Source organism: Paenibacillus sp. Marseille-Q9583 (assembly GCF_976954365.1).
The window spans coordinates 1-113,368 of the sequence record NZ_CDRJTB010000012.1; the positions used below are offsets into that span (position 1 = coordinate 1).

85 protein-coding genes and 2 tRNA genes are annotated in these 113,368 nt (G+C 44.4%); 66 read left to right on the forward strand and 21 right to left on the reverse strand.

All coding sequences use genetic code 11. The annotated features are described in order from the left end of the window. The 4 genes from ACWNM1_RS08135 to ACWNM1_RS08150 form a co-directional block, all read left to right on the forward strand. On the forward strand, nucleotides 1-220 hold a 220-nt coding region (locus tag ACWNM1_RS08135; RefSeq protein WP_449600602.1), incomplete at its 5' end, for a hypothetical protein. Continuing rightward, nucleotides 213-488 carry a helix-turn-helix domain-containing protein gene (locus ACWNM1_RS08140; protein WP_449600603.1) on the forward strand — a complete coding sequence of 92 codons (276 nt, stop codon included), beginning with the start codon at nucleotides 213-215 and terminating at the stop codon, nucleotides 486-488. The genes ACWNM1_RS08135 and ACWNM1_RS08140, both read left to right, overlap by 8 nt. Nucleotides 489-639: 151 nt before the next feature. Further along, nucleotides 640-710: transfer RNA gene (locus ACWNM1_RS08145), tRNA-Ser, on the forward strand. Between the two features lie 338 nt (nucleotides 711-1,048). Beyond that, on the forward strand, nucleotides 1,049-1,552 hold the full coding sequence (locus tag ACWNM1_RS08150; RefSeq protein WP_449600604.1) for a hypothetical protein: 504 nt from the start codon (nucleotides 1,049-1,051) through the stop codon (nucleotides 1,550-1,552). 253 nt (nucleotides 1,553-1,805) lie between these two features. Here ACWNM1_RS08150 and ACWNM1_RS08155 read toward each other — a convergent pair whose 3' ends face one another. The 3 genes from ACWNM1_RS08155 to ACWNM1_RS08165 all read right to left on the reverse strand — a co-directional run bounded on the left by ACWNM1_RS08155 (nucleotide 1,806) and on the right by ACWNM1_RS08165 (nucleotide 3,798). Then, on the reverse strand, nucleotides 1,806-2,795 hold the full coding sequence (locus ACWNM1_RS08155) for a hypothetical protein (RefSeq protein ID WP_449600605.1): 990 nt from the start codon (nucleotides 2,793-2,795) through the stop codon (nucleotides 1,806-1,808). After that, the gene (locus ACWNM1_RS08160) at nucleotides 2,792-3,286 is read right to left on the reverse strand and encodes an RNA polymerase sigma factor (RefSeq protein WP_449600606.1); all 495 of its coding nucleotides are present in this window, start codon (nucleotides 3,284-3,286) and stop codon (nucleotides 2,792-2,794) included. The genes ACWNM1_RS08155 and ACWNM1_RS08160 overlap by 4 nt, the downstream gene beginning before the upstream one ends. Before the next feature lie 179 nt (nucleotides 3,287-3,465). Continuing rightward, nucleotides 3,466-3,798 (reverse strand): DUF3139 domain-containing protein, encoded by a 333-nt coding sequence (locus ACWNM1_RS08165; protein WP_449600607.1) that lies wholly within the window; start codon nucleotides 3,796-3,798, stop codon nucleotides 3,466-3,468. Between the two features lie 108 nt (nucleotides 3,799-3,906). Here ACWNM1_RS08165 and ACWNM1_RS08170 point away from each other — a divergent pair, with 108 nt between their 5' ends. Continuing rightward, entirely contained in the window at nucleotides 3,907-4,080 is a 174-nt protein-coding gene (locus tag ACWNM1_RS08170; RefSeq protein WP_188114643.1) for a hypothetical protein, read from the forward strand. A 117-nt stretch (nucleotides 4,081-4,197) separates the two neighbouring features. Here the strand turns inward: ACWNM1_RS08170 and ACWNM1_RS08175 are convergent, their stop codons facing one another. The 3 genes from ACWNM1_RS08175 to ACWNM1_RS08185 form a co-directional block, all read right to left on the reverse strand. Beyond that, a complete protein-coding gene (locus ACWNM1_RS08175) occupies nucleotides 4,198-4,359 on the reverse strand; it encodes a hypothetical protein (protein WP_170880221.1) in 162 nt (53 codons plus the stop codon). A 76-nt stretch (nucleotides 4,360-4,435) separates the two neighbouring features. Then, complete coding sequence (locus ACWNM1_RS08180; RefSeq protein WP_449600659.1) at nucleotides 4,436-4,969, reverse strand: ImmA/IrrE family metallo-endopeptidase; 534 nt, start codon at nucleotides 4,967-4,969, stop codon at nucleotides 4,436-4,438. A gap of 150 nt (nucleotides 4,970-5,119) precedes the next feature. Next, nucleotides 5,120-5,296: a YjfB family protein gene (locus ACWNM1_RS08185; protein ID WP_283908573.1), complete on the reverse strand. Its 177-nt coding sequence runs from the start codon at nucleotides 5,294-5,296 to the stop codon at nucleotides 5,120-5,122. Between the two features lie 149 nt (nucleotides 5,297-5,445). Between ACWNM1_RS08185 and ACWNM1_RS08190 the strand changes: the two genes are divergently transcribed. Beyond that, the gene (locus tag ACWNM1_RS08190) at nucleotides 5,446-5,592 is read left to right on the forward strand and encodes a hypothetical protein (protein ID WP_156114850.1); all 147 of its coding nucleotides are present in this window, start codon (nucleotides 5,446-5,448) and stop codon (nucleotides 5,590-5,592) included. Between the two features lie 88 nt (nucleotides 5,593-5,680). Here ACWNM1_RS08190 and ACWNM1_RS08195 read toward each other — a convergent pair whose 3' ends face one another. Beyond that, complete coding sequence (locus ACWNM1_RS08195; RefSeq protein WP_042194351.1) at nucleotides 5,681-6,112, reverse strand: NucA/NucB deoxyribonuclease domain-containing protein; 432 nt, start codon at nucleotides 6,110-6,112, stop codon at nucleotides 5,681-5,683. A gap of 107 nt (nucleotides 6,113-6,219) precedes the next feature. Between ACWNM1_RS08195 and ACWNM1_RS08200 the strand changes: the two genes are divergently transcribed. Together ACWNM1_RS08200 and ACWNM1_RS08205 are read left to right on the forward strand one after the other, a co-directional pair. Next, on the forward strand, nucleotides 6,220-6,636 hold the full coding sequence (locus ACWNM1_RS08200) for a cytidine deaminase (protein ID WP_042194350.1): 417 nt from the start codon (nucleotides 6,220-6,222) through the stop codon (nucleotides 6,634-6,636). Between the two features lie 173 nt (nucleotides 6,637-6,809). Beyond that, the gene (locus ACWNM1_RS08205; RefSeq protein ID WP_449600608.1) at nucleotides 6,810-8,285 is read left to right on the forward strand and encodes a glycosyl hydrolase; all 1,476 of its coding nucleotides are present in this window, start codon (nucleotides 6,810-6,812) and stop codon (nucleotides 8,283-8,285) included. Nucleotides 8,286-8,365: 80 nt separating this feature from the next. On the opposite strand, the gene ACWNM1_RS08210 is transcribed toward ACWNM1_RS08205, so the two are convergent. Then, nucleotides 8,366-8,854 carry a PH domain-containing protein gene (locus tag ACWNM1_RS08210; protein ID WP_149646644.1) on the reverse strand — a complete coding sequence of 163 codons (489 nt, stop codon included), beginning with the start codon at nucleotides 8,852-8,854 and terminating at the stop codon, nucleotides 8,366-8,368. A gap of 117 nt (nucleotides 8,855-8,971) precedes the next feature. On the opposite strand from ACWNM1_RS08210, the gene ACWNM1_RS08215 reads away from it, so the two are divergent. Next, nucleotides 8,972-9,532: a hypothetical protein gene (locus tag ACWNM1_RS08215; RefSeq protein WP_449600609.1), complete on the forward strand. Its 561-nt coding sequence runs from the start codon at nucleotides 8,972-8,974 to the stop codon at nucleotides 9,530-9,532. 382 nt (nucleotides 9,533-9,914) lie between these two features. Then, a complete protein-coding gene (locus ACWNM1_RS08220) occupies nucleotides 9,915-10,250 on the forward strand; it encodes a YolD-like family protein (protein WP_449600610.1) in 336 nt (111 codons plus the stop codon). Here ACWNM1_RS08220 and ACWNM1_RS08225 read toward each other — a convergent pair. Further along, on the reverse strand, nucleotides 10,247-10,411 hold the full coding sequence (locus ACWNM1_RS08225) for a hypothetical protein (RefSeq protein WP_179283823.1): 165 nt from the start codon (nucleotides 10,409-10,411) through the stop codon (nucleotides 10,247-10,249). The genes ACWNM1_RS08220 and ACWNM1_RS08225 overlap by 4 nt on opposite strands. Nucleotides 10,412-10,601: 190 nt before the next feature. Here ACWNM1_RS08225 and ACWNM1_RS08230 point away from each other — a divergent pair, with 190 nt between their 5' ends. The 5 genes from ACWNM1_RS08230 to ACWNM1_RS08250 all read left to right on the forward strand — a co-directional run bounded on the left by ACWNM1_RS08230 (nucleotide 10,602) and on the right by ACWNM1_RS08250 (nucleotide 14,271). Next, on the forward strand, nucleotides 10,602-11,288 hold the full coding sequence (locus ACWNM1_RS08230) for a M15 family metallopeptidase (protein ID WP_449600611.1): 687 nt from the start codon (nucleotides 10,602-10,604) through the stop codon (nucleotides 11,286-11,288). 76 nt (nucleotides 11,289-11,364) lie between these two features. Further along, nucleotides 11,365-11,835, forward strand: a complete 471-nt coding sequence (locus tag ACWNM1_RS08235) for a hypothetical protein (RefSeq protein WP_449600612.1) — start codon at nucleotides 11,365-11,367, stop codon at nucleotides 11,833-11,835. Nucleotides 11,836-11,996: 161 nt separating this feature from the next. Further along, nucleotides 11,997-12,082 (forward strand) — tRNA-Leu (locus tag ACWNM1_RS08240). Nucleotides 12,083-12,401: 319 nt separating this feature from the next. Beyond that, nucleotides 12,402-13,994 (forward strand): sensor domain-containing diguanylate cyclase, encoded by a 1,593-nt coding sequence (locus ACWNM1_RS08245; RefSeq protein WP_449600613.1) that lies wholly within the window; start codon nucleotides 12,402-12,404, stop codon nucleotides 13,992-13,994. A 106-nt stretch (nucleotides 13,995-14,100) separates the two neighbouring features. Then, a complete protein-coding gene (locus ACWNM1_RS08250; RefSeq protein WP_449600614.1) occupies nucleotides 14,101-14,271 on the forward strand; it encodes a hypothetical protein in 171 nt (56 codons plus the stop codon). A gap of 159 nt (nucleotides 14,272-14,430) precedes the next feature. Here ACWNM1_RS08250 and ACWNM1_RS08255 read toward each other — a convergent pair whose 3' ends face one another. From ACWNM1_RS08255 to ACWNM1_RS08265, 3 genes are all read right to left on the reverse strand, one after another. Then, entirely contained in the window at nucleotides 14,431-15,504 is a 1,074-nt protein-coding gene (locus tag ACWNM1_RS08255; protein WP_449600615.1) for a Gfo/Idh/MocA family oxidoreductase, read from the reverse strand. 236 nt (nucleotides 15,505-15,740) lie between these two features. Further along, the gene (locus ACWNM1_RS08260) at nucleotides 15,741-15,875 is read right to left on the reverse strand and encodes a hypothetical protein (RefSeq protein WP_449600616.1); all 135 of its coding nucleotides are present in this window, start codon (nucleotides 15,873-15,875) and stop codon (nucleotides 15,741-15,743) included. Continuing rightward, nucleotides 15,832-16,674: a DNA-binding protein gene (locus ACWNM1_RS08265; RefSeq protein WP_449600617.1), complete on the reverse strand. Its 843-nt coding sequence runs from the start codon at nucleotides 16,672-16,674 to the stop codon at nucleotides 15,832-15,834. The genes ACWNM1_RS08260 and ACWNM1_RS08265 overlap by 44 nt, the downstream gene beginning before the upstream one ends. Before the next feature lie 363 nt (nucleotides 16,675-17,037). Here ACWNM1_RS08265 and ACWNM1_RS08270 point away from each other — a divergent pair, with 363 nt between their 5' ends. The 3 genes from ACWNM1_RS08270 (at nucleotide 17,038) to ACWNM1_RS08280 (ending at nucleotide 23,850) form a co-directional block, all read left to right on the forward strand. Next, a complete protein-coding gene (locus ACWNM1_RS08270; RefSeq protein ID WP_449600660.1) occupies nucleotides 17,038-20,937 on the forward strand; it encodes a X2-like carbohydrate binding domain-containing protein in 3,900 nt (1,299 codons plus the stop codon). 78 nt (nucleotides 20,938-21,015) lie between these two features. Then, a complete protein-coding gene (locus tag ACWNM1_RS08275) occupies nucleotides 21,016-21,357 on the forward strand; it encodes an NAD-dependent epimerase/dehydratase family protein (RefSeq protein ID WP_449600618.1) in 342 nt (113 codons plus the stop codon). A 282-nt stretch (nucleotides 21,358-21,639) separates the two neighbouring features. Next, nucleotides 21,640-23,850, forward strand: coding sequence for a helix-turn-helix domain-containing protein (locus ACWNM1_RS08280; RefSeq protein ID WP_449600619.1), 2,211 nt, complete (start codon nucleotides 21,640-21,642; stop codon nucleotides 23,848-23,850). Nucleotides 23,851-24,031: 181 nt separating this feature from the next. Here ACWNM1_RS08280 and ACWNM1_RS08285 read toward each other — a convergent pair whose 3' ends face one another. After that, nucleotides 24,032-24,955, reverse strand: coding sequence for a helix-turn-helix transcriptional regulator (locus tag ACWNM1_RS08285; RefSeq protein ID WP_449600620.1), 924 nt, complete (start codon nucleotides 24,953-24,955; stop codon nucleotides 24,032-24,034). A gap of 407 nt (nucleotides 24,956-25,362) precedes the next feature. On the opposite strand from ACWNM1_RS08285, the gene ACWNM1_RS08290 reads away from it, so the two are divergent. The 7 genes from ACWNM1_RS08290 to ACWNM1_RS08320 all read left to right on the forward strand — a co-directional run bounded on the left by ACWNM1_RS08290 (nucleotide 25,363) and on the right by ACWNM1_RS08320 (nucleotide 36,960). Beyond that, nucleotides 25,363-26,247: an ABC transporter permease gene (locus ACWNM1_RS08290; RefSeq protein WP_143759569.1), complete on the forward strand. Its 885-nt coding sequence runs from the start codon at nucleotides 25,363-25,365 to the stop codon at nucleotides 26,245-26,247. A gap of 15 nt (nucleotides 26,248-26,262) precedes the next feature. Next, nucleotides 26,263-27,159, forward strand: coding sequence for a carbohydrate ABC transporter permease (locus tag ACWNM1_RS08295; RefSeq protein WP_449600621.1), 897 nt, complete (start codon nucleotides 26,263-26,265; stop codon nucleotides 27,157-27,159). A gap of 108 nt (nucleotides 27,160-27,267) precedes the next feature. Continuing rightward, entirely contained in the window at nucleotides 27,268-28,923 is a 1,656-nt protein-coding gene (locus ACWNM1_RS08300; RefSeq protein WP_449600661.1) for an extracellular solute-binding protein, read from the forward strand. A 98-nt stretch (nucleotides 28,924-29,021) separates the two neighbouring features. Next, nucleotides 29,022-30,155: an SGNH/GDSL hydrolase family protein gene (locus ACWNM1_RS08305; protein ID WP_449600622.1), complete on the forward strand. Its 1,134-nt coding sequence runs from the start codon at nucleotides 29,022-29,024 to the stop codon at nucleotides 30,153-30,155. A 64-nt stretch (nucleotides 30,156-30,219) separates the two neighbouring features. Then, a complete protein-coding gene (locus ACWNM1_RS08310; protein ID WP_449600623.1) occupies nucleotides 30,220-31,923 on the forward strand; it encodes an alpha-1,3-galactosidase-related protein in 1,704 nt (567 codons plus the stop codon). Nucleotides 31,924-32,069: 146 nt separating this feature from the next. Beyond that, nucleotides 32,070-34,451: a glycoside hydrolase family 95 protein gene (locus ACWNM1_RS08315; RefSeq protein ID WP_449600624.1), complete on the forward strand. Its 2,382-nt coding sequence runs from the start codon at nucleotides 32,070-32,072 to the stop codon at nucleotides 34,449-34,451. A gap of 448 nt (nucleotides 34,452-34,899) precedes the next feature. After that, complete coding sequence (locus ACWNM1_RS08320; protein ID WP_449600625.1) at nucleotides 34,900-36,960, forward strand: alpha-galactosidase; 2,061 nt, start codon at nucleotides 34,900-34,902, stop codon at nucleotides 36,958-36,960. A 71-nt stretch (nucleotides 36,961-37,031) separates the two neighbouring features. Here ACWNM1_RS08320 and ACWNM1_RS08325 read toward each other — a convergent pair whose 3' ends face one another. Continuing rightward, on the reverse strand, nucleotides 37,032-37,901 hold the full coding sequence (locus ACWNM1_RS08325) for a helix-turn-helix domain-containing protein (RefSeq protein ID WP_449600626.1): 870 nt from the start codon (nucleotides 37,899-37,901) through the stop codon (nucleotides 37,032-37,034). Nucleotides 37,902-38,153: 252 nt separating this feature from the next. Here ACWNM1_RS08325 and ACWNM1_RS08330 point away from each other — a divergent pair, with 252 nt between their 5' ends. The 3 genes from ACWNM1_RS08330 (at nucleotide 38,154) to ACWNM1_RS08340 (ending at nucleotide 47,336) form a co-directional block, all read left to right on the forward strand. Continuing rightward, nucleotides 38,154-40,478: a glycoside hydrolase family 95 protein gene (locus ACWNM1_RS08330; RefSeq protein ID WP_449600627.1), complete on the forward strand. Its 2,325-nt coding sequence runs from the start codon at nucleotides 38,154-38,156 to the stop codon at nucleotides 40,476-40,478. A gap of 221 nt (nucleotides 40,479-40,699) precedes the next feature. After that, the gene (locus ACWNM1_RS08335) at nucleotides 40,700-42,241 is read left to right on the forward strand and encodes a response regulator (protein WP_449600628.1); all 1,542 of its coding nucleotides are present in this window, start codon (nucleotides 40,700-40,702) and stop codon (nucleotides 42,239-42,241) included. Nucleotides 42,242-42,527: 286 nt separating this feature from the next. Beyond that, a complete protein-coding gene (locus ACWNM1_RS08340; RefSeq protein WP_449600629.1) occupies nucleotides 42,528-47,336 on the forward strand; it encodes an S-layer homology domain-containing protein in 4,809 nt (1,602 codons plus the stop codon). 61 nt (nucleotides 47,337-47,397) lie between these two features. Here the strand turns inward: ACWNM1_RS08340 and ACWNM1_RS08345 are convergent, their stop codons facing one another. Further along, on the reverse strand, nucleotides 47,398-49,152 hold the full coding sequence (locus tag ACWNM1_RS08345) for a cache domain-containing sensor histidine kinase (RefSeq protein WP_076300759.1): 1,755 nt from the start codon (nucleotides 49,150-49,152) through the stop codon (nucleotides 47,398-47,400). Nucleotides 49,153-49,379: 227 nt separating this feature from the next. On the opposite strand from ACWNM1_RS08345, the gene ACWNM1_RS08350 reads away from it, so the two are divergent. From ACWNM1_RS08350 to ACWNM1_RS08360, 3 genes are all read left to right on the forward strand, one after another. Continuing rightward, nucleotides 49,380-50,336: an ABC transporter permease gene (locus ACWNM1_RS08350; RefSeq protein ID WP_094876932.1), complete on the forward strand. Its 957-nt coding sequence runs from the start codon at nucleotides 49,380-49,382 to the stop codon at nucleotides 50,334-50,336. 27 nt (nucleotides 50,337-50,363) lie between these two features. Continuing rightward, on the forward strand, nucleotides 50,364-51,254 hold the full coding sequence (locus tag ACWNM1_RS08355; protein ID WP_042190738.1) for a carbohydrate ABC transporter permease: 891 nt from the start codon (nucleotides 50,364-50,366) through the stop codon (nucleotides 51,252-51,254). Between the two features lie 141 nt (nucleotides 51,255-51,395). Beyond that, nucleotides 51,396-53,009 carry an extracellular solute-binding protein gene (locus tag ACWNM1_RS08360; RefSeq protein WP_449600662.1) on the forward strand — a complete coding sequence of 538 codons (1,614 nt, stop codon included), beginning with the start codon at nucleotides 51,396-51,398 and terminating at the stop codon, nucleotides 53,007-53,009. A 68-nt stretch (nucleotides 53,010-53,077) separates the two neighbouring features. On the opposite strand, the gene ACWNM1_RS08365 is transcribed toward ACWNM1_RS08360, so the two are convergent. Next, nucleotides 53,078-53,929, reverse strand: a complete 852-nt coding sequence (locus ACWNM1_RS08365; RefSeq protein ID WP_449600630.1) for a helix-turn-helix domain-containing protein — start codon at nucleotides 53,927-53,929, stop codon at nucleotides 53,078-53,080. Between the two features lie 131 nt (nucleotides 53,930-54,060). On the opposite strand from ACWNM1_RS08365, the gene ACWNM1_RS08370 reads away from it, so the two are divergent. Together ACWNM1_RS08370 and ACWNM1_RS08375 are read left to right on the forward strand one after the other, a co-directional pair. Beyond that, a complete protein-coding gene (locus tag ACWNM1_RS08370; protein ID WP_449600631.1) occupies nucleotides 54,061-56,526 on the forward strand; it encodes a beta-mannosidase in 2,466 nt (821 codons plus the stop codon). A 267-nt stretch (nucleotides 56,527-56,793) separates the two neighbouring features. Further along, on the forward strand, nucleotides 56,794-58,977 hold the full coding sequence (locus ACWNM1_RS08375) for an alpha-galactosidase (RefSeq protein WP_449600632.1): 2,184 nt from the start codon (nucleotides 56,794-56,796) through the stop codon (nucleotides 58,975-58,977). A 44-nt stretch (nucleotides 58,978-59,021) separates the two neighbouring features. Here ACWNM1_RS08375 and ACWNM1_RS08380 read toward each other — a convergent pair whose 3' ends face one another. Further along, nucleotides 59,022-59,900: a helix-turn-helix transcriptional regulator gene (locus tag ACWNM1_RS08380; RefSeq protein WP_042190729.1), complete on the reverse strand. Its 879-nt coding sequence runs from the start codon at nucleotides 59,898-59,900 to the stop codon at nucleotides 59,022-59,024. A gap of 320 nt (nucleotides 59,901-60,220) precedes the next feature. Here ACWNM1_RS08380 and ACWNM1_RS08385 point away from each other — a divergent pair, with 320 nt between their 5' ends. From ACWNM1_RS08385 to ACWNM1_RS08400, 4 genes are all read left to right on the forward strand, one after another. Beyond that, nucleotides 60,221-60,418: a hypothetical protein gene (locus ACWNM1_RS08385; RefSeq protein WP_042190727.1), complete on the forward strand. Its 198-nt coding sequence runs from the start codon at nucleotides 60,221-60,223 to the stop codon at nucleotides 60,416-60,418. Next, entirely contained in the window at nucleotides 60,411-61,673 is a 1,263-nt protein-coding gene (locus ACWNM1_RS08390; protein WP_449600633.1) for a DNA polymerase IV, read from the forward strand. Before ACWNM1_RS08385 ends, ACWNM1_RS08390 begins: the two co-directional genes overlap by 8 nt. Then, complete coding sequence (locus ACWNM1_RS08395; protein WP_042190722.1) at nucleotides 61,670-62,143, forward strand: hypothetical protein; 474 nt, start codon at nucleotides 61,670-61,672, stop codon at nucleotides 62,141-62,143. Before ACWNM1_RS08390 ends, ACWNM1_RS08395 begins: the two co-directional genes overlap by 4 nt. Before the next feature lie 151 nt (nucleotides 62,144-62,294). After that, a complete protein-coding gene (locus ACWNM1_RS08400) occupies nucleotides 62,295-65,225 on the forward strand; it encodes an insulinase family protein (RefSeq protein ID WP_449600634.1) in 2,931 nt (976 codons plus the stop codon). A gap of 155 nt (nucleotides 65,226-65,380) precedes the next feature. Here the strand turns inward: ACWNM1_RS08400 and ACWNM1_RS08405 are convergent, their stop codons facing one another. Continuing rightward, complete coding sequence (locus ACWNM1_RS08405) at nucleotides 65,381-66,391, reverse strand: LacI family DNA-binding transcriptional regulator (protein WP_449600635.1); 1,011 nt, start codon at nucleotides 66,389-66,391, stop codon at nucleotides 65,381-65,383. Between the two features lie 413 nt (nucleotides 66,392-66,804). On the opposite strand from ACWNM1_RS08405, the gene ACWNM1_RS08410 reads away from it, so the two are divergent. The 17 genes from ACWNM1_RS08410 (at nucleotide 66,805) to ACWNM1_RS08490 (ending at nucleotide 94,089) form a co-directional block, all read left to right on the forward strand. Continuing rightward, on the forward strand, nucleotides 66,805-73,062 hold the full coding sequence (locus ACWNM1_RS08410) for an S-layer homology domain-containing protein (protein WP_449600636.1): 6,258 nt from the start codon (nucleotides 66,805-66,807) through the stop codon (nucleotides 73,060-73,062). A gap of 163 nt (nucleotides 73,063-73,225) precedes the next feature. Further along, nucleotides 73,226-73,657 (forward strand): MarR family winged helix-turn-helix transcriptional regulator, encoded by a 432-nt coding sequence (locus tag ACWNM1_RS08415; protein WP_449600637.1) that lies wholly within the window; start codon nucleotides 73,226-73,228, stop codon nucleotides 73,655-73,657. An 18-nt stretch (nucleotides 73,658-73,675) separates the two neighbouring features. Next, nucleotides 73,676-75,058, forward strand: a complete 1,383-nt coding sequence (locus ACWNM1_RS08420) for an MATE family efflux transporter (protein ID WP_449600638.1) — start codon at nucleotides 73,676-73,678, stop codon at nucleotides 75,056-75,058. A 189-nt stretch (nucleotides 75,059-75,247) separates the two neighbouring features. Continuing rightward, the gene (locus tag ACWNM1_RS08425) at nucleotides 75,248-76,147 is read left to right on the forward strand and encodes a carbohydrate ABC transporter permease (RefSeq protein ID WP_094869471.1); all 900 of its coding nucleotides are present in this window, start codon (nucleotides 75,248-75,250) and stop codon (nucleotides 76,145-76,147) included. Between the two features lie 63 nt (nucleotides 76,148-76,210). Continuing rightward, the gene (locus tag ACWNM1_RS08430; protein ID WP_094869525.1) at nucleotides 76,211-76,993 is read left to right on the forward strand and encodes a carbohydrate ABC transporter permease; all 783 of its coding nucleotides are present in this window, start codon (nucleotides 76,211-76,213) and stop codon (nucleotides 76,991-76,993) included. A 139-nt stretch (nucleotides 76,994-77,132) separates the two neighbouring features. Next, on the forward strand, nucleotides 77,133-78,497 hold the full coding sequence (locus ACWNM1_RS08435) for an ABC transporter substrate-binding protein (RefSeq protein ID WP_094869470.1): 1,365 nt from the start codon (nucleotides 77,133-77,135) through the stop codon (nucleotides 78,495-78,497). Between the two features lie 105 nt (nucleotides 78,498-78,602). Further along, complete coding sequence (locus ACWNM1_RS08440; protein ID WP_449600639.1) at nucleotides 78,603-80,402, forward strand: cache domain-containing sensor histidine kinase; 1,800 nt, start codon at nucleotides 78,603-78,605, stop codon at nucleotides 80,400-80,402. Then, complete coding sequence (locus tag ACWNM1_RS08445; protein ID WP_449600640.1) at nucleotides 80,377-81,975, forward strand: response regulator transcription factor; 1,599 nt, start codon at nucleotides 80,377-80,379, stop codon at nucleotides 81,973-81,975. Before ACWNM1_RS08440 ends, ACWNM1_RS08445 begins: the two co-directional genes overlap by 26 nt. A 24-nt stretch (nucleotides 81,976-81,999) precedes the next feature. Further along, the gene (locus ACWNM1_RS08450) at nucleotides 82,000-83,865 is read left to right on the forward strand and encodes a DUF2264 domain-containing protein (RefSeq protein WP_449600641.1); all 1,866 of its coding nucleotides are present in this window, start codon (nucleotides 82,000-82,002) and stop codon (nucleotides 83,863-83,865) included. Then, complete coding sequence (locus ACWNM1_RS08455) at nucleotides 83,855-84,970, forward strand: glycoside hydrolase family 88 protein (protein ID WP_449600642.1); 1,116 nt, start codon at nucleotides 83,855-83,857, stop codon at nucleotides 84,968-84,970. Before ACWNM1_RS08450 ends, ACWNM1_RS08455 begins: the two co-directional genes overlap by 11 nt. Nucleotides 84,971-85,178: 208 nt before the next feature. Further along, entirely contained in the window at nucleotides 85,179-87,020 is a 1,842-nt protein-coding gene (locus ACWNM1_RS08460; protein ID WP_449600643.1) for a sensor histidine kinase, read from the forward strand. A gap of 7 nt (nucleotides 87,021-87,027) precedes the next feature. Then, entirely contained in the window at nucleotides 87,028-88,608 is a 1,581-nt protein-coding gene (locus tag ACWNM1_RS08465; RefSeq protein WP_449600644.1) for a response regulator, read from the forward strand. Between the two features lie 116 nt (nucleotides 88,609-88,724). Continuing rightward, nucleotides 88,725-90,035 (forward strand): extracellular solute-binding protein, encoded by a 1,311-nt coding sequence (locus ACWNM1_RS08470; RefSeq protein ID WP_449600645.1) that lies wholly within the window; start codon nucleotides 88,725-88,727, stop codon nucleotides 90,033-90,035. Between the two features lie 67 nt (nucleotides 90,036-90,102). After that, on the forward strand, nucleotides 90,103-90,975 hold the full coding sequence (locus ACWNM1_RS08475) for a carbohydrate ABC transporter permease (RefSeq protein WP_449600646.1): 873 nt from the start codon (nucleotides 90,103-90,105) through the stop codon (nucleotides 90,973-90,975). An 11-nt stretch (nucleotides 90,976-90,986) separates the two neighbouring features. Beyond that, complete coding sequence (locus tag ACWNM1_RS08480) at nucleotides 90,987-91,844, forward strand: carbohydrate ABC transporter permease (protein WP_341114379.1); 858 nt, start codon at nucleotides 90,987-90,989, stop codon at nucleotides 91,842-91,844. A 30-nt stretch (nucleotides 91,845-91,874) separates the two neighbouring features. Then, entirely contained in the window at nucleotides 91,875-93,359 is a 1,485-nt protein-coding gene (locus ACWNM1_RS08485; RefSeq protein WP_449600647.1) for an alpha-N-arabinofuranosidase, read from the forward strand. Nucleotides 93,360-93,459: 100 nt separating this feature from the next. Beyond that, nucleotides 93,460-94,089 carry a polysaccharide deacetylase family protein gene (locus tag ACWNM1_RS08490; protein ID WP_449600648.1) on the forward strand — a complete coding sequence of 210 codons (630 nt, stop codon included), beginning with the start codon at nucleotides 93,460-93,462 and terminating at the stop codon, nucleotides 94,087-94,089. 481 nt (nucleotides 94,090-94,570) lie between these two features. Here ACWNM1_RS08490 and ACWNM1_RS08495 read toward each other — a convergent pair whose 3' ends face one another. After that, nucleotides 94,571-95,587 (reverse strand): LacI family DNA-binding transcriptional regulator, encoded by a 1,017-nt coding sequence (locus ACWNM1_RS08495; protein WP_449600649.1) that lies wholly within the window; start codon nucleotides 95,585-95,587, stop codon nucleotides 94,571-94,573. 344 nt (nucleotides 95,588-95,931) lie between these two features. Between ACWNM1_RS08495 and ACWNM1_RS08500 the strand changes: the two genes are divergently transcribed. From ACWNM1_RS08500 to ACWNM1_RS08545, 10 genes are all read left to right on the forward strand, one after another. Next, nucleotides 95,932-97,245 carry an ABC transporter substrate-binding protein gene (locus ACWNM1_RS08500; RefSeq protein WP_149646680.1) on the forward strand — a complete coding sequence of 438 codons (1,314 nt, stop codon included), beginning with the start codon at nucleotides 95,932-95,934 and terminating at the stop codon, nucleotides 97,243-97,245. A 2-nt stretch (nucleotides 97,246-97,247) separates the two neighbouring features. Next, complete coding sequence (locus tag ACWNM1_RS08505) at nucleotides 97,248-98,126, forward strand: carbohydrate ABC transporter permease (protein WP_188114673.1); 879 nt, start codon at nucleotides 97,248-97,250, stop codon at nucleotides 98,124-98,126. Beyond that, nucleotides 98,113-98,952, forward strand: a complete 840-nt coding sequence (locus tag ACWNM1_RS08510; RefSeq protein WP_076117117.1) for a carbohydrate ABC transporter permease — start codon at nucleotides 98,113-98,115, stop codon at nucleotides 98,950-98,952. The genes ACWNM1_RS08505 and ACWNM1_RS08510 overlap by 14 nt, the downstream gene beginning before the upstream one ends. 23 nt (nucleotides 98,953-98,975) lie before the next feature. Beyond that, nucleotides 98,976-100,631: an alpha-glucosidase gene (locus ACWNM1_RS08515; RefSeq protein WP_449600650.1), complete on the forward strand. Its 1,656-nt coding sequence runs from the start codon at nucleotides 98,976-98,978 to the stop codon at nucleotides 100,629-100,631. A 17-nt stretch (nucleotides 100,632-100,648) separates the two neighbouring features. Beyond that, a complete protein-coding gene (locus ACWNM1_RS08520; RefSeq protein WP_449600651.1) occupies nucleotides 100,649-101,593 on the forward strand; it encodes an MTP-1 family protein in 945 nt (314 codons plus the stop codon). Between the two features lie 36 nt (nucleotides 101,594-101,629). After that, nucleotides 101,630-102,691: a BtaManbiosPhlase gene (locus ACWNM1_RS08525; RefSeq protein WP_042190695.1), complete on the forward strand. Its 1,062-nt coding sequence runs from the start codon at nucleotides 101,630-101,632 to the stop codon at nucleotides 102,689-102,691. A gap of 67 nt (nucleotides 102,692-102,758) precedes the next feature. Then, nucleotides 102,759-105,308 carry a beta-mannosidase gene (locus ACWNM1_RS08530; RefSeq protein ID WP_449600663.1) on the forward strand — a complete coding sequence of 850 codons (2,550 nt, stop codon included), beginning with the start codon at nucleotides 102,759-102,761 and terminating at the stop codon, nucleotides 105,306-105,308. Between the two features lie 31 nt (nucleotides 105,309-105,339). After that, a complete protein-coding gene (locus tag ACWNM1_RS08535; RefSeq protein WP_449600652.1) occupies nucleotides 105,340-106,353 on the forward strand; it encodes a zinc-dependent alcohol dehydrogenase family protein in 1,014 nt (337 codons plus the stop codon). Between the two features lie 204 nt (nucleotides 106,354-106,557). Then, a complete protein-coding gene (locus tag ACWNM1_RS08540; protein ID WP_449600653.1) occupies nucleotides 106,558-107,742 on the forward strand; it encodes an MGDG synthase family glycosyltransferase in 1,185 nt (394 codons plus the stop codon). Beyond that, on the forward strand, nucleotides 107,729-108,940 hold the full coding sequence (locus tag ACWNM1_RS08545; RefSeq protein ID WP_449600654.1) for an MFS transporter: 1,212 nt from the start codon (nucleotides 107,729-107,731) through the stop codon (nucleotides 108,938-108,940). Before ACWNM1_RS08540 ends, ACWNM1_RS08545 begins: the two co-directional genes overlap by 14 nt. 23 nt (nucleotides 108,941-108,963) lie before the next feature. Here ACWNM1_RS08545 and ACWNM1_RS08550 read toward each other — a convergent pair whose 3' ends face one another. Further along, nucleotides 108,964-110,349 (reverse strand): MFS transporter, encoded by a 1,386-nt coding sequence (locus ACWNM1_RS08550; protein WP_449600655.1) that lies wholly within the window; start codon nucleotides 110,347-110,349, stop codon nucleotides 108,964-108,966. 110 nt (nucleotides 110,350-110,459) lie between these two features. Between ACWNM1_RS08550 and ACWNM1_RS08555 the strand changes: the two genes are divergently transcribed. Continuing rightward, a complete protein-coding gene (locus ACWNM1_RS08555) occupies nucleotides 110,460-111,344 on the forward strand; it encodes a LysR family transcriptional regulator (protein WP_449600656.1) in 885 nt (294 codons plus the stop codon). 421 nt (nucleotides 111,345-111,765) lie between these two features. Beyond that, nucleotides 111,766-112,389, forward strand: a complete 624-nt coding sequence (locus ACWNM1_RS08560; protein WP_449600657.1) for a hypothetical protein — start codon at nucleotides 111,766-111,768, stop codon at nucleotides 112,387-112,389. 319 nt (nucleotides 112,390-112,708) lie between these two features. Here the strand turns inward: ACWNM1_RS08560 and ACWNM1_RS08565 are convergent. Continuing rightward, nucleotides 112,709-113,368: SDR family NAD(P)-dependent oxidoreductase (locus ACWNM1_RS08565; protein WP_449600658.1), on the reverse strand; the 660-nt coding region annotated here is incomplete at its 5' end.

A 113,368-nucleotide genomic window follows, 5' to 3' on the forward strand; every position in this document is an offset into this window, starting at 1 on the left:
GATTGAAAGTGATTTTATTTTTAAAAAAAGATGTATAAAGTGGAACGTTGAAATAGTGTATCAAGATAAATCAGGGAGGATATCTCAACGTAAAATTGAAGTGATGGGGATTCGAGGAGATCAAATCCGAGCAACATGCTTATCCACTGGAGTACCGCGCGTGTTCTTAGCGGCCAGTTTTTGTCTTGGCAACCTGTCGAAGGAACAGCGTTATGCTTAGCGACATGGCCCGCAAGCTGCTGATGATCATGCGGCATTGCTCGGTGCATCACGGGTACATGCCTACTCTTGAGGTATTGGAGAGAAAGAGTGGGCGGACATCAGAAAAGATTCGTGCTGGGCTGCAGGAATTGACAGAGAATAACTACATTCTGTGGGAGTTCGGGAAATCGCCAGAGAGTGCGGTTGTCGTTGAGGGATGGGAGCAAACTGAGGATCGACCAACATCAGTTTCATGGGGCTTAGACGGTGGTCATATAGATTACTAGACAGATTACTAGGAGGGCAGACATCATGGCGAAGAAATTGGAAAGTATTTGGGATTGCAGTTGAACGATGCTACCGGAGCATAATATTCGATCATTAGTGATGAGCGGGAGCGGGGATTAAGATGAAAGCCGGTGCTTGACGCGCAGGAATGGGAATTGATTGATCAAGTGCTAGGTCGGCTCATAACCGATTGGTCGGGGGTTCGAGTCCCTCAGGGCCCACTTATCAAAAACCCTTACTTTGTAAGGTTTTTTTGCTGTCTATAGGCACATAGATTCAAAGGGAAGAGAATTAGGAAGGTCCGAATTTCGAGTTTGCTAACGGATTTACTGATGCAAGATTTATCGCCATGCGCTTACCGCAGGGATAGTTTAAATCTTTTGAATGCACTAAAGAGCAGAGGAATTTAATAAATTTTAAATAGAGGTCTGACATTCATTTGAAAAAATGCTATAATTATTAAATCAGTGTGTAGAGATATTGGTCTTTTTATTGGGCCAAAAATATATGTCTCATGATACGTCTGCCATCTGAAATATGATTCACGGAGATGACAAACATGCATGGAGACACAAGACTGCCCAGAAACGGAAAAGAAGGTATATTATTTTTACTCATTATTTCAATCATTTCAGTAAACACTATTGCCCCTATTATTGTGGGGTTGGAACGTGGCTTCAGTAAGGAAGTGTATATAGATACACTAAAGGTTATTCCGTTTATGTGGATGATCGTAGTTTTATCCGTAAGATTAGTTGCTGGGCCGATTGTTGGGAAAGTGATGCCAAAATTCATGGGACAAACCGATGGATTTAATGCTAGGATGCTGTTGAATACTTTATTGAATGTTACGGTGTTATCTATTTTACTATCGATTATCGGCACATGGGTTGGGACGAAGCAAATAAGTTTAGAGCCACTTAAAAACTTCCTTCATATCTGGCCAAGAAACTTTGGTATAGCATTTTGGATTGAACTGTTGGTTGCTCAGCCGATAGCAAGATTTGCGATGAAAACATTACACACAAGACAGGATCGTAAAAGAGAAAGTGTAAATGCGTAACTAGCTGAAACGTTGTATACGAATAAGAATCTCAGGAACGTCCATGGTGGGCGTTCTTTTTTTGAGTCCCGTTATCATAGCGGTATTGAACATGTAAAAAAGTCAGTAAAAGGGCGCTGTCGCAAAGCCATGAAATGGTTTTGCGACAGCGCCTTTTTTGTATTCAGCTAGACTTTTCTAATGGGTATGGTGCCCGAAAAGTTGTCCCAATCGTTGTTCTAGTCGCTGTACTCTCGGTTTCCGAGCATCATTCTTATGGTTTCATGCTATCCCATAGCTGCTGGAATGCCCCGGACTCGACCTTGAAGAATACAGGTGCCTGACCGTAACGTACTAGCCCTTGACCAAACAGCGTCAGCTCTACCCTGGCATTGTCTTCCAGCTGGAGATAGAGAACCTTGCGGTCTTCGCTGTCGTAGATGCCTTGCGCGGTAAGAGGCTCTGCTGCCAGCGGTTCGGCTGCTTGGAGTGCCTTCAAGAAGCCATTAAGCGCCTCGTCGTCAGCAAGCGGTGTGTACTGCTGCTGTCCGTTGTTCCAACTGTCGAAGCTTTCCCATTGTGTGGAAGTAATTCGACCTTCCAGATTTAACTTGCCAAATAGATCTGCGCCGCTGTTTACGGTGATCCCGTTTGTATGCTCATACAGTTCGGCGAATACCTCGCCGTTGATTTCCGAATAGGACATAATCAGGAAATCGGAATCATATCCCTTCACGGAATAGATATCCGTTTCGCCGATGTTAGAAGCTAACTCTATATATTTGTCTTTACCGCTCCATTCATCGATGCCACCTGTAGTACGTCCCAGCTTGTCACCGCGCAGAGCGGCAGCATCGGCTGCGCTGATTCGAGTCGCAGACTGTGTATAAATGTTATCTTTATATACGACTAGAGCGATCATATCTGCCATAACGCCAGATTTGGTATCCGGCAGTTCCAGCTTGGGGATAACAATGCTTTCGGATGCATTTGTTCCAGAATTGTCTGGTTGGCTTGGACCTGGAGTTACCTGAGCGATTTGCCCTTGAGTACTCTGGCCATTTAACTGCTGCCATATATTAGGTGAAGCTAAGCCGATCCCGGCGGCGAGGACGATACTTGCCGCGATATAAACCGTCTTGCGTGGACGTTTCCGCTCCTGCTGTTGCTCCAGTTTGTCGATTAATTCTTTTTTCATCTCTTCACCTGGTTTCATAGATTCCACCGCTTTCTTGTATAATGTTCGAAACTGATCTTCTTTCATTGTGATTCCACTCCTTCCAGCTCCAGTTTTAACAGTTGCCGTCCCCGCTGAAGTCTCATTTTCACGGCAGACTGGCTAATCTGCAGAATCTTGCTGATTTCCTGGATGGGATAGTCCTCGTAATAATAAAGATGGATTACGGTTTTATACTTCATAGGCATCGCCATAACTAACTGCAATAGAGCCAAATCCTCGGGGGTATCTACCGCAATCGGCTCAGCAGTTTCCAGCTTAACCTCACGCTTGCGCCAGCCTCTGCCCAGTAATGTTTTACAATGATTGGTGATTACCCGGATCAGCCATGCTTTTTGATGTTCAGCGTCTTTGAACTTTGGTGCTTTTTCTATCAGTTTGATGAAGGTATCCTGAGTGGCTTCTTCGGCATCTTGGCGGCTGCCTAAATGGACCAAAGCAATCCGGAACAGCATATCTGCGTAGATTTCGTAACTCTTTATCACATGATTTCCCGGCCGGGTCATGGATCGTTGCATGATTCTATGCCCCCTTTACCTATAACACCATTTAGGACGGCATTTGGTCACTTTATGTTCCTGAGAAAATTTGTTAGCGTCTAGATCAAGGGTTAGGATCTAAAAAAAAGGCGCGATTGTCACAGTAGCCATAATCATGACTGCTGAGACAATCGCACCTTTATAATAGAAGTTTCCCTTTACGGGAGGGTCTCCTCAATGTGTTTATATGTATAGTTTGGATCAGTACCTTTTACAGGGGCCATGCTATATTGATAAATCCGATCCTTCTCTTTTCGATAAAAGTATCTTGCGTTAGGTTCATCAGCAAAAATCACCGTTGTACTTACGACGGGGGCCTTACCAATCTGGGTATAGATTTTATAAAGATCTTCATTCTTATAATCTCTCGTAGCTACCAAATAATGAATCACTTCATTGTCCATATGATTTCGGAAGGCCTGAAGCGCTAAAGAAGTGACTCCATATACAATAACGAAGGTAATAAGGATTATTTTTGTTCTTTTCTTCATTCATTCCCTCCATTTAGCTAAAATGTATATATTATAAGATAATATATTGTGACTGGTATGTCATATCTATTGTATCTTGTAATTTACACATTAGAAGGGAGGAAGGAAATGATGCAGCAAGAAGAAAAAATACAGGAGCTGGAGCGGCGAATTAAGGTATTAGAGAATCATACTAATCCGAAGCTACCAGGTCTGAGAATCTTATGGTTTATTATTTGGGGGTTCGTGGGCATATTCCTCATTCTAACTCTTATTGGTGTGATTCAGTTTGTATCCGCATAATAGAGAGCTTACTATAGGCAGCAATTTAACTACCGATAGGTTAACCCGCGTAGGTAAAGAATTGCCTGGGTATACTATACTGGCTGCCTTTTTATTATGAACTTACACAAATCATCTTCAGTCGTCTTTGGGTTCTTGCAATAAAATGGAGAAGGTCCCCGTTTCATGATCCACTTCAATCGACTCGATCCCAACAAAATCCGGAATTTCGGGGTGTACTGCATCTACGTTATAATCTGGATGAGTCATCAATAATTCAATTACTTTAATGGCTTCCATATCGATCCCCCTTGCGAGAAATTCCACCATAATTAATGGTCCTTCATTGCGACTACCCTTATTATCTCCGCAGTCATTATTGAATATGTGTTAATCGTTCTTCGTTTCTTCCCATCACGGCCAATAATTGCCCCTGAAAAACACGTCTTTGAATTTGATCAATCCGCTGTAAAGCCAGCTCGCTTGGCACTTGAAATTCTGCTGCAAGATGGCTGATAGCATCTTCCCGTTGCTCAGGCAATGTCATGCGGGAGATCATGGAGTAGGGCATAGCTGCATAAAGAATAAATCGCTCAGATTCATCCTCCTGTGCCCGCGTAAAATGTTCTGGCATCAATATTTGATCGGTACCATGGCGGAGCAGATGACAGAGCTCATGGAGAAACTCTAGCCGCTGCAGACTGGCTGGAAGCCGGTTGTCAATAAACATGGTGTACATCCCCGCTGATGCTTCGATGCTCTTGCTTCTTACATCCAAATAATGAACCCAAATATTAAGCCGTTCTGCAATATAAGCAATCGAAATTTGCGAAGGCTGAGTAAGGTTCAGACGCTTGTATAAATCTTCTGTCCACTTCTCCAGCGCAGTCATTTGATAATAGGATTTCATGTTATTCACATCATTCACCTCATTCAGAATCAAATATAAGATCGTATGTTCGTATAATAAGACAAAAGAAAAGCCCGAGGGGCTATGTAGGGTAAAAAATATAAGGACACATAAGAACGAGTGTTCTTGTGTGTCCTTAGCATAAAGCAATTAAACACTAATATCAAGTGTTTTTCCTAAATTGGGAGCAACGCTTTTGCCCAGCATTTCGACCATCGTTTGACTCTGGGTTTCAGCCTGATTTTTGGCAATATTCATGACTTGTATTCCTACATTTTGAGCTAAGGATGCTTGGCTCATTGCTATTGATAACGCGGCTATATCCATATCGCACCTCCTTTGTGTATATCCTGTTTATCGACTGTGCCTACCTAATTCATTAGGTGAATAGCATTTGTTTGCCAGTTCGCCCAAACGGCTTATCTCCTTTTTACATATCTTGTGCTGTAGTCATTAATCATTAGGAGGAATTAATTATGGGAATGGAACATTGTGGTTGTAACGTAGGTCCTGTAGTAAGCCCAGCAAATGTAGGTCCGGTGTGTAGTCCTTTTACTTCAACAGGAGCTATTCTGGTACTCTTCATCTTGCTGGTTATCATCACTAAAGCTTGCTTATTCTAAGCTAGCTGATGCACATTGTAGCCCCATCCGGCGTATGCCGGATGGGGCTATTCTTTTGAAGCATAGTCCTCATTTATCAGCCGAGTTATTATTTGAACATAAATTCTACGCGGGTTCCATCCGCATAATCTTCTAACTGATTGCCAACCCAGCTTCCTGCCCCGCGGTTATCTTTTGGGGTTATGTATTCAATGTCGGCCCCTTTGCCGCCTTCATTACACATGGCCATGGGCCATTCATCGCGGTCGTAGCCTTTTTTGGTGGGGATCCCTTTTAAGGATTCTTTGCGGTTGTCTTCAGCCTGCTCACGGTTAATCGTGCACGTCGCGGACTCCCCTTTAGCAATCGCGTCCTGAATGTGCTTAGCGGTCTCAGGATAACGATCTGATGGGAAGATCAGCTGAACAACTTCCGAATCAGATGTGGATGAGGGGGCTGCCGGATCTCCGTTCTGTTCATACCAGTAACCGCCCAAAGCAAGTAACACAACAATGATGAGACTGGTGAGTAATTTCTGTATTTTCAAATCTGCTCCTCCTTTTTTGGAACTTAAAATAGTATATCTTATATCATAATGCAGTGCGATTTAATATACTTAGGGAAAATAAGAGGAGGACGGAATTGGATATGGAGTATTTGATTACGATTGAAGATCAGACGCTTATTGCCTCTGCTGAAGATATTATTACTAGACGCTATGAATGGGGAAGACACCATGTAGGGGCGGCGCTCCGTACTAAGACGGGGGAAATCTTTACAGCGGTACATGTAGAAGCTAGCATGGGACGAATTACAGTCTGTGCAGAAGCGATGGTGATTGGAAAAGCGATATCCGAAGGCTACAAGGAATTTGATACGATTGTTGCGGTAAGGCATTCTGATCCGGACAGCGAGGAAAGAGAAATTAAAGTAGTTTCTCCCTGTGGGATGTGCCGTGAGTTAATTGCTGATTACGGGAAGGATTGCAAAGTTATTGTATCCGAGGACGGCCGGTTAGCTAAATATGATATTTCTGAATTACTACCGCTGAGATATACGAGGTAAATTGGAGATATAGTCAGGAGCCGCCGGGCTCCTTTTTTTATTGAGCCGTGAATTTATTCAGCAGTTCCTTACACTGTCCTAAATTAATTTACAACTTCATGTCCATTCGCTGAGTTCATGTCACTATTGTCCCCATACTATAACTTAAAAAAGTTAAAAGGATGTGAGAGTGGATGGAACAGCGCAATCTTCGAAATATGGTTGATTCGGCATCGAGGTTTGTGAGTGATGTTCAGTGGCAAATCGCGTATCGTAAATTGCAAATGGCTCCGGCGGATTCGGAAACGGTACCTTCTGCTCAGAAATTGTTGAATACCCTTTATTTTCTGCAAGGAAAAGGATGGATTAGTGGACAACATGATTATTTGGAGAGCGCGGATGAGTTCAATGGGAAGCTGAAAAATACTAGTGGGCAATTCGCCGCCCTTCACGGCTATGAGCTGGGGGCAATCAATAATCAGACGGCGGCACTAATAGACAATCAGCGGGATTGGGTCGTTAGCAGCGCTATTCGCTGGTATAAAGCCGGTGGAATCGTAACGATTAGCTATCACGCTCAGTTACCAGGGACTGCGCCAGCTTGGGATAACGTATCTACGAGCATAAGCAACGCTGATTTTGACAAATATATAACCCCGGGTACCTCTCAGTACAACGCACTGATCGCTGATCTGGATAAGATAGCCCTTTCTTTAAAAAAACTAAATGATGCAGGTGTTCCTGTGCTCTGGCGGCCGTATCATGAAATGAATGGTGGATGGTTCTGGTGGGGGAAGAAGATCAATTACGTGGGACTGTGGAACCTTATGTTTGACCGTTTCACCAGCTATCATAAGCTGCATAATTTATTGTGGGTCTGGAGCCCAAACGCCAAAAATCAGTGGAGTGATGACCCTGCCGAATACTACCCAAGCGGTGACAAAGTAGATGTGCTGGCACTAGATATCTATGATGGGGATTTTAAGGGGAGTCACTATGATAGTCTATGGGATCTGGGTCGTGGAAAAGTGATCGCGATTGGAGAAAATGGAGAACTACCGTCCCCTGCACTACTATTTAAAGCACAGCCTAAATGGTCTTATCAGATGACCTGGGGCAAGCTTCTTTATGAGAAGAATACCGATGCGGTAATTAAAGCCTTTATGAATGACAGCTTTGTATTCACGCGGGAAGAGTATGCTGCTGAGGCGGCAATTGTAGCCGCTAAGGGAGACAGTGTGCTGCAGAGTGGACTATGGGGGCAATATTACAATAACATGACTCTTAGCGGCGCACCTGCGCTGACGCGAACCGATGCTAACATCCAATTTTCGTGGAAACAGGGTTCGCCTGATCCAGCCATTCGTGTCGACGCTTTCTCTGTGCGGTGGAGTGGAAAACTGACTGCAGCCTATAGTGAAACCTATACCATTTACTGCTCCTCTGATGACGGGGTACGGGTGTGGATTGATGGAGGGCTGATCATTGACAGCTGGGTGAATCAGAGTGGACAGGAGCGAAAAGGCAGTGTGAATCTGATAGCTGGCAAGCTACATGAAATAAAAGTGGAGTACTATGAGAATGAGGGGGACGCGCGAATTGTATTGCAGTGGGAAAGTCCTAGCCAACCCAAAGGGATTATTCCAGCAGGAGCGTTTTATCTTCCATAAGACGATATCGAACTGATTCGAGCATCGGAATATTAGCGAAAAAGCCCCGGATTTCGGGGCTTTTTTAATGTGAAAGGTTCTTAGATTTGTTCACGGTAGCTAATGTTGTTGGCGATCTTCTCGTCACGAACAGCTTTGCGCAGAACATCTTTGACGGTTTGGGCATCATGGATTTTTCGGAAAAGAAGCTGAGGCGCTGAGGCATCATCAGAAAATACAGTTAATGTACCGATGCCGAGCATCCGGTCCATGATAGATTGTGCTACGGATAAATCGCGTACACGCAGTAATTCGATTTCTTCGACATTTTTACCGATAAGTCCGGTCTTTACCATAATGCGCTGGCTTGTAATGGTGTACGTAGTCGTGTTTAGGCGTACGATTCCTTTGAGGCGATCAGAGATACTGGCTGGTTTGCCTTTCCAGAGCACGACTTCTTGAGTAGCGTTTGGATTTGCTGATGGACGGCGGGCGGTCACTGGAGCAGTGCCGTCAATGCTAGATCCGCATTCTCCACAAAATTTAGCGCCCTGCTTATATTCTGATCCGCAGGTTGTGCAATAAGGCATAAATACTCTCCTTCCCTGATTACAATTGAAATAATTATAACATAATAGTCATTTTACATAAATTTCATTTGCGCTTTACACAAACCGACATTATTCTGTTAAGTGGAGGGATAAATAATGAAAAAAGTGTTACTAATAGGAACGCTAATGCTGACTGTCATCCTTAGCGCCTGCAGCAATAATAATTCAACTTCATCGGCACCTGCCTCGGAAGAAGAAGTGCAGGAAACCGTGCAAAACTTCTACAATGAAATGTCTAAGCTTGATGAATTAGGAAAATCATCTTTAGTGGAGTTCAACGAAGCTATTGCTGCTTATTCAGCAGGAGAACTTTCGGACAGGCAGTTGGAGAAGAAGATTAACGAATTCCAAAAGACCGCAACAGACCTATCCAATCAGGCTGAGAAAGTGAAAATTTCCTCTAGCTTGCCCGAAGACATTCGTAAACTGCTTGATGAGTCCAAAATTGCTTTTCAAAGTGCTTATTCTCTAAAAGAACAGGCCTCTCAAGGTGCTGATTCCGCAGAGGTCACTGCTGAGAAGTTCGAGGAATTGAATCAGAACGCTGACGTCGCGATGCTATACGGCATTTCCAAGCTTAATGAAGCAAGAGAAGCAACAGGACTCATCGATGCTGATGGTCAGTCCACCGCTGAATCAGAGAAAGTTCAAGAATAGATCGAAATTTAGACGCTGAACAGTTCAACTGTCAGCGTCTTTTTGATGCGATTTTGAGCTTGAGTAGAGGTAACACTGCCATTCCTATAAATAAGCCAGCTACGATTCCTTTTGTGAGGTCTGAGAGGGTACTGCTTCGATATACGAGGGGGTATAGACACAGGAATAATACGGGAATTAGGATGAGCAGGGCATTGTTTTTTTTCAAGTAGAAAGCTCCTCTCAATTAGATATTCATTATTATACAACTTTTAGATAAAAGAGGAGGATTTGAAAATGGTATCTTTTTCCTGATTATTGATTATTCAGCGAAGGTGTGGATATAATACAAACATACGTTCGTGTGTTGCGGAATAAGTATAGAAATTAGGGAGGGGTTACTATGGGCAAAAAGCTGGAGAAAAACGGACTGTGGGAAAGCAGTCGCATGATGCTGCCGGAGCATAAGGTAAGAATTATTAGGGATGAACGGGAGACCCTGCGCCGGATTAAGCCTATTCTGGATGAGCAGAAGCTGGAGGAGATCGAATGTACACTGGCCTTATCGTTACGGAGTCATGTGCGCGTCACTGTTGTGCTGTTTGATCCTTTTGAGAATACGACACTAAGTGGTTTTGTGACTTCCATTCACACCCACTCGCGTGAGTTTAAGCTGCAGTGGGCGGAGGAATGGAAGTGGATCAATGTAGATGATCTAGTGGAGGTTTACATCGTCTAATGCTGAGAACCGCTGACTTCACTTTTTTCATAAGCAATTAGGGTCACCGTTGGGTTGCCGGTCAGATTTGCAATGGAAGCTTCGGCATTTCGAATAATTTCGAGTGCTTCTTCCTGCTCACTCAGGGCAGCAACTTTATAGCTATCGCTATGAATGTCCATATGTGTTCCCACCTTTCGCTAATATTTTGCCCTTTTTTGTAGAAATGATCCAAGGTGAAGAAGCTATGAATAGGTGCTTTTCAGGGAAGATCTCGGGGATACCGGGGTCTTTTTTTTGCAGATGCAAGCAGGGGTATTAGTACAAGCGAATGGGGAAGCGGGATCATTGATTATACCAAGGGGTGATTCTATGCTGACTTTAGATCAAGTGAGGGACAAATCGGCGGCGAGGCTTGTTGGGCTTCATCCTGTTTTGGCAGCAGGGGCGAAGGCTTTGATTCAGCAAAGCTATGCCAGAGGAGTGCCCATCGTTATTACTCAGGGGTTACGGTCGATTGCTGAACAAAATGCTTTGTATGCGCAGGGGAGAAGTAAGCCTGGACCTATAGTTACCAACGCCAAGGGTGGAACCAGCTATCACAATTATGGCCTTGCGTTTGATTTTGCGCTTTTGCTGCCGGATGGAAATAGTATTTCCTGGGATATGAATCGTGATGGTGATAAAGATAAAATAGCGGACTGGCAAGAGGTTGTACAGGTGGGGAAACAGCTAGGGCTTGAGTGGGGAGGAGACTGGACGTCTTTTAAAGATTATTCACATCTGCAAATGGCCTTCGGCTTAACTACGACTCAACTTCGGGCAGGTAAACGTCCTACGACGGATCAGGTCAATGAAGCTTTAAAAAGAATTACTGGGGAGGATGGTCAGGTGAACAAAGACGTTAAAGTAACGATAACCTTAAACGGCACTAAACTTACGGATGGTGTTCTTGATACCGGCGTAACGTATGTACCCGTGCGTGCTCTGGCTGAGGCGCTTGGGGCAAAGGTTACGTATGACGCAGCAAGCAAGACAGTGAATGTAGTAAAAGAGTAAAGCTATTCATGTATAGACAGTGCCACACAAGGGGAAATTATCAGTGATAACTAACCATAAAGGGAGGCATAACACTGTGAACAAGCTGATAACAAGCCTTGCATGCGGTACTGTACTGTCAATGAGTATAATGGGAGCTAGCTACGCTAATCCAATCGGGTCAGCCGCTTTAGGCGGTATCCCCAACGCTAATACTGGTATGGATGGTACTGTGAATAACACTCGGATGATGAATACGGAAGGCAATCTAATGAACGGCACCACGGGAACGATGAATCAGCATGAGAGCATTATGAAAGATAAGATTCGCACAGGGGAAAATTATAGACCTAGCACCAATAACTACAATGAGAACTACACCCGGGATAATTACAACAGAAATACGGTAACTCCACTATCCAACACTACAACGGATGGTAGATATCGGGCAACCAGTACTACTACGAATACTGGGACTACCAAAAGAGGCTCTAATTGGGGCTGGCTCGGATTGTTTGGACTCTTGGGCCTTGTCGGAATGAGAAGCAGAAGTGACGAACGCAGATAATTGACATGCCAAATAACCCGTGTCGGCATATGCTGGAGCGGGTTATTTTTAATGTGATAAAACTTTTTTTGAAAAAGGGATTGCGCGTTATCGATATTCATGATATTATATTTCTTGTCGCGTTATACGTAAACATCGTATGAAGCTTCAACACATAATATGCCGGGGTGGCGGAACAGGCAGACGCACAGGACTTAAAATCCTGCGGTACGTGAGTACCGTACGGGTTCGACCCCCGTCCTCGGCATCACAGTGAAAACCTTGAGAAATCAAGGTTTTTTTGTTTTTCTTGAAGGAAAGTTTTTATTAAAAGCTAAAGGTCCTTTGTACTTAGGGATCACATCATAGCACACAGAAATCAGGTTGGAAATACTCTTTTTCAGTGCTTGTCAATTCACAAGCTCTGGAGAGGAGTTTTTAATATGTAATATTTCATGAAGTACCGTATATCGAACTGAACGTACAGTGGTGTGAGAGATTGGAGTTCTTTCATTATTGTCGAATAACATCTTAATTTGTTGTATCATTGTTTAAGCTAGTTTTCAAGATTCAAGGAGGGTTATAGTTTGCTTACACTGAGAAGGGCCGAGCCGCGTCAAAGTAAAAAGCTCAGTCTCACATCGCTGCTTACGGGCTTGGTTACGCTGGTGGTTCTACTAACCTCAAGCATTCTTCTGATTGGTTCTTACGAGTCCAAAAAACAATCATTGATGGAGACTACGCTCCATTTGAATTACTACAACGCTGACCGAATGACCAAGACAATGGACTCCTTATTTCAGTCCATGCGTAGCAGTTTGGAATACAGCGCTGCCACACTCTCCAATGACGATGGCTCAACGCCGAAGCAAGTAGATGATTATTTGGAGCTGATGCGCAATAGTAGCAATTACTTCAATTCTATCACCGTGGTCGATGCCGATGGGCTGGTCCGCAACGTAGCACCGGCTAGGGTGGGGACAGTAGGCGACCGTATCACTTCTAAGGCTAGTTTGGAAGCTCTGGCGTTCAAAAAACCTTACATATCCTCCCCCTACATGACCCCAACCACCAAGAGACTAATTGTGTTTATGAGTCAGCCGATTTTCAGCAACAATGGCATATATCGCGGTATTTTGAGCGGCACGTTTTATCTGCAAGAGAACAATATTTTGTCTATGATTTTTGGCGACAACAACGTGGACAATTCTGGCTCTTATTATTATATTGTGGATTCAAGCGGGCATCTGTTGTACCACCCGGATAAGCAGCTCATTGGGGTGGATGTCAGCAGTAACAAGGTTGTACAGAAACTTATGAAAGGGGAAAGCGGGGAACAGCAAGTGCGCAACACCCGTAGCGTTGAAATGCTTGCCGGATACTCCAGCGTTCCGGCCAACGGATGGGGAATTGTAGTCGTTTCTCCGCTTAGTGTCATCCATTATCAACTGATGGGTCACCTTCGGACAATTCTCGGGTATTCGTTGTTTCCGTTCATTATACTCCTGATGGGCGTCATTCTCGTAGCGTGCAAGTTGGCCCGGCCTTTTGTCTCCCTGGCGAATCTGGTGAGCAGGATGGGCAAGGAGAAGATTGTATTGCCGGAAGCGAAGCCACAATGGAGCCGAGAGGCAGATCTGCTGACCAAGGCTGTGTTGCTTGCCGCGACGGATATTCAGAAGCAGACGGATCAACTGACCCAAGAGGCTACGACGGATGCACTGACCGGTTTAATGAACCGGAGATCGTTAGAGTATACGATGGGCCAGTGGATTGCCTCAGGGCAACCGTTTTCGCTCATTGTGCTGGATGTAGACAAATTTAAACTCGTGAACGATACCTACGGCCATATCATCGGCGACGAAGTGCTGAAACATGTAGCCAAGGTTATAGTTAACTCGTTTCGCCCAGACGATGTTTGCCACCGCTACGGCGGCGAAGAGTTCGTCATCTTACTGGCCCACACTAGACCCGAGGAAGCTTTCACCGTAGCTGAAAGAGTCCGGCGGGCACTGGAACAAAGCAGGGGTCCAATCCCGACACAGATTACGATCTCCCAGGGAATCGCCCATTATCCTGTTCATGCATTGGAGCGGGAGGGGCTTCTGGAGAAGGCGGATCAGGCGTTATACCTGGCCAAGAGCAGGGGAAGAAACCAGACGATGGTCGCCGATGGTTGAAACCATTGCTCGGCATCACAGTGAAAACCTTGAGAGATCAAGGTTTTTTTGTTTTAAGTTTCCAATTAAAGAGTGGGGCACACTGTACACATGCCGGTCTCTAAGGATGGAGACTACGGTCATTTATCAGGGGATGCACGATATTCCACTAACGGACTCCGGAAGTGATTCTCGCCAAACAACTGATTCAGATGAAATCTACGATGATTGTAGTGCAAAACTGAACGAAGTCGGCGCAGAGAAAATAGATTGGGAATCTATTGACTGGTTAAAGTGAGAACATCGCTATTCACTGGCAAGGATTATTAAATAGGAAAACCCCGATTCTTCCATTACTGGATAATCGAGGTTTTCGATCATGGCTGCTTCAGCGCTCAAGTCCCTCTGTTCAGCTTATTTTGTATATCAGCAAGGGGATTTCTCATGTACCCTGTTTTTATTTTGCAGGCCAAATTTCATCTTGCAAAGTTATAGTACTTCCAAGGGCGATGGCTTCATCGACCGCGAATGACAGTCTGATGTCTGTTAAGGCATCCGCTAATGAGTATGCTGATATTCCCGTGTGCAGGAAGCTGGACATATTCAATAAGGCTTGTCCTATCCCAATCTCTTCATCAGAAAGGGGAGAGGGGTGAAACGGGTTCTGAAATAGACTAAGCTGTCCTGCACGCAATTCATGCAAGGAGAGACTTTCCAGACTGCCTTCCTGTCCGCCTTGAATCCGACTAATGTTCATATACTCGGTCTCTTCGGTTCCCAAGCGACGGATAATCTCATTATCGCGAATTTCCCCATGTGATCCGCGGATGAGGACCCGGTTGGTACGGAGGGGCGAGAAATATTGGGAGCGAGTGAAGTCAAGCACAGCGCTTTTGCCGGAGGGAAACACCATAATTGCGATATCCTGCTGCTCTGTCTTCAGGTCATCTTCGACCTCCCTCCCCCTATAAGAGAAGTCCATGATTGGAACCTCTAGCCGGCGAGCTGTGATTTCACATGCTGTGCCAGTGATCGAGAGCCATTTACGGATTAGGCTGATTCCATGATAACCATGCGCAACAGAGACTTGAACATGACCTACCTCGCCCAAATGTCCGGTTTGAATATAGGCGGTTCTTGCCTGATGGTGAGGCAACAGCGGATATTGCTCGGCTATTTGAATCAGAGGGAAATCCATGGCGCTTGATCGAAGCAGTTCATATTCAGCCGGCGTAGAGGCGGTGGGTGTTTCGGCCAACACAGGTACTTGCAGCGCTGCAAGCTCCAACAGCAGTGAGGCGGCAGCGGTCTTGGACACCGCCAGGACCACAAAATCGCTCTCGGCCGCAAGGTGTTCTATCGAGCTGTATACGGTCAGTTTCCATTTGTCGATCAGTTGCTGGTATTTGGCAGGGTTGCGGATCAATACACCTGTTACCTGAAATTGCTGCGGAAGCAGGTGAGCCAACTTAAGATACATTTCCGCCCGCCAGCCGCTTCCGATTATTCCAAAACGAATAGGTCTGTTCATCTTTAAAATACACCTCTAATGGTTGATTAGTATGTAAATACCTTCGTAGCACAGGCATCAGTTGTCTCTTATTATTGTATATAAATAAATGATAGAGTACATAGGATTATGTATAATGTGAAACTATTACTTTTTATTGTCTTTAGCTAAGCTATCTTATGTATTTACATACAAAGGAGCGATTATCCAATAGCCGGATGATCGCTCCTTTGTATAATCCACTTATAAAATTTCAATCAATGACCCATTCCGTGATTGTTAACGGTGTAAATTGTAGAACCGGAATCGACAGCGGAAGCACCAGCAGAGGCGATCATCAAGCTTGAACTAATTAAGACTACGACTGTAAGTAAGAACATTTTCTTTTTCATTAGTTAACTCCCTCTCTATTATAGTTTTCATTATGTTGTGATGCACTTGGAGCTGTGATTGATTAGCATAGACTCTAAGGATCTCAAATAATGCCGCTGCTTTCTTAAAGCCTGTATCATCTTTCAGCGTAATACTTAATAGTAAGGTTTCCAGAATTGTGTTTATCGCATCGCACATATTCTCCTGTTTGTAGTGGTACATCGCCAGCAAGAATTTGTAATCCACAAAATATCTTATACTCTCTTGAGTTCCTTGTGCTCTTATATCGTTAGCGTTTATTTCGAATTCACTCAGAATCCAATCTACGGAATAGTTATATTTTATCGAGGATTCCAAGATGGTAATTAGTCCTGGCAGTAACTCTTCCTCAGCACTGTTTCTAATAAATTCAACATACTCCTTTAGGACTCCTGTCTTGCCTTCCAAAAGGTCGAGCACGTAGGTATTGGCTTTTGCAATATTACAGTAGTATTTGACTTCATTAATTCCTTCATCATCTAGTCCTTTGATCCAGCCCAATTCAGCATATTTTTGAATACACATTCTAGCCTCAGGATACTTACCGAGCTTTTGAAGTGCGATTCCTTTTGAACATAAGCTAAATCCAAAATAATAGGGAATACTCCGCTTCAGGTTTTGTTCTTTCATTGTGTCACTGCTTGTCTCATATATGAGTGTAATCTGGGTGATCAACCTGTCTGCAACTTCAATCATAGCATCCCAATTTTCCAATGAAAAAGATGCCTTAAGCATACTAGTTAAGGAATCAGCATTTAATCCATCCAAATCCAACTTCAATGCGATCTTCCTTTCTTCAGCATATCACCATCGGTTATTGCTATGTCGTTTGTATCTCTAGATTATTCTTTATTTTACCAATATAGTAAGTGATTTTCATCACTGGAACAAGGAAACAAGAGTTTGTTTTGTGATTGTCCAAATATAACTAAGGTACAGTGTTTTCACTAAGTTCCATAGAATCGAGGGATTTATGTTTGTTATGCTGTTTATTTGCCCCTCTGTTTTGGGGTTATTTGTACGTAAAATACCGAAATGTACCTATCTTGGAAATCCATATTCAATTATGATCTTTCCAAAAGAAAGCGCTATCAAAGTAATTTTGACCACATTTCATGAGGGGGGAAGGATGATTTGAAGCGAATGGGAAAAAGATTGGGTATGAGTCTGCTAGTATTCATTATTGCAGCTGCACAGTTCGGTTTTACAGGAATGAAAGGCAATGTTGCGCAAGCGGCGGAAAAGAGTATGGCTCAAAAGCCGTATATGGGCTGGAGCAGTTACAGTATGCAAGTGTATGATGGGGCAGGAAACTGGACATCGGCGGAGAGCGTTAAGAAGCAATCGGATGCGATGCATGAGAAGCTGCAAGCCCATGGATATGAATACATTAATATTGATGCGGGCTGGAATGGCGATATGGATGAATACGGGAGACCTATTCCTAGTGAAGTCCTTTATCCAAACGGATTTCAGGAGGTCATTGACTATGTTCATAATAATGGACAAAAGATTGGGGTCTATCTGATCCCGGGGGTATCTATCGATGCATATAACCGAAATCTTGAGGTGCATGGGACAGGCGGCGAATGTCGTATTCAGGATATTACGGCCAAGCCGCTTACCATTATGGATTATTGGAATTCCTACACCTATAAAATTGATTTCACGAATCCCTGTGCCCAGAAGTATGTGGATTCCATTGCAGATATGCTTGGTGAGTGGGGGATCGATTTCGTCAAATTCGACAGCGTAACCCCTGGGTCGGGGATTGACAACTTGAGCCGGGATGCACGCGGCGATGTAGAAGCATGGTCCAAGGCTTTGGATAGAAATAACATCTGGTTTGAGCTATCCTGGGCGCTCGACCACAATTACGTAGAATTCTGGAAAAAATATGCTAACGGTTGGCGAATTGATTGGGACGTTGAATCTTATGACGGCAGTGGGTTGACAGCATGGCCGAGTATTTCCCGATTATTCCCCAAAGCGGCACTTTGGTGGCGGGACGCAGGTCCTGGCGGCTGGAATGACTTCGATTCCCTGAATGTTGGTAACGGCTCCATGGATGGTCTGACCAAGGATGAGCGGAAGACTGCGATGACGTTTTGGTCCATTTCTTCCGTACCGCTCTATACAGGGAATGACATGACACGGCTGGATAGTTATGGACTAGAACTGCTTACCAATGATGAGGTAATTGCCGTAAATCAGGCCGGACGTCCTGGCCATCCGGTATCGATGGATACCCAGCAGCAGGTCTGGTACGCCAATAATGGAGATGGGACTTACAGCGTTGCTTTGTTTAATCTGGGTACTCGGGGTGCGGAGGTTAAAGTCAAATGGAGTGATCTTGGCCTTGATGGTCCGGCTTCAGTGCGCGACCTATGGAGCCATTCTGAGCTGGGAACCTTTGAGAAGGAATTCAGCGGTGGCATCCTTGAACCCCATGCCTCTCGCATGCTTAAAGTAACCGCGCTAAGCGGTGCATCAGCTGTCAATAACGATGATACAGGGATGCGCTACCGAGGAGATTGGAAGCGAAATGGAGGCAAGGAGCTGTTAGAGGGGAAGCAGGATCTGAGCATTACAATCAAGGATTCCAGTGCTGCTGCTACGAACACTCCTCAAGAGGATGCTCTTAACTCTGGGGCTGACCCTGCTGCGGATTCAGCTTCGGCAAGCAATACCACCGTTACGGATGTGGTTTACATTAATGATAATGACAGCGGCATTAAATACAACGGCACATGGCAGGTAAGCTCAGCCCGAGAACATGGAGATTATAATGGCGATGTGCACTATACCGAGAAGGACGGTGATTCTTTTGAGTACACCTTTACGGGAACGGGCATTGAGCTGCTGACGGAAAAGCATGAATCGCAAGGAGAAATGATTGTTACATTAGACGATGGGGTTGCACAGACTGTAAATGCGTATACAAGTGGAGCGAGAGAGGTACAACAATCTCTTTATAGTGTATCAGGACTTTCTAACGGCCCTCACACGCTTAAGGTGAGCAAGGGATCGGGAAATTATATGCTGCTCGACGTGCTGAGAGTGACAACAGAAAGTCCGGCTGGGGGTCAGAACAGTTCTATCACTCCAACTTCCGCTGGTTTTGATAAAGCAACGGAACAACAGAAGGATGTCACAGTCACGCTTAATCTGCATGGTAATACGGTGAGTGGTATTGAGAATAATGGAGTGGCACTCCGCGAAGAAGATTATACGGTGACTGATGACCAATTGACCATTAAGAAGGAATATCTTGCACAGCAATCTGCTGGCATAACAAGTCTTAACATCATCTTTAACGCCGGTGATTCACAGACACTAGCGGTACACATTAGCGATTCTACAGGCATCCGTTATGTGATGGTTAATAATGACGATCCGGGAATCAAATATAACGGTACTTGGTCCCGCAGTAGTGGAAGAGGAATGGGCGACTACAATGACGATGTGCAGTATGCGGAGCAGAATGGTGATTCTTTTGAATATACCTTCAGAGGAACAGGAATTCAACTGTTCACTGAGGTAGACGAATCACAAGGGGATATGGATATCTATGTAGACGATCAATTCAAGGGCACGGTAAGCGCTTATCGAAACGGGCGATTGTCACAGCAGATTCTCTACAGTATCTCTGGGCTTACAGATGGACAGCACACACTCAAGGCTGTGAAAAAATCAGGCAGATTCATGCTGCTTGACATGCTCAAGGTAGAGATTCCGAATATGATTAATCCGATCGCAGCGAGCTTTGATAAATCGCCTTCTGCTCAGCAGGACATTGAGATTACACTTCTACAACAGCCGGAAAGCTTTATAGGCATTACGAATGGATCATATCATCTGGTTCCTGGGACCGATTATACGGTAGCTGGTGACCGTGTTACACTGAACAAATCTTATCTCGCAGCACAACCACTGGGAAAGCTGAACCTCAGCTTTACTATTGGTGGCGATTATCTTAATGATGTGCATTCAACGACAGTGGACGGCGATTCCTTTGAATATACCTTCAAGGGCACTGGAATCCGCTTGATTACACCTACGGGTCCAGATCAAGGTGAAGTAGATATTTATGTGGACGGACAATGGATTCAGACCGTGAATGCTTATAGTCAGAGTCGACTGACACAACAGGAGATTTATAGTATTTCTGGATTGGCAAGCGGCTTACACACACTTAAAGCTGTGAAGAAATCAGGTAATCTCATGCTGACAGATCAATTGAAATTCACAGTCCCAACCAGTGATGGCGGAACAACGAACCCTACAGAATCTCCAACACCAACGCCGACAGCAACACCTACACCAACTGATGCAGGGGGGCCTTCTATACCAGCTCTGCCTTCATCCACACCTACCCTGATTCCGACGCCAACGCCAACTCCGGCATCTGGAACTGATGGGAAGGATGATGCCGAGACGATGCGACATTCGGCGTATATCAACGGATATCCGGGAGGCTTCTTTAAACCCGATGCTCCCATTACCCGTGCTGAGATGGCAACCATCCTAGCGAAGGTTGCTGAGAAAGAGGCCACTGGATCAGGCGTAACATTCAGTGATGTTCCCTCCAGCTATTGGGGGGCAGATGCTATTGCCAAAGTAGCTAAGATGGGACTAATGAACGGTTATATTGATGGTACTTTTAAGCCTAATCAACCATTGACGCGTGCAGAAATGGCTAGTTTAACAGCCATGCTGAGCCCGAATTCTTCTACAACATCGGGCCGTGGCTTCTCTGACATCACCGGTCACTGGGCACAGGCGGCGATAAAGAAAGCCCAAGATATAGGCATAATGAATGGCTACAGTGACGGAACTTTCCGCCCGAATTCCAAGCTTACTCGTGCGGAAGCCGTTACAGCTATCAACAGAGTTTTGGGCAGGGGCCCGCTTATGGGTGTCACACAGCCAGGGTGGAACGATGTTCCAGTCTCCCACTGGGCATTCGGTGATATTGAGGAGGCTTCGACCGACCATATCTCGAAGCCTAGTACACAAGGCGGAGAACAGTGGACAGAATAAGTTGAGCGATGAATGAACGGAGGGGCCTTCTTTGGCCCCTTTTTTCTGAATGATATGAGATGAGAAAAAGAAGGGGAGATGAGCAGGCTGGACTCGTATGATATTCAGGCGGTGATTCATCTTGCCGCGGTTACTGGCGGCTCAACTGAGGAGGAAAGCCTTGCTGTTAATGTGCTGGGAACAAGAAGATTGTACCGATATCTGCTTGACCACGGTTGCCAAAAGTTCATCACAGCGAGCTCCATTGCCGTGGTGGGTGGACTCACTGAGGATTTTATTCCGCTTGAGCTGCCTATCCCAGATGATCATCCCTGTTTGGCAGCGGATGCCTATGGGCTAAGCAAGGCTATGGATCGGTTCAAGGAGGAATTCGGTTTTGTGCCTTCACGTTCTACCCGCCATACGATGGGAACAACTTAGAAGGGTTAACACACTGGAAAGATAAAAAAATTTCGGATGGTGAATAAAAAGCAGTGATAACGGCGTATATCGCTGCTTTTTATCCAGTTCTGAAAGTTTTAACACCTGTAAAATTGGGTTTGCACACTTGACTATCAAGTAAAATGTTTTAATCTATGGTAATGATAGCGCTATCGAAATGATATTAGGGGAGGGGTTACTACGCTTAAATATTCCAATATCTTTCGTAAATTCTTAATCTCCTATGTAGTCATTTTGGTCATTCCCAGCATTGGCGGATATATGTCCTATCTGACTTCGATTTCTGTGACAGAGTCTATCTCTATTGAGAACGGAGTCACCCAGCTCCAGAAAAGTCAGGAAATATTGGAGCGCCGCATGGCGGAAGTAGAAGGGTTTACCAGGCAATTAGCAGTCAACCAGGAGCTAAACGTTCTGATGAATGAAAGAGACAATGAGACGAACGTGTATGGCATTTGGAGAACGATGCGGAATGTCCTGACTTTCGGTCAGACGAATGATTTTTTGCAAAACTATTATATTTACCTCGCCAATTATAATCTTATTCTAACCCCAGGTTCTTCTTACCGTCCGGAACATTACTACTCTAATTTCAACTATAAGGATCTTTCGCTACAGGATTGGACCAAAGAAGTGCTTGAGAAAACACACCGCAGTGAAATCAAGCCACTCAGTGACTATGTTAGCAGGGGCATGCAAACTTCCGTTATTACCTATATGCAGTCACTCCCTCTGGATAGTTTCAACGATTCCTCACCAGCTGTCGCGGTAGTGATCATAGACGAGAAAATCATTTCAAGTCTGTTATCTGGTCTAACTGAGCGATACGGAGGCTGGGTTCATATCAGCGATGCTGAAGGAAATACGATTGTCCTGCAGGGAAGTGATGAGCAGAAAATGGCCCATATGACCGCTGATTCGGATTTTGATAAAAACAAGGTTAGTCAGTTCTATGAAGACGATCTAGTGATCACGACTCGTTCTGATTCGAACGGCTGGGTATACCAGACAGGGATTCCCCGGCATATTTTGATGGAGAATGCTAACAAGATCAAGCAAATGTCCATACAAATTACGGGAGGAACATTACTCATCGGCTTGGTAGTTGGACTAATTTTAGCTTACCGTAACAGCGCTCCAATCAACCATATGCTTAGCGTCATGAAGGAGCAATTTGGTAAGGAAGAGGCCTCCGCCAAGAATGAATTTGACTTTTTAAGCGGAAATATTGCCAATATGATCACCAAGAACAAGTTGCTGGAAACCGAACTTAATCGTCAGCTTCCGTTGGTCAGGGATGCATTTCTGAAGCGGTTATTAGCAGGTGAATTCAAAACGTATGATGAGATTCTCACTGCCGCTGAGCAGGTGGGGATTAACTTGAAACAGAACACTGGGTATGTAGGAATTGTTCAGATTAACGGCTATGCCGGCATGGACAGCGTTGAAATTCTCAATGAGCTGAATGCTTCCCGTTTGCTGCTGAAGCAGTCCCTATCGGATCTCGGAGTGGATGTACTAATGACGGATATGGGCTCCGACAAAGTGGTAACTCTGTTTTTCTCCAAGGAAGAAGAGACCGACAAAGCGTATGAGGCAGAAAATATCACTAACATTCTGGAGAATTTGGCGCAGTACGTTTTTAATGAGTACCGTATTACTACTCAGGCGGGCTTCGGTGATCTTTTCACGGAAATAACGGAGGTTAGCCTTTCCTTCGATCAAGCCAAGCAAGCTCTGGAATATGCCGTCTACATGAATAAAAAAGGAATTGTATGGAGTAGCGAAGCCCAAAATGAGAATACGACCTACTATTATCCACTGGATACAGAGCAACGTCTGATCAGTACCATTCGGGCTGGAGAGCTAGAAGAGGCTAAACGGATTGTCCGTGCGATTGTTGCCCAGAACATGGAACAGCGTGAATTATCCATGGAAATGAAGCAACAGCTTGTTGGTGAAATAAAAGGGACGTTTCTTAAGCTTCTGGATCAAAAGGCTTTTACAGAATACCCGGACATCGAGAGTGTGAAGCGGAGGGTCATAGACATTGGTTCATCGGAACGACTCGAAATGATTCAGACCGAATTTTTTGTCATTATGGAAGAACTGTGCGGACTTATTGCAAATAAAAAGAAGGATGTTCATATTCAGATTATTAAGCAGATCAAGGAATATACCGTAGAGAATTATTCGGATACAGAGCTGAGTCTGTACCGGGTAGCTGAACAGGTGGAACGGCCTGAAAAATACATTTCTCAATTGTTTAAAGAGGTTACCGGGGTCAATTTCTCCGATCATCTGATAAAAGTGAGAATGGATCAGGCTGTGATTTTGCTCAAAGATAGTCGGTATACGGTTGATGAGATTGCCATGCGGGTGGGCTATAACAGTTCACATTCTTTCAGACGGGCCTTCAAGCGGTTAATCGGCGTTTCACCGAGCGCTTATAGACAGTCAATTGATGAATAAACAGTTGTTTGGTGAAAATTAACTATTAGACTGATCCATTAAAAGAAGCAGCGGCGGACCAAGACTTGATAAATAAAGTCTTAGACTGCCGCTGTTGTCGTTCAACTAACGTTTCCCGGTAGCTTTGAGGATCGCCGACGGTCTATGCATCACCAATCTCTGAACTCCGATATACACGTGTCTACTTTACTTTATTTAATAAGTTTGTCACCATTCTGCTCAATGTCCCTTGATCGACGAAAGGAGCAAGACTTGCCAGCAGATCTGGGCTAAGATGTTTAGCATCGACTCCACCAATCAACTTCTCGAGATTTTCCTTGTCCAGAAAAGGTGCGAGGCTTATGATCTGGTCCGCATCGATAGTACCGTCTGCAACCCGGTCTACCAATCGGCTTAATGTTTCTCTGCTAATAAAGGGTGCCAGCCCTTGAACGGAATGCCAGCTCAAGCTGCCCTCTTCTGCTTGTTGTACCAACCGATCTACATGTTCTCTTTCAAGAAATGGGGCAATCCCAACAAGATTGTGCACTTCTAAGGAACCGTCAATCGATTTATCTACCAGTCGACTTAATGTGTCGCTGCTGACGAACGGAGCGAGTCCAGTAATAGTATTCCACACAATTTCGCCCTCTTCTGCCTGACGAACCAGTTCATCCAATGTACCTGTTCCAAGGAACGGAGCCAGCTTCATGATCACGTCTAACTTAAGGACGCTGCTGTCTAATCGTTCTGTAACCTTATGCAGAGCGCTTGCTTTTACAAACGGCGCTACTTCTACAAGCTCCTCCAGCTCAGCCTCTCCGGTATTGACCATCTCTGCAACCTGTTCCGGCCTGTTCTCTGCGATCTCCTCAACGATCGTTCCTAGGTGCGGGTGCTCCCGAATTTCTGTATTGTCTCCTGCATTTAAAATGTCGTCTACCGTTTTGCCGAATAATCTCGCAAACTTCGGAAGCGTTCCGATATCCGGTAGCGAGTCGCCCCGTTCCCATTTCGATACCGCTTGATGACTTACATTCAGTTGATCGGCAAGTTCCAATTGGGTCAAATCCTGGTCTTTGCGAAGCTTCGAAATATAAGCTCCAATTTTACGCAAGTCGAGCATTGTATACCTCCAATAAAACAAAATGTACAGTGCGCACTGTCAAAAACAGCATAGCATTTCTGCAAACGCAATCCTATCAAGCGTTGGTTGAATTGTCTCATGCGCTTTATTCAACTGCCGGTAGAATTGTCCAGATTGAAAATCTCCAGAGAGGGTCCTGATTCCGGAAAAATGGCCGTTCTACAGCTATTTTGTTCTCCCTGAATAGGGTTATTTGTACGCTGAAATGCCCAAGTGTACCTTTTCTTTGGGGATAAAAGTCAATTATGATCAACTCGTAGAAAGCGCTATCATAAACTACTGGCGGTTGCTTAGGGGGGATTGTTCTGGAGAAAGAAATAGTATTACACCACAAGTCATTACCGAAGCGTAAGGGCTCTGTATTTTTACAAAATGCTCGTAGAAGTATGAAAAAGCACTGGCAGCTACATTTGCTCGTGATTCCACCTCTGTTATTTTTCCTCATTTTTAAGTATTATCCAATGCTGAACGCGGTTCTAGCCTTCAAGGACTACAACGTGATTAAAGGAATATGGGGAAGTCCATGGGTTGGATTTCATAATTTTCGATTATTTTTTGATAATCCACAGTTTTGGACGCTGCTCAAGAACACCATCATGCTTAGTGGTTACCTGCTGCTGGCGGGATTTCCAATTCCGATTATCCTTGCGCTCATGATTAATGAATTGCGCGGGGGAAGGTTCAAAAAGTTCGTCCAGCTGGTCTCATTTGCGCCTTATTTCATCTCGACGGTTGTCATGGTGTCCATTATTATGCTATTTATGGCGCCTCGTCTTGGATTTGCGAACATCGCTCTCAACTTCTTCGGTTTGGAGTCGATCAATTTCCTTGGAGAACCGGGAATGTTTCGTTCGATTTATGTCTGGTCTGATATTTGGCAGACTGCGGGCTACAGTGCCGTTATCTATTTAGCAGCGCTTGCCGGTATAGATCCTACGCTTTATGAGGCAGCCAAAGTCGATGGCGCTTCACGCTTTCAAAAAATTCGTTATATTGATCTGCCAGGTATTGTGCCTACCATCGTCATCATCCTGATTTTGAATGTTGGGAATGTCATGGCTATTGGCTTTGAGAAGGTCTATCTTCTGCAGAACCCGCTCAATCTGGCGAATTCCGAGATCATTGCCACTTATGTCTACCGGGTCGGTTTGCTGAACGCCAATTATAGCTTTGCAACTGCGGTTGGTCTATTCAACTCGGTAATCAACCTTATTTTGTTGCTTACGGTGAATGGCTTGGCTAAACGCATTACAAACAACAGCATCTGGTAGGAAAGGAGCAACCACATGGCAGCAGTTCAACAAAAAATTAAAGAATCAACTGGCGATAAGTTATTTCTGACCACTATTTATATCCTACTCAGCCTCGTGGTCATCGCGGTGATTTATCCGCTAATTTTTATCATCAGCAGCTCGATTAGCAGTCCAGCAGCCGTTACCTCCGGTCGAGTCTGGTTATGGCCTGTAGATATTTCCTTCAAAGGTTTCGAGGTTCTGTTAAATACACCCGAGATCATTACAGGCTACGGCAACTCCATTTTTTATACAGCCGCAGGGACGTTCATTAGTGTTGTGCTTACGATCATGATCGCGTACCCTTTATCACGCAGAGGTTTCTTCGGACGCAACACTTTGATGATGATCATCACCTTTACGATGATTTTCAGCGGCGGGCTGATTCCGACCTATATGGTCGTGAAGGAACTCCATTTGATTGATACCCGCTGGGCACTGCTGATACCAAACGCGATTTGGGTATGGCAGGTCATTATTGCCCGGTCATTCTTTCAATCCTCCATTCCGGAGGAGCTGCTGGAAGCCAGCGAAATCGATGGTTGCAGTGATATGCGGTTTGTCTGGAGCGTTGTCATTCCATTATCGAAGCCCATTATCGCGGTGTTAGTCCTTATGTATGCGGTAGGACAGTGGAATGCATACTTTGACGCTTTGATTTATTTGAAATCCGCGAATTTGTTTCCGCTTCAGCTGGTCTTACGAAGCATCATCATCCAGAACAACAGTGCAGGTACAATGGATGCGATGAAAATGGTGGAGCGGCAGCAGCTTGCTGAGCTACTCAAATATGCACTTATAGTTATCGCTACTCTGCCTGTACTTGTTATCTATCCGTTTGTTCAGCGTTATTTTGTCCAAGGAATGCTGGTCGGTTCAGTTAAAGGTTAATTCACAGCTTTCAGAATCTGGAGAGGGGGAGAGGCACGCAGTAAAATGACAGAAAGATATCGTACCTGCCTAAATTATAAAAGGGAGTGATCGGATTTGAAGAAAAGTATGATGACCTTGTCATTGGTGCTGGTATTCATTCTTACGGTGGTGTTAAGCGGATGTGCTAATAAAAATACAGATAACACATCCTCCGCACCTGCTGAGTCAGGTAACTCGGAATCAGCAAGCAAACCGGTGGAAATCAGTGTGTTCTCGGTTCAGGAATCCGGGATCGATGTTCCTACCAATAAATTTTCGAAATTTGTGGAAGACAAATTTAATATTAAATTCAAATGGGAAATCAACCCTTCAGACGGAGCCAAGGAAAAGCGCCAAATCTCACTTGCTAGTGGTGATTACCCAGATGCTTACCTGCTCACTCACTATATCGATCAGTTCTCACAGGCAGATCTTCTGAAGTATGGCAAACAGGGCGTACTGATTCCTCTGAACGATCTAATTGATAAATATGCTCCGAATATTAAAGCGGCTATGGAAAAGAACGATAATTTGAGAACGCTTAACACAGCGCCTGATGGTAATATCTACGGGCTTGTCGCTTACACAGAATGCTTTCACTGCTCCTATCCGAGCAAAATGTGGCTCAATACCGAGTGGCTGAAGAAGCTGAATCTGGAAATGCCGAAGACAACCGAAGAATTCAAAAAAGTGCTGGAAGCTTTCAAAACACAAGATCCGAACGGGAATGGAAAAGCAGATGAAGTGCCGTTGAGTGGCTCCATTGAGGAGTTTGGTGTACGTATTGTACCCTTCCTCATGAATGCATTTGTATACGATGATGATCGCAATTATCTGAACATGATGGATGGAAAAGTTCAATCGGCGGCTGTCACACCGGAGTGGAAGGAAGGCCTGACTTATATCAAATCTCTGTTTGACGCAGGTTTGATTGATCCAGGGGCATTCACACAGAATGCGGAAGCCTTTAAGAAAATCGGTGAAAATGCCGATGCGGAAATTCTGGGCGCTGGTGCGGGCATGCACCCTGCGATTTTCGTCAATATTGATCCGGGCAATAGAAGCTCGGCACACTACAATCCTGTACCCCCGATTAGCGGACCGGAAGGTATCTCCTATGCGACTCATGATGCAGGTGGTGTATCCCCGGGAGCGAAATTTGTCATCACCAACAAAGCTAGCGAGGAAGTACAGATCGCTTTAATTAAAATGGTAGACTACATGTTTACTTCCGAAGGACAGACCAATAGTGGTAGTGGTATGAAGGGCATTGATTGGACTGATCCAGAAGAAGGCGATGTAGCACTGGACAAAGATGTTAAACCAGTGATCAAGACCATTCCTATGGCGGAGGGCGAAGCGCCGCGCAATGCGGGCTGGAGCGGCATGGGTCACTTCTATATGCCAAAAGAGTACCGTGATACCTTCGTTCAAGCTACTGACATCTACGCTTCCAGCGGTTATGAACGCAGATTGTATGATGCGACTCTGTTGTATGAAGGACATGAGCCTAAAGAATTATTCCCGATCTGGTCGATTTGGATTGATCCAAGCGAAATCGATGAAGCGAGTTTACTGCAAACCAACATTAAGAATTACATTGAGCAAAATCAGCTTCAATTCATCACGGGCAACAAGGATCTTAATAAAGATTGGGATGCATATATAAAAGGTCTGAAAGACCTGAAGCTAGATCGTTATCTCGAAATCTTGCAAAAGGCTTACGAAACTTCTAAAAAATAAAATATTGAAATCAGAATCAGGTGCTGTAAGATATACCGCAGCACCTGATTTCTTGATTTCAAGGAAAAATATACATTTTTATTTACGGAGGATCAGTCATGACAGAAGAGAAACATTGCAATCATCAATTTGTGGTTCCAAGACGGGGACTACCGAATACAAGCGTAAGACTTGCGGGAAAGGAGCCGGTGACTGTCGCCTTTTTGGGTGGTTCCATTACAGAGGGGGCAGGTGCTTCCGACGCGGACACATTTAGCTGGAGAGCGCTGACTGGTAAGTATCTGCAGGAGCGATTTGTGAATCATGAATTCCGCTCCATCAACGCGGGAGTGGGTGGAACGAATTCCACGCTGGGCGCTCACCGATTACAGTCGCATGTCCTTGAATACGGCAAGATTGATCTTCTATTCGTTGAATTTAGCGTCAATGACGGCAACGACCGGGAAGAATCCATTAGAGGTCTGGAAGGAATTGTGCGCCAGTGCAGACGGTTGTCGCCCGGCACTGACATTTGCTTCTTGTATACGGCAGCAGAGAAGAATCTGTCAGGGAGCAATCCCTTTAACATTGCCGTCCACGAAGAAGTAGCTGAGCATTACGATCTTCCATCTGTTAATTTCGCAGCAAGAGTTTATGCGAAGACTCAGGCGGGACAAATGGAGTGGACCAAGCTGGCTCCGGATGGATATCATCCCAATGATGACGGACATGCGCTGTATGCTTCTTTTTTACAGGAATATTTGGATGCAGCTCTTGTTCCTGACAACACACATTCAAATATCGGAAACGCGTTAAGTATTCCTCCTCTGGAGGAGCGGAATTATGAATACGGCAACTTACTGGATTTCAGAGGCGCTGATCATGCAGATGGATTTGAGCTATGTGAGCTTACCCCTGAAGATCCGCTGATGAACTGGCGATTTGGAACGGAGCATTTATACACGAACAGCAAAGAGGCAGCTTTTTCTTACACAGTAACCGGACAGAGCGTCGGTCTGCTGCTGCTCTACGGTCCGGATAGTGGGATATTCGAATATTCGGTGAATGGCGGTCCTTTTCATACGGTTAACTTATTCGACGAATGGTGTCCGCTCGCGTATCGGCCTATTACTGCTATGTTCGGAATCCAGGAACAACGTCAGGAGTTGCAAGTTACTGTGCGAATTACAGGGGAAAAGGATGAACAGAGTAAAGGCACTAGTCTACGCATTTTGCAGCTAATGTACAATTGATTATTCTAACCTAGAGGATTATACTGCCTCTTATTAAGCGTTTACAATGCTGAGGAAGTTGGTGTTGATCATTTCTTTTACAGAACACAGCGTCGATTCTTCTCCTATCGTAATCCGCCTGACTGATTATGGTGTTCTGCCGGATTCCGGCTTGGATGCTCAGCCAGCCATGACAAGAGCTATTGAGGCAGCCGCCGAAATAACTGGGCCAGTCCTGCTGGATTGTCCAAAAGGCTGCTATCATTTCTATCCGGAAGCGGCGATCCGGAAACCCTACTACATCTCCAACACTACCAGTGAAGAAGAGAATCCTGATGTCACCAAGACTATAGGAATTCTCTTAAAGGGGCTGCACAATTTAACATTTGAGGGCAATGGCTCTCAATTTATCTTCCATGGCAAGCAGACTATGTTCTTGCTGGATGGATGCAAAAATGTAGAGATTCGTAATTTACATACCGACTATGCTCGGCCGACTGTGACAGAGATGGAGATTACTGAAAGTGGTACTCATTATTTCGATGTCCAGGTTCACCCCGATTCGCGTTATGAGATCAGGGATGGCACGCTGGTCTGGATCGGTGAGGGCTGGAGCTTCTCGGAAGGACCAATGCAGACCTACGATCCATTGCGCAATACGACTTGGCGGGTGGACAACTGGTCGGAGCTTGCTGATTCGGTTGAAGAGCTGGAGCCGATGAAGCTCCGCTTGCATTTTGATCATCAGCCTGAGGTTGTCCCCCGGCAAGTCCTGCAAAGCCGTGATGGTATTCGCGATCAGGTAGGTGTCTTCATTGTGGAAAGCTCTAACATCACCTTCAGCGATGTGGGGCTGCATTTTTTACACGGACTTGGTGTTGTAGGGCAGTTCAGCGACAATCTCACCTTTCAACGCATGGATATTTCGCCGCGCCTGGAGACAGGCCGAACGGTTACTGGCTTTGCGGATTTCATCCACATGTCCAGCTGCCGAGGTAAAATAACTGTTGCAGACAGCCGTTTTGCCGGTTCTCATGATGACGTCGTCAATATCCATGGTACCTATCTACGGATCGTGGAGCAGCTGTCTGCGAATAAGGTGAAGGTTCGGTTCATGCATCCGCAAACTTACGGTTTTACGGCCTTCCATCCGGGAGACGAAATTGAATTTGTTCGTTCTGGCTCTCTGACTACCTATGCTGCTAATGAAGTGATAGAGGTTACGCGTCTCAACCCACGCGAGCTAATACTGACTTTAGCACAGCCTATTTCTAAGGGGATTGGCAGCCATGATGTGATCGAGAATGTAACCTGGACACCGGAGGTTGAAGTCGTAAATAATCACCTCGCTCGGGTACCGACCCGCGGGATCCTTGTGACAACCCGGCGTAAAGTAAAGATTAAGGGAAATGTTTTTGATCGGATGCAAATGAGTGCGATTCTGGTTGCCCTGGATGCGGAGTCTTGGTATGAGTCTGGCAAAGTAGAGGATGTAACCATCGCTGAGAATTATTTTATTGAATGCGGGGGCATCGAGCATCCGGTTATTTTCATTTCGCCAGAGAACACAGAGGTTGATGACAACACTCCTGTTCATCAGGGTATAGTTATTAAGAACAACAGGTTCGAGACTGGTGAAACGTTAGTCCTTAGTGCCAAGAGCACCCGCGGACTGGTCTTCAGTGCTAACGAAATTGTCATGGGTGGGGAAAGTACGAACTGTCTTTCCAGTGTTGCGGATGCGATACGTTTAACCGCCTGTAGCGAGGTCGATATTCAGGATAATTAATTCAATGAGTTAGGGTAGGTTGTGTTAGATCGCGATATGGATCGGTAGATCGATGTATAGAAAACGCTTTATCTGATCTTTATAATGAGGGCAGACTTGGGGGAATACATTATTTAATTCATGACAGATCGTGAGGGAGAGAACCAATGAAACTTCAATATGACAAGCCAGCAAATGTATGGACCGAAGGACTTCCGATTGGGAATGGCCGTCTGGGTGGTATGATCTTCGGCGGTGTGGAACAGGAGAAAGTCAGTCTAAACGAGGATACATTATGGTCGGGATTCCCGAAGGATGGGAACAATCCAGATGCGAAGGAAGCTCTGCCAAAAGTTCGAAAGCTGATTCAGGAGGGCCGGTATACAGAAGCGGACACCCTGACTAGAGAGATGCTAGGTCCGTACACCCAATCGTATCTGCCTTTTGGAGATTTACTACTTCGTTTTGAGCATGGTGGTGTTTATCAATCCTATCGGCGGACATTAGATATTGAACATGCGGTTCACCGCATTGAATACAAGATTGGTAATGTTACTTATACCCGTGAGATGTTCGCTTCACATCCTGATCAGTTGCTCGTGCTGCGTCTGACTGCAAGTGCACCGGGAGCGCTGAATCTACATGCTACGCTAGATAGTTCGCTTCGGCATAGCCTTCACGCTCAGGGTGATAACTTTGTACTCTCGGGAACTGCACCGGAGCATGTTGATCCAAGTTATTTCTGGAGTGACCATCCGATCCAATACGGAGAACCTGGCAAGAGCAAGGGCATGGCCTTTGAAGGACAACTCTCCGTAGTGGCAGAGGATGGGGAAGTTACCGTTGACGGTAGTGGAATTCATCTGTTGGGAGGAACGGCTGCAACCTTCTATTTTAGCGCGGCTACAGGCTTTAATGGCTTTGACAAAATCCCGGGAGCTGAGGGGAAAGATGCTTCTGCTATTGCAGCTTCTTACTTGGCAGATGTGAATGGAAAGTCTTACGACAGCTTGCTTCAAGCGCATGTCGAGGATTACCGATCACTTTTTGACCGAGTGAAGCTCCAATTAGGTAAGACGCTAGCCCCGGAGTCGATGTCCACGGAGCAACGGATTACGACATACGCGGCACAAGACCCTGGTCTTGTCGAGTTGCTGTTTCATTACGGGCGCTATTTGATGATCGCAAGCTCGCGCCCCGGAACACAGGCTACTAATCTGCAGGGAATATGGAATGCGGTTACGCGTCCGCCGTGGAGTAGCAACTATACACTGAATATCAATACAGAGATGAATTATTGGCCAGCTGAAATTTGTAATCTGGCGGAATGTCATGAGCCGCTGCTGGATATGATCGGAAATTTGGCGAAGATGGGTGCGGAGACTGCTCAAGTCAACTATGGTGCCCGAGGCTGGGTGGCTCATCATAATACGGATCTTTGGGCACAGACAGCACCGGTGGGGGATTATGGTGACGGAGATCCAAGCTGGGCTTACTGGACGATGAGTGGCGTTTGGCTGACACAACATCTCTGGGAGCATTATGCTTTTGGCGGGGACGAGGAATATTTACGGACTTCCGCTTATCCTGTGATGAAGGAGGCGGCTCTGTTTGCACTGGATTGGCTTATTGACGATGGTAACGGAAGGCTTGTGACTTCCCCATCCACTTCACCAGAGCATAAATTCCAGACAGCGGAGGGCTTGGCTGCAGTCAGCGCAGGTGCTACTATGGATATTTCGCTCATCTGGGAGCTGTTTACGAATTGTATCGAGGCTTCGGAAACGCTTGGAACGGATGAGGATTTGCGTGCAGAATTGGTAAGTGCTCGTGAACGTTTATTGCCACTGCAGGTTGGTAAGTACGGACAGTTGCAGGAATGGTCCTTAGACTTTGAGGATGAAGATATGTATCACAGACATACCTCGCATTTGGTCGGTAACTATCCGGGCCGGCAGTTGTCAGAAGAAGAGACCCCTGAGCTGTTCGCTGCCGCCAAAACTTCGCTTGAACGGCGTGGGGACGAGAGCACGGGCTGGAGTCTGGGCTGGAGAGTTGCGCTCTGGAGCCGCTTCCGGGATGGCAACCGCTCCCTACGACTGCTCTCAAACATGCTGCGGCTGGTGAAGGACGGGGAGTCCGAACAGTATAGTCACGGCGGGGTTTATGCCAATCTGCTTGGCGCACATCCACCGTTCCAAATTGATGGTAACTTCGCCGCTTCTGCCGGAATTGCTGAGATGCTACTGCAATCTCACCTCGGGCATCTCGATCTGCTGCCTGCACTGCCAGATGAATGGCAGGAGGGAAGTGTGGCGGGACTACGTGCCCGCGGTGGCTTTGAAGTTAGCATTCAGTGGGATAGAGGCCATCTCGTGGAAGCACAGATTACCTCCCTTCTAGGCAATGAATGTGTGATCCGCACAGATGCTTCGCTCATGGTTAGTAATGGCGGCAACGAGGTGGAATTTGACCGCTCCGTAGATGGAACTGTGAGCTTTCCAACGACCGCAGGCCAGACCTACAAGCTTATAGTTGGTAAGCAATAATAGTCAGTTTCATACGAATATGGACAGCAGCAGAGACCTAAATTACAGGATCCTGCTGCTGTTTTTTTGTACGAATATAATGCTGATCAACAATTAGGGAAAAACTCCTTGAAATTCATCCGATCTGGTGGTGAATTTGGAATTCACTCTGTTTTTTAGGGAGGTTTCCCTAATCTATCTCTTCTAGCTGCCCGAAGGTAAAAACGGAGTGTGGATACGAAATTGTTGAGCATGAGCAGTATTTTATGTACAGCCTCTTGTTCTTGTCTTCCGCATGAATACTAGGGGATTTAGGTTTGTGTTAGATGTGTTAGATCGCGGTATGGATCGGAAGATCGTTGTATAGAAAACGCTTTATCTGATCTTTATAATGAGGGCATACTTGGGGGACACAGGTACAGAGCCTGCCGCCTTCAAGGTCCAAAACGCAGTAACAAGGAGGCAAATCATGCTAACTGATAGTGCTACAACGGTAAAAGTGAATATGGACACAGCATCTCTTATCCGTGTAACCAATGGTGAGGTGAATCTAGAGATTGATCTCGGGACGGGTGAAGCATCCGTTGCCCGCGGAAACACTTCTCATGTAAGAGGGATTCGCAGTGCATTCCGCTGGCAAGGTCGGGAATATAACACGGAACATTATCAGAGCCACACACTGAAGTCTCAGGAAGTGGTAGTTCGTGAGGGCTTTGGAAAAGGTGTTCACGTAGTCATTTTGCACGAAACGTCCCTGCTGCCACAGCTGGAGCAGCATTTCTATATTTATGAATCTTCATCATTTGTATTGATGCAAATCGTAATCGCAAGCGACGAAGAAATCAAGGCAAACCGGATGGCAGTCCTTCAGACCAAATCGGTGTCACTTGGCGGGGAGTCAGGGCAACCCGAAGAACCAAGCATTCTGCGTGTGCCGTACGACAACGACAAGTGGGTCAGATATACAGTAGTGAAGCCGCCGATGGATACGGAAAGCTATGAAGTAACTGCATTGTTCGCGCCGGAAAGCCGGCAGGGAATTATTATGGGTTCCATTACGCACAAGGTGTGGAAGACAGGGATTCGTATCAAAAGCGAACGGAGCGGAGGGATCGAGGAGCTGGATCTTTACGGCGGCGCTGTAAGTGAAATGACCCGCGATTTCCAGCCACATGGTTATGTGAAAGGAACAAGAGTAGAGTCACCGCTCGTTTTCGTAGGGTTCTATGACGATTATAGAAGAGGGCTTGAAGCGTACGGTCAGGCTAATACCTGGATAGAGGCTCCTCTGTCATGGGATGGCGGCGTTCCTATCGGCTGGAATAGCTGGTCTGCGGCAATGGCTGAGCTTGATTACGATCTGTATACATCCACCAGTAATTTTCTGAAAAATGAAGTGCAGCCGCTAGGATTCCAGAATGAGGACACACTGTACATCAACTTTGATGCTTTCTGGGACAATTTCACACCAGAAGAAATGAAGAATGCACTGGGCCTGGTTCGGGAGAACGGTCATAGACCGGGAACTTACTGGACGCCTTTTGCTTTCTGGGGAAGTCCGGCTCAGTTTGGAGATCTCGTGGAAGGTACAAACGGCAAATACACTTATGGTGATATCTTGCTGCGAGACAGCGAAGGAGAAATTTTGCCGGATGTTGATGGAGGGCTGGCCATTGACCCGACACATCCAGGCAACCTGCAAAGAATAGATTGGTACACGAATAAATTTATCTCGGAAGGCTTCGAGTATGTCAAGCTAGACTTCTTGGCACATGGTGCACTGGAAGGGCAACATTACAATCCGGAGATTACGACGGGAATTGCGGCATATCACTATGGGATGACTTACTTGCAGAACAAGCTCTCACCAGAGGTGATCGGTCGGCCGTTCTTTATCAATCTATCCATCGCGCCATTGTTCCCTTATGCATTTGCGCATAGCCGCCGGGTATCCTGTGATGTCTTCGGCACGCTACACGATACAGAATATTTGCTGAACTCGTTGACACATGGCTGGTGGATGAGTCATACCTTGTACCATTACAATGACCCGGATCATTCCGTGCTCTACAAGAGCCACAACCAAGATGCCACTGGCTGGCATGAAGGACGGAGCCGACTGACTGCTTCGGTCATCGCTGGAACGGTACTTCTGCTAGGCGATGATTTCCGAAAAGAAGAAGCAGCCGCCCGGGCCAAAGCGTGGCTGGGCAATAAAGAGATTATGGATGTAGCCCGCCTAGGGAAGACTTTCCACCCTGTCGAAGGGGATCTTGGCAAGCAAGCTTCCGATACTTTCGTACTTGAAGATGCAGAAGATGATGTATTCTATCTTGCTGTCTTCAACTATGATGCTGCGAATTCTGCTCATAAATCTATCTCCTTGGAGCGTGCTGGGTTGAAGGGTCAAGCAGCTTACCAACTGCTTGATCTATGGGAAGGCACACAAGGGGAAACAGCGGGAGAGCTTGTAGTTACGCTCGAACCGGCAGAGTCCAAAATCTTCAAATTAACGGCAAAAGCCAAGTGATTATACACATTGAAAAAAGAATACGCGCAACCGCTTCTCGCGGATAGCGCGTATTCTTTTTTGTTGGAGTCTTACATTCGTATTCGGCTTTGCGGATGAAGGCGGTATTGTGTTGGATTAATGCCGTAGCAGGCACTGAAATGTCTGGAGAAGGGATGGATGGAAGGATAGCCCAGCTTCTCGGCAATCGCAGTCACACTAAGCTCACTCTCCAGAAGCATGCCCGCCGCCCGTCTCATGACTAGATTATGATGATAGACGCGTGGCGTCATTCCGGTCTCCCGTAGAAACAGCTCATGGAAATATGTCCGCTTGAGTCCGCAGAACTGTGCCCAATCTTCGATAGACTTACCACGCTCGGGGTGGGTGTTCAAATATTCCAGCAGGCGGACAATACGATAATCACTTGGCTGATGCTGATGGAGGGCATTATACCAGCTCAAGATCCAGCCGTACAGATAGCTATTGGCCGTCTCATTACGATAGAACAGCGCGTCATTGTAAGACTTGGCAATCATCACAAGACTATCGTATAGCAGGGGATATTTAGCTAGTGGAAATACGCAAGGCAACTCGTTCAGCTCGGCACAGGGTGCTTCGGTGGCTTTTTTTTCAAAATGTAAGCCTTCAGGGGCGTGGATAAATGAAAGGTTATTAGATACTGGAGTGCGGTTGTCCCATAAATCAAAATAGATGTTGTAGGACGACAGTGGATGAGAAGGCATGATATGAAAAGCATGGGGCTGAACGGGACGGAGAAAGACAAGCGTCCTCCGTTCAATCGGATAACGTATTCCGTCGATCTCCATCTCACCGGGGCCATCAGTAAACAAGTGGAACGCGTATGCATTACCGACTCTCAGATGCTCATTGCTGCTGCCGTCGTATACATAAGGCATAATTGCGCCGACATACGGTGTCATTTCAGATAGTTTATTCATGCGACCTCTTCTTTCTTATCTTACCGTACAAATTGTCAAATAATCGAACGGGTCAACAAAGACAGTGATTCATCCAAATGATACGATAAATACAATGAATCCGCAACATATGGGATAGGTTAAGAAAGTATGACTTGTCTTGAAAGAGATGGAATTATGAATAGTTTTAAATTTTATAGCGGATTAATTAACAATATTTTTTAGAGGGTTATCGCGCTTGGACAGATTCTACTATGGACAGGAGAAAATAAAATGAGCGATTTTAGATTATGGTATTCTACCCCTGCATCGGATTGGTCACAAGGATTGCCTTTGGGCAACGGAAGAATAGGTGCAGTAGTGATAGCTGCTCCGTATCGTGAGGTATGGAACATGACCGAGGTTACCTACTGGTCGGGTCAAGCTGAGTCAGAGCCTGCTCCTTTCGGAGGCAAAGCTGCGCTGGAAGAGATGCGGAAGTACTTCTTTGCTGGCGATTATAATGAAGGTGACCGTCTAGCCAAACAATATCTGCAGCCGAAGAAACGCAATTTCGGTACGAACCTTGGTTTATGCGAGGTTGTCATTGACTTTGCAGAACAGGACACGGATTCCGGGTCAGCAGCGGCTATCGAGCGAGAGCTGGATTTGACCTGTGCGGTGGCTCAGACAGTGGTTCAAAGTAGAGGAACAACGCTGCATCGTGAGATTTTTGCCTCCCATGCTGATGATCTGGTGGTCTCAAGAATTTGGAGCGATGAACCGGGAGGTGTATCCTTTACGATCGGTCTGGAGGGTGGTTCAGAGTCGTTTACGACTCAAGTCGTGAATGACGACACTATTGAATTCAGAGGACAAGCCACAGAGAATGTGCATAGTGACGGGACTTGCGGGGTATGGGCAAAGGGACAAATTAAGGTAAGCATTTCCGGTGGTACGTTGTACAGAGGGGACGGTCAATTGAGAATTGCCGGAGCCAATGAGGCGCGAATTTATTTTGCCGTCAGCACCGATTACAACCGTAGTAACTCGGAGTGGGAAATGGAGAGCAGCAGCACATTACAGCAGGCTTTGATGAAAGGATATGCGCAGTTAAAAGAAGATCATATCGATGATTATGAGCAAGAATATGGTAAGGTGGATATCCAATTAGGTACCACTGGGAAGGTGAATCTGCCGACTGACCAACGTATTCGAATACTGGCACAGGGCCAGGAGGAGGATTCGCAGTTGTTCGCGTTGTTCCTGCAGTACGGACGGTACCTGACTATTGCTGGAGCACGGGCAGACTCCCCGTTACCGCTGAATTTACAGGGAATATGGAATGATGGCGAGGCTTGCCGTATGGGGTGGAGCTGTGACTATCATTTGGACATCAATACGCAAATGAATTACTTTCCGACGGAAGTCGTAAATCTTGGGGATAGTCATTTACCATTAATGCGCTATATTGAGGATTTGTCTCATGCTGGAAAGTCAAGCGCTCGCGATTTCTATGGCAGCAAAGGCTGGGTAGCACATGTATTCTCGAATGTCTGGGGATTCACGGCTCCGGGCTGGGAGACATCTTGGGGGCTAAACGTTACAGGTGGACTATGGATTGCGACGCATCTGATGGAGCATTATGAATTCAGTCAAGACCGTGTGTTTCTGGAGCAACAGGCATATCCAGTGCTAAAAGAAGCCGCAGCATTCTTCCTAGATTATATGACCATCCATCCCAAATACGGCTGGCTGGTGACCGGACCTTCGAACTCGCCGGAGAATCATTTCTATCCTACGGATAGCAGCGAGGGGGCACAGCAGCTGTCTATGGGTACCACTATGGATCAGATGCTGGTGAAAGACCTTTTTGAGTTCTGTTTGAAGTCTGCGAAACTACTGAATACGGACGAGGAACTACAGGGACAGCTGGAGCAAGCGATATCCAAGCTGCCACCGTTTCAGATCGGCAAGAGAGGACAGCTGCAAGAGTGGCTCGAGGACTACGAGGAAGCGCAGCCGGAGCATCGGCATTTGGCCCATTTGTTCGCGGTTTATCCAAGTAATCAGATCACACTAGGTAAGACACCTGAACTTAGCGCTGCGGTGAGAGTAACACTTGAGAACCGGATGGTTCAGGAAGAACTGGAGGATGTGGAATTTACCGCCGCATTGTTCGGTCTCGGCTTTGCCAGATTGTATGACGGGGAAAAGGCCTTTAATCATATTTCTCATTTGATTGGTGGACTCAGTTTCGATAATTTATTTAGCTTTTCCAAATCGGGCATTGGAGGAGCGGAGTGCAATATTTTTGTGATCGATGGGAATTTCGGGGGGACGGCTGTTATTGCCGAGATGCTGCTGCAAAGCCATGAAGGTGAGATTCATCTGCTGCCTGCACTTCCAAAAGCATGGGGTAATGGATCGGTATCCGGACTGCGTGCTAAAGGGAATATGGAAGTCGATATTGCCTGGGAGAATGGTCAATTGGTGGAAGCTACAATCCGTACCTTCTCGCCGGGAACGGTAAGACTTCGGTTGGGAGATAGAAGAGCTACTGTCCAAGGAGAAACAGGAGGAAGCTACTATTTTAATAGCCAGCTGGAGTTGGTATAATGATTCGGCGGGGGTGATATGAACCCCCGCTTTAATTATGCTGGGTTATTAGCGCATGATTAAAGGGCTATCCGGTCTGTTATGGACCGGATAGCCCTTTTGCCGATATCTGCAAATTAACGATTTATGCCTGAAAATAACTTTCATTTATTTGGACCATAGTAGGCTAAGGGGAAAAGAATATAATAGAAGAAACAGACAACAAAGAGGAGGGGACATCAGTGTACAGTATTTTTCTAGTTGATGATGAAGAAATTGGCCTTGAGATGATGAGAGATTATATCCGCTGGGAAGAAATGGGTATCTATGTCGTCGGAACTGCGAGTAATGGTAGAGAGGCTCTAGAGAAGATAGAGGCCATTAGACCTGATATTATTCTTACAGATGTCCAGATGCCGATTATGAACGGTATTGAAATGGCTAAAAAAATACATGAGAGCTATGACTGGATGCAGTTAATGTTCCTGACTGGGCATGATGAATTCAACTATGTAAAATCGGCTCTAAATGTAGGTGCTGTTGGATATTTACTGAAGCCCCTCGACTTGAATGAAATTGGAAGCGTTATCGCTAAGGTGAAGCAGCGCTGTGAGGAAGTTCAAATGAAGAAACGTTCCATGGAGGCGGCTAAAACGAACCTTCTTAAGGAGCTCTCCTATGAAAAAAATGCGGAGCATGCCGCTGATCTGGCGACCAGCTATTGCAAGCTTACCCGTGAGTCTGAGAGGAATCGCTACGCTATGGCGCTGTTCAGTATCGATCCGATTGAGGCAGAGGGGGAACAGCAGAGTCTGGAGGATTGTAAAAACCGGTTGGTAGCATTTCTGGATCATTTCTTCAAGTCGAAGAATATAGAGACGGTATTTGTGCCTTACAAAGATGGGGAGGTAGGTGTGTTTATGGAAGCACGCCAACAGCCTGGGTATTATGCGTGGGAGGATTTGGCCGCGGCTATCCGAAGTGGACTGGATTTCACAGTGACGGCAGCAGTCGGTGCGCAGGAAACCGAATTAACGGAGGTACACTTTCTGTATAAGCAGACGCGTGAAATCCTAAACGAGCGTTTCTATAAAGGTACGGGTTCAATTATTCATGCCTTGGCGATTTCAAACCAGTTTGATAGTGAGCATGTGCCACCTTTTAATAGAAAAGAGTGGTTTGAAGCTATCAATCAGCTAGATTTCGAGCAAGCCGCACAGAAGCTGCATCAGTATTTCGAGGGGCTAGCCCTACTAAGAATCAAGAGAAAAAATATCTGCGATTGGGCGATTGATCTTGTCGACGAACTGCTGGAGCAACTGCATCAACCTGTTCCTGAGGGGGTTAAACGGGCGGAGTTATATCATTCCATCTATAATGCACTGACTTTAAATGAGATTGAGGATCTGATCCTGGGCACTGCAGGCAATGCCATGAGCTTGCTGGGTGAGCGTCTTATGGACAAAAACACGAAGCTAGTTCACAAGGTTCGCAGTATGATCGACCAGAATTTTGATCAGCCGATTACGATCAATAGCTTATCTGATCAGGTTTATTTGTCGCCCAACTATTTACGCTCTATCTTCAAAGACAAGACTGGCATCACGATTCACGATTATTTAACACGTATCCGGCTCGATAAGGCTACAGAGTTGCTGGCTGACGGCTCGCTCAAAATTCAGGATATCGCCCAAAGAGTCGGTTATGAAAGCACGTCTTATTTTATCTCCCTATTTCTGAAGAACCAAGGAGTTACACCTAACGAGTATAGGAAGAGTCTATGATTGTGGCAGCGCTTCAGCTCGGCAAATAGGAAATAAAGTTATTTTCCCTTACGAATAGTAAACTTGCGATATGGATATTAATCCCTCTGCTTTTTACAATTAAGCATGTATTATAACTAGCACATGTGAGGGGCTTCATTCATCAAGGCAATTAAAGGAGTTTTAGTTCATCGAAAATCGGTAGCGCTTTCAAGATGCTTCTTAACCAACCCCTTTGATGACTTTATGGACAGATATCGCCCGAATATCACAAAAGTGCAAGGAGACCTACAAACGGAGGGATTAAATGTTTGGGAAAGCAATGAAAAGAGGATTTTTGTTCTTTGTCATCATCTGCTTGGTAATAGGCAGTGGCGGTCAGTTTGTCAGTACGGTTTATGCCGATGATGCGGAGAATACTACCTATGAAGCTGAAGCTGATGGAAATGCTATGACTGGCAATGCTTCTATTTCTGAACACCCAGCAGCTTCCGGGGGGCAGAAAGTCGGAGGGATGTATCAAGGAAGCACTTTGCAGTTTAATCATGTGACTGTAAGTGAGAGTGGGAATTATAAAATTACAGTGTACTATTTTTCTGGCGATTCGCGGCCATTCAATATCAGTGCCAATGGCGGCGATAAGCAGTTTGAAGAACCACCCAAGACAGTGGATTGGGATACGGTGGGAACTTATGATGTGACACTTCCGCTGAATGCTGGAGAGAACAGCATCCTGATGGATGACAACAACTGGTATTCTCCAGACATCGACAAGATCGTAATTCGTGGACTGGACGACAGCGACCCAGGTGAAGGATCTGGAGGCGACTGGAAGGAGAAGCTGCATGGTGCAATCATAGAAGCTGAAGCGCCTGAAAATATAATTACAGGCAACGCCAAAATAGCGGACAGCAGCGTTGGTTCCGGTGGAAAAATTGTAAAGGATATGAATAAAAACAGTACTTTACAGTTCACAAATGTCACTGTGCCTGCAGCGGGAACGTATTTGATCCGTATTTCCTATATTTCCGGTGACCAGCGGCCTGTCTATATGCAGGTGAATGATGGACTGGATGAATTGGTTGATCTGCCAAAGACAGCAAGTTGGGATACGGTAGGAACTTATGATGTAGAAGCCTCCTTGCAGGAAGGGCTGAACACCATCACATTCTCGGATCATGACTGGTACTCTCCAGATTTCGACCGGATTGAAGTCATTCCGTATACGATCAGTTATGAAGCGGAGTCTCCGGTCAATGATTTAACTGGAGAAGCGCGAGTTGGCGATAGCCCGAATGCTTCCGGTGGACAGAAGGTAGGGTATCTGAATGGCGGCAGCTCCTTAACTTTCAATAAGATTACGGCTCCGATGACAGGGGATTATCGGATCACGGTAGCTTATTTCTCAGGTGACCCGCGCAGCTTATACGTCAGCGCTAATGGTGGGGCAGAGCAGTATTATGAACTGCCAAAGACACCAGACTGGGATACGGCGCTCACATATGAGCTTACACTGTCCCTGAACGAAGGTGAGAATACAATCAAATTCTCAGACGGCAACTGGTACGCGCCAGATCTGGATCGAATTATTGTAGAACCGGCATTAGGTACAGATCCTAATCCTCCAGTTGAAGAGGATGGTGATCTGGGGACACCAGGGACTTCAAATAACTACGGGGCCATCACCGTTACTGAATATACTTATGGAACGCTCGTATCGAATGGACAATATGAGGTTTCCTTTAATACTAAGTCTGGATACGCAAGCTACAAGTGGAAGGATGGTCAGAAGCTGCAAGGAATCTATAGTAGCATCAAACTCGGTGATAGTCTCGTTGAGACTGCAAGCTATGAGAATCATACAAGTGCTGGTGCTCCAGTAGAAATTCAGGATGGCTTTGGCAAAGGAGTGGAGCTTACTTTTGTTCACACCTCAGCTGGACAGCCAACGCTCAAACAGGTTTACAAGTTTTATGACGATCAGAAGTATTTCTTAACTCGCCTGGATGCCATTAGCGATACGGCGCTGCAGACGAATTATATGTCACCTATTACCGTAAAACGTTCAGGTGGAGTAGATATCGGTGCCAGTGCAGATAACCGGGTACTGACCGTTCCTTTTGACAATGATGCTTGGATTCGTTATAAATCTCAATCTATGAACCGAGCGGATACCAGCTATGAAATGACGACTATCTTTAATAACTCGACGCGCAGCGGCCTTGTGCTCGGGTCGGTAACTCATGATACGTGGAAGACCGGGATCGACTGGAAAGGTTCTTCTAATCGGCTGAACGAGCTAGCGGTTTATGGCGGAGCAGCCAGCGACGTTACACGGGATACCCAGCCTCATGGCATCCTTACAGGCGCAGAATTGTCTTCGCCGATGATTATGGTGGGGGCATTCAGTGATTACCGCACAGGACTTGAGGAATACGGAAAAGCTAATGCGATCATCACACCTCCACTGTTGCTGAATCCTGAGTTGCCGCAAGGCGTACCTGTTGGTTTTAACAGCTGGGGAGCTTACGAAGGTACACTTTCATACCAAGACGTTGTGGATGTCTCCAATTATTATAAGGGGCACTTAAATGATTTCAATAATAACGGTAATGTATTTATTAATATGGATTCCTATTGGGACAATTTGAATGATAAGCAGCTTGCTGACGCTGTATTAGTAATTAAGGGTAATGGTCAGCATGCAGGTATCTATTGGGCACCATTTGTATATTGGGGCAACAATATGAGCCAGCCGGTAGAGGGTACCGACAATAAGTATACGTATGGCGATATTGTCCTCAAAGATGCCGAGGGCAAACCGCTGCCGACGCTGGATGGGGCTTTTCCTCTGGATGTGACACATCCAGGTGCTAAGCTGCGAATGAATTATTTTTTGGACAAATTTAAGGGTCTGGGCTTTACCTTCATCAAATTGGATTTCTTGACGCACGGTTCGCTTGAGGGACAACATTTCGATTCAACCGTAACGACAGGGATTCAAGCTTACAATGAAGGAATGCTTTATGTGAAAGATCGTTTGGATGGAAAAATGTTCATTAGTGCATCTATTGCGCCAATCTTTCCAAGCCAATATGCACACAGCAGACGTATTTCCTGCGACACCTACGGCAAGATCAATGAAACGGAGTACATGCTGAATTCGTTAACTTATGGCTTCTGGCAAAATGGCACGATCTACACCTATACGGATCCCGATCATTTGGCGTTGGCCCGCGCTTCCAGCTTAACTGAAGCTCGCAGTCGAATGAACTCTGGCGTCATCGCCGGTACTGTACTTCTCGGCTCTGATGATGTTAACGATCCAAAGGCACAGGAGTACATGACAGCCTTGTTTAACAACAAGGAGGTTCTCGAATTAGCGTTAAAAGGAAAAGTGTTCAAGCCGCTGGAAGGAAATACGAATGCAAATGCAGCGGATACTTTTGTGATGAAAGACGGCAACGATTATTATCTGGCTGTATTCAACTACAGCGCCAATGCTTCTGCAGACAAAACGGTGAATCTTGGTAGAGCCGGACTGGACGCAGCGGATTCGTACACGATGCAAGACCTATGGACGGGAGAGGTTTCGACTATTTCAGGAACACTCGCGTTGTCCTTGCAGCCGACTGAATCGAAACTGGTAAAATTGACAGCTGCACCTAAGAAAGTAACAGGTGTATCGCTAGATAAGACAGAGCTAACATTAACCGCTGGTGAAACCGGAAAGTTGACGGCTACGATATCTCCGGAAGAGGCGGCGAATAAAGCAGTACACTGGACTTCGAGCGATACGTCTGTAGCTACCGTAGTGTATGGAACGGTAACGGCTGTAAATGCTGGGAAAACCACAATTACTGTGGAAACAGTAGACGGCGGCTTCAAAGCTGCGGCAGAAGTTACAGTCAAAGCAGCCTCCACTGTAGAACCGGGAAATCCTGAAGTCCCTGCGAATCCGGGTAACAACAACGGTACTTCTGGCAGCATTGTAGATCAAGAGAATGGCGCGGGCACTCTAATCCTTACACCAGAGATGCTGAAACTGGATAGTGCATCTGGTAATGTCATCGTGGAGATTACGGGAGTTACACAGCAGATACAATTATCCTCTGATGTAGTTCGCCAGTTGGCAAATCACACGCTGGTGCTGAAGTCCGGTAAGTTCTCCATGAAGGTGCCTGCGGATCTGCTCCGCCAGTTGCAGAGCAAGCTACCGGAAGGTCAGCGGGATGATAGCACGATAACCCTGAAATTAGCACCACGCAGCAGCAAGGCGAATGAGATCATTGCTGCAGCGGAGGGAACTACTCAAGCACAGGTTAGACTCATGGGTGATATCTATGAGTTCAGTCTGTCGGTGACCACGAAAGCTGGCACAACAGAAACACTTTCTGCGTTCGATCAACCCATTACGCTAAGCCTGACAGTAGGAGAAGGCTTTGATTTGAGGCACGGAGGCATTTACTATATTGCGGATAACGATAAGCTGGAATATATCCCTGCTAATTATGCTGGTGGTGTATTGACAGCACAAGTTACGCACTTCAGTAAATATGCTGTGTTGGAGCTCAAACGGACCTTTGTCGATGTGCCAGCCAATCACTGGGCTAGTCCTGCAATCCAAGAACTGGCGGCGAAGCTGTATGTTCAAGGGACTAGCAAAGACAAGTTTGAACCAAACCGTGCGATTACGCGTGCCGAGTTCACCTCTATGCTCGTTCATTCCCTTGGGTTGACCACAAGGGGAGATGTTAGCTTTGCTGATGTTGCACCGTCTGCTTGGTACGCGGAGTCCATTTCTATCGCTTACAAGGTGGGCATCGTGAGCGGCAGAAGTGCGACCAAGTTCGAGCCGGCTGCACAGATTACCCGTGAAGAAATCACGGTCATGTTAATGAAAGCCTATGAGCTGAAGAATGGCAAAGTAACTCTTGCTTCAAATGACGTGGCATTCAAAGATATGAAGCAGGTCTCCTCTTGGGCAGCCGCTTCTGTAAAGGGAGCAGCCAGCCTAGGACTGGTTCAAGGTCAAGGTGAAGGTCTATTTGCACCAAAAGGGATCGCTTCCCGAGCAGAAGCGACCCAAGTGATCTATAACTTGATTATGAAGTAATGCTAATAAAGGCTGTCTCAAAAGTGGTGGATTCTACTTTTGAGACAGCCTCTTTCTGTCCTTACATTTCCTTTTGCGGCAAACGAATTTGCACAGTGGTTCCTATTCCGAGCCTACTAAACACTGTAACGCCGTAATGCTCACCAAACCTCAGTTTTATCCGTCGATCTACGTTTGAAATCCCATACCCTCGCCCGGGTTTATCGTCAAGTAAAGTGTGAAGTGTCTCACGACTCATCCCCATGCCATCATCAATTACAGATAGAATAATATCGCTATTTTCGACTATGCCTTTGATATGAATATTTAGTGGGCTTTCCTGATTCCACACCGCATGAAGCACCGCATTTTCTACAAAAGGCTGCAAGGCTAGCTTGACTGTAGAGTAAGGTAAGATCGCTTCATCAATATTGTAGGTGATGTTCAGTTGTCCTTTAAATCGGATCAGTTGAATGGCATTGTAGCTTTGCGTCAGCTTCAATTCTTCATTAATAGTTAAGATGCTCTTTCCTTTATTCAGGGAGATGCGATAAAACTTGGCGAGATGAAGCACCAAATCCTGAATGCGAGTATCTTGATGTTTTAGGGCAAGAGACGAAATGGAGCCCAGCGTATTGTACAGAAAATGGGGGTTGATCTGGGCCTGAAGCAGGTCAAGCTCTGCCTCCTTATTCTGTAGCTCCTTCTGATACACTTCGGTGATTAGACTTTTTAAGCGTGTAGTCATTTGCTTGAAGGCAAAATGAAGCTGGCCAATCTCATCATTGCCTAAATATTCATCATTCGTAGGGTTGAAGTCACCACGTTCTAGCCGCCGGATCATTCGGATTAACATTCGAATACGCTTGCTAAACATCGATGCAGTAATGTAAATCAGCAATAATGCGACGACTATAAAGCCTAAAGAAATTTTGATGATGAGCTCTGACAGGGATTTCGCATCCTGAATGATACTGTCATAAGGGAATATAGAGACGGTTTTCCATCCATTTGTGAGCGTGTTATAGACGGCGAAAGCCTTTTCTCCTTTATATGTAGTATCAAATCTGCCAGAAGGCAATTCATCAAAGTTCTGATCAAGCATTTCCGGCAGACTTGTATTTAATAATTGTTTGTCGGCGGCTGATAAAATAAGGCCCTTGTCATTAACGATAAAAATATCTTTGCCGCCTGCTTCTTTCTCCATTAAAGAATAGATCACTGATTCCGATATTTCGAAGACCAGAATACCGTAGGGATATTGGTTGCGATTATTGTTCAGTAACCTAGCCAGTGTAAACATTGCGGGATTATCTTGTGACTGCGGTGAGGACAGATGAATAATATTCCCGTGAGACTGCATCAGCTGCTTGTACAGCTCTGTCTCCTTCACTTCGGGTGTAACCGGCTTGATATAGTAATTATCTTTGGGCAGTGATGGATTGTCGGAATAAATGAAAACGCTACCAAAATCGGGATAGGCAGCCATTACCGTGTCTATACGATTGCCAATATATTGATAGACGTCTAGATAAGATGGATCATCTTGATATTCGCTCGTGAGGTAAGTGGCTAGCCTATTATCCAAGTAAATAGAAGCAGAAATATGCTCATAGCTGTCCAGTTTGTTCTCCAGGTTCTTGTTGATCTGGGCCGTTGAATTCATCATATTGATGTAGATTTGATCGGTCAGCTTTGATTTTGTAAGTTCGAATGAAAAATAGACAAAAAGCATCATTGGAAGAATGGTGACCAGAACGAACACGAGGAATAGCTTGGAGCGAAAGCTAAGGTCGATAAAAGGCATATAAATATACTTTTTGTAAAAATGACGCATCGTAGAAGTCCCTTCTTTACTGTGAATTCACGGAAAGCCAAGTTTATCATATCAGACTGAATATCGAAATCCAATGCTCGAATGTTCAGAAACTCCTTTAAAAAGCGCTATCATTCGGAGGATTGAAGTATAGAAAGGAGCCCTATACGGACTTAAGATAAATAGGAGAGAAGCTGAATCGAGATGTAGCAGGGCATGCTGCACTAAATAAAAAGGGAGGGTATTTGATGCATAAAGCAAGCGCTATCAAAACAGTCAGGGGCAATAATTTTTGGTACAGATTAAAAGAGCAGAAATGGTTATTTTTGCTAATGCTCCCTGCCATAATTGCGACATTGCTATTTTCCTATGGACCTATGTTTGGTATGTATATGGCATTTACAAACTATCAACCGGGTGGAGGAACGTTTTTTCAACAATTTTTCCATGCTGACTTTGTTGGCTTTAAGTGGTTTGAATATTTCTTTACCACAGGAGACTTCTACCGTGTAATGCGTAATACGCTTGCGACAAGCCTCTTGACCTTGTTATTCGGGTTTCCTGCGCCGATCATACTCGCGCTTGTGCTGAATGAAGCAAAACAGGGATTTTTCAAACGCTTTACACAGACGGTTTCTTATCTGCCGCATTTTATCTCATGGGTTATCGCCGCTAACATTGTAATTACGCTGCTAGCTTCCGATGGGATGTTCAACAATCTTCTAGTAACGCTCGGGATTGTTGACGAACCGGTAGCTTTTCTACAAAACGGACCTTTATTCTGGTGGATTATCGCCTTATCTAATATGTGGAAAGAAATGGGTTTTAGCGCCATTATGTACCTAGCTGCAATATCCGCTATTAATCCGGAGCTTTACGAAGCCGCAAGAGTAGATGGAGCTAGCCGATTCAAGCAAATGTGGAATATTACGCTCCCTGCTTTACGTCCAACTATTGTGATATTGGCCATTCTTGCTGTCGGAGGGATTTTGAATGCCGGCTTTGAACAACAATATCTGTTGCAAAATAACACTGTACTTGAGTACTCGGAAGTTATCGATATTTATGCATACAAATACGGGTTACAAAACAGCATGTTCTCATACGGGGCTGCCGTGGGGGTATTCAAATCCGTTATTGCCTTCATTCTTGTTGTGATCGTGAATCGAATTTCTAGAAAAGTGAACGACCAAGCGTTGTTCTAAATAACAAAATGGAGAGGAGCGCTTGAGATGTTTTTGAACAGATACGGAGATCATATCTTTAAGTGTTTTGTATATTTGATTCTTATCCTTGTTTTGTTGGTTACCTTCTTACCTTTTTGGAATATTCTCGTTCTTTCATTAAATGCTGCTGAGGATACTGTTCGTGGTGGTGTCTACTTTTGGCCAAGAGATATCACCTTTGATAGCTACAAACAAATTTTGAAAGATACCGAAATTATGAATGGGATATGGGTAACGGTTAAACGGACCGTAATTGGTGCACCACTGTCGGTTCTTGTGATTACGATGCTTGCTTATCCGCTAAGCCGGCGGAATTTGATGGGACGCAAGGGTTGGAACCTTTACTTCGTCTTTACGATGTATTTCGGAGGCGGGCTGATTCCTTACTACATGGTGCTTAAAGCCCTGAATATGATCGACACTTTCTCCGTTTTTATTCTGCCAGGCTTGATGAATGTCTTCTATATGATTATTGTCCGTACCTTTATGGAGGGATTACCTGGTGAGATTGAGGAGTCAGCGAAGGTAGATGGAGCGAATGACTTAATGATTTTCTTCCGGATTGTGCTGCCGTTAACAACACCAGTACTCGCGACAGTGGGCCTTTTTCAGGCAATATCGCACTGGAACTCGTGGTTTGACTCCTATGCATTTACTTACAGCTCAGACCTGAAGACCTTGCAAGCGGTCCTCGTCAAAATACTGAGTCAATTCCAGACCGGAGGTATGGTATCGCAATCGCAAATGCTGGCTAACTCCGCCAAGCGAAATGCTGTTTCAAGCGATACGATCCGGATGGCAGCGACGATGGTTGCAACATTGCCTATCGTTCTAGTATATCCGTTCCTGCAAAAGTATTTTGTTAAGGGTATGACTTTGGGCGCTGTTAAGAGTTAATATGATTAAATAACCGAACGCCAGCCGGAGAGGAGTTGTCCAGCTGGCGGCCCTGAAGGGGGGTGAGCGGACAGACTTGCTTGGTTGCTTGCTTGATAGACTTGTGACGTAACTTAATTAATGGGAGGAATTAGGGTGTCTATGATAAAGAAAAACAAATGGTTGAGCGTAAGTATGACTGCTGCATTATCTGTGGGTCTATTAGCGGGCTGTGGCTCTAATGATGGAACAGACAATACAAACAAAGCGGCTGGAGACAATACAAAACAAGAGCCGATTACACTTACATGGTTTGATTCAAATACTAAGGGAGAGCCTTTTACTGATGCTGTTGCCCAAGAAATCACTAAAAAGACTGGCATTGAGATCTCCATTCAGCAGCCAACAGGAAATCCGACAGAGAAGCTAAGCTTGATGCTTGCCAGCGGTGACTATCCAGATGTGGTCGTGATGAGCCGTGGGGATGCTTCACTTGATAAATACATCACAAGCGGTGCCTTCATTCCACTCGATGAGTTGATTGAGAAGAATGGCCCTGATATTAAGGAAATGTATGGCGACACACTGACCAAGACTCGTTATAAAGACGGAAAGAACTATTATTTGGCTAACTGGTACGGACTAGATAGTGATCCAGTCTTCGGGATGCTGATGAGAAAAAATCTGCTTGCAGATCTGGCTCCAGACAAAGCAGATGGCACAACTCCGCTCACAACGGATGAATTAGAAGCCATTCTGAAGGATTTTAAAGCAAAAAATAAGACGATTGATGGAAAAGAATCCATTCCAATGACCATGAACGGTGAGAATATGGGCGCCAACCTGGGAACGTTCAAAGGCATGTGGGGTCTGAAAACTTACTATGATAACAATGGAGCGTTGCAATATGATGTTAAGGATCCAAAGTATCGTGAAATGTTGCTCTACGTAAATAAATTATACAGAGAAGGTCTGATTGAGAAGGAATTTGCGATTAGCAAAACGCAAACTTGGGTTCAAAAGCTGGCTACTGGCGCAGTATTCTCCACACCAGGCGCTTACTGGGATCCAGGTAACGGGAACGGAACTTTGAAGAAGGATGGCGGAGAAGATAATCAGCTCTTCCCATACAAGGTTGTTGCCCCTGGAGTAGACCCTGCCCAAACGACATTTGGACCAAGAAGCTCACTTGGATGGGATGCTATCGCTATTACGAAGAACAACAAGCACCCTGAAGAAACAATGAAGCTGTTCAATTTCTTGGCAAGTGATGAAGGACAGCATTTGCTGCTGTGGGGCCAAGAAGGCGTTCAATACACCATGGTGGATGGCAAGAGAAAACCGGACCCTGCATTCTTGGATAGCTTCAAGGAAAACTGGGACGACACAGTGAAGAAGAGCGGTGTTCGTAAATGGTTGTGGTTTATTAAGAATGGTCTAGATGCAAATGAACAGCCTTACGATATGGCGGTTAAATATCAACGCAGTGAAGTAGATCAGATGGCGATTAAGAGCCTTGGGGATTCTGTATGGGATACAGCGGAATATGACAACCTGAGTCCTGATGGCGGAACACCTGAAGCACTGACTGCACAGAAGGTAAAAGATATTATGGATCAAAGCATTACGAGAGTAATCATTGCTCCTACTGAAGCCGAAGCCAACGCGACATTCGATAAGATGCTTGCGGAAATGAAAAAGGCTGGGGATGAGAAAGTAGAAGAAATCATTAACCAGAAGTACGCAGAGCGTATGGAGCTGTGGAATTCAAAATAATTATTGTAAGGGCCTCCTCTCTGCATTCAGGCAGAGGGGGGGCCTTTTTCTATGTTTTCAAATGTTAATTAAACTAGTCTATTAGCATGCGCATTTTTGCGGAAATCCAGTGGAGCCTGGTGATAGTACTTTTTGAATTGATGATAGAAATGGCTGACATTGTCAAAGCCGGACTCCAGAGCAATCTCGACCACACGTAGTTCAGTAGTAAGTAGCAGATTACGTGCCACGTTAAGCCTAAGTTGGTTGATATATTCTGTTGGTGTCTGGTTCAAGTACTGGCGGAAGGCCCGGTTGACATGACCGGCGCTTCTGCCCGACAACTCGTACAGGGCATGAAGGCCTTTGTTTAAGTTTTCTTTTAGATGCATCTTGGAAACGGCATGTTCGAGCCACAGTGGGAATTCTGGCTGCTCGATGGTTTCTGGAGAGAAAAAATGCTGGGTAAGTGTATCTACGAGTATTCCTTTCAGATAAATCCTGGACTTTACTTTGTCTAAGGTAGAAAGCATTCGGATGCGTTCGAAAGAACGAATGAAATCATCCATCTCCAGTTGAGATAACATGGCGATTCTAGGGAGTGGAATATTTAATAGCCCGTGCAGAAATTCTTCTTCATTCAGGTAACTAAAGGCATCATTAATGAGGCTTTTTCGGCAGGGAATGTTCAGAAAGCGGCAATCGCTATCCCCGTCAGCTTCATAGCGATGGGTATCATCGGGCCGGATGAAGACAAGGCAGCCAGATTGAAGAAGCTGGGCAGTCCCGTTGACGATATGCCGGCATCGGCCTTCAGTGAGTATGAAAAATTCATAAAAATCATGTGTATGTTCTGGGGATACCTGACTTAGGGACTCGACCCAGAAGGGATCTGCTAACAATTCGGGATTAATGTGGCTTGCCTCGGTATATTTGATCATGTTTTTCCTCCAGTGTTAGTGATGTTAAAATAGCACACTATTTTTGCGAACACAATAGAAGAAATATATGCGTATTATTGTTAATATTTTAAAACAAGAAGTCAAAATAGCACATTTTTGGAGGCGGAAATATGCAACTTGTCAATCTAAACGGAAAATGGAAAATGAAACGGCTTCATGCACCGAAATGGCTGGAAGCCAGCGTGCCAGGCTCTGTCTACCATGATTTGTTCAATGCTGGTGAAATGCCAGATCCGTTCTACCGCGAGCAGGAGTATGAGGTTCTGGAACTGTCCAAATACGATTACGAATATAAGCGTAGTTTTCAGCTGGAAGCAGGCGTTCTAGAGCATGACCGAGTATTTCTGCTGTGTGAAGGGTTGGATACGCTTTGTGAGCTTTCCCTGAATGGAACTAATATTCTGAACAGTGACAACATGCACCGGACGTATGAAGTAGATATCAAGTCTGTATTGACGCCTGGTGATAATACTATCCACGCCATTTTTCGCTCTCCAGTAGAATTCACTCTACGGAAGCAAGCAGAATTGCCGCTCAGTGGATGTGCTGATGCCGTAGAGGGGATATCGCATCTGCGCAAAGCACACTCTATGTTCGGCTGGGACTGGGGTCCGAAGTTACCCGATCTAGGAATCTGGCGTAGTCTCTCCATACAGGGATATAACAGTGCCCGTCTTGATGATGTTTATATTACTCAATTGCATGAGAAGGATAAGGTCATGCTGGATGTTCGAGTTAGAACAGAGAGCTGGCAAGCGGCTGATCGAGAAATTGTGGTTAAAGTTCACACACCAGCGGGTCTGTGCATTGAGCATCGTGTGTCCGAAATGATTGAGACGGATCATCATATTGCACTGGAAATTATGGAGCCAGAGCTGTGGTGGCCGAATAATCTCGGTGCTCAGCCACTGTACAATGTAGATGTTGTACTTGAGGAAAAGGCGGAGGAGCTAGATCGTAGAGAACTGCGAATTGGACTAAGAACCATTACTGTAAAGCAGGAAGAAGACCAATGGGGAGAATCTTTTGCTTTTGAAGTCAATGGTGTGCTTATTTTCTCTACAGGTGCCGACTATATTCTGGAAGATAATCTTCTGCCTCGCGTGACTAGAGAACGCACAGATCGCTTGCTCCAAAGCTGTGTCGCTGCCAATTTCAATACGATTCGTGTATGGGGTGGCGGGTATTACCCGGATGATTATTTCTATGATCTCTGTGATGAATATGGCCTCATCGTCTGGCAGGATCATCTCTATGCGTGCGGCATCTATGCCTTGACCGAGGCTTTCGAGGAGAATATCACGCACGAGACCATCGATAACATGAAGCGTCTTCGCCATCATGCTTCGCTAGGCTTGTGGTGCGGCAACAACGAGCAGGAGCTGGCTTGGGACGAATGGGACTGGGAGAAGCATTATTCTCTGCAGCTAAAGGCAGATTATATTAAGCATTATGAGGTGCTTCTACCGGCAATCGCTAAAGAAATTGATCCGAACACCTTCTACTGGCGGGCTTCACCATCCTCCAAAGGCAGCTTTGACAAGCCAAATGACGAGAATTATGGAGATATGCATTACTGGGGAGTCTGGCATGGAAAAGAACCCTTTACCGATTACCGGAAGCTATATCCGCGCTATATGTCTGAATTCGGGTTGCAGTCTTTTCCGGGCTTGAAGACCATCGAATCGTTCACACTGCCGGAGGATCGTAATATCTTCTCTTATGTCATGGAGTCCCATCAGAAGAACAATACCGGGAATGAGAAAATTCTCTACTATATCGGGGAGACTTACAAATATCCGAAAGATTTTGAGTCTGTGCTATATGCCTCGCAGTTGATCCAAGCAGAAGGGATGCGTTGCGGCGTTGAGCACTGGCGCAGACATAGAGGTCGCTGTATGGGTGCGTTGTATTGGCAGTTGAACGACTGCTGGCCGGTAGCTTCTTGGTCCAGTATCGACTATTATTGCCGGTGGAAGGCTATGCATTATGCGGCTAAACATTTCTTCGCACCGATTCTTGTTTCTGCCCTTGACGAAGGAACGAAGGTCTCCCTTCATGTCTCTAACGAAAGCAGAGAGCAAGTTGTTGGTGAATTACGCTGGAGGCTGCTCACTACGGCATCGGAGGTCTTGCTGGAAGGCACAAAGCCAGTGGAAATTGCCGCATTAAGTACTGCTGAGTTCGAGCAGCTTGATTTCGGCCACATATTGGATACGAAAGGAAAGAAACGTGAGACTTATCTGGAGTACTCTTTCGAGGTAAATAGTGAGACAAAGAGTGGCGGAACGGTCCTGTTTGTGAAGCCAAAGCATTTTAGCTTCGTTGACCCTGAGCTTGAAGCGGTACTTACCGAGGAAGAAGAACAATTTGTCATTACCGTGAAGGCTAAGACGTATGCTCGTTTTGTCGGCCTAGACTTCAAGGAGAGAGATGCCATCTTCAGCGACAACTATTTTGATATGTCAGGTGGTACAACGAGGACCATTACCATCACTAAAAAAGATCTCGACAAGCCAGCTACGGCGGAAGAACTTCGTGCACAGCTTACTGTACGCTCCGTATTTGATATTTAAATAGGAAGATTCAAAGGAAGCAGGCCCTTATCTTGGGGCCTCTTTTTTTATGTATTTTTTTTACTATATCCGCTAATAATCATTTATTGTTTTGTAAAGCTTAATAACAAGAAATTGAATGTTTTATAGATCAATATTTTACTACTTAAGGTATAGATATTAAGATTGTATCCCCTTCCAATTATCTTTAAAATAGACTTCAAACAACAAGATAAATTAAGCCAGTTATATTTCAACAAGATCTGATAAGAAGAGTAGGAGGATATTATGAGTATTTATTATGATGACAGCCGCAAGGTGTTTCATTTACAGTCTGAGCAATCCAGCTACGTTATTGAAGTCGTTAGAGGTGAGCTTCCAGCGCATATCTATTGGGGTCCTAAATTAGAAGGAATAGTGCAGCCGCTGAATTTGGTGGAACGTTGCTCCTTTAGCCCGACCTATACGATGGAGGACAAGAGGATTTCCCTCGACACTATTCCAAGTGAATTTCCGTCTTATGGGAATGGTGATTTCCGGGAACCAGCGCTTGAGGTTCATTTGGTAGACGGTACGACCGTTACGGATTTCCTTTATAAGAGCTATAAGATCAATAAAGGAAAACCTGAGTTAAAGGGACTGCCTTCCACTTATGTTGAAAGTGAAGAAGAAGCAGAGACACTGGAGCTTTTTCTTCAGGATGACAAAAGTGGACTGATTGCTGTATTAAGCTACACAGTGTTTAATAATCAGGATGTGATCACACGTTCTGTACGGATTGAGAATCAAGGTAAGGACAATGTGGTGCTGAAGCGTGTGTTAAGCGCAAATGTTGACTTCCATGATTCCGATTATGACATGCTGCAATTATCCGGTACTTGGACGAGAGAACGCCATATCTATAAAAGACCGCTTGTACCTGGTATCCACCGAATTGACAGTAAGCGCGGTGCGAGTAGCTCCACGCAGAATCCTTTTATGGCTTTGCTTGCAAAAGATGCAACAGAGGACCACGGTGAAGTATACGGGTTCAGCCTTGTGTACAGCGGAAGCTTTCTTGCGCAAGCAGAAGTGGATCCATACGGCATTTCCAGAGTGGGGATCGGCATTCAACCGTTTAATTTTCAATGGCTGCTTGAACCTGGCGAATCCTTCCAGGCCCCTGAAGCTGTGCTGGTAAGATCCAGTCAAGGGCTTGGTGGATTATCAAGAACCTACCACCGTCTGTATCGGACCCGGTTATGCAGAGGCGAATTTCGTGATCGTAAGCGCCCTATTCTCATCAACAACTGGGAAGCTACCTATTTTAATTTTAATGCAGATAAAATCAAAGAAATCGCTCAAGCAGGCAAAGATCTCGGACTTGAACTGTTTGTCTTAGATGACGGCTGGTTTGGGAAACGAGACAATGATGATAGCTCCCTCGGAGATTGGGTAGAGGATCGCCGCAAGCTTCCTGAAGGTCTTGGAAAACTTGGAGAAGATATTACGGCAATGGGCATGGAATTCGGATTATGGTTCGAACCGGAAATGGTATCGCCAGAAAGTGATCTTTATCGAGAACATCCAGATTGGTGTCTTCATGTGCCAGGTCACAAAAGAACGCTAGCTCGCCAGCAGCTTGTTCTGGATTTATCCCGTAAGGATGTATGTGATTATATTGTGGAATCGGTTAGCTCCGTACTGTCATCGGCTCCAATTACTTATGTGAAATGGGATATGAACCGGAATATGACGGAGATTGGGTCTGCTCTTCTTCCTGCAGAACGTCAACGTGAAACGGCTCACCGTTATATTCTAGGACTTTATGATGTGCTGGAACGTATCGTCACCCGTTTCCCTCATATTCTGTTCGAGAGCTGCTCCGGCGGCGGCGGACGATATGATCCGGGAATGCTGTACTATATGCCACAGACCTGGACCAGTGATGATTCGGACGCTATTGAAAGATTGAAGATCCAATATGGAACAAGCATGGTGTATCCTGCAAGCTCTATGTGTGCTCACGTATCGGCTGTTCCTAACCATCAGGTGCACCGTATCACACCACTCGAAACACGCGGTCATGTTGCGATGTCTGGTAACTTCGGCTACGAACTAGATATGACCAAGCTTACTGATGATGAGCGTGAGGATATCCGGAAACAGGTCTTAGAGTACAAGGAACTTAGAATGCTGATTCAGTTCGGTGATTTCTATCGACTGCTTAGTCCATTTGAGGGGAATCAGACGGCATGGATGTTTGTTTCGGATGATAAAAAAGAAGCCTTCGCCACGTACTTCAGAGTGCTGGCCGAGCCTAATGCACCTATCCGCAGATTGCGGTTGAAAGGACTCGACCCAGCTAAGAACTACAAACTTGAGCTCAACGGTGAAGTGTACAGAGGGGATGAGCTGATGCACTTCGGACTCTCCCTTCCACAGCTTGAGGGCGATTTCAAAAGCTTACTAGTTGTACTCAAAGAGGTTTAATAAGAAAAGGAGTAAGCCACTGGCTTGCTCCTTTTTTATATGGATTAATTTTCGAAAAATACATGTTTGGTTTGGAACGCTAGATCCTGTTCGCGGTAAGTCGAAGGATTGACCCCAAAATAGGACCGGAAAACCTTTCCGAAGTAGCTGGCATTATCAAATCCGCTCTCCGTCGCAATCTGGTTGATACTCAAATCTGTTGTTTTGAGTTTGGAAGCTGCCAACTCGATCCGCCGTCTTTTTAAATACTCAAAGGGTGAAAGATTGATGTTTTTTTGAAACAATCTGCAAAGATGATGTTTGGAAACACCAACATGGGCGGCAACATCGTCTAAGCTTAGATTATTATTATGCAGATCATCTTTCATGAATTGAATAGCGGCGTGAAGCTTGTCATTTTTTATATAGGTGGTTAACAAATTTGGTTTCTTGAGGTATTTCTCCATGGACAAGATCCACTGAAAGACTTTTCCTGTTAAAAGATGCAAATCTCTTTCTTCATGAACCTGAATGTCCTTGAATGTACTCCACAATAAATCTATCGAAACCGATTCTTGGGGGAGTTCTACAATTGGACCGCAATGAGCAGCGAGTTGGTTCCAAAGTGAAATCGCTAAAGGCCCCCGTAGATTGAGCCATAAAACTTCCCAAGGCTCGGTGCCTTCTTCCGGATAATAGTACCTGTGTATGCTGGGGACAGTCACTAGAAAAGCTTTGCCCTTCGTTAACCGATGAACAACCCCATCGATTTCAATTCTACCCTCTCCCGATAATGTGTACTGAAAAATAACACAACTTCTCTCCGTCCGGTTCTGGCCGTTGAAGGAGTAGGCAGGTGAATCGAGTTGTTCCCAACCTATAGAATCAAACAGAAGCATGGAAGCTTCTTCTTCCGAGCGAAAGGTGTAGGAGGAACGGAACATTAGCAACTTTCCTTTCTAGAAAAAAGCTTTTGAGAACAGATCAATAATTTACTACTGTTGTTTACTCTATCAAAGTGTAAGCTTTTTTCGTTCTCTGTTCAAACTCTGTTGAATACGCAGGTCTGGATGCTCTTTTTTTATAGCACATGAATGCACTCTAATGAACTGTGATCTCGTACGTCTGGATTAGATTATTCTCAGCTTTAAAAAAAATCAGATCCGGTGTGGTGGGGGAAATTACCTCACCTTTTTTGTTGCTTAAAATTCCCGATTACGCATATAATACAAACAAGTGTTCTTATTTTTATGGAGGCGATCGCATGCAAATCAGCATCGGCCAAATAATTGAAATTATATATCAGGATAAGGCGAGAAATATCAGCCAGCGGAAAATTGAAATACACAGTATCCGTGACGGACGCATACGAGCTAGCTGTCTGACTACAGGAACGCCTCGCATGTTCTTGGCAGCAAATATTCTTTCATGGCAACCCGTGCAGGAACAACGTCATGCCTAAGAATCGCGTCATTCTACTGTCTGATTGCCAGGCATTTTACGCCTCCGTGGAGAAAGCTGCCCACCCTGAATATCGAGATAAACCTGTTGCAGTGGGGGATCCAACAAGAATGAACGGTATTGTGTTGGCGGCCTGCCCGCTTGCAAAAGCAAAGGGGGTAACAACGGCTTCGCGTGTAGGTGAAGCTTTAGCGAAATGCCCGGAGCTAATCGTAATAAGACCACGCATGGGGACTTACATTAAAGTATCACTCTTGATATCAGAGATTTACCGAACATATACCGATCTGGTAGAACCCTACAGTATCGATGAGCAGTTTCTGGATGTCACAGGATCTCTTGCGTATTTCGGAGGATCGCTGCAGGATATGATTCATAAAATTCAGCACCATGTGTTACTTTCGACCGGAGTCTGGACACGGGTAGGTATTGGATCTACTAAGGTTATGGCAAAGATGGCGACAGATAACTACGCCAAAAAGATGAAGGATGGAATATATGAACTTTCTTTTGACCAATTAGAGACGACCCTTTGGAAACTTCCCGTGCAGGATATGTTTATGGTAGCGGCTAGAATGACCAAGAATTTTTGGCGTATGGGTATATCCACAATTGGAGATATTGCGCGAATGGAACTGTCAGAATTTAAGCGACGAATGCGAACTACCATGGGTAAGCAAAGTGATATTCAAGCGGAATATTATTGGCAAACTGCACGCGGGCTAGATCCTAGTCCAGTGGTCACAGGAATGCGTCATCAAATCAAATCAGTGGGACATGGTAAGGCTTTGCGCTGGAATTTATACACCAGGCATACGGATATTGAGGTTGTGCTGCTTGAGCTCGTCATTGAAGTATGCCAGCGAGCCCGGCGGTATGGGTATATGGGATCGGTAGTATCTATTTCAGTTTTAGAGACGGACGGAGAGCGTTCAAATGCTTACGAGCGTCAGATGACATTGCCCGAACCCACATCACTAACACACGAAGTAGCTGCTGCTGCGCAAAAATTATTTGCAGACAACTGGTCGGGCCTTCCCATAGGTCGATTAGCGATTTCCTTGACTAACCTATCAGATGATAGCGTCATCCAACTTACACTCTTTGATGACAGGGCTCGGGCTTACAACAAAGAACGTGCAATCGATCAAATAAAAGCTCGTTATGGCAGTAAAGCTCTAATCAGAGCTTCATCTATGCTTGAATCCGGTGTTGCCCTAGAAAGAGCTGAACAGATTGGAGGTCACTATAAATGAGTAAACTTGAGGGTAATGAACGCTGGAAAACGAAAATGATCATGACCGAGCATGTTGAGCAGTACGAGGAACAGCAGCGTGAGAACCCAGATAAAATGATAACTATGGAGGAACGTACGATGGTTCGAGACCTCATTTTGCTTCCTTATATAGATACTATGGTTAGCAAGAGCCTGAAAGAGATCGAGCCCTCCAGCAACATTCTTAAACGTGCCTATTTGATGGCTGGTCAAGCCATTCAACGCCGTATCATGCAGGATACTTATCGGCTGCAAAAAGAGCTGAAACAGCGGAATATCAGGGTGCTGGCAGATGAACAGGAGGAATTCTTGGTGTATTACAAAATCTTTTGCCGAGGATATCAGGAACGCTTTGGATTAACTCGAGATGTGATGCGTACAGAGATAAGCTTAAGGTTGACTAAATACACAGCTGAACTCGGAGCAATATTAAAAGATCATTTGAAATAAAACAAGGCTTTGTCAGTAATTATACTGGCGTGGTCTTGTTTTATGTGAACCAGAAATTAATCCCGGAGACCTTCTACTGATGGAATAATCGCCCAGGGATATGATAAGCTCATGTAGAGTTATCATATCCCTAAACAGAGGAGGGAAATCTATGAGCCGTTTGATCACAGGGAACACTTATTATGGATTTCAGGTTGTTAATGAGGAATTTATCCCGGAGAACGAATCCAACGTATTTACGCTGGAACATCTGAAGAGCGGCGCCAGGCTGCTGTTCGTGCAGAATCAGGATGACAACAAGGTATTTAGTGTAAGCTTCAGGACCCCGCCTGAAGATAGTACGGGGGTCTTTCATATTTTGGAGCATTCCGTATTATGTGGTTCAGAGAAATATCCGGTCAAGGAACCTTTTGTAGAATTACTGAAAGGCTCGATGCAGACGTTCCTGAACGCATTTACGTTTGGGGATAAGACGATGTATCCAGTAGCGAGCCGGAACGATCAGGACTTCTCTAATTTGGTGGAGGTTTATCTGGATAGTGTTTTTCAACCGAATATTTATAAGCAACAAGAAATTTTTGAGCAAGAGGGCTGGCATTACGAGCTTCAGCATCCCGAAGATGCGTTAATCTATAAAGGCGTGGTTTATAACGAGATGAAGGGTTCATATTCCTCACCGACTACGGTATTGATGGATAGAATCAAAAAGTCATTGTATCCGGACACGATTTACCGTCATTCTTCAGGTGGAGATCCACAGGAAATTCCTGCGCTAACCTATGAGCAGTTTCTCAAAGCGCACAGCAATTATTATCATCCGTCCAACAGTTATTTTTATCTCTACGGAGACGTTAATATTGAAGAGAAGCTGCAATTTATAGACCAGGAATATCTTGGGTCTTATGAACGAAATAGCTTCGATACTTCCATTGCCCTACAACAGCCCATTGGAATGACGGAGTTGGTAGCGGATTATCCGATTCTGGAAGCAGAAGCAGCCACTGATAAGACTTATTTGAGTCTAAATTATGTGATTGGAACTTCTACAGATCGGGAACTGAACCTTGCTTCTGATATTTTAAAAAGCATGCTGATGGACAGCAACGCAGCTCCGCTCAAGCAAGCTTTGCTCGAAAGCGGATTGGGCAAAGACGCGTTTGCTTTTTTTTCCGACAGTATGGTTCAACCGCTGCTTGGTATTACGCTAACCCATTCCAATGCCTCCTCCAAAGATGCCTTCGTGGAGCTGGTGAAGACTACATTAAAGCGTTTGGTAGAGGACGGACTAGATGAGAAGCTGGTGCTGGCAGCGGTCAACAGCAAGGAATTTGAACTCCGGGAAGCGGACTTTAACCAGTATCCGAAGGGTCTTACTTACAATATCGAAGTGATGAAGTCCTGGCTCTATGACGGTCAGCCAACTACTCACATGCGCTATGAAGAGGTGCTCACGGCCATTCGAGAAAAGCTTGCGGATCGTTATTTTGAGAAGCTGATTGAGGACTATTTGCTGAACAGTGATCATTGCAGTGTGGTGGTACTGAACCCGTCCAAGACGATCGCAGCGGAAAAGGAAGCATCCACTCAGCATCAATTGAGTGAATACAAAGCGTCACTGCAACCCGATCAGTTGGAGCAGCTTGTTCAGAGTACACAGCATCTTCTGGCGCGGCAGAGCCGTGCGGATGCAGCCGAAGATTTACAGAAGCTACCGAGCTTGTCTTTACAGGATATTAACCGCAGTGTAGAACCTCAGGTGCCGACCCATGAACAAATCCATGAGGGAATAAAAGTGATCCACCATGAGGTAGCTGCCCATAAGATTGCCTACTGCAAGCTTTATTGGGATACGGGTGTTATAGCTCCTGAACGAATTCCTTATTTGGTGCTATTGGCAGAGGTATTGGGCCAAATGGAGACTGCCTCTTACGCTATTAAAGAGCTCACCAGTGAAATCGGGATCAAAACCGGGGGCATATATTTCAGGAATGAGCTCTATGGCGCTGTAAAAGCTACGGGGGCGAGTTATCAGCCTAAATTCTCTGCGCTGGTGAAGGTGATGGCGGGGCATATTGGTGAATCACTGGACCTGCTGCGAGAGATACTCTATACAAGTGCGCTCGACAATCTGACCAAGCTGCAGGAAATCGTCCGCCGGGAAGCCTCGCAGATGGAATCGATTCTGAATCAAAGAGGGAATGAGATTGCGGCCAGCCGTCTGATGTCCTATTTCTCGGACATGGGAGCGTATCAGGAACAACAGGGCGGCGTTACTTATTATCGCTTTATCCGCGAGCTTGCCGAGACGTTCGATCAGCAGGGAGCTCAGGTGGCAGACACACTGAAGGGCATCTGTGGGGATTTGTTCAATAAAAACAATTTGGTCATCAGCGTGACTGGTACGCCTGATTTGTATGAAGAATTCGCTAATAATGTTGCGAAGCTGAATATCAAGGATCGGCCAGTGGTGCGTATGCCTAAGATTACAGCGCAGGGACATGCGGACAATGAAGGATTCATGTCTTCCAGTCAGGTGCAATATGTAGTCAAGGGATACGATTTCACTAAGTTAGGATTCACATATTCAGGCAAAATGCAGGTACTCAAGAAAATCATGAGCCTTACCTATCTGTGGAATGCCGTACGTGTGAAGGGCGGTGCGTATGGCGGGAACCTGGTTCTGCGCAGAGACGGGATAATGATGTTCACCTCCTACCGTGATCCGAATTTGCAGGAGACGCTGGAGGTTTATGATCAGGCTTATCGATTTGTTGAGAGGTATGAAGCAGATCCCGATGAGATGACCAAAGCGATCATTGGTACCTTATCTATGCTGGATCAGCCTCTTAGTCCCAGCGCACAGGGACGGCGGGCAGACCGACATTATTTTGAACAGGTGACGGAGGCCGAACTGCAGCAAGAGCGGGATGAAATCTTGTCGACAACACCGGAAGATATCAGACAGTACACCGATTTACTTAAGACTGTAACGGAACAGAATTTTTTCACGGTGGTCGGCAACGCATCTAAGCTGAAATCGAAAAGCGCATTATTCGGAAGTTTAGAGGAACTTGTGAAGTAACAAGTTGTATGAATTACTGAACACCTTCAAAAGCATGGAGTTATATCGTTAGACATGAGGCTATCTTTGGAGGTATTCTTATGTTGCAGGATCAGTAAAAGGATAAGAATAACGAATAAGAGCGAAGGTCTTTTGTAGACTTTCGCTCTTATTATCTACTTTCTAACATAATCCGAAGACTCACGAATAATGAGCTCGGAATCCAATTTATAGACTCTATTGCCCTGAAATTCATTTTGCTTCATCTGATCAATAAACTTCTCAACTAGAAGAGCGCCCATGGTATATATGGGCTGATTTACTGAGCTCAGAGTGGGCGTTAGGTATTTACTAATTCGGTTATTATCGACACCAACGATGGCTATATCTTGAGGAATCCGAAGATTCTTTTCGCGGCAGGCTTTATAAACACCTAAAGCCATCTCATCATTGGCTGCATACACAGCTGTGAAAGAAATCTCCTTAGATAATATGTGCATCATAGCCTCATAACCGCTGTCTTCATTGAAATTACCATTTTCAATAAGCTCTGGCCGGAAGGGGATTTGGTGTTCGCTTAATCCTTTTAGATATCCATCTAGACGTTCATAGCTGTCTGTGGAATCTGGATATCCATTTAAGTACACAATATCTTTATGGCCATTTTGTACCAAATGGCTTATAACGGTTTTAGAAATTTTCACATTGTCTGTATAGATGCAGGGAACTAAATCATGCTCAATATGCTTGCCAATGACCCCGATGTTATAGCCCTTCTCAGCAAATTCAATAACTTCCTTTTCACTAAGTTGGGTGGTATTTAAGATCATGCCATCAACCGTTCGATCTGTTAAAAAGGTTAGATATTCCAGTTCCTTTTCCTTTGAATTCTCAGCATCACAAATAATCACTTTATACTTGCGGGCATAAGCCATGTTCTCAATTCCTTTAACAATTTGAGCAAAATAGGCCGAATTAATATCCGGAACAATGATGCCAATCGTTGAGGTTTTTTGACTGCGCAAATTTTTGGCGGCTGCATTAGGGTGGTAGTGTAATTCATCGATCGCTTGAAGTACTTTTTCCTTTGTGTCAGGATTTACGTGAACTATGCCGTTCAAGACTCGGGAGACTGTAGCAGGGGAGACACCTGCTTTTGCCGCTACATCACTTATTTTAATATCCATTCGATTCAACTCTCTGAATTATGATTTGACAATCAATTTATAATTTGATTATAATTTATCGTGAAAACGATTTCAAGATTATCTTTAAATTACTAATGATGTTAAGAGCGTTATAAGAATTGTTTAAAAGAGCAGTATACGGTGAGATTAACGAATGGATCATGTATCATTCTGGAATGACTAATGTCATAAGTTTCGGTTTTGTGAAATCGATTTCATGAAATATGGAGCTAGAATTTTTATTGTTATAGCAATTTCTTTCCAAAGACTATGCTGATTATTTCTACTGATCGATTTTTAATAATCTAGCATACTTATAAATCCGTACAAAAGGTGGTGATGGAGTTACCCATAGATGACTCTTAAAATCGAATGTTGCAATCGTTTACAAAATTGAATGTGGAGGATATAACGTGATCAAACGAAGTATGCTGCTCTTTTTGATTGTTATAATATTAGCCGGGAATTTTGTTTATTGTTCAAATCCTGCAGAAGCTGCTGTTATTCCACAAGAAGCGAACACAGCGGATATTACAGCTCTTTCGTCAAATACCCTGCTATACCAAAATTTCGAACTGGGCAACGGTTTTTCTAGTCCGAAAGCGACTTTGACCGATGAGAAAAATAGAGATCACATTGCGAACCAGAATGGGACCACGAGCATGAAAATGGTATCCACAACGGGAGGAGACTGGCCGAACAATACGCAGAACTATGTTGATATTACTCCTGTAAACGGGGCCTTTATGGATGTAAGTGCTTATAAATATTTGATTTATTACATAAAGGATGTTGGGAAAAGCGGTAATATGGAGCTCACAATAACGGATTCAAGTGGTCGGACAACAAATCTCTGGACAGACGATAAATCCGTCAGTGGAGAGTGGACGAAAATTGTTGTTCCCTTTAGTTCCTTTGATCCAAATAGTAAATTGGATTTAAGTAAGGTGGCGAAAGTTACTATCGGCCAATGGGACAAGCATACGTTATATATTGACGATATGTATTTTGCAAAGAATAAGGAGGACATCTTGCCGGGTTTTATTAGTAAGAAACCAGAGGTAAAGGTAGAGTGGTACCAGAACTTTGAGCACAAAAAAGGGTTCGTGGAAGCCTCAGGAGTTACTGCCACTGTAGATACGTTATCTTCCAATGAATACGGAAAGAACAGCCTCAAAGTAACGATTGCAGAAGACAGCGAGGCTCAATCTGTGAATCATGTTACCATTACGCCACAGTTGTTAGGTGCGTCTTTAGATGCTGCCGATTCGAATAATTTCGGGAAACAGTTTGATGCTACAAACTATGAATACCTGATCTTTTATGTCTACGATGCTGTCGGAGGTAATCCGGTGAGCGTAACCATCAAAGATGTAGGAGGTAAGAGTTGGAATCCGGCTATAGATACACTCACGCAGAATGATCAATGGACGCGTGTGGTGGTGAATCTTGATAAATCCAAATTCAATGTTAAACAGATTAATGGTATTCAATTAGGCTCTACACAAAAAGGAACCTACTATTATGATGAACTGTATTTTGCATCTAGTGATGCCGCTGAAGTTCCAGGTTTTGGTTTTACTACTCTAGTCTACAAGGCCGTGGGAGGGGATATAATCCCTTATCAGAATGGAGTCCCTCTTGCTTCATTTGAAAAGCAGAAGGATCGTGATTATCTGTCTTTGAATGGCGAGTGGAATAAGCAGCGGGTAACCGTGAATTCAACATTATCGGCTGCGCCAAGGGATGCCGCTGGTATCTCCGCTATTGAAGCTGAAAGTGGGAATCGATTCGCCGCTCAATACGACGACTCGGCTTGGTCTAACAAAACGTTGCCTCTGCCTGAAAATGATCGAGTGAAGCCGGGAGCCGATAAGGAAGTAACTGAAAATGACTCTTTTGAAGATTATCAAGGCGCAGTCTGGTACCGTAAACATTGTGAACCCGATGCATCTTGGACTGGGCAAAATGTGAAGTTATCCTTTTTGGGCGTAAACTATTTTGCGGACGTGTGGGTGAATGGAGTATATGCGGGTGGTCATGCTGGCGGGTATACCCCTTTTGGACTCGATGTCAGTTCGTTATTAAAATACGGTGAGGATAATGTTATTGCCGTACGTGTGGACAATCCGAAATGGGATTTCTTCAGTAAAGGTGAAATACTGCCTTATGTGAAGTCAGACTGGTTTAACTATACCGGTGTGTTGCGCGATATTTATCTGGAAGCCTCTGATGATGTTTATGTGGTGAGAAGTGATATTAAGCCGCTTAATGAGCAAGGTGATCTGAATATCTCAACGATTCTCAACAATAAACGAATAGTATCAGACGCTAATGTAGACCTAACTTATCAGGTGTTTGAAGCCAAGTTAACGAATTCGAATCAATCCAGTGATTTCTCCGAGGATCTAATTAGTGGAGCTGCTGTAGCTTCGAAAGTACAGTCAGTCAAAGTGAACGCTAATTCGGCCGCGTTGGACCATTTGAACCTGCAGGTACCTAATCCGAAATTATGGAGTCCGGCAGAACCTAATCTTTATGTATTAAAAGTAACAAAGAAGTTGGCTGACGGAACGTCTGAATCCTACTATACGCAATTTGGGATTCGCACATTGAGTACCGAAGGTGCAACTATTATGCTCAATGGCAAGCCTGCTCCGTTCCTAGTAGGTATGGGTAGAAGCGAAGACAGCTTTGATAAAGGCCCTTCCTTAACACATGATGAAATCTATAAGGATTTCTCTATCATCAAGAATCAATTTAACGCAAATTTTGTACGGACGGGTCATCTTCCGAATCATATCAATTCGTATATGTATACGGATCGTCTAGGTCTAGCCGTATGGCAGGAAATCCCTGCTTTCTGGTTCTCTGATGATGGATTTAACGGTACACGCCAAACTGGCATGGCTAAGCAAATGTTCAGTGAAATGATTTACAGCAACTACAACAGACCTTCGGTTTGGTTCGATGGAACGACAAATGAATCAGGGGGCAATTTAACGCGAATTAACTATATCCAAGATTTGTACGATACTGCGTACGAAATTGATGGCACCCGCTTAGTAGCGCAATCGGCTGTATCCAACAAATACATGGGGCAAGACGATAACACCCATACGGTTGCGGATGTCGTTGGAATGACGATGTATTACGGGATTTTCTATGGGGAAAATGCAGATATGGAAACGAGACAATCCATAGAAGATCTGCATGCGATGTATCCGGATAAGCCGATTCTTGCTACAGAGTATGGTTATTGGTCCGGCCCAGATGGTGCTCAAGGTGATAAACAAGTACAATTCTTTAATTCAACCTTTAATGCCTTCGCTAGCAAAGCAACGGTAAATGAGGACGGCACACCGAATCCGGACGGTATATTCAGTGGAGCAGCTTGGTGGACGGCCTTCAACTGGTACTCCAATGTGGACGATGATGGAGGACATATTCAATCCATGGGTCTGATGCATATGAACCGGAAGGACAAGAAGAAACTAACGGATATTTTATCAGAACGTTATGGTCGATATACCAAAAAATCTACTGTAGAACCCTTACCTGTAGGTCTAAGTGAATTCTATCAGAACTTTGAATCGGGGAATTTCTATTCCGTAGGGCCTAATGGCAAAGCGGTGGTCTCGAAAGACTCCGCGAATGCGAATGGAACGAAATCTGTTCAATGGACGGTAACAGATTCTGCTTATCTGGCAGTAGCCCCTGCAGATGGGATGATCTCCAAAGACTTGACGTATGCTAATTATTTGAATTTGTATGTGAAAGCAGATCAAGGTAATGTGCCTACGGTGGGAGTAACGCTGGTAGACACGAACGGGAAATCCTGGAGCGGTATAGCTCGCGAAACAGCCGTTAAAGGTGGCTGGTCGAGACTAACCCTGCCGCTTGGTTCTGCTGTTAAAGGAATCAACAACCTTTTTGTCAAAGAGATTCAACTTGAAGTCGGTCAATCCGGTGTTTATTATGTGGATGATTTATATCTGACGACCTATGAGAATGACCCATTGCCAGTTCTTAATCCAATCGGAAATACGAAATGGTATCAGAACTTAGAGGATAACGCTGAAGCAGTTGTGATCGTTGGTAGCAATACTACAGCAACTATCGAGAAGGAACATCCACAATATTCAAATGGGGTATCGAGTGTACGGATGGAAATCACGGGTGAAGGTGGATATCCAGGTCGGTCAGATCGTAACGTAACCCTGTTACCTCAAGAAGGAAGCGTCTTTGATTCAACGGGTTATGATTACCTTAGCTTTTATGTAAAGGATATGAGTAAGAAGGGGAACACCGTCAATGTTGTCTTGCAAGATGCGAATGGTGTCATCGCAGACGGCTGGACAGAGAGCGCAGGAATAGGCGGCGCATGGACAAAGGTGTCAATAAACCTGAGAAAAATAGTGAACAATGGACTCGATTTCTCGAAGATCACAAGCATTTCACTTGGTGAATGGAACCCAGGCGTATATTATTTTGACGATGTGTTTTTTGCACAATATGCCACAGACGGAATTCCAGCAGAACCCTCTACCGACAAGACGTTGACCTCATTATCTATCACTGGGCCGTCTACGATGTATTTGGGTGAAGCAGATCAACAAATGAAGCTGATAGCTAACTATAGCGATAACACAACTGTAGATGTTACCGCTGAAGCAAAGTTTACTAGTAGTAAATCAGAAGTAGCAACTATATCTAAGAAGGGATTAATAAGTGCAATCTCAGTAGGTAGCGCAGAGATTAAGGCAGAGTTTGCAGAGCAGGTGGCCCTGTTTAGCTTAACAGTACAGGCTGCTAAAGTACCTTTAGGTATTCTGACCGGACCAGCAGAGGTTACAGGCGGTCAGCCTTTAGATTTAACGTTCAAGCTGGTAGGTGTTACAGAGAGTGTATATCTGAAAGAAGTTACTTTCAATTATGACCCAACGCATTTGAAATTTGTTCAAGTGGATTCCTTGATCGATGGAGTAACCGTTGATACACAAACGGATGAATCTGGAATTGTGAAGGTTCAGCTAATGAGTACAGACCCATCTTTTATTCCTAGGGAGACAGGTGACTTGCTGAACATACATTTCCAGACGGAGTCTGTTGCTGAGAATACTACAAGTTCTATAACTCCAGTGAATGTTACGGTGAGCAATCTAGATGGAAGCGAAATGAAGCTGTCAGACGGACCTTTATATCAGGTGCAGATTAACAAAGTGCCAGTAGATAAATCGCCATTAATCTCGCTAATAGATGTTGCTCAAGCTAAAGTAGCGGCGGCTGTAGTTGGGACTGTGCCAGGGCAATATTCACAAGCTGCGGTAGATAGATTAAATAAGGCGATCCAATTAGCACATGCAATTGCGAACAACATTCTAATCTCTCAAATGCAAGTAGATCAAGCGCTGACGGAACTGAAGAAGGAAATGGAGGCTTTTGCAGCTTCCGTGATTACAGCACCGCCAGTTGTGAATGACAATACCAATAACAATAACAAGGGTTCACAAACGTCTAATTTAACCATTAAGACGGGACTGATTGAAATTGCGTTACAGCCGAATATTGGTGTAGTGACAGTAACTGAGGCTGATTTCCAAAAGGCTGTAAAAACAGTCTTGGATGGAAACTTAACCATTCAGGTAATTTCGCAACTTCCTTTCAATACGGTAACCGTTAAGCTTCCAGTTAAAGAGATTACAGGTTCTATTGCAATAGGTGAATTGAAAAAACTCACACTGAATATGGGTCTTGCTTCAGTGAAACTATCCAAAGAGCAGCTATTGGAGCTTACCGGCGATCAGGGCAAAGAAATTCAACTGACCGTACGACTAGCAGATCTTTCTGAGCTTTCTGGAGCTATGCAGAAGAAGTTTGGTTCGAATCCATTACTAGACTTTACGTTGAAGGTAGATGGAATAACGATCAAGATCTTTAAAGCGAAGCACGGAATAACACTGGCTTTGCCATACACGCTTAAAAAAGATGAGAAGCCGGAGACTGTGGTTGCCTACCACATTAATGATGATGGAAATGTTGAAGTGATTCGACACAGCAGATATGATGCAAATGCAAAGGAAATCGTGTTTGAAACGAATCATTTCAGCTATTATGCTGCGGCTTATGCTAGATCAATCTTCCGAGATATCGATAAGCTGGATTGGGCAAGAACAAGTATCGAGGCCTTGGCAGCGAGAGAAATTGTGAAGGGGACAGATGATTCTACATTTAATCCTGATGTTTCGGTGACGCGTGCAGAGTTCGTGAAGATGCTAATGCTTGCCTTGAATCTTAAGGTAGAGCATACCTCTAGCAGCTTCACAGATGTTAAGGCATACGCATGGTATACGGACTATATTGGCTCCGCACAAGCGCTCGGAATTGTGGAAGGAAAATCAGATGGAAGTTTTGGCATCCATGATCCGATTTCAAGACAAGATATTTCAGTGATGACGTATAGAGCGGCCCAAATGAGGGGAACTCCTTTTGAAGGTGGGGAAGTGAATTTTACCGATGTAAATCTCATCTCTGAATACGCCAAGGCATCAATCGGTGCTATGCAGAAAGCAGAAATATTAACTGGATTTACGGATGGCAGTTTTGCACCTCGCGCCCAAACAACACGTGCGCAGGCAGCAGTTATGATCTATAAGTTATTTAACCAATAAGTAAATTATCATCTATAAAGCTCCTTTTCAGTGCCTGTCTACTCGACGGATGCTGGAGAGGAGTTTTTTTTATTTAGTTAGAACCTTGACAGTTAGATTTCTAACTATTATGATAATGATGTTACTTAGAGTTCTAACTAATGCGAATACGGAGGAAATAACAATGAGTAAACCCGTTGAAAACACACCATTTTCTAATTTAATTCGAGAGATCGGGATGAAACTAAAAAGCACAGCCGATGCCAGGCTGAATGAGCTAGGGCTGAATTCACAGCAAGGACGCATGATCGGTTATATTTTTGAGCATCAAGAAAAAGGTGTAATTCAAAAGGATTTGGCGGAAGTCTTTAATAGAAAAGGGGCGAGTATCACCAGCATGCTTCAAGGGTTAGAAAAGAAAGGCTATATCAAGCGTGTCACACCTGAAAATGATGAACGGCAGAAGAGTATTTTTGTTTTGGAAAAGGGCGCTCTTTTGGTCGAGGAGTTTAATGAGATTTTCTCTGAGGTAGAAACAAGCATTACAAAAGCACTCAGTCCGGAAGAAACAGCAAACTTAAAGTCTTTACTGCAAAAAGTTAATTCAAGTCTATAAACGTTCGGAGGGTTAATCATGGAAACAGAAGTCTCTAATCAATATTATTTAGAATCGGCGCCGATCAAGAAGGCAATAGCTCATTTATCCATTCCTATGATGATCGGGATGTCTGTAGGTACCATCTATAATGTAATCAATGCTTATTTCATTGGGTTACTTCACAATACTAGTATGCTGACTGCCATTACGCTGGGTCTACCCATTTTCACAGTCTTAATGGCCTTTGGGAATATGCTCGGCGTTGGTGGAGGAACATTTATTACAAGGCTAGCGGGGCAAAAGGATACGGAGAAGGGGAAGAAGGTTGCCGGATACACTTTTTATGGAAGCATTATGGTTGGTATTCTTATTGCTCTACTAGCGATGTTAGCGATGGATCCAATTACACGATTGCTAGGTGCAGATGCTGCTACTCTAGCCTTTACTAAGGCTTATGCTGTGACTCTTTTCGCCGGTGGATTCGCCATTGTGCTTAATTTTGCCTTGGAACAGCTAGTCCGTTCCGAAGGTGCCTCCAAAGAATCGATGTACGGGATCTTCATCAGTACGGCTTTAAGTTTAATTTTTGATCCACTCTTTATTCTTGTGCTGAAATGGCATGTGGCAGGTGCTGCGTTGGCGATGGTTTTAGCGAATGTGGGTTCCGCGATTTATTATGTCTATTTTTTAGAAACGAAAAGTGAGCATTTAAGAGGATTCTTGAAGCATTTCAGGATATCTGTTCGAGATCAATTAGAAGTATACAAAATAGGTGTATCTGAGTTATTGCAATTTAGTTTTGTGATTGTGAGCACGCTTTTGTTAAATAACTTCGCGATTCAATATGGAGAAAATGTGGTTGCCGGATTTGGTGTGGCCTTAAGAATTGTGCAAGTTCCGGAGTTCTTATCAATGGGCTTATTCTTAGGTTTGATTCCACTATTTGCGTTTAACTTTGCTAGTCAAAATATGGCGAGACTTAAATCAACGATTAAACATGCTTTTGCCTATATCGGAGCCATTGCTTTTGTCTTTGTAGGTCTAGTATTTCTGTTCAAAGGAGCGATTCTGCATTTCTTCTCTAATGACCCTTCCGTGTTAAGTATGGGAACTTATATTTTGGTAGCCATGCTGATTTCTGCTTTATTTAATGGATTTACAGGTTTGTTTATGAGTATTTTTCAAGCGACCGGACAGGGGATACCAACTAATATTATGGCCATCACACAAGGCGTATTGTTTATCCCTATGATTATCGTGTTACATTCTGTCTTTGGACTTCATGGCGTGATCTGGTCAATGACCATAACAGAAGTTATAACGAGTTTGATGGGTGTCATCTTGTTTATTATTTTTAGTAAAAAGCTTAAAAGCACGAGTGGGGAGGGAAAAGATATTGTAGAGGTTGCGTCGGTGTAACAAAAGCTTTGCTTTACGTAAAAGCATAGAAAAGTAGTGGATGGCGGGAGCGTGGCTCGCGCTTTTTTGCGTTATCTAGAAGGTTTCGTGACCGAAGGATCGGTAAAATTAGTTCCAAAATGAACAATTATAGTTCTTATGATCACATCTTACTTTTTCTACAATTAGGATAAGTAAAGGAGGAGAATTATGATACGAAAATTTCATCTTAAAATGGATACGCGCGAAGCAATCGCTGGGTATTTATTCGTCACTCCACTAATGTTGGGGCTGATTATCTTGACCTTGATCCCTGTCCTGGGTTCACTATTGTTAAGCTTCACGAACTGGAACTTTGTAGCTGGTCTAGGGGGGATTAAGTTCGCGGGCTTCGATAATTTCATAAGGCTGTTTCATGATGATGCCTTTATGAAAAGCTTGCTGAACAATTTGCTCTTTATTATTACAGTACCGGTTACGATCATCGTTGCTCTGCTGTTAGCTATCCTGATTGATAAACAGGTTTTCCTGAAGGATTTATTTAAAGTAATTTACTTCCTTCCCTACATTTCCAGTGTAGTTGCCATCGCTATGGTTTGGCAGGTTATGTTTCACCCTTCCCTAGGGCCTGTCAATCAATTTCTGATGTCACTGGGATGGGATTCTCCACCCAAATGGCTGGCTGATATCCATTATGCGTTGCCGTCGCTGATGATGATCCAGATTTGGATTCAGCTCGGGTACAACATTATTATTTTTATCGCGGGTTTACAGAGTATTCCGAAGGACCTTTATGAAGCGGCTGATATTGACGGTGCCAATGTCTGGCGGAAATTCCGAAACATCACGGTTCCCTGCATATCGCCAACTACCTTTTTCCTGCTGGTTACAGGGGTCATCGGCTCCTTTAAAATCTTTGATCTCATACAAGTACTGACACAGGGCGGACCGGCTAACTCCACGACTGTTATTGTCTATGAGCTGTATGACACTGCCTTCAATCAATTGAAGACGGGTTATGCTTCTAGCATGGCACTTGTCCTGTTCCTCATCTGCCTGATCATTACAGCCCTGCAGATGTTAGCGCAAAAAAAATGGGTCAATTATTAAAGGCGGAAAGGAGAAATTACAGTGAGAAAAGAGCTTCTATCCAGAACCATCTGGACAATCGCAATGGGACTGCTAGGTATCGCATTTCTTTTACCGTTTCTATGGATGTTATCCACTTCCTTTAAACTGGAGAAAGATGTGTTTAATTTTCCAATAGAATGGTTGCCTCAGCAGTGGAATCTTATTGAAAATTACAAACAGGTTTGGTCCGGTGATTTCGCTCGTTATTACGGAAATTCCATTTATATTACGCTGGCCACGACTATAATTAATGTGCTGATATGCGCACTGGCGGCTTATGGGTTCTCCAAGCTGCGTTTTCCGGGTAGAGATGCAATGTTTATAGTTGTGTTGGCCCTTTACATGGTTCCTCCACAGGCTTCACTGGTTCCGCAGTTTCTGCTGTTTAACTGGTTGAATCTGATTGATACACATCTAGGGTTGATCTTAATTAACAGTTTTAGTATTATTGGTGCGTTTATGCTCAAGCAATTTTTTATGGGAGTAAACAACGAGTATCTTGAATCCGCGCGGATAGATGGAGCAGGTCATTTTCGTTCATTTCTACAAATTGCCTTTCCGCTGATCCGTCCCGCTGTAGCTACTTATGCTATTCTACGTTTTATCTGGACCTGGAACGACTATCAGTATCCACTCATTTTTTTGAAGTCTAAAGAACTGTTTACTATTCAGTTAGGTATTCGGTTGTTTGGGGACCAATACGGGGATGTCTATTCCCTTATGATGGCTGGTGCGGTGTCCGCAATACTGCCACTGCTGATTATTTTTGCTCTTGGTCAGAAGCAGGTTATTGAGGGGATTGCCCTCGGCGGTGTGAAAGGATAATAAAAGTCAAAATAGTTTCTCTTCGGTAGAATATGAGAACTTTCCTCATCTATCCTGCATGTTAGGATGTTCTTGTAAGCAGTTACATAGCACTAGCTGTAAGACGAGGTATGCCCAACACATTTATAGGAGGGTCTATATGAAAAAGAAATTATTATCCGTGCTTATGATCTCATCAATGGCGTTGTCACTCACCGCATGCGGTGGAAATGCGAAAACAAATAATGCAGGAGCGACAAATGCGCCTGACACTGGTGGAAATAAGGAGCCTGCAGCAGAGAAGGTTACGCTGAAGCTGAGCACCTGGCAGACAGAAGCTAAAGCGAAGTGGAGCACGATTATCGCAGAGTTTGAGAAGGCGCATCCCGACATTCATGTAGAAGTGGATCTACTAAATGAAAAAGGAGACTCTGTTGCCTCCATGCAGAAGCTGGATTTGATGGCCGCTGCAAGTGACCCGCTGGATATTGTCGAATTGCCGTATACCAACTATTCGCAGCGTGCAGATATCGGTGTGTTAGCACCGATGGACGAATATATTCAGAAAGAAGGGTATAAGCTCTCCGATGAATATCTAGTGGATACTACGGTCAATGGCAAAGTTTATGCGTTACCGTCATCTATGCAGCGCTGGTTCGTGCTTCTTAACAAAGAAATGCTAGATGAGGCGGGTCTGCCGGTTCCGACCGACTGGACTTGGGCGGATTTCGAAGAGTATGCCAAGAAATTGACTAAGGGTGAGGGTGCAACGAAGCGTTTTGGAGCATATCTGCATAATTGGCCGGATTATTTCCAGCTCCAGCTAATGAGTAAGCCTGAGGATAATACTTTCCTAAAATCTGACGGAACCTCCAATGCCCTGGACCCGCAATTTAAGGCTAATCTGCAGATGATGAAGAAAATGATGTACGAAGATAAGAGTGCTACTCCTTACGAGGATATTATTTCGCAGAAGCTTGCCTACCGGAATCAGTATTTTAACGGTTTAGCAGCGATGCTTCCGATGGGTGACTGGATGGTTGCGGAATCGGGTGGAACGGATGCCATTCCAGCAACCTTCGTTACCGCGTTTGCGCCGATCCCTCGACTGGATAGTGAGAGCAAACATTACTCACCTGTTCAGCCAACCTATATGGGGATAGCTGCTAAATCCAAGCATAAGGAAGCTGCGTACACCTTTGTACGCTGGTATACCTCTGAAGGACTGGAAATCGGCGGACGTGTCTTCTCTGGCTGGGCGAAATCGGACACGAACAAATTGGTCGATACGATTGTGAGTGGTTCTAAGGATCCATCTAAGATTGATGTGGATTCATTGAAATTTACAATGGAGAACTCGAATCCTGGTGCGACGCAAGTACCGGCTAAATATGCGGATGAAGCTAAGAACAACGTTATTCCAGAAGCGGAGATGTATCTCCTTGGCCAACAGGATCTGGATGTCACTGTTACCAATATCGATAAGAAAATTTCGGAGGTCGTTCAGAACAACAGCGGAAAGTAGGCGGAGACTGATTGTACGCTTCCCCAAGGGGGCTTATAATGTGGGGGCAGGAAAGCATTTCTGCCTCCTGCTCCAAATTTAAAACAGATATGGGGCCTGTCATCCGTGTTTAGAAAGCATCAATCACTTCGAATGAAACTTGTCTGGTCTTCAATGATCTGTGTACTGATCCCGCTAGTCTGCATTTACATGGTTACAGATTACTTAACCCGGGATCTGATTCTAGAGAAGGCCGTTGGCAGCGCAAGAGAGTCTCTCAATGCGTCCAGTGCCAATATGAATGCCATTTTTGAACAAACGCTGGAGCAGTCCAATTTTGTACTTCAGAACAGCGAAATTAGGCAGATGATGTCTGCTGATCCAGAGACGCTTCGTTCAGCGAAGCATATCATCCAGTATAACCGTATGTCACGGATGCTGGATGATATGTTCGTTCTGACAGAATATTTGAAAGTAACGCTAATCGGAAAGAATGGATTTATTTATACCAGCTATCCTTATAGTGACTTTAATCCTTCAACCTTTTATAACGAGCAGTGGATGTCGCTTCTGAAAAAAATTCAACCTATCTCGACCTATTGGAAAGCGGAACACGATACTTACTATAATTACTCGGATAAGAGTTCAGTGGATTGGGTAACCATTGCAAGACCCATTCAATCAACCTCCAGCAGCACGATCGGATATATGATTATCAACATCAATGAGCGCAAACTCCGCCCTTACCTGAATAATGACAATGGCAAAGAGATGATGCTTTTGGATGACAAGGGAACGGTAGTCTCGCATGCTGACAAGGCCCAAATAGGTGATACGATGACGTGGCGGAAAAAGGATGGCGAGCTTGATACTGTCGAAATTAACGGGGAGAAATTCTTATATGTAGACCAGGAACTGAGCAGTAACAAATGGCGGATGGTAAGCATTATTCCACTGAAGGATGCCTTATCGAAGAATAAGCAGATTTTATTTATCAGCTTAGCCGTGCAAATTCTATTCTTTACCTTGTTTTCCGTTCTCTTAACCGTTCTAATCTCTAAGCTGACTCAGCCCATCGTGAAATTAAGTGCTTTTGTAAAGCGAATAGGTCGTGGTCAATTGGATGAACGTTCACTAATCCGTGGGAATAATGAGGCGGCACAGCTGGCCCGTACCATTGACCAAATGCTAGATCGAATAGAGTCCATGATTGAACAGATCACCTATGAGCAAACAGGAAAAAGAAAAGCTGAACTGGAAATGCTGCAGGCACAGATCAATCCGCACTTTATGTTTAATCTATTGAATTCGATCCGGTTAAATATTCTGATGCAAGGAGACAAGGAGAACGCCGAGTTGATTGGTTCGTTGTCGTCTTTGCTCCGTATGACCTTTAACAGAGACAATGAGTTTATCCCACTTTGTGAGGAGACAGATACGATATCTCATTATGTGACTTTGATGAATTTTCGCCATGCCAATCAGGTCAAGCTGGAAATGAATTTAGCAGACGGAACTGCTGAAGCACTGGTGCCTCGGTTTATGATTCAGCCTATGATCGAGAATGCGATCATCCATGGTTTCGAGCAATTTGGTGGTGAGATCTTTATTGAAGCTCATATTGTGGCAACTTCGGGAATGCTGGTTATCACGATTAAGGATAATGGCATCGGCATGTCAGCGGAGAATTTAACAAGACTTCGTGAAACCGCATACAGCAGCGAGCAAATTGCAGATGAGGACAGAAGGGGGTTCTCCGGCATAGGCTTACGCAATGTGGCCCAACGCCTCAGTATGATTTACGGCACTGCTTTCAAGCTGAATATTCAAAGCGAACCTGATGTGGGGACGGAGATTTGTTTGGAGTTTCCTCTGGATGATGGAAAGGTGGGTGTGGTGAATGCTGACGGCAATTTTGGTGGATGATGACTATCCGGTGATCCGTTATTTGTCGCAGGCTGTGCCTTGGAGTGAGCTCGGGATTGAACTCATCGGGTGTTATTATAGCGGTCTCGAGGCTTGGGAAAAAGCACAGCAGAATCCACCGGATCTGATTATTACCGATATTGGAATGCCCAAGATGAACGGACTAGAGATGCTTGAGAAATTCAGAGCGGTGAATCCTGGAATCCGTGCGATCATTCTCTCCTGCCACAACGAATTCAAGTACGCTCAGCAGGCACTTAAGCTTAACGTGGGGGAATATATTTTAAAGGAATCTCTGGATATCGCTCAGCTGCAGCATGCCCTTAGAACCCTTGTAACGGAAGTGGGCTTGAACAGGCAGCGGCATACGGAGATGCTGGTATATAAGCAAAAACAGTCTCAAAACCGCGCCGCGCTGAAGGAAAAGTTTCTAAAAGATACCTTGTACCAGTCCTGGGACAAGGAGTCTTGGATCGAGCAAGCCCGGTCAAACGGAATTATGATCCATGCTAAGAACTATATTCCGGTGCTTATTGTGATTAACCGCCCTGAGGAAGTTTCAAGGGTACGCCGAATGAGTGGATATACAATTTCTTTTGCAGTTGAGAATATCATGCAGGAAGTGCTTGAGGCTGATCACAGTCTGTTTATTTCGAGATATAGTCATAAGGAAATTGTCATTCTCTTTTGCAGTGACAAGCCTTCTAAAGACCACCAAGTGATCTATCACTCTATGCAAAATGCAGCTGCAGCCGTGCAAAAATATCTTAAGCTGTCTGTCTCCTGTTTATTTGGCGCTGAGGCGCGCAGTCCTGAAGAAATTCGTGGGACATTACAGCGGATGCTAAGGGAGAAAACCCAACGTTTTTATCTGCCAACAGCAGGAATTCACCGCTTTGAAGAGATTTGCTTTTCAAAGGAAGATATTTATGCCCAATATGGAAGCATTTACGCTGTTATCAATGATGATATTGCCTTGAACAGGGAAATAGAGCTTCGTGTTCATATCAAGGAATGGAGAGAATGGGTGGCCTCGCAAAAATTCCATCCCAATGAAGTTAAGGAATGTGTGCTCCGCTTGCTGATGGACTTGCAAATGAAGACGAAACAGCTGTTGCAATCTCCATTGCCTATGGCTGAAGAGAAGCTGTTTAATGTGGTAGGTGATATTGAAACCCTGGAGCATTTGGAAGATTGGCTGGTCCAGTACTTGGAGGAATTAGCACGGAAAATAAGTATGTTCTCCATCAAGTCCAAACGGAGTGAGGTCATCAAAGCCCAGCAGTTCGTGATTAGTCATGTAACGGAGAAAATAACGCTGGAGGACATGGCAGGACGCTTGAACTTAAATGCCAGCTATTTCAGTCGCCTCTTCAAAAGGGAAACAAACCAGAATTTCATTGAATATGTAAATATGCTAAAGCTTCAGAAGGCAAAAGAGCTGCTTAATCAGTCTGGAAAGACTGTAGAAGAGATTTCCGAATATCTGGGATATGCGAACAAAAGTTATTTCATCAAGCTGTTTAAGCGAGAAATGGGCATGCGGCCTAGTGAATATGCGGCTTGGCATTGAGTTTGGATTGGAGGGACCATTACTGTGGAACTGAAGGGTACTAAAAATGAATTACAGCTGTTCTTAAATGATCTGTATGCTCCGCTAGAGCAGCGATTTACTGCTGGTCATGCAGGAATCGAGATGGGAGCTACAGGATCTATATATAATGAAGCGACTGCGCTTATGGAAGCCTTTGCCCGTCCTTTATGGGGGCTTGTTCCCCATGCCAGCGGTGGAGGAGAAAGTGCGCTCTGGCCGATGTTTCTAGAGGGGATCATTAACGGGACTGACCCGGAGCATGAAGAATATTGGGGTGAATTCTCGACCAAAGACCAGCGTATGGTGGAACAAGCCGTCCTGGGACTGGGGCTTGCTCTTGCGCCGCATAAGCTGTGGGAACCATTGAGTGATGTTCAGAAAATGCAGGTATATAACTGGTTGAACCAGATCAATCATGTGGATCGCTCGAATCCGAATAACTGGCTGATGTTCACGGTTCTTGTCAATGTGGGCTTTAAGAAAGTCGGATTACCCTACGATCAAGAGATCATGGATGATTATCTGGAGAAGATTGACACCTACTACTTGAGTGATGGATGGTATTCCGACGGGCTGACCGATCAGAGAGACTATTATATTGCTTTTGCTATGCATTATTATACGCTGATATATGCTAAATTGATGGCGGAGGATGATCCTCAGAGGGCTGCAGTTTACCGGGAAAGATCCGCGCAATTTGCCAAAGATTTTATGTATTGGTTTGCTGAGGACGGAAGTGCGATTCCTTTCGGACGTAGTCTGACCTATCGTTTTGCACAGGTCTCTTTTTGGAGTGCGCTGGTGTATGCCGAGGTTCTTCCTTTCTCATATGGCGTTCTCAAAGGAATTATAATGCGTCATTTTCGTTGGTGGTTTGAAAAGCCTATTGTGGGAATAGACGGATTACTAAGTATCGGATATGCTTACCCGAATCTGGTAATGACGGAGAACTACAATGCCCCCGGATCACCGTATTGGGCCTTTAAAGCTATGCTTATTCTAGCCTTGCCGGACGATCATCCTTTTTGGCAGGCAGAGGAAGAGCCGCTACCTGAATTGAAAGAGCTTCGGGCTCTCCAAGAGGCACGTATGCTGGTGAGTCGTCCGGAAGGAAATAAGCATGTTATTGCCTATACCTCTGGTCAGATGGCGAACTTTGATATGGCCCATAGCGCAGCTAAATATTCCAAGTTTGCTTACTCCACGCTGTTCGGATTCAGTGTGCCGAAGGCGGGTTATGGCTTAGTTCAAGGCGCTTACGACTCTACATTAGCATTGTGTGAACGCGATGAACATTACCGGGTACGCAGATTCTGCGAGACGTGGGAAGTTGGAGAGAATTATGTATATTCACGCTGGCATCCCTGGAGCGATGTACATGTGGAGACATGGATTATTCCAGCAGGTCTGTGGCATGTCCGTATTCACAGCATTCACAGCGCCCGGTGTCTCGACGTAGCGGAGGGTGGATTTGCCATTGGCCAGTCTGCTGGCTTCTCACGCAGTGATCGGGAAAACATTCATGTATCTAACACTGCTGTCTCGGTGCAATTGCCCTGGGGAATCAGTGCCATACATATGCTAAGTGGTTTTGACCGGGGAGAATGCGTGCTACCCGAACCGAATACTAATCTGCTGAAGCCTCGGACGTTTCTTCCGAGCTTGATCTCCAGATTGGAGCCGGGGGATCAGGTATTAATATCTGCAGTCTTCGGAGCTACGAATACCCCAGAGAACCAGTCAGCACTAGCTTTGCCACCAATTATTAAGCAGCATTCGGATGGAAGGATTTCTGTATACGATTCCTGTAACGGTGAACTGCTCTATACTGCTGACGTATCGGAAAGGAGAAACAAAGATGTGGAATAAGGCGATTGAGGATGCGATTCACAAAATTAAGAGAAATATTGCTAACCATCCGGGCAAACTGCCTCATATAGCAGAGGGACAACAGTACGAATGGGGAGACAATGATGATTGGATAGAAGGATTTTATGTAGGGATGATGTGGCTTGCTTATGAATATAGCAAAGATTCATTCTATAAGGAGGCGGCAGCTTCTTGGTTAGGAGACTTTAAGCATCGTCTGGATCATCACATCGCCCTGGACCATCATGATATTGGCTTTTTGTACTCACTGACTGCAGTAGCAGAGTGGAAAATAACAGGCAGCGAAGAAGCCCGAGCTGTCGGTCTACAGGCTGCGGATACACTATGCAAACGCTGGCGTGAAAACGCTGGAATCCTCCAGGCCTGGGGTTTAGAGAGTGACCCCGAGAATGCGGGACGTATCATTATTGACTGCTTAATGAATTTGCCTCTGCTGTTCTGGGCTGCGGAGGAAACGGGGGACAATCGTTATTATGATATAGCTCTCGAACATGCGTTAAAGAGCCGGAAATTTCTTGTGCGTGGGGATGCTTCCTCTTATCATACTTTTTACTTTGATCCAGCTACAGGAAGTGCAATTCGTGGAGGAACACATCAAGGTTATGAGGATGGATCGACCTGGACACGTGGTCAAGCGTGGGGAATATACGGATTTGCCCTGGCTTATCGTTATACACGAGAGGAAGACTTTCTTAATACCTCTAAAAGTCTGGTTCATTACTTTATCAGCCATCTTCCAGAGGATAATGTGGCGTATTGGGATTTTGATGTGCCGGTGGAAGCGAGTACTCCTCGCGACAGCTCGGCTTCAGCCATTGCGGCTTCCGGTCTTTTGGAGTTGCTGGATCTTCTGGACGCAGATGACCCGGATCGTGCTATTTATGAAGCAGCCTTACTCCGCAGCATGAAATCCTTAGCGGAACATTATGCGACATCCGGAAATCCGGACGCGGAGGGGCTTCTAAAGCATGGTTCCTATCATGTCAGAGGTGGACGTGTGCCTGATGGCCATATGATTTGGGGAGACTATTATTATTTGGAAGCGCTGATTCGCATGCAGACCGGAATCCGAGGATATTGGTAGTAGAAGTCAATAGCAGTGCCCCTTTCTCGATAAGTCGGAGGAAGGGGCACTGCTTTATTTATTCCCCTGCTTTAGTTACAACATTTAAACGCAAGTGACGGGAACTGCTCACTGTGTAAGGTAATACTCATTATGCAATGCAAAATGGGTTAGTGTTAGCTCTGGATAAATATATGTTATATTAATGCTTATCAGTGCTAGGAGAACAGTGAAGATAGATTACGGCATACAAATGGGGGATCAAACGTTGATGGTACGGATTATAAGTAGTATAAAATCTTTGATTAACACTAACTCGAAAAAATTAGCATTTAAAATACCATTTGCCTATTTTTTAGTCATTTTGCTTACGGTGGGTTTCAGTTATGGGGTGTTAAATCAAATATCTACTAATTCAGCCCAGAAGAAAATTAATGAGGCGTCTTTGCAAACAATTACTTCTATACAGACAAACGTTGATTTAATGATTGAAAACGTAAACAACTACTCTAAAATGATATTTTCCGATCATAATCTGCAAAATTTGTTAAGGCAGGGAGGGGTGTATTCCAATCTGGATACACAGTCTAAAGTTAGCGCCTATTTGTATAATCTTATGCAAGCGGTTCCTATAATTGATTCTGTTAATATTTTCGACAATACGGGGCATCGTTTTTCCGTCGGAACACAGGAATTACCAACTTTTATGGAAGCGGACATAAAGGATGCCTCATGGTATGAACAAGTTGTAAGTAATAAAGGGAAATATATTCTAAGATTAAATGGCAGCGGCGCTTTTTCAAGAATGGGAGCCGATGAAAATTTCGTATCTTTTATACGGTTGATTCGGGATATTGATAACACTTCTCCCCTAGGGGTGTTGGTCATTAATATCAAAGACGACGCCTTTGTACAGGCGTATTCCAATCTGCTGAATCAGAGTTCCTTTGAAATTGCTATTTTAGATGAAAATAATCATATCATCGTATCCGATTCCACCCAAGATCAACATAATGCAGTCTATAAAGAGATCCTTATGACAAACAGAGAGAGCCTGGAACAACAATTTCAGAAAAGCAACTCAGGATCTCTTACATTGAATTCTAGTTCACAGAAGTATAGAATCTCTTATCTCTCGGGTGGAGAATTTAATTGGAAATTTGTAAGTATTACACCCTACAAAACGATTGATTCGCGGAATAAATCGCTTGTGCTCTTGGCATTGCTTCTATTGATTATTAATGGAAGTATTTTCTTTTTTAGTTCCTTCATCATTTCGCGCAGTATTATTAATCCGATACATAAGCTCCTGCGATCCATGAACAAAGCTCCTAGCGGTAATTTTATGAAAGTAAATGTAGAACGCAATATTTATGAATTCGAACAGTTGTTTAACGGTTATAATCACATGATTGAGGAAATGGATCAGCTTCTGACCCGAATCGTCGACGAGCAGAAGATGATTCGTAAAGCTGAACTAAATACACTGCAATCCCAGATCAAACCGCATTTTTTATATAACACGCTGGACTCCATTACTTCGTTGGCGTTATCAGGATTAAACGATCAGCTATGTGAAATGATTGAGGCATTGGGAAACTATTATCGTATGAGTGTCAGCAAGGGCTTAGACGTTATCACGGTCGGTGAAGAGATTGAAATGGTTCGTAATTATTTGAAAATCCAAAATATACGTTACAAGGATGTTTTTGAGGCTCAGTTCGACGTAGAGGAAGACTGCTGCCAATTTCCTATACCCAAACTGGTTATGCAACCGTTGGTTGAAAATTCGCTTTATCATGGTATTCGTCCTAAAGGAACGAGAGGAACGATTCGCATCACTGCGCGAAATATGAAAGATGAAGTAAGAATATCCATATCTGATGATGGTGTTGGGATGTTGGAAGAAGAGATTATGCAAATTCTTGAAAGAAAAGATCAATTAAAGAGCTTTGGATTGTGGGGAACTATGGAGCGCTTGCGTATTTTTTATGGAAATAAAAACTGTATTAAAATCGAAAGCGAATTAGGAAAAGGGATGACGATAACGATAATTATACCGAAGGGATAGATACGCAATGGAAAAATTAAAGGTTTTGATTGTTGATGATGAATATTTGATAAGGAACCTGCTTAGGATGCGTATTGACTGGGAAAAGCAAGGCCTAACTATTATAGGAGAAGCTTCCAATGCACATGAAGCTTTGCATATGGTGGATGAACAGAGACCGGACATCATTTTTACGGATATTTATATGCCCTCTATCAACGGAATTGAGTTTAGCAGGGAAGTTTTAGCAAAGTATCCGGATATAAAAATTGTTATCGTTACAGGTCATGATGAATTCGAATATGCACATCAGAGCATCAAAATGGGAATTTCTGATTTCATTCTCAAACCGATTCGTGCTTCAGATTTGCTCCATGTGATTGATAAGCTGAAAAATAAAATATACGAGGAGCATACGCGAGATAAGGAATTAGAGAGATTGAAGGAAGATTTAGAGCGGAATTTTCCATATCTCAGAGAAAAATATTTATATCAGTGGTTAAAGGGCGATCTTTCCAAAGAAGAGATTCATGAAAAAGCGGACTATTTTAAACTGCCGGTGTTCCTAAGCAAAGAGGCCTTTCAAATCGCTATTCTAGAAATTACCTCAGCATCCGTAAAGCAATCAGAGGAACAGTTGATTCTCTTGGGAATGGAATGCAGATACAAAGTGGAATCGTTCTACCAGAACGACAATCAAGTGATTATTTTAACAGATACCCGAAACCAAATTGTAATCATTTCATTTAACCAAGCGACGAATCTTGTCAGCGATTGTGAATCACTTATAACCAATCTGTGTGAATCCTACAAATGCTATGTTAACATCGGGATCGGGCGCAAACGTATACATATAGAAGAAGCGCACCTTGGATATCAGGAAGCATGTCGTGCGGTGCAATACAAGGTCTTTGTTGGAAATAATCAGGTGGTTTGCTTCGAGGATATTGTAGGAAACAGGGAGGCGCATTACCAGTCAAATCCAGATCATCTTCAGCAGCTGCAGTTCTTCATCAGCGTCGGTTCGGGCGAACAGGCAATTCAAAGTCTAACGCAGATCTTTGAGGTTTCTTTCTCTAGCATAGCTCAGTTTCGTCTAGCAGCGATGGATGTAATCAATGAATGCCAACGTGCTGCGATAGAGCAACAGGTCGAGGATGATGAAGTGTCCAATAAAGAAACATGGGTCTCTATTCTCACTGCAGACAATTTACCGGAGTTAATGAACCTGTTGGAGAGTTATGTTCTTCACGTATCAAGAATTATATATTCAAAAAACCAAACAAAAGAAGGGGACCTCATCAGTCAGGTGAAAGAGTATCTCGAGAAAAATTTGGATGATCCCAAATTAGGATTAGCTAGTACGGCTGGGACTTTCTTTGTCAGTCCAGGTCATTTAGGACGGCTTATGAAGAAAGAAACAGGCCAGACCTTTGTGGAGTATCTTACGAACATACGTATGCAAAAGGCGGAAAACCTGCTGAAGAATACGGATTTAAAAGGATACGAGGTTGGTGAACAGGTTGGAATCAAGGATGCACACTATTTTAGCATCTTGTTTAAGAGATTTACGGGGATGTCGATGAATCAGTACAGAAGCGGTAAATGATTAAGAGGATATGTTCGAATAATGAAAGGTATATGTTGGTATTTTGAATGGAGTTATCATGGTAGCTTCCCTAAACTAATACTAGGAAGAACAAATTTCATTTGGGAGGTTTATTGATGAAAGCGTTATTAAGAAAGACGATGACCATAACGTTGGCTATAGGAATCGTAGGTAGTGTAACTGCATGTTCATCCGAATCATCTGGGGGAACTCAGTCGAAAAGTGGAAGTGTTAAGTTGACGTTATGGGACCAATCCGTAGGTAATACTGATCCATCTGCAAAATTATTGCCGGAAATCGTTGAGAAGTGGAACAAGGAGCATCCAGAAATTCAAGTTGTACGATCAGGAACGACTGGCGAGCAGTATAAAACCAAAATTAAGACTTCACTTGCGGCAGGTGAAGCACCTGACATTTTTTATGGAATGGGTGGAGGCAGCTTCATGCAGCCTTATATCGAATCCGGGAATGTGCTTGAAATTAGCAGCTATTTAACGGACGAAATTAAATCGAAGATGGCTCCAGGTATGTCTGAAGCTATCGAGGTTGATGGAAAAATCTATACACTGCCTGTCTATACCCATATCGCTAATCTTTTTGTAAATACTGAGTTGTTCGATAAAGCAGGAGCTAAAATTCCGACAACCTATTCAGAGCTGCTCGATGCGGGAGAGAAACTAAAGGCAGCGGGGATTACTCCGGCTCTCATTGGAGAGAAGGACCGCTGGCCCGGTATGTATTGGTACGATATGATTGCGATGCGCCAGGCAGGAAATGACGCAGTCATTGAGGCATTTAAAGATCCTTCCAAATGGAATTCACCAGATTTCGTTGCTGCAGCTACTAAAATGCAGGAACTTGGCAAATCAGGCTTCTTCAATAGCAGCATGTTCAGCATGAGCTATGATGAAATGCTTGGAGCGTTTAATGCAGGACAAGGGGCTATGATGTTTCAAGCCAACTGGGTAAATGCAGGTATCGAAGATCCATCCTCGGCCGTCAAAGGCAAGGTCAAGGTGATTCCTTTCCCGGTATTTGAAGACGGTAAGGGAAAGAATACTGAAATCTTCGGAGGAGCGGTGGATGGCTTTTATGTCAGCAATACCACAAAGCAACCCAAAGAAGCCGTTGAGTTTCTTATGTATCTAAGCGAGCAGCTCGGTACACAGGGCTTCCTTGCCGGAGCAGGGCTTCCTAGCTGGAACATTGACGCACTTGATACTTCTGGTCTGTCCGAACTTGATAAATCCGCAGCAGATATTATGAAAACAGCAACTTCTTTTATTGCATGGTGGGACAATATTCTCCCGGCTGATTCTGCGGAAGCTCACAAGAACTTAATCGCGCAACTCTTGGCGGGAGACATCACTCCTGATGAATTCTGCAAACAGATGGCACAGCTTAAACCAACGGAACTAAGCCTCTGATCTGTGAAAAAAATGAAGCGAGATGTGGTCAGAGACTGTCTCTGGCCACATTTTTGAGAGGAGAACCATGATGAACTCTGTATTTTCGAACAAGAGGGCCATTGCTATATTTGTCCTGCCTACCCTCCTCATATTTTGTTCCATTGTATTAGTTCCGATCTTTATCTCCAGTTACTATAGTTTATTAGATTGGAATGGCATCGGTAAAGGTACGTTTATCGGACTAGACAATTATGTGGAAATGTTCACAGATTCACGAGCATTAAATTCCATAAAAAATTCTATGCTGTTCGCGGCAGCATCAATTTTCATTCAGTTGCCTATATCGCTTTTACTTGCCCTTATATTGGCCTCTTCAGTCAAGGGTGAAGGATTTTATCGTGCAATATACTTCATTCCAGTGCTTATCTCAACCGTTGTAATCGCGCAACTGTGGTCTAAAATTTATAATGCGGATTACGGACTTTTGAATTGGTTACTGGAAAGCGTGGGTCTTTCAAATCTGGCACAAGATTGGCTTGGTAAAAAAGATACCGCCCTTGTGGCGTCCTTTATTCCAACGCTTTGGCAGTATGTCGGCTATCATATGCTACTGATGTATGCTGGGGCAAAGTCCGTTTCACAAGATATTCTCGAAGCAGCTAAAATTGACGGAGCATCCCGTATAAGAACTGCATTCTCCATTACCATTCCACTAATGAGACCTATTCTGAAAGTATGTCTTGTCTTTTCAGTCATTGGTGCCTTTAAGGTATTCGATCTAATTTATGTATTGACGGGCGGCGGTCCTTTATTCTCCACTGAAGTACCGAGCACATTGATGTATACAACTATTTTTGACACTTACAGATATGGATATGGTAGTGCGGTATCTGTTTTCATAATTCTGGAATGTTTAGTGTTTACAGTAGTTATTAATAAATTTTTTAAGACTGAATAGAGGTGAGGAAAGTGAGTACTGCAAAAGTGGTGTTGCGAAAAAGGTCGAATTATTTTGGGAAAATACTACTGCAAGTGTTTCTAATCCTTGTGGCAATCGTACAAATTTACCCCCTTATCTGGCTGGCATTTTTCTCGCTGAAAGATAATAGTGAAATATTCAGTGGTGATGTCGTAGGCCTTCCTAAGGAATTTCTCTGGAGCAACTATGTTAAAGCCTTATCAGACGGTAATGTATTAACTTATTTTTTTAACAGCGTGTTGGTAACGTCTGTATCCATTATTCTGGTACTGATTCTTGCTTCTATGACTGGTTATGCCGTCGCGAGGATGAACTGGAAATTCAGTGAATTAACGATGACCCTGATCCTCCTAGGGATGATGGTGCCGATTCATGCAGCCCTGCTGCCGCTGTTTATGGTCCTGAAGAACTTACATTTGCTGAATACATATTGGTCCTTGATTATTCCTTATGTTGCTTTTGGTATCCCTTTGGCCGTGTTCATCGTCAGTAGCTTCTTTAAGGGACTTCCCCGTGAATTGGAAGAATCAGCGGTCATTGATGGATGCGGCATTTACAGAACGTTCTTTTCCATTATGTTGCCGCTTATAAGTCCTGCTATTGCTACGGTTGCGATATTTACATTCCTATCTTGTTGGAACGAGCTGATGTTTGCGACTACGTTCATCAATGACTCACTCTATCAGACTTTAACAGTGGGTATGATGTCCATGGTGGGGACCTATATCACACAGTGGGGGATTATTGGAGCGGGGCTCATGATTGCTACGATTCCAACGATTGTAATCTATTTACTCCTCAACAAACAGGTGCAGAAGAGTATGATCGCAGGTGCAATCAAGGGATAAAGGATACAAAAATAGAAGGAGGATCTTTTAATGAAAGCTACGGTTACTGTTAATACTGATCAGTCGCGCGGAACGATCAGTCGTCATATTTATGGGCATTTTGCTGAACATCTTGGACGTTGTATCTACGAAGGGATCTGGGTAGGCGAGGATTCGCCGATTCCTAATACCCGCGGTATTCGGAATGATGTTCTAGAGGCGCTGCGAGGTCTTAGCATACCGGTGCTCAGATGGCCGGGCGGGTGCTATGCTGATGAGTATCACTGGAAGGATGGCGTTGGTCCACGTGAGGCGCGCAAGCATATGGTTAATACGAACTGGGGAGGTGTTGTGGAGAACAATCACTTCGGTACCCATGAATTCTTCGACCTTTGTGAACTGCTGGATACGGAGCCTTATATCTGCGGAAATGTTGGCAGTGGCACCGTTCAGGAGATGCAGGAGTGGGTGGAGTACATGACCTTTGACGGCGAATCACCTATGGCCAAATGGCGGAAGGCTAATGGCCGGGAGAAGCCTTGGAAGCTCAAATATTTTGGCGTCGGAAATGAGAATTGGGGTTGTGGCGGCAACATGCGGGCGGAGTACTACGCCGACGAATACCGCCGTTTCCAAACGTATGTCCGTAATTACGGACATAATCAAGTCTATAAGATCGCTGGCGGTGCAAACGTTGATGATTACCACTGGACGGAGACGCTAATACGTGAAGCCGGTGGACTTATGGATGGTCTCAGTCTGCATAACTACACAGTGCCTGGAGGATTTGAGATCAAGCGGCCGGCGACTGGCTTTGATGAAGCGGAATGGTTCGAGACCATGCAGCTCGCGCTACAAATGGACGAGCTCATTACCCGACACACGGCGATCATGGATCAACACGATCCAAAGAAACGTGTGGGCTTAATTGTCGACGAGTGGGGCACCTGGTTCCAAGTAGAACCGGGTACAAATCCTGGCTTCTTGTATCAGCAGAACACGCTGCGTGATGCGCTTGTTGCGGGACTGCATTTCCACGTATTCCACCGTCATTGCGACCGTGTCCACATGGCGAACATTGCCCAGACAGTCAACGTGCTACAGGCGATGATTCTAACGGAAGGTGATAAGATGTTGCTTACACCAACCTATCACGTGTTCGAAATGTTTAAGGTGCACCAGGATGCAGAGACGCTCGCGATTCACCTGGAGATTGGCGAATACCGTGTGGGTGATGAATCGCTTCCGCAAATCAGTGCATCGGCTTCGAAGCGGCCTAACGGAACGATCGACATCAGCCTATGTAACATCGACCCCCATCACCAAGTAGATGTATCTCTTGGGTTACGTGGGTTGGGTGGAAGGTTGAATGTTAGTGGCCGGATGCTGACGCATACAGATATGAATGCTCACAACACATTTGGGCAACCGGAGAGGGTGAAGCCACAGTCATTCAACGGCGTTACGAGTATAAGTGAAGACGGTTTACTGGCAACGCTGCCGCCGATGTCCGTGGTCGTGTTGACACTCAATTAAGGATTGTGTGCTTAGATCCGGCGTTGACATGGCATTATACCGCAGCAATAATGGATGTATATGAGGCTTTCATAGGATGTGAATCGGAAGGAGTAATATAATGGCTAAATTATCATTAGTTCATAAGGTCCCAACTCAGGAGAAGGTAGTCGCTTTTACGTTCGACGATGGGCCGCATCCATTATATACGAAAGAGTTGCTGGATATCTTCCATAAACATAATGGTAAAGCGACTTTTTTTATGATCGGTCAAGAGCTCAATATGTACGAGGCTATCGCAGCACAGGTTCATATGGCCGGACATGAGATTGCCAATCATACCTACTCCCATCCTGATTTGACAACACTGACTTTAGACGAAGCAAGAGCTGAATTGCAGCGGGCGGATGATACGATTCGTAAAGTGACGGGAACGCATGTATCGAACTTTAGACCACCTTTTTTTGGTGTTAACGATGATATTCTTAGGCTTGCTGCAGAATTCGGATACCATTCGATTGGCGCTGTAAACGGTGAGGCGAAGGATTGGGAACAGCCCGGTGTCGATTTTATTCTGGATCATACGAGACCAACCATCGAAAATGGAAGCATTTTTTTGTTTCATGATGGGTATGGAGAACGAGCTCAAACCATTGAAGCTGTCCGGATATTGGTGGAAGAGCTTGATGCCGAGGGTTATCGATTCGTGACTTTAAGTGAGTTGTTTGGAATCGCTGTTCTCCAGTTATAAAGATTAGCCAAAGGTAAGCATAATTTCCAGACGCTGTTGTCTCCGGATTTTCTGAATTGTCTCGCTTTTAGTGATCAATGATACCTTCATAACCTATTAACAGGGCCCCTTCCTCGATTTTATCGAGGAAGGGGCCCTGCTTTGTTGTGTAATGGCTGTACTCTCTGCTTGCTTGGGTGCTGGATTCTCACCAAATCTGAATCCTGTGTATGAGCCGGGTATCAGAGGAGAGACGAGCACGGCAGATGGGAACCCTGTACGGAATATACTTAGCCAAGCAAAAGGGAAACTTAAAAGCAAACCTGCCGAATGAAGCCGTAAGTGGGAAGGCCAAAGCCTTATCCATGCCTGTTAGTAAATTTACATACTTGCTTAAGATATGCTATCACTCACGCTTCCAAAGCATCTGAAAAACCTCACCCATTCGAATTGGATTGGGTGAGGTTATTTATATTATATGTGGATTTACTAGATTGATGTATTATCTCTTTGCATTTGGATGTTGTGTGGATTCCCGAATGATCAGATGGGTAGGAAGGAGAATTTCTATAAAAGGCTCCTCGGGATGATCAATGCGCCAGAAGAGTTGTTCTATAGCTTTTCGTCCAAAGTAAGACAAATCTACATCCATCGTTGTAGTCAAAGGAGTTGTTATCCGCGATAACTGTCCATTATCAAAGCTCACAATAGATACATCTTGGGGGATCTGATACCCAAGCTTGTACATCACGGAATTGATCAAGAACCCAAAGCCGTCATTGACACAGAACCAAGCCGTAGGCTGCTTATCCAACTTTTGTACAGCGTTGAACACATCATCCATTTCTTCAATGGCACGATCGAACACCCATATTGGGTTGTATTCAATTGCTGATTGGTATAGAGCCAGGCGATAACCTTCTAAACGCTCGTAATAGCTTGGTGAGAATTGAATATTGCCGATGAAGCCAATACGGGTATGTCCCAATTCAATTAAATGCTGCACCGCTGTATAAGCGGCATAACGATTATTGGTGAGAATACTATCGGCCTTAAGATCAGGGTGATGGTGATCAATTAACACGGTGGGAATCCCTGTGCCCGTCACTGCTTGAATATATGGTGTCGTAATATGGGACAGAATCAAGATTCCTTCTACGGAAGGATCAAATAATATAGGAGGCAGAATCAATTGTTCGGAAGCGTGATGATCAATAGATTGAATCACCATACGCTTATTTCGCTTCGCTGCTTCCTTCTCAATGCTCAAATAAATTTCTCCAAAAAAGTTACGTTTGGAAAATGCAAATTCTGATGCCAAAATGACAAAGGTTCCAGCTTCTTCTTCTGTGCTTTTGCGCCCTCGCGAATAGGTGTAACCCATTTCATTCGCAGTATCGATAATTAACTGTCTCGTTTCCTCACTCACACCGTCTTTACCGGACAGAGCCTGAGAAACAGAGTTCTTCGATATATTTAATCGATCGGCGATATCTTGCATTGTTACCTTCACCTTCATGCGAAGATACGTCCTTTCTAATTAGAAGTGTAATGAATATTCTTCCATACTGTCTCTCATAATACTAAAGATTATGTTGTAAAACTACATTACAACTATAAATTATTTTAACATTACAAACTATTTAAGTAAAGTTAATTTGTAATGTGATTAATTGTGTCTTTTTCATTAATACTCGAATAATAGGTTGACATTTTCGCTAAAAACTATAATAATAGCAATTGTAACGCTTACAAAGCCGCTTACAGGTATATGTTTATCTAATTTGTAACGTTACAAAAATATATCTAGGAATTACAAAATGCTGCACTGATGTGCATCGATACTCAGGGAGGGTTTATTTTATGAAGAAGAAGCTTTCAGTCATGCTTGCACTTACGCTTGTATTCACGATTCTTGCCGGTTGTGGATCAAAGAGCAGTAATTCAGGCACTTCAGCAGATGGAGTAACAACTATTGAGTTCTGGGCTGCACCTAACCCGACTCAACAAGCATATTGGCAGAAAATTGCCAAAGAGTATGAGACTGTTAATCCTAAAGTGAAAATCAATGTAAGTGCGATCAAGGAATCCCCTACTTCTGAGGCGAGTATCCAAGCTGCAATTGCAGGTGGAAGCGCTCCAACAATGACTGAGAATATTAGCCGTGGTTTTGCAGCGCAACTAGCAAACAGTAAAGCGTTAGTTCCATTGGATACGATTGCTGGCTTCAATGATATTGTGACAAAACGTAATATGACCAAAACGATTGAGCCTTGGGAATTTGCGGATGGCCATCAATATGTTCTCCCAATCTACTCGAATGCGATGTTGTTCGGATGGAGAACGGATATTTTGAAAGAAGCTGGTGTGAATGAAGTTCCGAGAACATACAGCGAAGTAATTGAGGCAACGAAAAAATTAAAAGCAAAATACCCAGATAAATATCTTTGGGCGAAACCTGACTTAGCAGACCCTACCTCTTGGAAAAGATGGTTCGACTTCTTTATGCTGTACAATGCAGCTTCAGATGGCAACAAATTCATTGAAGGCAGCCAATTTGTTGGCGATGAAAAGGCTGGCGTAGACGTTCTTACTTTCGTGGACAATCTTCGTAAGGAGAAAGGGCTGTTGTCTCAGAATGTAACAGAACCTTTTGAAAATGGCGTGGGCGTTTTTACGGATGTAGGACCTTGGACATTCAGCACATGGGCTGAGAAATATCCAGAGCTTCAGTACAAGGAGAACTTTGAAGTAACATTGCCGCCTGTTCCTGACGGTATGGATCCAGCGAATGCAAAAACATTTGCGGATGCTAAAGGAATTGTTATCTATGCATCGGCTAGTCCAGAGCAACAAGCTGCTGCAATAGAATTCATCAAGTGGGTATATTCGGATGACAAAAACGATGTTGCCTTTTTCCAAGAAACAAACTTGCCTCCAGCACGTGATGATGTAGGTACAAATGAAGTGTTTAAACCAGTATTTGAAAAAACGCCTGTATTGCAAGAGTATGCTAAAGCAATCCCGAATGCTGTTCCATCCATGGACAATCCGAAATTCAACGAATTGCAAACCTTTATTGGTCAAGAGGCCTTTAACAAAATCGTTCGTGGTGAGATTGATCCAAAAACGGGTTGGGACAATATGAAGAAGGCGATTGAAGGGGAACTTCAATAATGATTGAAAAAAATAATAATCGGTTAGGCTGGCTTTTTGCCAGCCCTTACCTTATTTTTTCGACTGTGTTTTTCTTGGGCCCGCTTATCTGGTCTCTATATTTGTCTTTTACTAACTGGGACTTGATTTCACCAACTTATGATTTTGTAGGGTTCAAGAACTTTACCAAAGCATTAGGTACGCCAGGGGTAAGATCGGCATTTTGGGTAACGTACAAATTTATGATCGTATTTGTACCGATTGTCACAGCCATGTCGCTTTTTGTAGCGGTAATTGTAAAAGGCTTACCTAAATTAAAAACCGTATTTCTTATTGGATTCTTCTTGCCTTACCTATCCTCAGGAGTTGTTGCATCCCTTATTGTTAAAGGTTTTTTGTCACATACAAGTCCTGTTCAGACGTTTCTAAGGGATCGGTTAGGTCTTGATATTGACTGGCTTGGCGGATCTTTCTCGGCATTGTTCGTCGTTGCGATGATTATGGCTTGGAAATTTACAGGTTACTATGCGTTAATTCTTACTTCAGGTTTAGAAAGCATTGATCAGGAAGTATATGAAGCAGCGGCAATTGATGGCGTGAAGGACAGCCAAAGGTTCTGGAAAATTACGTTGCCTTTGCTTTACCCTGCGATTTATACAACCTTAATTTTATCCTTTGGTGCAACATTCGGTATCTTTACTGAGGTCTACCAATTAACAGGCGGCGGACCAAACTACGCAACGAATACATGGCAAATGGAAATATACAGTCAAGCATTTAAGAACCTGCAGGCAGGTTACGCGTCAGCTATCGCGATTATGGCTGCGGTTGCGACATTTATATCTATATTCGTAATCCGGAAAATTCTGGAAATGTGGGGTAAGCGCAATGGTTGGGTCTAATTCAAACATCAAGCTCCGGCTGTCGATCCGCTATCTGATTGCGATCGTACTGCTCGTGATTATGGTATTCCCCTATTTATATATGGTATTGAACTCACTTGCAGATTGGTCACAGGTAGACCGGAAGCTGATACCGACGAAATTTACGCTGCGCTCGTATCAATGGCTCTTTACAGGTGGTGAGACCGGGATTACAAGACCATGGATTCACGCCTTCTTTAACAGTGTGTTCGTTTCTCTGGTATCTACAGCCTTAATGATGATGTTCGCGATTATGGTCGCTTATGCGCTCTCGAAGCTGAAATTCCGCGGGAGAGACTCTATTAACAACTTTGTGTTGTTTCATATGTTCTTCCCGGCAATCATTCTGATCATCCCTAACTTTTTGATTATTCAAAAAGTAGGACTGTTCGATACGTATTGGGCGCTCATTATTCCCAAGGCGATGAGTTTATGGGGGATCTTCATGTACACCAACTTTTTTAAGGCGGTACCCGATGCCTTCATTGAAGCCGCCAAGCTGGATGGGGCATCCGATTTCAAAATCCTGTATAAGATTATGATGCCGATGTCGAAGTCCATTACGACCGTTGTATTCCTATTCCTGCTAATGGAACGTTGGACAGAGCTCTTATGGGATATGATCGTTGTCCGAAGTGACGGCATGTTAACATTGAACGTTTTATTATCTCAGATGTTTGGTCCGTATCAATCGTATCCGGGTCCGATGTATGCCGGTGCAGTGATGCTCACCTTGCCAATCATTATTTTGTTCATTATTTTTGGTAAGAAGTTCCAGGAAGGCATGCAATTTAACTTGAAATAGGTCTGCACAGGAGGGGGTATCGATTGGAAAAGCCGTGGTGGAAAAGGGCGGTATTCTATGAAGTGTATATGCCAAGCTTCTGTGATAGCAACGGGGATGGGATTGGTGATTTCGAAGGTCTTACTTCCAAGCTGGATTATTTGCGGGAACTTGGCATCGGGGGGATTTGGCTAACGCCGTTCTATAAGTCTCCAAAAGTAGATAATGGGTATGACATTGCAGATTATTGTCAGATTGATCCAGACTTTGGAACGATGGAAGATTTCGAACGGTTTATTCAGGAAGCGAAGGCTCGCGGGATCAGAGTGATTGCCGATCTTGTCCTGAATCATACGTCTTCAGAGCATGCATGGTTCAAGGAATCGCGATCTTCAAGGGCGAACCCGAAGCGGGATTGGTACATTTGGAAGGACGCTGTGAACGGCGGTGTGCCTAATAACTGGGAATCGTTTTTTGGTGGAACCGCGTGGGAATGGGATGCTGCAACAGAACAGTATTACTATCATGGGTTTGCGAAAGAACAGGTCGATTTGAACTGGGCAAATCCCGAAGTTAAAGAAGCGATGAAGGATGTTATGGCTTACTGGCTGGGCAAAGGCATAAGTGGCTTCCGGTTAGATGTGATCAACTTCTTATCGGTGTCCGATCAATTCCCGGATAACCCGATGGATGAAGTAACGGGTGAGCAGAAGCATGTACATGATCAGAATCAAGATGGAATTATGGATGCCATCGAGGAAATTAGCAGGTTTGTTCATGCGCATAGCGGAATGTTCATGGTAGGTGAAGTCGGCTCTGAAGATATGGACATGCTGAAGCGTTACAGCGGAACGGGTAAGTTTGATGTGGTCTTTAATTTCAATCTGGGAAGCCAGAAGGAATTTAGTCCAGAGAATTTGTTCGCCGAGCTTAAGACGATGGAGAAGATGCACCATGCAGATCAGATTCCAACGTTATTCTTCGGTAGTCATGATATGGACCGCGTAATTTCGCGTTTTGGTGAAGGGGACGCGGAGATTGAGGAAGAACGGGCCCGCCTTATGGCAACGTTGGCCTTGACCGCAAAAGGGGTACCTTTCTTATATTTCGGTGAAGAGATTGGGATGCGGAATTTCGTAGCCCATAAGCTGGAAGATATGCGGGACATCCAAGGATTGAAAGCATATGAAATCGCACTACAGCGGGGGATAACCCAGGCGGAAGCCCTGAAAGTTGCGAATACAAAGGGAAGAGATGCGTCTCGCTCACCAATGCAATGGAACGCAAGTCCACATGGCGGGTTTACGTCAGGAACACCATGGATTGGCATGGGCCCAAATTATCAGCAATTAAACGTGGAGTCCGAATGCAATCAACCGAATTCATTATTACATTATTATAAAAAGCTTCTCCACTTGCGCAATACACAGGATGTATTTCAATTCGGGGATTATGACGTGCTGGAACGCAGAGGAAATCTTATTTTATATGTAAGAACTTTGAAAGAAACTAATACCAGAGCGCTCGTAGCCTTGAATTACGATAATCAGAGCATACAGATTGATCCTAGTGAGCTGCTGGATGGGCAAGCAACTAATATATTATCAAGCCGCCGAGACATAGTGAGCGGTACAGACTTGGTAACTCTGTTGCCGAATGAAGCCGCAATATGGATGCGTGCGCCGCTATTATTTGACTAGAGAGGAATTTTATTATTATGAAACTGCTCAAGAATACTGTGAAGACATGTGAACAACTGCTCATGGAATACGCAATGAAAGACGTATCCGTAACCAATACACAGAAATTAACATTCACAGGTGTAGATCATAAAGATGTCTACAATATTACAGCTCCATTCCAAGATGAGGGTGAGTGGGTGATTGCGGGGCGGGTTGAATCCCGTGACAGCGAGCATTCCGATGTTGTTTTTTTTGTCGAACGTGATGGACAATGGGTACCCCGTGAAGGAGCGCCTACCCTTGAACTTCAAGATCCTTTTTTCACGAAAATTAATGGCGAATTGATAGTTGGAGGCGTTCAAATTTATCCACATCCGGTAAAGGCTGATGCCTTAATGTGGCGTACAGTATTCTACCGCGGGAAGAACATCGCGAGCTTAGAACCATTCTTTAAAGGACCGGATGGCATGAAAGATCTGCGCCTAGTTGACCTGAAAGATAGCATCGGAGTACTGACCCGCCCCCAAGGAGATAAAGGAGGACGCGGTAAAATCGGCTTTACCCGCATTGCATCGTTAGAAGCGTTATCCATTCCATTGATCGAAGAAACACCGTTATTGGATGGACAGTTTGTTGATGAAGAGTGGGGCGGTGCGAATGAAGCACACTTGCTAAAGAATGGACTTCTCGGTGTTCTTGGGCATATCGCATCTTTTGATGATGCGGGCGATCGTCACTATTACCCGATGGTATTCGCTATCGATCCGGCAACTGGTGAGTACTCGGATATTCAATTAATCGCTGTACGCAATCAGTTCTTACCAGGTGTTGCCAAACGTCCTGATTTGGAGGATGTCGTATTCAGCGGCGGGCTCGTACGTCATGAAGATGGTACAGCTAATATATATGCAGGAATCAGCGATGCGGAAGCACAACGAGCAACAATCCCTGATCCTTTTGCTCAATTTGAAATTTTATAAGTATGAAATCCATTTGGTTAAGGGAGTTATTACAACATGAAAATCTATCGTTATGAACAAAATCCACTTATTACACCGGCGGACGTTAAGCCGTATCACGATGACTTTGAAGTGATTGGTGCATTTAATGCCGGTATTGCTAGCTATAATGGTGAAATATTAATGTTTCTCCGTGTAGCAGAACGCCCAATTAGCAAGGATCCAAAAATTGTGAAAGCTCCGATTTATAATCCGGAGACCAATGAATTGGATATTTTGGATCTGAATACCGATGATGAGCGCTTCGACTTCTCTGATCCGCGTGTGATTAAGAATAAATCCGCTAGTGCTACATTTCAGTACTTGACTTCATTATCTTATATCCGAATCGCTCGAAGTAAGGATGGACATCATTTTACGGTGGATGAGAAGCCATTTGTGTACCCTTCCAATTCACTGGAGACCTTCGGGGTAGAAGATCCTCGGGTAACCCAAATTGGGGATACCTACTATATTTATTTCTCGGCAGTCTCCCCTGTGGGCGTTGGAGAATCGCTGGTATCAACTAAAGATTTCGTGAATGTAACTCACCACGGCATGATCTTTGGGCCGGATAATAAAGATGTATTGATTTTCCCAGAGAAAATTAACGGCAAATATTATGCATTGCACCGTCCAACAACGAAAAGTACGGGAGATCCGGAAATATGGATCGCAGAATCGGACAACTTATTATATTGGGGTAACCATAAGCATCTGATCGGTTTGCGTGAGGGGATGTGGGATAGCGGCCGGATTGGCGGCGGTGCGGTTCCATTCAAGACCGAGAAAGGCTGGCTGGAGCTGTATCATGGAGCCACGCTGGAACATCGTTATTGCATGGGAGCAGTTTTGTTAGATCTAAATGACCCCTCGAAGGTGATTGCGCGCTCCAATGCTCCTATCATGGAGCCGGAAGCGGATTATGAGAAGAACGGATTCTTCGGCGATGTTGTATTCTCTTGCGGTGCACTCGTGGAAGGCGATGTTGTTAAAATGTATTACGGAGTCGCGGATACATCGATGGCTTGCGCAGAACTTAGTGTACAAGAAATTTTAGATAGCTTGATATACGTATAACAATAAAACGTCAAAACCGAAGTGGTTTTGGCGTTTTAATTTGGGAGAGAGGATGAATAGAATGAACATTAAATTAACTGAAAACTGGAAACTTCGTGATTTTCATGTGGGGGAAGCCCGGGATCTTGAAGTTGCATCGCCAGAGTTTATTGATTATTTCTGGATGACCACCTCAGTGCCCGGTGACATCCATACGACGCTTCGGGAGAAAGGCATTATTGATGATCCTTTCTTTGGCCACCAAGATCAGAAATGTCGTTGGATTGAAGAAAAGGTATGGTGGTATCGTACGGTCTTTTCATACGATTCTGATCTTAAACCTGGTGAGAAGATGGAGCTATTATTCGAAGGGTTAGATACCTATGCAACCGTATATCTCAACGGTGTGGAGCTTGGATCAACAGATAATATGTTCATTAGCCATTCATTTGATGTAACCCGTGAATTAAATAAAGGGAAAAATACGCTTGCCGTAAAATTTGATCCTATTCATGTACACGCAGGTGATAAGGTCCAATATTATTGGTCAGGCTTTAGTAAGAAACGGATCTGGACACGTAAAGCGCAGAGTCATTTTGGTTGGGACTGGGGTCCACGTCTGGTCTGTGCAGGCATTTGGAAAGAGGTGCATTTGATTAAACGCCGTCATGCACATTTAGATCATGTGTTTGCTCGAACAACTTCGGTAGAGGGTCAAGTAGGTGTTGTTGATGTGGATTTATGCGCACATGCCTTTGATAGCGGATGTTCGTATATGGCGCGTGTGGAACTTTTAGAAGGTACAGAGCGTGTTGCGGAAGAACATGTCTCTTTGGATAAGGTTGGAGGGATTACAGTTGATGGTGCGATTACAGCGCGTACGCTTCATCATTCAGTTACCTTGCAAGTGACGGATCCGAACTTATGGTGGACCCATGATCTAGGAACACCTTTCTTATATCATCTACGCGTTACGTTATTTGCTGATGGGGAGCGAATAGATACCTATGAGCAGCCATTTGGGATTCGAAAGATCGAGTTGATGCAGCTGGATGAAGAAGGGCGCCATGCTTTCACTTTTGTATTGAACGGCGTAAAGGTTTTTGCTAAAGGTGCAAATTGGATCCCTATTGATAGCTTTATTGCTACCGTGCCAGACAGCCGCTATACACATCTGCTTCAGATGGCCAAGGATGCCAATATGAATATGATTCGCGCTTGGGGTGGAGGCATTTATGAGCGGGATATTTTCTTTGATGAATGTGATCGGTTAGGAATCTTAATCTGGCAGGACTTCATGTTCGCTTGTGCATTGTATCCAGATTACAATCGTAATTTTATGAATAATGTTCACCGCGAAATTGAGCAGGTCGTCAAACGTCTTCGCAGTCGTACGAGCCTTGCTCTATGGTGTGGGAATAACGAGAATGATTGGTTGTATGAGGCACTGTCCTCTAACGGTGAGATCACACATCCCTTTTATGGAGAAAAAATATACCATGAGCTCATGCCAGCGTTACTGGAGCACCTTGATCCAACGCGAACGTTTTGGCCTAGCTCGCCTTTTGGCGGCAATGATCACAATTCGCGTGAGGTGGGCGATACCCATAACTGGCAAGTCTGGCATGGGAATAATGAGCCCCGTCAGTTTGGTGAACCGCAGACACAGGATTATAGTGTTGAAGGGATATCGTTCAAACGATTCAAGTCAGACTTCACGAAATTCGCCAGTGAATTCGGGCTGCATGCCGCTTCCAATCGTTACACCTTAGCAAAGAACATGCCGGACAATCAGTTCTATTGGGATAGCGATGAAATGAAGTATCGTAATAAAGATGTCCATTATCCAAAGGGCATTATGCTCATGGAGGGTTATACAGGAGTTCCGAAGGATATCAATGAATATATTCAATTCTCGATGCTGACCCAGGCAGAGGGATTGAGGTATGGCATTGAGCATTACCGCCGTAATAAGCCGGATACGAGCGGGGCTTTATTCTGGCAATTCAATGATTGCTGGCCGGGAACAAGCTGGTCTGTTATCGATTATTATGGCTTACCAAAGGCGAGCTACCACTATGCGCGTAAATTCTTTGCACCGGTACTCTTATGTGTGGATCATGATCCGAATGGACAGCTGCTGTTATGGGCTCTCAATGATCGCCGTGAAGTTTATCAGGATGAGGCGGAATTAACGATCTATCGGATGGATGGTACAATTGTGTATCAGCGTGCATTCGACGTTATCGTTGAAGCGAACAGTAAAGTTAATTTTGCCAAGTTAACTGAAGCTGAGGTACTGCAGCAACATAGCGCTGGCGAGGTTGTGGTCGTACTTCGTTCGAAGAAACGGGTAACAGAAGATTATGTACTCTATTTAAGAGACTATAAGGATATGGATTATCAACCCGCACATGTTCAGATCTCCGTGGATGAAGCGAAAGGACATATCCACTTGATTTCGGATCGTGTGGCACGGATGGTGATGATCGAACTAGATGCAGCCTGGGTGATCATGGACGATAATTTCTTTGATCTGATTCCGGGTGAGGAGAAGACGATTCGTGTGCATCATGTTGATGCCGGGGCACTGCCTTGGGAGACCTTACGTGTAACGGCAATGAATGATGCGTATTAACAAAAACTTGGATTTAAGGAGATGAGTTAAGATGAAGGCGGCTGTATTTCAAGGAACTAAGCACATTGAATTTAAGGACTGGGAAGCTCCGGCTGTTGGCTCCAAAGAAGTTAAACTTCGAGTGAAATGCTGCGGGATCTGTGGTACAGATCAGCATATTTATCATGGATACCCAGGGTCTGCGGAGGTGACAGCTCCGATTGTGTTAGGACATGAGCTTGCGGGCGAAATAGTGGCTGTGGGTGAAGAGGTTACGACCTTACAAGTGGGGGACCGTGTATCGGTTGATCCGAACATCTATTGTGGTAACTGTTATTTTTGCCGGAATGGAAAAGTACATTTATGCGATAACTTGCAGGCTGTTGGGGTGACTCGTGATGGTGGCATGGGCGAGTATTGTGTTGTTCCTGTAGCGAACTGTTACTTGCTACCTGATGAAATGAGCTGGATTGAAGGTGCGATGATTGAACCTTTAGGTTGTGTACTTCACGGTTATAAGAAGCTGGATATCCGTAAGGCACACCAAGTCCTGATTATCGGCGGAGGTTTTATTGGTCAATTGTTCTTGCAACTCGTAAAAGCTGCGGGTGTTAAAGGGATTATTGTCAGTGAGCCAGAAGTGTTCAAACATGACCGATTAGTCGAATTAGGTGCGGATGAAGCCGTATCTCCTGCAGCAGAAGGTGTGATGGAAGCTCTCCATCATCAATTCGATATTGTCATCGAATGTGTTGGCCGTGCAGATTCTATGGAACTGGCTGTTAAGGCATCACGTAAGGGTGGACAAGTCTTAATGTTTGGAGTTGCTTCCCCGGACACGTTGATTCAAGTCTCACCATTCGAAATTTTTACAAAAGAGTTGAACATCATGGGCTCTTTCATTAATCCGTATACCCATGAGGAATCGATTGCGTTAATTGAGAAGGGGATCGTTCAGATTGAGTCGTTGATTAGCCATCAGTTTTCGCTGAAAGATATACCGGACATCATGGGCGAATATCCGAAACTGCGTGTTTCTAAAGGGATTATTGTGCACGAGAGGTAGTATTAAATCATAGTAGGCGTACAACAACGATGACTATTGGCTATTTGCCATAGGTCATCGTTTTTTTTGTGGGCAAAAGCTGGCTGCGACGAGGTCTCTCTTTAGAAAAATATTGAAATTAATATTCAGTTGAGAATCCCTTCACTATCCCTTTACGATTCAGAGTTAGAGTTAAAGGAGGCCATGAGAAAAAGGAGCTTTGTCATGAACACAGATCCTAAAGTACTTATTGTTACGTCGGCATTTGGGGACGGGCATATGAAAGTGGCTGAGGCCATCGAACATTCATTTAGACGTCGGGGGATTAGTCGGATTACAACTCTGGATCTATTCGCAGCAGTCTACCCTACCTTAAATGAGCTATCCCGAAGGTTCTATTTAAACAACACAGGGTATACGCAAGAATTTTATGGATTCTTGTACACAATGACGAGCAAGATGAGGCCAGAGCAGTTCATGGGTAGACTCATCCATTCTATGGGCAAACAAAAAGTACAAAGGATCATCGACGAGATACAGCCGGATATTATTATTCATACCTTTCCTTATTTGGCTGCTGCTGAACTAGCTTCAACAACAGGAAGTCGAATACCTCTGTTCACGGTTATGACGGATTATGTAGTTCATGGCAGATGGCTTCACCCACGAACGACGAAATATTTTATCGCTTCAGAAAGCATGAAGGCGACTCTGATGTCAGCAGGGATCGCTGAAGAGAAGCTTGTGGTCAGTGGGATTCCCATTCGGGAGGCTTTTGAACAGTCTCAGGATCGTAAAGCGCTTTTGCGCAAACATGGGTTAAAAGGAAATCGTCAATATTTATTACTAGCGGCAGGAGCTTACGGCGTTTTAAGTGACATTGGCGGTTTAATAAAACGAGTACTGCTTCAATCAAGCTTCGATGTTATCGTATTGTGCGGGAATAATCATAAGCTTCGAGCAGCTACGGGGGAGCTTTTTCAAGAGAACCCTCGAGTTCACATTTTGGGATATACCGAAGAAATGCAGGAACTGATGTGCATAGCTTCCTGTCTATTGACCAAAGCTGGTGGGATTACCTTGACTGAGGCGATGGCTCAAACACTTCCAGTTATCGTCTATCGACCACTCCCTGGTCAGGAGGCAGGTAATGCAGAATGGTTATCTGGGCAGCATTTGATAGAGATTGCACGAAATGAGGAGCAGTTAGTAGAGCAGCTCCAGCGATTGGAGCATATGGCGTACAGAGATGAAAGGGAACAGCATATGAAGGTCTTTTCGCGGAAATCAGCCTCGGATGCTATCGTTACCGAAGCTTTAGAGGCTATTAAATTGCGTCAGCTGTCTGTTCCCGCAGCAAAATCCATGCTTGTTGAAGGGCAGGCGAAGACGATTCATGGATATTATTAGGAAGAAAGAAAGACAACAGCAGACGTTTACCCGCCTCGCAATGATTCTCTTTTTTATAGAGTGGATAAGAGGGGCTGTCCTAATCACGTTCTTACCCACTTATTTATTGACGAGTTGGGGGCTTACAGCGTCAGTAGTTGGCATTGCGGTCTCCGTACACTATTTAACGGACAGCTTGATCAAAAGCTTCATCGGCTATCTCTTGGATAGATATCCTGGACGTACCGTGCTTCATGGAGGGTTCTTTCTTGGGTTCGTTGGACTGTTATTGATGGTGACAACGCATAGTTCGTGGATGCTTATTGTAGCCTCTGCTTGCTTGGGTGCTGGATTCTCACCGATCTGGATCCTATGTATGAGCCAGGTATCAGAGGAAAAACGAGCACAACAGATGGGAACCTTGTACGTATACTGGATGGCTGGTCTAGGTCTGGGTCCCGTAATGATGAATTTGTTAATTGGTGGTGGGCTGTCACTGTCCCTTGCTGTCATTGGATTATTTTTCGTAGCGGGCTGGATCATGGTAGGTCTTGTAAAGATGAACAAGGTCTCGGTGCAGAGTGTGAATATATCCGTAGGTGAGCAGTTTGTATCTCTATGGAACAAAGTAAAAAAGGGCGGATTTCTGGTCCCTGGCATGCTGCTGCAGACTACAGCGGGCGGGATACTAGTCCCTTTTCTAACAAGCTTTGCTATTTCGCATCTGGGTCTTTCACATTCTCAGTTGTCTATCATGTTATTTATGGGAGGAGCAGGCGTAGTTCTATTTCTTGTACCTATGGGAAAATGGTTTGATCAAGTCGGAGGAAAGTGGTTCCTTGTCATTGGGTTCGGCGTATTTGCAGTTGCCTTATTTGGCTTAACTTCTATTAATTCCTTCTCCGCCGCCATTGGGCTATCGCTTCTGCTGGGGTGTGCTTATGCTGCTTTGCTTCCCTCTTGGAATGCTTTAATGGCCAGTTACATTCCCGAAGATTCCGTGGGGATTAGCTGGGGATTATTGTTTTCCATAGAGGGTTTAGGAGTGGTTATTGGTCCTCTAATTGGGGGCTGGCTGGGAAGCACAGGGAATCAATTGCTGCCTTTTCAAGTCAGTGCCTGTTTGTTTGGACTAATAAGTGTTGTCTACTTGCTATCTCCCGCCCGATTATTTATTCACAGAAACAGAGTAACCAAGAAGCTTCCGAATGTATCATAGTTAAGATTTATTTAATAGACTCTTCATAACTCCTGCAGCTCCCCTGACTTCCGGCGCCGCCGACTCATGAATACCAAAGACAATGCAATGATCGTGAGAATAATCCCAAGTACTTGAAACCCCTCAAAGCTGAACTTGCCTCTCATTACGATGCCTATCAACAAGGAAGAGAGAATGGTTCCCAAATATCTTGAAGTATTAAATAAACCGGATGCTACGCCGATCATTTCCTTGGGTGAACTTTGGAACAAAGCTGCTTGCATACCTACATTATTCAACCCATTGCTAATCCCGAATGCAGCCAAAGCCAGGCACACGCTAATAACCGGTGAAGATTGATTCAATGTCACGAGCCATACCGATCCCGCAGTCATCAATATTGCAGACACTAGTAGTGCCGGTCCTGGTCCGGATTTATCGATCCATCGTCCGGCTATTGGAGAAGTAACTAGAGAGCATAGGCCTAAGGTTAGCATAAGTATCCCTGTTTGATACTCGCTGACATGGCGAACCATTTGCAAGTAGGACGGAACTCCGAAAAAGAGTGAGTAAAAGAGTACGTTAACGAGCATGAATTCCACATTAACCCATGTCATTGCAGGATATTTGGCGAATGTGCGTAAAGGGATAAAAGGCGAAGTCGCTGTTAACTCATGTCGTACGAATACCCCTAGCAGAGCGAGTCCTATCAGTGAAACAATGATATTTCCTAAGGCAATGTGTCCAGATGATTTTGCTGAGAGCAATCCAATGAGCAGGGCAACCAGACCCATTGTGAAGAGCAGGATCCCTGATCCATCTATCCAACCGAACCATTTGCGAAGGGACGTGCCCGGTGCAACGGTTAATGACGAGTTTTCCTTAGGGATATTTCTCCAAGACAATAGAAAGCTCACAACCACAAATGGAATATTGATGAAAAAGATAGCGGGCCAGCCCCACCAGTGTATGATAACCCCGCCAATAAAGGGTCCAATGGCTGCCGCACCGGATAGGAAGATGGACAAAACAGACAGCGCTGTCGCTTGTTTTTCCGTTACATGAATTCGCACTATAGCCATCCCAACGGCAACCATCATGCTTGTTCCAATGGCTTGCACAATGCGGAACACGAGGAGCCACGCGAAGTTTGGTGCGAATGGAGCTAATAATGAGGCAATGAAGGCTACTACAAGCCCGGTAAGAAATATTTTCCTCCTACCAAATAAATCGCTGGCCTTTCCCATGACGGGTTGAGCGATGCTACTAGCAATGTAGAAAGAAAAAATAATCCAAGAAACACCTGTATAGTCAAGTTGGAATACATTTTGAAATCTTGGAATAGCAACAGAAACCATTGAAGAGTTTAATGGGTTCAATAGTATCCCTAGACCCACTGAAATCATTAACCACCAATTCCGAGCACTCATTTTGTGTCCCCCTAAAGCGTATTAATGTCATCCTACTTGATTTTAATTATTCATTCCAACGCATTTTATGTTATATTCTCATTGACTTAAAGGAATGAATGGGGTGCGAAATGGAACTTCTACAGCTGCAATATTTTCTCGCGGTAGCTCGGTTGGAGCATGTGACTGAAGCTGCGCGAAATCTGCACGTTACTCAATCATCACTTAGTAAAACAATACAGCGCTTGGAGGAGGATCTAGGAGTCCCTTTATTCGATCGAGTAGGGCGGAACCTGCGTCTGAATGAGTTCGGAAGCAGATTCCTTCGCCGTGCAGAAAGAGCTTTGTTTGAATTGGAGCAGGGGAAGCAGGAGCTTAGCGATTTATCTCACCCGGAACATAACACGCTTGAGTTAGCAGTGACCACCGCCAGTACATTACCCAATATCCTTCGCGAGTTTCGAAAAAAGCGACCTGATATTCAATTTCATGTGCAGATGCTGACTACGAAGGAAATGGTTACACTTTTGGATAGAGGAGAGGTGGATTTCTGCTTGTCCTCACCCCCTATAGAAGGGGACGACATCGAATGCCAAGTCGTATTTATCGACCCAATCCTTGTAGCGGTTCCTAAGGGGCATCGGTTGGCAGATCGAAGCAGCGTATCTTTGATAGAGCTGAGAGATGAATGGTTCGTCGGAGTTAAGAGTGGTTATGGAACTCGGGATTTAATAGACTCAGTGTGCCAATCGGTTGGATTTACGCCTAAATATGTGTATGAGGGGGATGAACCTGCAAGGTTAATCACTCTTGTGGAAGCTGAGATTGGTCTTGCCTTCATACCAAGTACAGCTAGAAATTCACGGGAAGACATCAAATATCTCCAAATAGAGAATCACGAATTGGTACGGGAAATTGCTCTAATATGGCACAAGAGTCGGTACATTTCGCGGGCTGCTTTGGAATTTCGTGAGGTAGTTGTAGAATATTTCGGATCGTTATACAAAGAGGTTTAAGACAATTGGGGATGGTTATCTAGAGGTATTTAACTGGATGCAAAAGAACAATTGCATCCAGCTCAAGGACGCATAGTTTATAGAAATATTTTATAATGAAGATGTAGAAAAATCCGGTAGTGTTTAGTTATCTGATGTTGGTTCTTCCATAAACCATGAAATATGGGTGCATCTCTTACAAATAAGTATAGCAGCGTTTTTATTCGCCCAGTCAAATCCTAGAAAGGATGCTCCGCTTGTGTTAAGCAGTTTATAATCCAGATGAAAGGTATCGTTTTGACAACAAGGACAGGTTATTCGCGCGCCTGCAGCACTGTATCTCATTTTAAAAACCTCCTGTGAATTTGTATAGTTCTTTAACGCATCTGAGGTTATTAAGGTTTCATGTACTCGAACTTACTAGTCAATTTGGGGTGGAATTATGAATAGCTGGGAAACAGCATTGTCAAAGGTATGTGAGCTTTATTTTTCATCGGAAGTGAATTCGAAATTAGAATGGATCTTGGTGGGCTCGGTAGGCTCGGTTTTACAGGGCTGTGAAATGACTCCGGGAGACGTTGATATTTATACAAAAAATAAAGGAGGGATTGCACAATTTGCAGAACTTCTGAAGGAATATTCCTTGCTGGATAAATGTGAATTCCCTCATGGGGAGAACTGGTTATCCTCTTTAGAAGAACCTACATACACTCAGACCTTTTCTTCGGGCTTCTCATGGACAAAGGGGAGTTGGATCATCGATGGGTTTAAAGTGGAAGTCGTTCATATCTCCAATTCAGCGGGAATTCCTGATTCTATGGACGGTGATGGGATATGGGAAGGTGGACAATTCATTTGGAATCATTTTAGGAATGTGACAATTGGACGGTACACTATTCCTACGGTTCCTCTAGAAATACAGCTAGAATCTAATTTAAGAAGACAACGATCAGACAGGACACAAGCGATTATTTCTGCATTGCAAAAATATGGCTACGATCAAGAACTAATCGAAAAAGCTCTATCAAAGAAACACTTACCTTATTTTTATTCTCAAATGAATTGAGCAAAGGAGTTTATTTTTAAAAAGGGAATTAACTGGTATAATATGGCTTATAATCGAGAAAGGTGTTGATTTCAATGTCTGACTTTTTTGATCCAGGACCTAATCCAAATGTGTCGGACCCTGGGGGTCATAAAGCAAACCATGATGTCAATGCGCAAAAATATCATACACAAGGTGTTCCTGGATTTTGGAGCGAGGTAACCAATCTGTTCATCGTGGTGGCAATAATTGCAGTTATTTTCTTACTCATATGGATCTTCTAATGGCGTTGTAATGAAAAAATGACAGCCCTCATTTAACTTGAGGGCTGTCATTATCGTTATTGAGCTGAGTATCCTCCATCGATGACTATTTCCGAACCTGTAATGTATGAAGATTCATCTGTTGCCAGAAATAGCGCCGCTTGGGCAATATCGATGGCTTGACCCAAACGCTGCAAAGGTGTTGCCTGAATCAATCGGTCTAGCAAGTCCTTTGAAGTACTTAATGTTTGAGTCATTGGCGTTTCAATAATTCCAGGGAATAGAGTGTTTACCCGTACGCCTTGACGGCCGAAGGTTGTAGCAGCCGCTTTAGATAATGCGCGAACTGCGCCTTTGGATGCCGAGTAGTGATTAAAGCCTTGACCGATCAGAGCTGTATAAGAAGAAATATTGATGATCGAACCTTTCTTTTGAGCTGCCATATAAGGCGCGACATGTTTAATCCCAGCGAACGGGCCATAACCATTGATGGAATTGATTTTCTGCCAATCCTCAATATCGATTTGATCAAATGGCTTTTCAGAAGAGATGCCTGCGTTATTGACAAGAATATCAATCTTACCAAAACGATCATGTACTTCCTTTGCCAGCACTTTCCAATCCTCATCTGAGGCAACATTCAATTTCATTCCATAAACATTCTGTTTCTGGCTTACTTTCTCTAGCGCTGCCTCATTGATATCTGCGGCAATAACGATAGCGCCTTCTTGAGCAAA

Excerpts from the sequence above, each read along its gene's own strand:
- ACWNM1_RS08345 (WP_076300759.1), bottom strand. The coding sequence starts at position 49,152 with ATGCGTCATTTTTACAAAAAGTATATTTATATGCCTTTTATCGACCTT.
- ACWNM1_RS08305 (WP_449600622.1), top strand. The coding sequence starts at position 29,022 with ATGACAGAAGAGAAACATTGCAATCATCAATTTGTGGTTCCAAGACGG.
- ACWNM1_RS08250 (WP_449600614.1), top strand. The coding sequence starts at position 14,101 with ATGGAGACTACGGTCATTTATCAGGGGATGCACGATATTCCACTAACG.
- ACWNM1_RS08295 (WP_449600621.1), top strand. The coding sequence starts at position 26,263 with ATGGCAGCAGTTCAACAAAAAATTAAAGAATCAACTGGCGATAAGTTA.
- ACWNM1_RS08425 (WP_094869471.1), top strand. The coding sequence starts at position 75,248 with ATGATACGAAAATTTCATCTTAAAATGGATACGCGCGAAGCAATCGCT.
- ACWNM1_RS08300 (WP_449600661.1), top strand. The coding sequence starts at position 27,268 with ATGATGACCTTGTCATTGGTGCTGGTATTCATTCTTACGGTGGTGTTA.
- ACWNM1_RS08445 (WP_449600640.1), top strand. The coding sequence starts at position 80,377 with ATGCTGACGGCAATTTTGGTGGATGATGACTATCCGGTGATCCGTTAT.
- ACWNM1_RS08520 (WP_449600651.1), top strand. The coding sequence starts at position 100,649 with ATGAAACTGCTCAAGAATACTGTGAAGACATGTGAACAACTGCTCATG.
- ACWNM1_RS08430 (WP_094869525.1), top strand. The coding sequence starts at position 76,211 with ATGGGACTGCTAGGTATCGCATTTCTTTTACCGTTTCTATGGATGTTA.
- ACWNM1_RS08380 (WP_042190729.1), bottom strand. The coding sequence starts at position 59,900 with ATGTTCCGTTCCTCCTACACCTTTCGCTCGGAAGAAGAAGCTTCCATG.
- ACWNM1_RS08550 (WP_449600655.1), bottom strand. The coding sequence starts at position 110,349 with ATGAGTGCTCGGAATTGGTGGTTAATGATTTCAGTGGGTCTAGGGATA.
- ACWNM1_RS08270 (WP_449600660.1), top strand. The coding sequence starts at position 17,038 with ATGGGAAAAAGATTGGGTATGAGTCTGCTAGTATTCATTATTGCAGCT.
- ACWNM1_RS08405 (WP_449600635.1), bottom strand. The coding sequence starts at position 66,391 with ATGGATATTAAAATAAGTGATGTAGCGGCAAAAGCAGGTGTCTCCCCT.
- ACWNM1_RS08560 (WP_449600657.1), top strand. The coding sequence starts at position 111,766 with ATGAATAGCTGGGAAACAGCATTGTCAAAGGTATGTGAGCTTTATTTT.
- ACWNM1_RS08215 (WP_449600609.1), top strand. The coding sequence starts at position 8,972 with ATGAAAAAAGTGTTACTAATAGGAACGCTAATGCTGACTGTCATCCTT.
- ACWNM1_RS08350 (WP_094876932.1), top strand. The coding sequence starts at position 49,380 with ATGCATAAAGCAAGCGCTATCAAAACAGTCAGGGGCAATAATTTTTGG.
- ACWNM1_RS08255 (WP_449600615.1), bottom strand. The coding sequence starts at position 15,504 with ATGAACAGACCTATTCGTTTTGGAATAATCGGAAGCGGCTGGCGGGCG.
- ACWNM1_RS08395 (WP_042190722.1), top strand. The coding sequence starts at position 61,670 with ATGAGTAAACTTGAGGGTAATGAACGCTGGAAAACGAAAATGATCATG.
- ACWNM1_RS08535 (WP_449600652.1), top strand. The coding sequence starts at position 105,340 with ATGAAGGCGGCTGTATTTCAAGGAACTAAGCACATTGAATTTAAGGAC.
- ACWNM1_RS08470 (WP_449600645.1), top strand. The coding sequence starts at position 88,725 with ATGAAAGCGTTATTAAGAAAGACGATGACCATAACGTTGGCTATAGGA.
- ACWNM1_RS08375 (WP_449600632.1), top strand. The coding sequence starts at position 56,794 with ATGAGTATTTATTATGATGACAGCCGCAAGGTGTTTCATTTACAGTCT.
- ACWNM1_RS08510 (WP_076117117.1), top strand. The coding sequence starts at position 98,113 with ATGGTTGGGTCTAATTCAAACATCAAGCTCCGGCTGTCGATCCGCTAT.
- ACWNM1_RS08155 (WP_449600605.1), bottom strand. The coding sequence starts at position 2,795 with ATGAAAGAAGATCAGTTTCGAACATTATACAAGAAAGCGGTGGAATCT.
- ACWNM1_RS08205 (WP_449600608.1), top strand. The coding sequence starts at position 6,810 with ATGGAACAGCGCAATCTTCGAAATATGGTTGATTCGGCATCGAGGTTT.
- ACWNM1_RS08485 (WP_449600647.1), top strand. The coding sequence starts at position 91,875 with ATGAAAGCTACGGTTACTGTTAATACTGATCAGTCGCGCGGAACGATC.
- ACWNM1_RS08465 (WP_449600644.1), top strand. The coding sequence starts at position 87,028 with ATGGAAAAATTAAAGGTTTTGATTGTTGATGATGAATATTTGATAAGG.
- ACWNM1_RS08200 (WP_042194350.1), top strand. The coding sequence starts at position 6,220 with ATGGAGTATTTGATTACGATTGAAGATCAGACGCTTATTGCCTCTGCT.
- ACWNM1_RS08230 (WP_449600611.1), top strand. The coding sequence starts at position 10,602 with ATGCTGACTTTAGATCAAGTGAGGGACAAATCGGCGGCGAGGCTTGTT.
- ACWNM1_RS08495 (WP_449600649.1), bottom strand. The coding sequence starts at position 95,587 with ATGAAGGTGAAGGTAACAATGCAAGATATCGCCGATCGATTAAATATA.
- ACWNM1_RS08415 (WP_449600637.1), top strand. The coding sequence starts at position 73,226 with ATGAGTAAACCCGTTGAAAACACACCATTTTCTAATTTAATTCGAGAG.
- ACWNM1_RS08160 (WP_449600606.1), bottom strand. The coding sequence starts at position 3,286 with ATGCAACGATCCATGACCCGGCCGGGAAATCATGTGATAAAGAGTTAC.
- ACWNM1_RS08175 (WP_170880221.1), bottom strand. The coding sequence starts at position 4,359 with ATGGAAGCCATTAAAGTAATTGAATTATTGATGACTCATCCAGATTAT.
- ACWNM1_RS08320 (WP_449600625.1), top strand. The coding sequence starts at position 34,900 with ATGCTAACTGATAGTGCTACAACGGTAAAAGTGAATATGGACACAGCA.
- ACWNM1_RS08275 (WP_449600618.1), top strand. The coding sequence starts at position 21,016 with ATGAGCAGGCTGGACTCGTATGATATTCAGGCGGTGATTCATCTTGCC.
- ACWNM1_RS08385 (WP_042190727.1), top strand. The coding sequence starts at position 60,221 with ATGCAAATCAGCATCGGCCAAATAATTGAAATTATATATCAGGATAAG.
- ACWNM1_RS08330 (WP_449600627.1), top strand. The coding sequence starts at position 38,154 with ATGAGCGATTTTAGATTATGGTATTCTACCCCTGCATCGGATTGGTCA.
- ACWNM1_RS08165 (WP_449600607.1), bottom strand. The coding sequence starts at position 3,798 with ATGAAGAAAAGAACAAAAATAATCCTTATTACCTTCGTTATTGTATAT.
- ACWNM1_RS08540 (WP_449600653.1), top strand. The coding sequence starts at position 106,558 with ATGAACACAGATCCTAAAGTACTTATTGTTACGTCGGCATTTGGGGAC.
- ACWNM1_RS08355 (WP_042190738.1), top strand. The coding sequence starts at position 50,364 with ATGTTTTTGAACAGATACGGAGATCATATCTTTAAGTGTTTTGTATAT.
- ACWNM1_RS08525 (WP_042190695.1), top strand. The coding sequence starts at position 101,630 with ATGAAAATCTATCGTTATGAACAAAATCCACTTATTACACCGGCGGAC.
- ACWNM1_RS08190 (WP_156114850.1), top strand. The coding sequence starts at position 5,446 with ATGGGAATGGAACATTGTGGTTGTAACGTAGGTCCTGTAGTAAGCCCA.
- ACWNM1_RS08340 (WP_449600629.1), top strand. The coding sequence starts at position 42,528 with ATGTTTGGGAAAGCAATGAAAAGAGGATTTTTGTTCTTTGTCATCATC.
- ACWNM1_RS08390 (WP_449600633.1), top strand. The coding sequence starts at position 60,411 with ATGCCTAAGAATCGCGTCATTCTACTGTCTGATTGCCAGGCATTTTAC.
- ACWNM1_RS08420 (WP_449600638.1), top strand. The coding sequence starts at position 73,676 with ATGGAAACAGAAGTCTCTAATCAATATTATTTAGAATCGGCGCCGATC.
- ACWNM1_RS08260 (WP_449600616.1), bottom strand. The coding sequence starts at position 15,875 with ATGAAAAAGAAAATGTTCTTACTTACAGTCGTAGTCTTAATTAGTTCA.
- ACWNM1_RS08150 (WP_449600604.1), top strand. The coding sequence starts at position 1,049 with ATGCATGGAGACACAAGACTGCCCAGAAACGGAAAAGAAGGTATATTA.
- ACWNM1_RS08500 (WP_149646680.1), top strand. The coding sequence starts at position 95,932 with ATGAAGAAGAAGCTTTCAGTCATGCTTGCACTTACGCTTGTATTCACG.
- ACWNM1_RS08210 (WP_149646644.1), bottom strand. The coding sequence starts at position 8,854 with ATGCCTTATTGCACAACCTGCGGATCAGAATATAAGCAGGGCGCTAAA.
- ACWNM1_RS08475 (WP_449600646.1), top strand. The coding sequence starts at position 90,103 with ATGATGAACTCTGTATTTTCGAACAAGAGGGCCATTGCTATATTTGTC.
- ACWNM1_RS08325 (WP_449600626.1), bottom strand. The coding sequence starts at position 37,901 with ATGAATAAACTATCTGAAATGACACCGTATGTCGGCGCAATTATGCCT.
- ACWNM1_RS08435 (WP_094869470.1), top strand. The coding sequence starts at position 77,133 with ATGAAAAAGAAATTATTATCCGTGCTTATGATCTCATCAATGGCGTTG.
- ACWNM1_RS08285 (WP_449600620.1), bottom strand. The coding sequence starts at position 24,955 with ATGCTCGACTTGCGTAAAATTGGAGCTTATATTTCGAAGCTTCGCAAA.
- ACWNM1_RS08290 (WP_143759569.1), top strand. The coding sequence starts at position 25,363 with ATGAAAAAGCACTGGCAGCTACATTTGCTCGTGATTCCACCTCTGTTA.
- ACWNM1_RS08220 (WP_449600610.1), top strand. The coding sequence starts at position 9,915 with ATGGGCAAAAAGCTGGAGAAAAACGGACTGTGGGAAAGCAGTCGCATG.
- ACWNM1_RS08545 (WP_449600654.1), top strand. The coding sequence starts at position 107,729 with ATGGATATTATTAGGAAGAAAGAAAGACAACAGCAGACGTTTACCCGC.
- ACWNM1_RS08400 (WP_449600634.1), top strand. The coding sequence starts at position 62,295 with ATGAGCCGTTTGATCACAGGGAACACTTATTATGGATTTCAGGTTGTT.
- ACWNM1_RS08315 (WP_449600624.1), top strand. The coding sequence starts at position 32,070 with ATGAAACTTCAATATGACAAGCCAGCAAATGTATGGACCGAAGGACTT.
- ACWNM1_RS08140 (WP_449600603.1), top strand. The coding sequence starts at position 213 with ATGCTTAGCGACATGGCCCGCAAGCTGCTGATGATCATGCGGCATTGC.
- ACWNM1_RS08360 (WP_449600662.1), top strand. The coding sequence starts at position 51,396 with ATGATAAAGAAAAACAAATGGTTGAGCGTAAGTATGACTGCTGCATTA.
- ACWNM1_RS08365 (WP_449600630.1), bottom strand. The coding sequence starts at position 53,929 with ATGATCAAATATACCGAGGCAAGCCACATTAATCCCGAATTGTTAGCA.
- ACWNM1_RS08455 (WP_449600642.1), top strand. The coding sequence starts at position 83,855 with ATGTGGAATAAGGCGATTGAGGATGCGATTCACAAAATTAAGAGAAAT.
- ACWNM1_RS08170 (WP_188114643.1), top strand. The coding sequence starts at position 3,907 with ATGATGCAGCAAGAAGAAAAAATACAGGAGCTGGAGCGGCGAATTAAG.
- ACWNM1_RS08180 (WP_449600659.1), bottom strand. The coding sequence starts at position 4,969 with ATGAAATCCTATTATCAAATGACTGCGCTGGAGAAGTGGACAGAAGAT.
- ACWNM1_RS08555 (WP_449600656.1), top strand. The coding sequence starts at position 110,460 with ATGGAACTTCTACAGCTGCAATATTTTCTCGCGGTAGCTCGGTTGGAG.
- ACWNM1_RS08225 (WP_179283823.1), bottom strand. The coding sequence starts at position 10,411 with ATGGACATTCATAGCGATAGCTATAAAGTTGCTGCCCTGAGTGAGCAG.
- ACWNM1_RS08370 (WP_449600631.1), top strand. The coding sequence starts at position 54,061 with ATGCAACTTGTCAATCTAAACGGAAAATGGAAAATGAAACGGCTTCAT.
- ACWNM1_RS08490 (WP_449600648.1), top strand. The coding sequence starts at position 93,460 with ATGGCTAAATTATCATTAGTTCATAAGGTCCCAACTCAGGAGAAGGTA.
- ACWNM1_RS08185 (WP_283908573.1), bottom strand. The coding sequence starts at position 5,296 with ATGGATATAGCCGCGTTATCAATAGCAATGAGCCAAGCATCCTTAGCT.
- ACWNM1_RS08280 (WP_449600619.1), top strand. The coding sequence starts at position 21,640 with ATGTCCTATCTGACTTCGATTTCTGTGACAGAGTCTATCTCTATTGAG.